We start from the raw sequence: 115,343 nt of genomic DNA, 5'->3' as shown, positions 1-115,343 counted from the left end.
TATAAATAAATCTGGTGGTAGTGGTGGTATTGGTTTAGCTTTTAGCAAAGAAATTATTGAGTTACACAATGGCCAACTCTTATTGGAAAGTACCCCTAATAAAGGAAGTACGTTTACTATTAAACTAGCTCTAGAAAAAAAACAGCCTCGTATTACTAGCACAAACACAATACCCGATGCCATAAAAAAAGAACATATATTAAAAGAAAATGCTAAAATATCAGGATCCAATTTTTTAATTGTAGATGATAATTATGATATGCGAAAACATATAGTTTCCATATTACCAAATAATACTTGTTTTGAGGCTTCGAATGGTTTAGAAGCTTTAAAAATTATTGAACAAGAAGCCATTGATTTTATAATAACCGACTATATGATGCCAAAATTAAATGGCTATGAGTTTGTTGCAAAACTTAAGGAGCATAACAATAAGACCCCTATTATTATGCTCACAGCTAGAACTGATATTAATACCAAATTAGACGTTCTAAAACTTGGAATCGATGATTATGTTACTAAACCTTTTGATAAAAAAGAACTTTTAACGCGTATCAAAAATTGTATTAAAAATGATACCTCAAGAAATTCGTATAATGAAGTTCACAATATAGAACTAGAAAGATATAGTGATAGTTTTATAACAGAACTAAAACGTTATATTTACGAAAAATCGTATGACAGGAACCTAAACCAAGATAGTATTGCTGAAACATTTAATATTTCTAAAAGTTCTTTTTATAGAAAAATTAAAAGTCATACAGGTTTGAGTCCAAATAACTTTATTAAAGAAATAAGGCTTCAAAAAGCCAGAGAAATTTTAGAAAAGAATCCTACAATTTTACTTAAACAACTTGCTTTGGAAGTAGGTTTTAATAATGATACTTATTTTTCAAAAATTTATACCAAACGTTTTGGTACAAGACCTATAAAGAAAAGAGATTAACCACTATTCAGTGATTAGAATAAGAATAGCCTAAAGAGTACGTAACTTTCTTTTATAATAGTTAATGTCATTCAGAACGAAGTGAAGAATCTCAAAATAAAAAGGCTAAAACTTCAAGAGATTCTTCAGTCGTACCTCCTCTGAATGACAAAGTTCATTCAGAACGAAGTGAAGAATCTTTATTATTAATTTCTATAGATTCTTCAGTCGTAAGCTTCGCTTATATCTTCAAACAAAATATATTTTGTTTTCGATAGCCTTCTGAATGACACCCCTATTACGTCATTTCATCCGCTAGTTAAAATTTTTAACACAGATCTCTGATGACATGACATAGTTCATCACTTTTTAGACCTTTAATCTCTTTTTTTGTACCTGACTCATTCAAAAGGACACTTCACTCATTATCGGTTTTATAAGAAAGGGTTTGAGATTAGTTTTATGCTAAACTTTAAAATCAACTATTATGAAAACGTTATTAACATTCATTTTTGTATTGACCGTTTCAATACACATTCAAGGACAAGAACGACTGATATCTGGAAAAGTAACATCTGCAAGTGATGGTTTACCGTTACCAGGCGTAACTATTTTGATAAAAGGGTCGAGTAAAGGAGTAACGACTCATTTTGATGGACTTTATAAAATTAAAGCAAAACCAACAGATGTTCTTGTTTTTAGCTATTTAGGTTTTGTAACGCAAGAAAAGAAAGTGGGAACCTTTAATACAATTTCTGTGGTGTTAGAAGAAGACATATCAACCTTAGATGAAGTTGTAGTTACAGCTTATGGAACTACTAGGAAGTCCTATATAACAAGATCGGCTTCTGTTGTTAGGTCTAAGCCCATTTCTAAATCAGAAATAAAACGTCAAAAACAAAAAGCATATCACAATAAATTAGCAAATCAAGTAAATGCTACATCCGTTTTAAAAACTATGCAAGGCCACGTGTCTGGGGTTAACATTACTAATAATAAAGGGATGATAGATTCCAATTCTCGTATTCTAATTAGAGGAATAGCATCTGTATCAAAAGGAAGTGAGCCTATGGTTGTTGTTGATGGTGTTGAAACCTCTTATTCCAATATGGAACATTTAAACCCAAATCAAATAAAAAATATTAGTGTGCTTAAAGATGCTAGTGCTACATCGGTATATGGAAGTAAAGGAGCAAATGGTGTGATACTCATTTCTACAAAAAACAGGAAATTTGAAAAAGATGAAGAACTATTATATATCGTTGATGGAATTCCAATAAAAAAAGAGAATAATTATATAATTGAGACTATTGCTGCATCTGATATTGATAGTAAAAAAGAATATAAAAAAGGGAAGGCAAAGCAAAAATTTGGAAAGATAGCAAAAAATGGGTGTGTGGTAATAACAACACACCATGGAAATTTTAGACTAAATAATCAAGAAAATTATGCTGTCATTAACGAGAATAGTTTTGAGCGCACATCGCTTTCTCCGTTATCTACTTTTTCTATTGATGTTGATAAAGCTTCATATAGTAATATAAGACGTATGATTAATAACGGTGTATCTATTGAACCAGATGCCGTTAAAATTGAAGAAATGGTTAATTATTTTGATTATAAATACCCACAACCAACGAATGAACATCCTTTTTCAATAAATACAGAAGTAGCTAGAACACCATGGCATAATGAGACTAAAATTGTTAAAATAGGATTACAAGGAAAAACATATGCTCATGAAGAATTGCCAGCATCAAACCTAACATTTCTATTAGATGTTTCTGGTTCTATGGGGTCTCAAAACAAACTCCCGCTTTTAAAATCGGCTTTCAGGCTTTTAGTGAATCAACTGCGTGAACAAGATAAAGTCTCAATAGTTGTATACGCTGGTGCTGCTGGTGTTGTTTTAGAACCAACTTCTGGAAAGCATAAAGAGAAAATATTAGCTGCTTTAGATCATTTAAAATCTGGAGGATCTACAGCTGGTGGAGCTGGTATAAAACTAGCTTACAAATTAGCAGAAAAACATTATAAAAAGAATGGGAATAATCGAGTAATTTTAGCTACCGATGGGGATTTTAATGTAGGAGCGTCTAGTGATAAAGCTATGGAAACATTAATTGAAGAAAAACGAAAATCAGGTGTGTTTCTATCGGTTTTAGGATTTGGCTATGGAAATTATAAAGATTCTAAGCTTGAAACATTAGCCGATAAAGGAAATGGAAACCATGCATATATCGATACGATGCAAGAAGCTCAAAAAGTTTTTGGAAAAGAATTTGGAGGCACATTATTTACTATAGCAAAAGATGTAAAAATTCAGATAGAATTTAATCCCAATATAGTACAAGCCTATAGATTGATTGGATATGAAAATAGAATACTTGAAGATGAAGATTTTATTGACGACGCAAAAGATGCAGGAGAATTGGGAAGCGGACATACAGTAACAGCTTTGTATGAGGTGATTCCAAATGGGGTAAAAAGTGATTACCTTAAAGATGTGAGTGATTTAAAATATACTAAAACTGAAGTCACTAAGAATTATTCGGATGAATTATTTACAGTAAAGTTTAGATATAAAAAGCCAGATGGAGATAAAAGTATAGAAATGGTTCATGTTCAGAAAAACACTATAACAGAAGCTTCCGAAGATTTGAAGTTTGCTTCAGCAGTAGCTTTGTTGGGAATGCAATTAAGACAATCTAAATATCATAATAATTCGAAAACAGAAGATGTTATTGAGTTGGCTAAAAAAGGTAGAGGAGATGATAAAGAGGGGTATAGAGCAGAATTTATTCGACTTGTTTCTTCATATCAAAATTTGTAATAAGCATTAAAATTTATGAGATTCTTCAGTCGTAAGTTTCGCTGTCATTCAGAACGAAGTGAAGAATCTCAAAAATAAAAAGATTAAAACGTCAAGAGGTTCTTCAGTCGTACCTCCTTACTATTGACGTGTTGTTGTAAATAACTAACTTTCAGCTACTTGTCATTCAGAGCGCAGCGAAGAATCTTTATAATTAATCTCTAAAGATTCTTCAGTCGTAAGCTTCGCTTATATCTTCAAACAAAATATATTTTGTTTTCGATAGCCTACCATTGACGTTATTTTTTAAGACGTTGTTTTTCATAACATTAAAAATATTCGATCATGTGGATTCCTGCCTTCGCAGGAATGACAAAAAAACTACTAACCTGACCATACTCAATAACGTCATTTCCTCCACTTGATATTTTTTTTATCTCAGGTCTCTGAATGACATGTCGGTCTTATTTTGTACAAATGGTAATATCATTCCATGTATGCAAAAGGTTAGTGTCATTCAGAACGAAGTGAAGAATCTCAAAATAAAACAAGTATAGATTCTTCAGAAGTCTCCTTGATCTGCCGATTCTTAGGCAAGCTTCTGGATGACAAAGGTCATCACTTTTTAGACAGTCTCTTTTTATTTCTGCATTTTAAAATAATAATCCAGGGAGTTTTTTCCAGAACCATATAATAAGAAAAAGGCACAAACTAATAATGTTATAATAGCGAATAATAAATTATTAGAATTCATTTCACCAACAAAATTTATAATAATAGCTCCTACTAAAATAGGTAGTTGTGCAATAATAACCCATCTGGTAAGTAATCCAAAAGAAATTAAGACCCCTCCAATAAAATGAGCAGGAGCCACATAGTGAATAACCATCATACCCCCAGCTAAATTTTGGATTGGTTTAAATAATTCCATTAGCATGGCACTGTCTGACATAAAACTGATGCCTTTTATAAATAAAAAGACACCTAAAGCGACACGTAATAAATCAAGAGGTAAATACGTATGTGCATTGGCCCACTTGTTTAGTGTTTTTATTGTTCCCATGATTAAAAGTTATTGATTTTCAATCATTAATATACAGAATTTTCACGAGAAAATAAAAAACTTAAAATCCTTTATTTAGTGTTAGGCTTCTATTTTTTTAGAACTTCTTCAATATTTTTTACTAAATATTCATCTATTGAGGTGACTTTACCTTCTCTTAATTTTATAAGCCTATCGTTAAGAACAGAAACTTTAGCATTAAACAATTCTTCAGATATTGTATTTTTTATAAGAGTGATAAGTTTTAAATAATGTGAAATTCTTTCAGGCTTAGAAAACCATAATGTATATATCTTATTATATATTTTTCCAAAAAACATAAGTTGTATGTCACTATCAGGAATAAAAAAACGAGGCAGGAAAAAGGCTTGTTTTAAAAGGGAGGATTGTTCAATATTGTTAACATCATGATTTGTTTCTTTTAGCCTTTTCAAGTGTTGTTTTGCCTTATTCCATCCTTTAATATTAAAGACTTTAATTAATAAAAAAGCAATTATAACTATAACAAGAAAAATTATTGGAGCTGTTAAAGAATCGTTTTTTTGATATTCGCTAATAGATATTTTTGTAAAAACAAAAAGACCTATTAACCATAAAGGCAACCAAAATAATCTTCCTTTTAATTTTGTTTGTTCCGTAATTCCGGCAATAACAGAAAAGGCTAACCAAAAAAAAGGATGACTCCGGTTTTGAAAATCAGGAAAAATGAAGGATAATAAATAGTTTACTCCAAGAACTAGTAAAATAACTATTACAGCATGAATATTGAATACTACCATTTTATTTTTGTTTAATTTATTTCATTGATAAGCATTAAAACCGCTTTTTAAATATTAAATCTTCATCAAAATTATAAACACGCCAAGTACCATTTTGTTCGTCTTTAGAATACTTTCCAGAGATTTTTAGTTTTCCATTTTTATAATACTCGTTATAGTCTCCATGTTTTAATCCGTCTTTTAGTTCAACAGAAAATTTAACCTTTCCATTCGCGTGCTTTTTTATAAATTCTTTAGCAGTTAAATCTGTAGGATAAATTTCGGGAATATTGAAAATAGTTTCTTTGTTTAAATTTTCTTCGGTAATTTCTATTAATTGAGCGCGTGTGTTTGTTTTAGGTTTGATGTTTGTATCTGTAAAGGTATATTTTGTTTTTACAATCTCTGGATCTTCATAATCGATAACTATTTTACTTTCAAAAAAGTCTTTTTCCGATGTTAATTGAATACCAATTTGCGGAAAACAAATAAAATAATCTTTATTCGTCTTTAACTGTTTTTTTGTATTTGTATCTACAGAATGATACACACTATTATATAGATTAGGAGCGTTTATATAGGTAAAAGCACTGCATCTGCTATCAAACATATCGTTAAAATCTTTATAGGCTTCAAAAGTGTCTAGAGTTTCTTTAGTTGTATAACTATTTATAATACTTTTTAAGGTATTGGGGTGATTGCTAAATACCACATAATCTTCTATTATAGTAAAATAAGGTTTATCAACGTCTTTAAATAAATTTCCTATGAGGAGTTTAAAAAAACCTTTAATGGACATAAAGTTAATGGGATAACCTTTATAATTAACTTCTTTAAATTTTACAGGGCTACGTTTTCGTATTTGTTCTAAAATAAAGTCTAAATGTTTTTTTGCATTTTCACTATCATTCGTTTTTAGAACAATGGCGACATCTTTTTTAGATTGAGAGACTGTTGAATGCAGTTGGAGTAGGGCTATTTCATCATCTATCCAACTAATAAAATTTTCTTTTAAGTCTATCTTCAAAAAGTTTTCTACTTTTTCTATCCCATCTAAATAACTTTTAAATTGCTCTGGATCTTCTTTCTGAATGGTTTCAAAATTATTATAAAACTCATTAAAGCTACTAAACGAAAAACTTAAATAAAGTGCTGTTTGTTTTGGTGCCACTTTGCTAATGCTACGTGTGCTTTTTCCAGATTTTTTTAGAGCTTTTAAGTAGGCGTTTGCTTTATCATTAAAATTTGTTATGCCATTTGCTATTATGGTATTATCATCTAGATCAAAGCTAAAACCACTAAACTCTAAGCTGTTGCTTAATGTTTTTCCAAAATCACTAGGTTCTTTCGAAAAAACCTCAATAAAATCATCTAAATAGTCATACTGAAAATATAAACGAAACATATCATTATAACCAACTTCTCTGCTTACTTCTATAAAATTAAGATCTCTTCCAATCTGAGGTTCTAAATATTGATCTATTGAAGCTTCAACGAGTGTATGCATATACGACACAATCATTTGATTTTTTATGAAGCTCATGTATAGTGTTTCATGAGTTTTTATATCGAAAATTTCTGTTATTTGATGCTCATGATATTTGCGCTTACTTATTTTAAAATTATCATTAGTAAATGTGTTTAAATGATTTTTTAGTACATTTAGTTTTGCTATTTTCTGTAAATCAATAACATAGAAAAAATCATATTTTCCTGGCGCATAAACATGAGCAGATATAAGTATATCTCTGTTTCCTAGTCTTTTAAAAGTACTTTCATCTTGTTTAAAGATGGTGTCTAGCTTATTAAGACTTTCGGAAAGGTTATTAAAATAAGCATTGGTATTTAGGTGTTTCCAAATATCACTTTTACTTATAGCATTCCAATTATCAATCGGTTTCTGACTTTCAATGATATAAACAGCATCATTAGGAACCAAATAAATGGACTTTATATTGTCATTATTATCGATATAGAAGGTATAGACTAAGTATAACACATAACTAGTAAACAGTAGGCCTAGTATGCGTAAAATATTTCTTTTTTTCATAATCTAAACAAATTTGGGGTTGAAAGTGTTTTATTATATTATACTTGCAATATTCCTAAATTAAATGGTTTTTCAATAGGAGCGTGGTTAGCGGCTTCAATGCCCATACTAATCCAATTTCGAGTATCTAAGGGGTCGATAATAGCATCCGTCCAAATACGTGCAGCAGCATAATAAGGAGATACTTGATTGTCGTATCTGTCTTTTATCTTATTAAAAAGCTTAGCTTCTTTTTCAGGCGTAATTTTTTCGCCTTTCTTTTCTAATGAAGCTTTTTCGATTTGTAATAATACTTTGGCTGCCGAATTACCACTCATAACCGCCAATTCTGCACTAGGCCACGCAACAATCAATCTAGGATCGTAAGCCTTTCCACACATAGCATAATTTCCAGCACCATAACTATTTCCGATAATAATCGTAAACTTTGGAACCACAGAATTACTAACGGCATTTACCATTTTGGCACCATCTTTAATAATACCACCATGCTCACTTTTACTACCAACCATAAAACCCGTAACATCTTGTAAAAATACTAATGGGATCTTTTTCTGATTACAATTCGCAATAAAACGTGTTGCTTTGTCGGCACTATCATTATAAATAACACCGCCAAATTGCATTTCACCTTTTTTTGTTTTAACCAATTTACGTTGATTAGCAACAATGCCAACTGCCCAGCCATCAATTCTGGCATAGCAGGTTATAATGGTTTGTCCATAGCCTGCTTTATATTCATCAAACTCAGAATTGTCGACCAATCGCTTTATAATGTCATACATATCATATTGATCGGCTCTGGATTTAGGCAAAATTCCATAAATATCTTCTGGGTTTTCTTTTGGCTTTTTTGAAGCGGAGCGATTAAAACCCGTTTTATCGTAATCACCAATTTTATCGATAATATTTTGAATAGTATCTAAAGCATCCTTGTCATCTTTGGCTTTATAATCGGTTACTCCAGAAATTTCGCAATGCGTGGTTGCACCTCCCAAAGTTTCATTATCAATGGTTTCTCCAATAGCAGCTTTTACCAAATAACTCCCCGCAAGAAAGATGCTGCCTGTTTTATCAACAATTAAAGCCTCATCACTCATAATAGGCAAATAAGCTCCTCCAGCAACACAACTTCCCATAACAGCGGCAATTTGGGTAATTCCCATACTACTCATAATGGCATTATTTCTAAAAATACGTCCAAAATGTTCTTTATCGGGGAATATTTCATCTTGAAGCGGTAAATACACCCCGGCAGAATCTACCAAGTAAATAATAGGAAGTTTATTTTCGATAGCAATTTCTTGAGCTCTTAAGTTTTTTTTGCCAGTAATAGGAAACCAAGCCCCGGCTTTAACTGTAGCATCATTAGCAACAACTATGCATTGTTTGCCCTTTATATAGCCCATTTTAACAACAACACCCCCAGAAGGGCAGCCTCCATGCTCTTTGTACATATCTTCTCCAGCAAAAGCAGCAATTTCTACAGATTTAGACTTAGCATCTAATAGATAATTAATACGTTCTCTAGCAGTCATTTTTCCTTTGCTGTGAAGTTTTTCTATACGGCTTTTTCCGCCACCAAGGCTTACTTGTGCTAAGCGTTTTTTTAATTCTGAAAGTAAGAGTTTATTATGATCTTCGTTTTTATTGAAGTTAATATCCATGTAATATATTAGTTAGTTTGTCGCTAAAGTACAAAAGTTTAAATTTTTAGATTAATCCTTTTTTGTAAGATTTAAGTTTTTTTTTAATATCCACTATTAATAATTATGTTAGTCTTTATATCAATTTGGTAACAAATGATTATTGATTAGGAAGAAATGCAAATTGAGAGTTGGGAATAATAAAAAAAACAAGTTTGATTAGTTGAAAAAACACAGTTAAAAATTATTTAATATACTGATTTTAAGCGCATAGAAAGTTTATTTCAACAGGTTTTTTTTGAATGCAAAAACCAATGATAAGAATTATAAGTTAGTGAAAATATATTATTGTGTCTGTGAAAAATTTGAAGAGGATCTACAAATTTGAGTTCGACGAAAGAGAAAGGGAATAAAATAATACAAATAAAAAAGTATAAGTTTAACCCGTTGTGCGTTTAAGATAAAAATCTCACAAATCAATTAAATGGTTTAGTTTAGAAATAACTTTGATACTTTGGTTAGGGGTATAGAATTATTAAGCCTAAATATGATATTAATACCCTTAAAAATAAGAAAGCTTCCTTAAATGTACAACGAGTAAGTTTATATATTGTTTAATATCTACAAACCTCCCAATGATCTATTAAACCACTAAGATGACTCTTGGATATATCAGCATAATAAGTATAACCTCCATATGTAATTTCAGCAAAATAAAATGTTTCACCACCTTCTAGATAATAAGGGCCATAATACGTACCCATATTGGTTAAATTTATTATTTGAGCATCTATTGTAAATGTTTCAGAGGAAACACTTATTCCCACATCGATAGAATCACTACCAAATGTAAATATATCTAGAAAACCAGTAGATCCAGTATATCCAGGAGTGTTAGATGGGTTTAGACATTGTGCCTGAATTGTAGTTGTTAATCCGATAACAAATAATGCAATAAAAAATAGTTTTTTCATGGGGTTTAAAATTTTAAATTGTTTATCTCAAATATAAAAAGCATGATTTAGAACGACGTGTGAAAAAAACACATAAATGAGAAGTTTTAATATATAAATGTTTTTTTCGAATAAATAATACTTCTATGCGATGTTATATAAATCGCATTGAAATTAGTTTTTGCAAATGTCGTATTCCTCAAGGGCGTAACCATTTACTCCTACCATGAACGCATAAGTATCATCATCAACATCTATTTCTACATAGTACATGTCTAAGCCAGCCAAAAGATATCTATACTGTAATGATGCAGAATATTCAGTGCCACCTATATAAATACTAGCATATTTGTTAGAACCATTAACCCAAATAATACAATGATTACCGCCACTGTTTCCTCCATTAAAGTTTATTACTTCATCTAAGCCGCATAAAGTAATATCATTATAATTATAATCTGAAACACATTGTGAGTGTACTGTGGTTGATAATCCGATTGCAAAAAGAGCAATAAAAAAAAGTTTTTTCATGGGGTTTAATTTTAAATTATTTATCTAAATATAAAAAGCATGATTTAGAATGGTGTGTGAAAAAACCACATAATTTAAAAAAACTTTTCCAAGCGGTTGTTTAATCAGAAGAGTAAGAGTTTATTATGATCTTCTTTTTTATTGAAGTTAATATCCATGACTACCTGCTTGTAAAGGTAAGGATAGTCAGTTTCAAGATTTTTTAGTTTAAAAACGTTACGTTCTGTTTATTCTAGTTTTTTTCTAAAAGCTTCTTATAAGATTTTTTATAATTAGCCTTTGTTTTGGCTATAATCTTTTTTCTATAATTAGAATCGTTAAATAATTTATTTAATCCAGGGTGGTTTTCTATGTCAATCCCATTATTCTTATATCCATTTTCTAAATATAACATAGCCTCTTCCATAATTTCATCACTTAACTCAGGAGGCATATAAGATGCAACTAATTGAGACCTTGACAGTTCTTTTTGAGGTGTCTTATTTTCCTTTTCTGTGGTCGTTTTTTCTAAATTTACAACTTCAACAGAACCATGTTCTAATGCTAATAAACGCTGCTCTAAAGTTTTGAATTTATCTTCTAAAACTTTAATCTTTTTTTCTTGTTCTATAGCCAAATTAGCCACGTCGTTAGCGTTTAAACCTATAGCCATATTTATCATTGATACACCATTATTTATCAATGCTTCAGACCATGCTACGCCAACAATTTCGCGATACTGTTCTGCTTTTATTTTTTGAGGTGAAACACCTATTCCTGTTCCATCATTAAGACCAGAAGGTATGATATAATCTCCTTGCAAGACAATACCTCTAACTTTCACTGGAATTTGCCCCATAAAGGCTACTTTTTCATATAATGCTTCATTCCCCTGCATTGGCATATTACCCAATATGGCTGGTTTAGTAGAAACAACCATATAGTGTTGTGAATTCATTGTATACTTAGAAATTTTTCCTCCATTTACCCCTACAATATCACCTGCACTCATTTTTTCACCAAAGTTGCTTCGTTCTAGCCATTCGGCATAATCTGCAGAACCCGATTGGTATGTTACCCCCAAATTAGATAAAGCGAAAAGATTAAAAGTAACCAAATTTGCTGTTGCCAAAGCTAAATCTGCTGCCGCCGAGGCAATACAAGGGCCACAGGGACCTGTTGCAGCTCCCACACCTCCTACAACGATTGGTGTAAATGATGAAGCAACATTTACGCCTGCTTTTACTTCTTCAGCTATCAAAATAGACTCTTCATAAATAAACTCTGGATCACTAGCTGCTTCTGCTGTTGTTTCTCCCTCTATACGACCTACAGCATTACCTCCATTATCAAAAAAGGTGATAAAATTATTAGAATTATTTGGAGTACCCGCTGTTAATCTAACTGCAATACCTTGCTGGCTGCCTTCTATTCTTAATGGATATGCTTCATAACTCTCTTCACCTCCTGTTATATTAGCATTAATGGTTACCTGATCATTTAAATTTGACGTGCCTTCTACTGTTATATCGTCTTGAAACAATGATGTTCCTTCTACTGTTATATTGTCTTGAAATAATGATGTTCCTTCTACAGTTATATCATCTTGAAATAATGATGTTCCTTGTACTGTTAAATTTCCTGATAAGGTAGTTGAAGAACCATTGTTCACAAATAAATCACTATTTAAATTAGTAACTCCATCGACATCTAAAGTAGACGTTGCTATAATTTCTCTATGCCTTACATATGGTATATAGGTGAGCTCTTGGTAACTAAATTCAATCATTCCATTACCATCATTTAAATCGATTTCTACCATTAAAAATTTAGAGTTATTCCAATATATCTCATCAAATGCTCCAATGTTAGGTGTGCCTTTGCCTATCACTAAATTAATCATACTATAGGCATTGGTTGTTGTATTATGAGTTTCTTGATATTCGGAATTATTCAAATTATCTATAATTGTAAATCTAACCTGTAATGCTGTATTAGGTATATTGTTAGATGGAATATCTACGCCTGGTATTTCCTGTGGATTATTATCTATAATAACTGCTTGATACGTAATTCCATCTGTTTGTGCATAACTAAAACACGTTAATATTAATAATAAAAAAGTTAAATAAGTAGGTCTCATTTTCATATTTTGTTTAATTATCGCAATTACAATTTGGCAGATTTATAACAAAACCAAATCCAAATTGATGTGCATTTAATTTTAATGTTTCTTCACTAGTATCACTATTTATCAGTACTGTTTTGCCAAATGTATAATTTGCAAAAATAGCCGTACTCCTGGAAATAGGGTATTGCATGCCTAAGCTTCCTTTTATAAAAAAGATGTTTTTATTAAATTCCTCTTTTCCTATTAAATTGTATACTTGATTATTTATAGTTTGATTTCCTCTTATCAAGAACTCGGTAGCTATAGCCCCTTTTATATAGAATAAAAAATCATTTAATTGAAACAACTTAGTATCTAAACCTGCTGTAACCCCCAAATAACTAACATCCCACTCATAATAATTATCTAATCTAAGATCACTTCCTATAACTCCATAACCACTATAAGTGGCTCCTAAAGAGAGATAGAGTGTTTTTTCTTTATTGATATTATCTCTATATCCCATACCCAGGTAGGTTTTAGACTGTGATAAAAGATTATCTAAAGGCATACCTTGTGAGTTTTTATAATCAAATGATAAAATATTAGATCCATATTCTATATATAATTGTTGGGCAAAACCTGAAATACTGAATATAAAAATGAGATTAAATAGCAATTGTTTCTTCATATTATCGTTTAATAATTTTCGCATTTAATAATTTGGAGCGCATTCTTATTTGAATCAAATAAGTCCCGGTATTTAAATTATTTAAATTCAAAACAATGGATTGCATTGGACTAAATTGTTTATTTAAAATAATTCTGCCTAAAACATCTCTAAGCGTAACCTGCAAAATATCGATAATTGGTTTTTTAAATTTAACCTCAACTTTAGATGAAAACGGATTTGGAAAAATGACAGCTTCAATATCTGTATTGGAATCTATTGAAATTAAAGAAGCAGATACAGGTTGCAAATAACCTTGTCTCAATGAATAATTATTAGCATTAAAAGTATGGGTAACACTAGCTTGCCCAATACTCTCAAGGATATAATAACTTTTATTATTGGTATAAACAAAATGAGAAGCACCTTGGTTTCCTAAAGTTTGTTTTTTTAAACTTTGAGTATTTCCAAACTGATAAACAATAATTATAAAGAAAAAAAGTAGGTTGTTTTTGGGGAACATATTTTTTTTTTCAGGGTGCTAATATATTCTGTAAACTATTGTAAAACAAATTAATGATTAATATATCCATACTTTAAATAACAACTTTATTTTAATTCTTATTTACAAGGAACGAGCATTCTTACTTATTTGGTAAACCCGTAGTATTTGGTAACAAAATTAATGAATAGGGATAGTTGCCACCTATTTCGAATAAGGTCATATTATGATATTCTGAATCTCTGCTAATGAAAAAATATAAAATATATAACATGGAATTAGTTTCCTTGGAAACTAATTGTTTTTACACTATATTTGTATCATAAAATAATTAAAACATATGAAAAACATTATTGCATTTGCAGGAACTAACAGTAGAAACTCAATAAATAAACAACTCGCTAGCTATGCATCAAGTTTGGTTGAAAACGTAACGGTTACTATTTTAGATCTAAACGATTTTGAATTACCTTTATATGGTATTGATTATGAAATAGATCATGGTATTCCAGATAACGCGCATAAATTTTTAGACGCTATTAAAGCATCAGATGGCATTATTTTATCGTTAGCAGAACATAATGGAGCATATTCAACAGCATTTAAAAACCTATTTGATTGGATGTCTCGAATAGATGGTAAATTATGGAGTGAGAAACCTATGTTATTAATGGCTACATCTCCAGGAGCTAGAGGAGGAGCAACTGTTTTAGATATTGCAAAAGGACGCTTTGCTTTTATGGGGGGAAACATTATTGAAGACTTTTCTTTTCCATCATTCAACGATAATTTTTCGGAAGGAAAGATTACCAATGAAGCATTAAATTCTGATTTGAAAAACAAAATAGCATCATTGCAAAAAGAACTATAACTGAATACTGAATACTGAATACAAAAACACATGGGGGATTTTTCCAAAGATATCAATTCAAAGTTTCCAAATAACAGAATTAAGGCTTTGTTGAATATTATATATACGGCAAGTTGGATAACAAGTTATCAAAATGATTTCTTTAAGCCATATGGGATATCTCCTCAACAGTACAATATTTTAAGAATATTAAATGGCGCGAAAGAACCTTTAAATGTTCAAGTGATTAAGGATAGAATGCTAGAACGTTCCCCTAATGCAACCAGATTAATGGATAAATTATGTGCAAAGGATTGTATTAAGCGTATCCCTTCAGAACATGATAGACGTGTTGTTAAAATTGTTATTACCGATGAAGGAAAAAAGCTTTTAGCAGCAATTCCACGTAATATTAATAAAGATTTATTAAAAAATTTAAGTGAAGAGGAAGCAGAACAATTAAGTAATCTGCTAGATAAAATGCGATGACAACTAATTTGTCATTCCCTCGAAGGATGGAATCTCATTATACTTTTTGAGGTCGCGATAAAAAGATTCCCTTCTTCAATGGAATAAAAAAAGAAAGTTTAATATTAAAAAAAGTCCCTCCTTAGGAGGGATTAGGGAGGATTATGAAAACAAACACAATAAAAACAGTAGGACGAAGCGATTTTGTTAATATGGGACCTATACAATTAAGACAACCATTACCAGGTCGAGATATAGATATGGTAGATCCATTTATATTATTACATCATTATGGTCCTTATAAAATTTCAGAAGAAAATAACCCTTTCGATTTAGGACCACATCCACATCGAGGATTCGAACCGATAACCTTTTTAATTCAAGGCGAACAATTACATAGAGATTCTTTAGGGAATGAAAGTATTGTTAAAACTGGTGATGTACAATGGACAACTGCTGGGCGTGGTATTATTCATGCCGAAGGACCAACAAAGGAGTTTGTGCAAAAAGGAGGGACGTTAGAGGGCATTCAATTATGGTTGAATTTACCAGCAGAGAAGAAAATGATTGCTGCCAATTATCAGCACGTGAAAAACGAAGATTTTAATGTTATAACATCTGAAGATGGAAAAGTGAAAATTCAAATTATTGCTGGCGAATTAGGAAGTAAATACGGAAAAATAAGTACACAAACAGCTGTAAATGCTTATATGATTGCTATTGAAGCAGGCGGTGAGTACTTTGTAGAGGTTTCTAAAACACATCAATCGATGTTGTATTTATTAAATGGAGATGTAGCAGTTAACGGTTCAGAAAATTTGAAACTAGATAAAAATCAGCTCATTCAATTTAATCAGGATGGCAGCGGTTTTACCATTAAAGGAAATAATACAAGTAAGCTATTATTTCTTTCTGGTGAACCTTTTAATGAGAAAGTGGCTACTTACGGACCTTATGTTATGAATACACAAACAGAGATTATGGAAGCGATGCGGGATTATCAAGCGGGTAAAATGGGATTTCTTCCAGCGAGTTAAAAGAAGGAGCTTAAAAAGTGTCATCTAGAGATCTGTGTTAAAAATTTTAACTAGCGGATGAAATGACGTAATTGGGGTGTCATCAGAGGAGGTACGACTGAATAATCTTTAGAGATTAATAATAAAGATTCTTCGCTGTGCTATGAATGACAAATGATTGAAAATTAATTACTTATGAAATCCGTCAATGGTAGCAAGGTGAAGTATCGTTAAACATTAAAACTTTAAGAGACCCTTCATTACATTCAGGATGACATGCATACTTTTTTTGTTCAAAAATTAGTGCTATCAGAATGAAATTTTTACTTTACAAATAGGTATAATATCTTAATACAAAATATTTTCATAGCCGTTGGTATTTTAAAACTATTCAGAAAATTGCAACTTGATTTAAAAACATCAGACTATTATAGTTTCGTGTTAATTCATCTTTTCCTTAAATCAATTCAAAAAATATACGATATTTGCGTTCTGACTAATAACCAAAATAGAAAAATATTATGGGAATGAATAAAAATACCGTTTTAGCTTGGGCTACTTTTATAATGATATTTGTAGGGTTAGCATTAATTGCACTTGGAGCCTTTAGATATGATGATGTAGCAGGCTGGGGCTTTGCTGCTGTTGGAATTGGTTTTTTTGCTAATGCATGGGTATTTAATGCTTTAAAAGGAAGAGTTTAGTAATTATTTACTATTTTGATTGACCATTTTTTACAAGAGCAAGTTTAATGACTACAAATTAATAATTAATAATGAGTGACGACAAGAAAGTAATTTTCTCAATGTCTGGTTTAACTAAGACATTTCAAGGTGCCAATACACCCGTATTAAAAAATATTTATTTAAGCTTCTTTTATGGAGCCAAAATTGGGATTTTAGGTCTTAATGGTTCTGGTAAATCTACGCTACTAAAAATTATAGCTGGTCTTGATAAAAATTACCAAGGAGATGTTACCTTTTTACAAGATTATTCCGTTGGATTTTTAGAGCAGGAGCCAAAACTGGATGATGATAAAACAGTCATGGAAGTAGTAAGAGAAGGTGCAGCCGAAACCGTTGCTATTCTTGACGAGTATAACAAAATCAACGACATGTTTGGTTTGGAAGAAGTATATTCCGATCCTGATAAAATGGAGAAGTTAATGAACCGTCAAGCAGAACTTCAAGACCAAATTGATGCTGCGAATGCCTGGGAACTCGATACCAAATTAGAAATTGCCATGGACGCTTTACGTACTCCAGATGGTGATAAAAAAATTGGAGTACTTTCTGGAGGTGAAAAACGTCGTGTAGCGCTATGTCGTTTACTTTTACAAGAACCCGATGTATTATTATTAGATGAGCCTACCAATCACTTAGATGCAGAATCTGTACATTGGTTAGAGCATCATTTAGCGCAATATAAAGGTACTGTAATAGCAGTAACGCACGATAGATACTTTTTAGATAATGTAGCAGGTTGGATTTTAGAATTGGATAGAGGCGAAGGGATTCCGTGGAAAGGAAATTACTCATCTTGGTTAGATCAAAAATCAAAACGATTAGCACAGGAAAGTAAAACAGCATCTAAACGTCAAAAAACCTTAGAACGTGAGTTAGAATGGGTAAGGCAAGGCGCAAAAGGTCGTCAAACCAAGCAGAAGGCACGTTTAAAGAATTACGATAAATTAATGAGTCAAGATCAAAAACAACTTGACGAAAAACTAGAAATATACATTCCTAATGGCCCACGATTAGGAACCAATGTTATTGAAGCCTCTGGTGTTAGTAAAGGATATGATGATAAATTGTTGTATGATGATTTAAACTTCAACCTCCCACAAGCAGGAATAGTTGGTGTTATAGGTCCTAATGGCGCTGGTAAAACCACTATTTTTAGAATGATAATGGGTGAAGAAACACCAGATAAAGGCGAGTTTAAAGTCGGAGAAACAGCTCAAATAGCTTATGTAGATCAAAGCCATTCCAACATCGATCCAGAAAAATCAATTTGGCAAAATTTTAGTGATGAACAAGAGCTGGTCATGATGGGAGGCAAGCAAGTGAATTCACGTGCGTATTTAAGTCGTTTTAATTTTTCAGGAAGTGAGCAAAATAAGAAAGTAAAATTACTATCTGGAGGAGAAAGAAACCGTTTGCATTTAGCTATGACGCTTAAAGAAGAAGGCAATGTACTGCTCTTAGATGAGCCTACTAACGATCTTGATGTAAATACACTACGTGCTTTAGAAGAAGGTTTAGAGAATTTTGCTGGTTGTGCAGTAGTTATATCGCACGATAGATGGTTTTTAGATAGAATATGTACCCATATTTTAGCCTTTGAAGGCGATTCTCAAGTATATTTCTTTGAAGGTAGTTTTAGTGATTATGAAGAAAATAAAAAGAAACGTCTTGGCGGTGATTTAATGCCAAAACGAATAAAGTATAAGAAATTAGTGAGATAAGTTTATAAAACGCCTGCTGAAAAGTGGGCGTTTTTTATTTATTATCATACATATGCCCCTCTGTAAAATCTGTATAATCGTCATCCGCTTCATCAGGTATTTTTGTATCTATGCTGTTTAATCTATCATTCTCCTTTTTAAGCTTATAAGATTTTCTCACACCAAAAATTAATAAAATAGAGAAAATAATCACCACAACAATTAGCACTGTAACAATATCAGATTGGTTTATTAAAGTGAGAACTAATGTATACAAAGACATATAGTTAAGTAACATAATTTATTTTAAAGGTTGGGTTAGATAGTCTAACCAAATATAATATAATTTATCCATTTAGCAATTTACTAAAAAGATAACATCATGATAAAATAATTATTAATTTAAAAAAAATGTAACATTTTATTAAAGTTCCACACTTGTATTAAGCAAGATGAGTTAAAATAAGATTTCTTAAACTTTAGTCTAATATTTTAATTTACATCCTACTTAAGTAGGGTTTGTTTTGGTAAAAAGAGGCTAAAAACAAAATAAGTGTTTATTTTTAAAATTGATTTTTTTTAACGAAATTGCTTAACTCAAATATTTTTATACAAATTTAAAACTATTCTATCTTTATGTCAGATGATTTTGATTTATTAGAAACCAATTCTAACGAGAAAACAGAAAAAGTAGATGTCAATTGGGGAAAAGCCATAGACACTATGAAATCTAAATTATCGCAAGAAGATGATCCAGAAGTTCGACAAAAAATATTAAATGCCACTTTAGATGATGTGGTAGATATGGCAGAAAAAGATAGAACAACGCTTTTAGATGCTATTAAAGACCTAACCGACTATCAAGATGAAGTTGGTATTATTTTCGAAAAATTTTCAGCACTTAACGCTACCGAGCAAAAAGTAATTGACGATGCTCAAAAAGCGTTAGAACGCGCCAGAATAGAATTAGAAGATGCCGAAGCCAAACCAGATACATGGTGGAATAACCTTTGGGGGCGTAAAAGTAAAATTATAAAAGAGCAAGAGGAACTTAAAATTGCTGAAAAAACACGTGCAGCTGCAGATAATAAAGCAAAAGCGATGTTTCAAGAACGTATTGAAAGTGCCGATGTTCAAACACTTTTAAGTGAATTGTCTTATAAATCTCAAGCAGCAGTAAGCAGATTAAAAAATCGAGAAATAGAGATTAAAGAAGTAGAAGACAAGTTGCAAGATGCCATTGTTGAAGCAACCAAAAATCATACAAAAGCATTAGAAAAGAAGAAAGAAGTAGAAGATAAACTAGAAGAGCAATACGCGCTATTAAAACAAGCACGTCAAGAACTTGAAGATATTGTAGATAAGCAATCTGCAAATTATGCACAAGCCGTTGGTAAAGTAACTACTTTAGAGCAAAAAGTAGAAGAACTAGAGGGTTTAAAAAACGCGTATACAACACTTGCAGCCAGTAAAGATAGTTTTGTGCACAAACATAATTTAACGATCAAAGTATTAACCTCGTTACGTAGCAACTTACAAACACACCGAGCTAAATTAAAGAGTGATACTGAAGAACGTTTAAAATACTATGATGGTTATGTAGTAGCTTTAAAAGCTAGAACCGATCAAGAATTTGCAGCCATTTTAGAACACTTGGGTGTAAAAACCGATGAACATATAGGTGAAACCCTTGCCTCTATGCATACAGCAAGTGCAAAAGCACGTCAGGACATGATGGATAATATCCCCGTTCATGAAAAAGTAATGCAAGGTGTATATAGCAGTTATGCCGAAGCTTTACAAGAAATTCGTGCTAAAGACAAGGATATTCAAAAGAATTTTGCAGAGCGTTATGGTATCGATATGAAAGAGATTTTCGAAGACTATTATAAAACAGATCCTAATAAAGCTTCAGACGGTAATGATGGTGAACCAGAAGGGAAACCAAAGCCAGAAGCAAGCGACGACGATTTGTTGAGCTAAGATAATTTGTCATTCCCGCGAAGGCAGAATCTTATTAATAGAAATTCTGAAGTTATCTTTATACTGCGTTAGGGATTGAACGGTTTGTTTGAGCTCCTTGAAAAGAGCGAGTAGTGAAAGCCCGACCCTTGTGGTAACGCCCATTTTTAAACATAAAATATTAATGTATTAGTAGTATAGTATAACTATCTACTAAATACTGCAACTGAATACTTAATTAATGTCCATTAATCACATTGTAACACCATTAGATTCAGCAGTTCTAGATTCCAAAGAACATTATGTATTCTATCATAAAATGATTGATTTTGCATTTAAAGAACTTATAGTTGCTGTACAACAACAAGCCCTTTGTAATAATCAAGAAGTACGTTTGTTTAAGCAATATAACGATCTGTTACTATACTCTATAGAAGCCATGCGTATTAAATATATGTATGACGACGAGGATAACATGAAGGTCGATTTAACTTATTCTGGGTTTCCAAACTATTTGGAATTTCGTTACCTGTTTAACGATTTAGAATTGCGTGATGATTATTTAGGAAAACTAACACCAGTAAACACTTTAAAAGAAGAGTTTCTAGATACCTTAATGCGTAAAAAAGAACCCATTAAAAAAAGCAAATTATTTCAGGCGGCATCTATAGTATATTATTCATCAGTTAAGAAACAATATATCTTTAATCGTTTTGTACAAGGCAAAATATTAAGTGTTCCTAAAAACCCAAACGGGGATTTACTTACTAGTTGGAGTTTTTACGATGTGTCTCTTAACCGACCTTTTATCTGCTTTATGTATTTCAATTATGACGGTACACGCATTAACGATTATAAAGATGAAATTTATGAGGTTTTAAAAACTACGGCAGATAGAAAAATGAGTTTAGATACTATGGCATATACTATAGATAGAAAACTAGCCAAAGTAGCACCAAAGCTTATAAAACGAATCGATTTAGGCCCCATGCATAATGTTTTTGCAAAAGATGAAAACGATATAACACATGCGCTTTTAGAAGGTATAGGCAAGAAAGAAATTCCTTTAGAATCGTATGCTATTTCATTAAAAATAGATGAAGTCGTATCTGGCAGTGAATTTAAAGAAGGTGGGTTTTTTAATAAACAAATCCTTCAAAAATGGAACGATGTGTTTAAACAAAAATACGTATTTGCACCACATCGTATTATTCAATTACTATACAATAAAACACCAGAGCTTATAAATGATTTAGCAAAACCGCCTGTTGAAATAGTTGGAATGAAAATAGATAAACCATGAAAAAAGAAAAAAAAATAAGCTTAGTTTTTCTTTTTTTATGTCTATCCTTAGCCTTTTCTCAAGAAAGCACTCCTGTTTTAAAAAATTTAAGCTCGGATACAGGTTTAATTATAAGTGATTCTATTACTAAATTAATTATTCATAATAGCTCTGGCGATATAGCTAATGATTTGGTTCAGGAAATTTCATTAATTGATAGACAACAAAATACAGAAGGTTATAACAAATCTATAAACCTAATCGAAAAAAAAGCTAAAGAATTTGGTCTCGATGAGTTAAAAGTAGAATATTATAAATCAGATGGTGAAACTAGTTATTTTGGAGACGCTCCACAAATGACATGGAAGGTTAAAAAAGGAGAGTTGTTTGTAAATACACCTTACTACTATAAATTAACATCCTATAAAGAACTTCCAATGTCTTTAGTCGTTAATAGTTATTCAAAAGATACCATTGCAGATTTAGTGGATATTGGACAAGGTAAAGATTCAGATTACATAAACAAAGACATAAAAGGAAATATAGTATTAACATCTAAAAGCCCGTATACTGTTCTAAACAAAGCTGTTTGGGAAAAAGGAGCTATAGGTATTATTTCCTCATACACGACCCCATATTGGGATAAATCAAATAGGCAAGAAGGTGATTATCAAGATCAAGTAGGGTGGACTTATATGCCAACAGTTGAAAATAAGGAGAAACAATCTTTTGCTTTTATGATATCTAACCGCAGAGCAAATGAGTTAAAAAGTCAATTAAGCAGAGGAAAAGTTAGTCTACAGGTTAATGTTGACACAACACTTGAGCCTGATGAATTTGGTATTGTAAGTGGTATTATTAAAGGATCAAAATTCCCCGATGAAGAAATCATTATAACGTCTCATATAGATCATTATAAACCAGGAGCAAATGATAATGCATCTGGAAGTGCGGTTTCTTTGGAGATAATAAGGACTTTTAAAAAACTGATAGATGAAAATAAGATACAGCAACCTTTAAGAACGATACGTTTTTTGTGGTTACCAGAATTCACGGGTACTAAGGCTTGGTTTTCAAGACATTTAAAGGATAAAAATAAAAAGCTTCTTTTTAATATAAACTTAGATATGTTAGGTGCAAACTTAAAAAAGTCAAATTCTTTTTTTAATATAACATATACCCCAGATTGGAATCCATCATATATAAACGCATTTTCAGCATCTATATTAGATTTTGTAAACACTTTTAATAATAGTAAGTATCCAAAAAGAAAAGACTATCATATTATTTCTTTAACAGGTTCTCGAAATCATATTAATGCAGGTATTGAAAGGTATACACGAGGCTCTGATCATCAAATATTTAATGATTTTGGAATCCCAGGAATCGCCTATAGTACTTGGCCTGATAATTTTTACCATTCTAGTGAAGATACTCCAGATAAAGTTGATGCGACACAATTACACCGTGTTGTTTTTATAGGAATGGCAAATATCATTATGGCTGCATATGCAGATGAAGATAATTCAGTAGATATAATCAATCTCGTAGAAATGTATGGTAAAAAACGATTAGAAGAAGATAAGTTTGAAAGTAGAAAGTATTTGTTAAGCAGTAATGAAAATAAAAAAAAGACATTTTATTTTGCTTCACAAATTATAAACTGTGCATACAAAAGAGAAATTGAAACACTAAAAACATGTTTACAGTTTTCTAATAATAGAAAAGTTAATAAAATAATTTCACATAAAATTGAACAATATAATTTAGAAAAAAGTAGCGCATTAAAAGATTTAGCATCATTAGTAACTATAAATAATGATGACGTAAATAAAAATTATAATTTATCAGAAAAAGAACTAAAAGCTAATAAAATAATACCCAATAAATTTTCTGATAAAAGACTAAACTCTTTTTATTCTACATATGGGCAAATAAAGGAAGATGAAGATAAATATGTCAAAATTCAAAGCGAAATTGAAAAATTACTTTCAGTTTTAAGAGAACGAGAAGTAGGAGAATTAAGAATTTATGAATTTGAAGATATCATTTTAAGTTATGCAAATGGAAAAAATACAATTATAGATATACAAAATGCTTTATTCGCAGCATATAAAATAATTGTGCCTACACAAACATTGCTAGATATATTTGATGTATTAAAGCATGCAGAAGTAATTTTCTATAATAATAAGTAAACAAATGGAACACAACTCAACATTCCCAATAAAACTTACCGAACTTGATATGCTTCGAGATGAAGCGTCTTCTTATTTAAAAAGTATACAATGGGAGCAAGGTCAGCGAGCAAAGAATAAAGATAAAGATGCTCAAGGTGAGTCTATTTTGTTATACCTGTCTCGTGCCAATAATGGTAACAATGCAGCAGAGATTACCTCAGTATCAAAAACGATTTTAGCTTTAAAAAAACGATTATTACCAGATTCCATTGCGATTCCTATTAATTTGAATCAAACACTTTATGCCGTACAAGAAGGTATTACCTTAGGTATTTGGATTAAAGATAGTTACTATGATGCATCTGGTTTATCAAGTTTAAACGAAAACAAATCAGCCTTAGATACCAATGGTAAGCGTGAATTTGAAAGTAAAATGCATACCGCTACAGCATTTATGATATTTGCTACAGCATATAAGATTTTAAACGATATAAAACCACATGCTTCAGACGATTTAAGTGTCATGAAGCAGAAATTTGCAGGCATTCCAGAAGTGTCTATAATGACGCCTTTAAAAGGAATCTCATGTGGTTTATTTTATTACGACAAATATTTAGGGCATCCAGAAATCATCAAATCCGATAAAGATGTTATCGATTTTACAGTGGTGTATTTTGAAGCTTTAATTGATGAAATTCAATTACGTAAAAGCAGTTTAGAATATACCGAAACTATTGAGGACAGAACGTATAAGTTAGAAAAATCTGAATTTGCTATTTCTGGTTGGAGCAATGTATTTGAAGGAACAGCAAAAAGCATTGAGTTCAATAAAATTAAGTTTGAACAAATTGTTGGGAATCGAGATGCAAAACACTTTGCACGTCGTTTAACCGAACGTATGTTGAGCTATGATTTTACAGCTAAGAAAAATCCGTTTCAGGAATTAGGTGGTTTTATGCCTGTATTTATGGGCTATGGTATTCCAGGAACAGGAAAAAGTATGTTGATTGCTGCGATTGCAACGAAACTTAAAGAACATTGTGATACTTTAGATATTCCGTTTTTGTTTCACCCGATGCCTGATACGCTAATAAGTACATTTCAAGGCGGTTCGGCAGAAAAAATGGTCGAGTGGATGAAACCTATGCAAGACCCTTCAAAATTAATTTTTGCACCTATTGATGATGCCGAGAATAATTTACAAGAACGAACAGCACAAGGTGTTTCGGCAGGAGTAAAAGAGGTAATAGGAGTCTTTTTGCGTTATACAGAAGGTGCTTATGCCGTAAACTATGGGAACAGTTCGATAGGATTATTTACTAATCTACCCGAAATGCTAGATAAAGCAGTTATTTCTCGTGTACAAGGGCGATTTAAAATAGATGGCGCCAGAACAGAGCATGACTTTTTAGATCAAGATCACTTGTGGTGGCGTAAATTAGATGCTACCATGCCCGATTTTGTAAACATGCAAGGGCCAGAAAACTATAACTATTTAGAAGATCAAGGGTTGGCAAAAAACATGGGAGAAATCCTTAATGTTTCTAACAAACCAACCGAGGAACGTGTTCATGATATTTATGATAACGTAGAAAAACAATTCAAAACCAATGAACATGCATTCTATGCGAATCTTTATAAAGATATGCAAAAGGCGTTTCCTTTCTTTTCATCACGTGATGTGAGAAACATTCAAAGTGCTGTGTCGTTACGACTAACAGATTTTGATTTAGAGGAAGATTGGTTCGAAAACCCAGAAACCTATTTCAAGCAAGATTATGAAACTAAGTTTAATATGCTTCAGGAATTGATGCGTGCCAATATGAAAGGCTTAGACTTTTCGGAAATTCGTCGTCAAGAAGTCGTTCGTTATTTAGATAATGTCGCAACCATTGCAGATACCGATTTTAAACGAAAAGTAGATGCTAGAGTCAACCAATTAAATATAGATAGAGAAGCAAGAAGCAGTTTTGAAAATGGCAACTAATCGTATTAAAAATATAGTAAGTAAATTACTTTCGGATAACTATTATATACTCAAAAAACTAACGTTTGACTATTTAATGACAAATGGTAAATGGGTAACCCAAGTAAGAGAAGTTTACGATAGAGGAGATGGAGCAGGAATTCTTCTTTATAACAAAGAAAAGCAAACGATTATCCTAACAAAACAGTTTAGGATGCCCACATATGTGAATGACAATGACGATGGTTTTTTAGTTGAAATTTGTGCAGGAATGCTCGATAAAGATAACCCGAAAGCCTGTATTATAAGAGAAACAGAGGAAGAAGTTGGTTATAGGATTAAAGAAATACAAAAAGTATATGAAGCCTATTCGTCCCCCGGAGTGATGACAGAAAAGATGCATTTCTTTATTGGTGAATACACCGATGCTATGAAAGTTAATGATGGTGGTGGATTAGATAGTGAACATGAAGATATTGACGTATTAGAGATGTCTTTTTCTGAAGCAGTTAATATGCTGAATACTGGAGAAATAGTAGATACAAGGACTATTGTTTTGTTGCAGTATGCAATGATTCATAAGTTGTTGGAGTAGTTTGTCATTCCTGCGTAGGCAGGAATCCACTTTGAAAGATAAAATAATGTTTTTAAGTTAATAACATAAAATAATGAGATTCCCACCTTCGTGGGAATAACAAAAGATGGACAAATTAAAAGAAGCCAATTTATATAGAAGTGAACTAATTCCCGTTAGCGGAAAACTAGTGGAGCGTTATAATAAATGTTTGGTAAAATTAGGGTTTACAAAAACGAAGTTAAAAACGTTTCATATAGATGGTATAGGATGGAGTCCAGAGATTGCAGAAGAAAAGGAAGCAATGCATTATCTAAATAATGGTGATGCCAATGCACATGGTATTATAATTTCGCCACTTCAAAAAGGAAAACCAGTGTATGTGCCTTTTCATACATTCGATAGAGATATGATGCAACATGTTTTTAAAACACATGGAGAAAAAATAAATGACATTACACGCGATTGTGCCATTTGTTTAGATTTCGATCAGGGGATTGATACTTTTTATGAACCCTTGGATGTTTTAAAATACAAAACGGTATCTATCAATTTTCATTTAATAAATAACCTGGTAGATGTTCAAAAAGAGCAATTAAAACTCATTGAAACTTTTAATAGAGATAATAATTTTATAGATGAGAAAATTCATGAACAACTATTAGTCTCTGCTAAAGCTTATGGAGACTTACGTAATAGAGATTTAGAATTGTACGAGCTACAATTCAACACCGATTCTTTTTATACCAAAGCATTTAAGGGTGTTTATGTGTTACGTGATTTTATTACACCAATAATAGTTTTTGAAGATGAGACCTGGCATAAAGAAGCTATTAAAGATACAAATTATGATGTGCTAATATATCATATTCATCAACCAGAATTAATGGATAAATTGCGGGATCATGTTATTATAGAATACGATTTAGAAAACGCGGTAAAAACAGAACGTTATGAGCGTATTAAAAAGTTTGAAATAACACAATATCTACAAAAAACAGAACATCCAGTTAAGGATATTTTAGACAATCCTATTTTATACAAAAGTTATCTTAATAAATTAGATCTGGAATCACGTAAAAAGGTTATGAGTGTGGAGCGTTACTTAGAAAAAATAGAAACTAGCAATCAATATAAAATAGCCGACATTGTAGATTTAAAATTGTTTGAAGCATTACATAAACCACATTCCTCTTTAGAAGGAAGACACCAAGATTTAATCTGGAAATTGTTGGTAAACGTTGCGCCTAAAGATGTATTGTATTGGTATTGGTACGACAAAGAAGATTTTTATGCTAGTTTTAAGTCATGGGACGATTCGTTTAAAGAATGGGCTATAGCGACTATTAGTAACAAAATTTAGTGGTTATAGACTAATTTTATAGATACTGGTATAGTAATTAATAAGTTCCTTCCCTTATTAAGGGAAGGTGGATTTAATTCTTTAAGAGAATTAAAGACGGAAGGGTAAATAACCACCTCGTCTTTTGATTTTTAGAAATCAAAATCCACTCCTCCTTAAAAAGGAGGAGAATAAATAAAAAGAGTATTAACAAGTATGAGTAAGAAACTTCAAGCTTCCAACTCCGTACTTCAAACTAAAAAATAACAACATGGGACTAGATCTAATAATTTTTATAGCAGCAATTTTCTTTGGTACTTTTTTGTATTGGAAAGAATCTCGTGGTAATGGTTTATATCGATTTTTTAATAAAATTTTTAACTCGAAAGCATTGCAAATGAAACCCACAGATAAAAAGGGGTTTGTATATCAGCAATCATTCTTAGTTCGGTTGGTTTTTATTGGGTTTCTATTTTTAGTAGGTATCGTTATTACTCGGTTTTTAATTCCCATAGATATAGCGACTATTTCAATATTTGCTTCTATGATTGTTGGTACACTTGCTGGAACTTATTTGGCTAATTTTGTCTTTAAATCTGGAGAAGTTATCGAAGAAAAATCAGATTCCTTAGAAGATATTGTTCATGATACTATTGAAAAAGGAAAAGATTTTATTGAAGACCTAAAAACAAAAGAAACCGAAGAAATAGAAGATGTAGAGAAAATAAAAGAAGAACCAGAAGGAGAACAGAAAAGTGCTAGAGAACGATTAAAGGATAAAGGATTGTTGTAATTGTCATTCCTGCGTAGGCAGGAATCCACTTTGAAATAAGATATTAATAATATAATAAGATTCCTGCCTACGCAGGAATGACAAAAAGATAATATGATTAAAAGCTACTGGAACAGAGGAAAACGACAAAAGGTTAGAACAATAATTATTGCATTGATCTTGCTCATTACATTATTTGTTTTACGTGATGATTATCAACCAGCTTTATTATTTGTTAGGAAATTCATCTTCATCATTCTATTAAGCGCCATTGCTTTGTTTTTGGGTTTGCGAAAGTTTCGACGCTCGGCAAACACTGGAACACGTTTAGCTATTCTGGGATTATTGGTTGTTTTCTTCGGAATTTTATATGTAATAGGTTGGCACTTTAAAATGTATGATTATATGAAAACATACAATGTTTTTAATAATCTAAACAGGGTAGAGATTAATGAGCTACCTCTAACGCAGAACGAACGCATACAACCATTACGTAACGTATTCTCTATGGCAAATGAAAGTGTAGGAGAAACCAAAGATGTTTCATTACCACATTTAGTAAGAGTAGACGATGAGAATAAATGGACAATGGCTATACAACCTACAGAAAAGTACGTATGGCAAGGTATAACAGATAACACTGAAGAAGTTTTTGCAGTGTCTAGTACCACACCATTTCCCAGGTTTTCAAGTGAAAACAGAATTCCAGTAACCTTTTCGATAGGAGAATCATTAAAGTTTAGTAGAAACACCTATAATGCTGTAGTACAACGTTTCAACTTTTTCCAGTTATTTACACTGGAACCTAGTGATACCTATTATATGAAAAACGATACAGGTCAATGGGTGGAAGTTGTAAGTTTAATTAAATGGAAAGGCTTTTTATTTCCCTATCCAACCTTTGGGGGTGTTGTGGTTATTGAGAATGGTGAACATGATTTTAATGATTATATCGAACGTATTTTAATAGGAAAAGGAACTTATATAAGTCCTGAAGAGATGAAAAATCACCCGTATCTCACAAAACAAAATACATTAGCAGAAAAAGTATCACGTTTACAGGCGGAGTCCTTAAAGTTTTTAGGAGGATTTAGCGATCCGTTACCATGGAATATGGAAACAGCTGTTAAGATCCCTAATTTAGCAGACGATCAGAATCAACAACCATTTGTTACTGATTTTGATTTTTCTGATACTGAAACGGATGCATATAGTGGTTTATATCATTGGTTTGGCTTAGAACCAGTGGGGGATGCCCGTACCAGTTTAACCTTTAGTGTTTTTATACCAGCAGATGGTACCGATACCATTTATTATTACGATCATGCGTCTAAAAAACAAGGATATGCGGGTGTTTCAGCCATGCCTTTAAAAGTTATTGAATCTCGCAAAGAGTTTGATTGGTCGGTGAATAAACCTGTTGAGTTTAGACCATACATAAAAAATATTGCGGGAAGAAAACGCATGTTCTTCTTAGGTACTATATCAGCTGTAAGAGAAGGTTCTGGTAATTTTGATGGTTCAGCGACTCCAGATTTAGCATTGATTGATAGCGAGTATAGAGATGTTATTTGGATTGATGTTAAGCACCCAAGTCAATGGGATAAAACTGTTTACGACCAGTTGAATGAGGCTTGGAGAGCTAGTGAAGGGATTGGCTATTATTTTGTTGAAGACACTAAAGACATAGATCTTTCTGAAACGGTAAAAGATTCTGTAAGCATTATTCCTATAGTAGATGAAAAGGCTAAAGAAATTGAAAGATTACAGAAGCAAATTGATTCTTTGAAGGCTATGAAAAATTAAAACATATAATGGTTGTTACAAATCTTATTTTTTTGTTTTAAACTGTTCGAACGAACAAGATTTTATGATAAAAAGATAGATTTTCATTTTGATAAAATCCATTGTGATGATATTGGAATTTGTTTAATTGGAGAATATCCAAGATTAAATATAATTATGTCTCGATTTTTAAAAAGCATGAGTGGAATAGACTAACTTTTGAAACATTTAGCTTAGCTATATTGAATTTAATCAATTCAGAATTGATTGAGGTTTTTAAATATATTAATAATAAGGTTTCAGATGACGTAGATTAATATTAATACTATTAAATAAATAGTCTAGTGTGTTTGATAAACAAGTTAAAAGACAATAAAAAAAAGAAAAATCCTTTGAAAGATATTAACAAGAAGAGATATGTTAGCAGGACAAAATCTTAATAAAGAGGTTGTAAAAAGGCGCAATGAAAGGAAAAATAAATCGAGTGGTAAATTTGATAAGAAGAAACTACTCAACAAAAGATATGGGAAAAAGCTTGAATTTAATTCTCCAAACATAAGAGCATCAGAACTTGAAAGGTTAAAAGAAGGAATAAGAAGTAATCTTAAAAAAGATAGATTAAAGGATTATTTATTGTTTTTCATTCTTTTTTTGATTCTTTTTAGCTCGTTTTATTATTTCATGAATTAATTTCTATTTATTATTTAAGAAAAATATAATCCGTTTAAATAAAAATTTAAACGGATTATATCATTGGCTTAACTTAGATCCTTTGATAAATGAGTGTATTAAATATAAGTATTGTTCTGTAGTATAAACAATCTGGTTAATTTTTTAAATCTAATTCCATTTTAATATCACTTCGTTTATAGGGAGTGTCAGGTTCTAACGGTTTTTCGATAAACCCGTACTTTTTGTATATATAAATGGCATTCTCTAAAGTTGTATTAGAATAAAGGATAAGGCTTGGTAGTCCGATAGATTTAGCATAATCAATACAATACTGCATAAGTTGCTGACCAATTTTATAACCACGATGTTTAGGAGAGACAGCCATTTTTGTCAGTTCAGAAAGCCCATCGTCACCAATAGGCATTAAAGCAACTGTTCCAACAATCTGGTTGTTCATTTTAGCAAAAAATATATGACCTCCTTTATTAATAATATAGTGTTCAGGATTGCTTAAAACCTCTTCATCGTAAGGTTCTACATAAAAAAATGTCTTTAACCATTCAACATTCAGTTCATAAAAATCTTTAGCATATTGCTTTTCAAAAGAAATGATTTCAAGTGCTTTTGTTGTATTTATTTTAATATTATTAATGATGGTAGTACTAAAACTTTTGGTGTTAAGCTTATTTTCCAAAATATTTAAATGTTCAATTAATGAAGAAGAACTTTCTAGAGTATATTCTTTTATAACTTCATCAATACACTTCCATACAGGCCTAAGTTTTTCTAATACTTTATTTCCTTTATCAGACAAGAAGAGGATTTTTTTTCTTTTATCAAACGCATCTGTTTTGTAAATGATTAACCCTTTGTCATTTAATTTGTTAACGGCTTGAGTTATGGCGGGTTGTGTAAATTGTAATGAATTTTGTATTTCGGAATTTGTGACTCCTTTTTTATTTATAATTATCTTAAATATTGGGAATAGGTAAGGGTCAAAATCTATATTAAAATGATTGTAAACTAATTGTGTTTCTTTCATCAAATATTCACTTACTCTTTTAAGCCTAGATCCTAATCCTAACTCTCCATAACCACGTAATGCATCCATAATATTGTTATTTATATAAGTGCTTATGCAAATATATGTAATTACTAAATAATTTAATATAAATTTTTGCTTTTATAAAAGGGATTAAAGCTAGATCCTACTAAAAATGGGGAGCTTACCAACATAAGAGGTTCAGCTTACAATTTTAACGCGGTCTTACAGACTCCTAAACTGAGTTTTCCTGTTACGCTAATAGCGCGGACTAATAAAATCTGTAATTAAATAGGTGATGAGTTTTCCAATCTGTGCACTAGTCTTTTTATTTGGAGATGCTTCACAAATATGCAGATAGCAGGCATGTTCTTGCTGAGCAAAAAAGTTTAAAAACCGTCTGGTTTTGTTTACACTAAACCCACTAGGTGTCATAGCGCTACTGGGAATATTTTCAATAGCATCGCAATCTATTTCTATACCAAATGGTGCTTTAGAAATATGATTTAAAGCGCGATTTAATTCGTTTTTAAACTTTAATTCTTTTCTTATTTCTAAAGACTCAAACGTATTATATTTAATAGATTTTAATTTATTCAACGTTTTAAATAATTTATCTGAAGTATAATTTTTGTGTAAACCGAAAATAAAATAGTTTTTTAAAAAGCCTTCTGCGTATGCATAACTAAATCCGTTGCCACTATGCCGACCTTCTTCGGGTCTAAAATCGGAATGTGCATCAAAATTAATAACATTAATAGGTTTGTTTAATGCTAAGGAAGTTCCTTTAATATTTCCATAAGCATTATTATGTCCGCCACCAATAATGATTGGTTTTTTGCCCGCTAAAACGATTTGATTTATAATATATGACACATAGTTGTCAATTTTTGAAACTATTTTTCTCGCTTTTAAAATATCTTTTTTCTTAGAAATATCTAATTCTGAAATTTCTAACGCTTCAGAGGTAAAATCAAGATGCCCTAAAATTAAAACGTTGTTAGCTTTTGTATACTGGTTACTTTGAATGTTTAGCAAAACTTTAAGCGTGGCTTCCCAGGCCTTTGATGTTCCTGTTTTACCATGATTTGCAAATACTCCAACATCTTCAGGTAAACCAATTATCACATACATGACATCCAAATTTTTAAGTTGTTCGTATATATTGGAAATGTCGGTTAATATTTTAACATGTTGACCAAATTTGGATTCACCAAGGCGTTTGTTTAATAATTTATTTTGTGAAGAATTTTTAAATAAAACAAGTTTATCCATTTAAGTAATTAAATTTATAAGTACTAAAAATACATTATTATTTATTTATGGCATTAAAAAAAATCAACTATTAAAATTATAATAACACTAAATTTTAAAAACACGTAATTATGGAAATGAGCAAGAATGGCATGGGCCTTAAAATAGCATTAGGAGTAGCATTAGTTTTATTTTTAGGAACTGGATTTTATACAATGAATTTGTATAGAAGTAGTAACCAAGTAAAAGAGGATTTAATAGCAGAAAAGCAATTAGTCATGAACGATCTAAGTGCTATGGCAAAACAATATGATGTGGCTATTAACGAAAATGATGTAGCAAACAAAAATTTAATAGGAGCAAGAGAGCGTATACAAGGTTTAATTGACTCATTGAAAATGTCTGAAACAAACGTAAGAAGTTTGTGGAGATACAAAAAGAAATATCAGTCTTTACAAAAAGAAATGGATGTATTATTAGCGCAAAACGATTCTTTAAGAGTTGAAAACTCATATTTAGCGACATCTTTAGATAGTACTCGCGTTAGGTTAGAAGAGCGTAATATGTTTACTGATTCTTTATTAGTTCAAAATAATGCTTTAGCTGAAGTTGTTGAAAATGCAGCAGTTTTAAATACTGTTGGTTTAAAAGGATTCGGAGTTATTGAAAGAACATCTGGAAAATTAATACCAACAGAACGAGCGTCTCGTACAGATAAAATTAGAGTATGTTTTACTGTTGCTAAAAATGCTTTAGTTCAAGCAGGAGACCAAGAATTATATGTACAGGTTGTAGATCCTCAAAACAAAACTTTAGGTTTAAATGAGCAGGTTAATATAAATCAAAAAATATTAAGTTACAGTATTATTAGTAAATTTAATTATGAGAATACGAGTCTTAATATCTGTGAATTTGTAGCCTCAAAAGGAAAAGAGAGTTTTGCGAAAGGACGTTACGTTGTAAACGTTTTTAACGAAAGAGATTTGGTATCAAGTTCTGAATTTACTTTAAAGTAAATTATATATAACACTTAAGGACTAAGCCTCAAGTTTTTACTTGAGGCTTTTTTATGCAATAATTTTTCTTTTTAATTTTTACTGTATATAGGTCATCCTATGTTTGCGAAAGGATTGAATTTTAAATAATTAATCTCTAAAGATTCTTCAGTCGTACCTCTTCTGGATGACATTGGATTCGAGCTTGCCTATAGGCAAAGGAAGGGGGGCAAGAAATTCTTTATTTAATATATAAGAAAACACAAAAAAACATTAGTTTAGCACAAAATTTAACCTACAAAATTAATGTTATTGGGATTCACCAGAAAAAAAACTATTCATAAAATAGTTTGTGTTTCGTTATTCAAAAGGATACTTAATGGTGCATATAAACTTGTTTATGTGCAAATTACAGAGAAATTGATTGATAATGACAGAGAAGGTATTATTTTAGAATGTACAGAAATACCATTAGGTATAAAACAATCTAATGTATTTTCACCTGTTTTCAATACGATCACTATACAGGCTCCTAATGCGTTTGAGACAGCTTTAAAACTATAAGCAATGAATCCAAATGTCATTTTTTTAAATTCATTTTTAGATGTTTCGGAAGAAACTTTTGAAAAATTAACAAGCATATCAACGTTTAGAAAAATAGAGAAAGGTGTTCAAATAGATAAATCTGGGGAGATTCCCAGTAAAATTTATTTGTTAATATCTGGAATTATGCGCGCTTACCTGAGTTCTGAAACAGGAAAGGAGTTTAATAAGAATTTTTTTATGCCTTTTAGTTTTGTTGGATCACTTACAGCTTTGATAAAAAAACGGCCTTCTAGGTTAACTTACGAAACACTTACAGAGTGTAAAGTATATGAGTTAAATTTCGATGATATTATTAAATTTTGCAAAGAAGATATTCTTATTAGTAACCTGTATAGCAAGGTTTTAGAGCGTATTTTTATTAGGTACGAAGAGCGGCAATTGGAGTTTATTTCAATGGATGCTACAGAGCGGTATTTAAAGTTACGAAAGAAAATCCCAGGAATAGATGGTTTAATTCCACAATATCATATTGCATCATACTTGAGTATAACCCCAGTTCAATTAAGTAGAATTAGAAAAAAAATTGACAAAAATTAACATATGTTAATTTTTAGTAATATCTTTAATTATATATTTGGAGATATCCTTTTAATTTTAAAGTTAAAAGATTGATATATAGCTAACCAACCAAAAAAAACAGGTAATATTTATTACCTGTTTTTTTATGTTATTCTAATTCCTTAATCGAAAAGAAGTTGGTTTCAAGAAATTCTTTATTGGAAATTTATTTTAAGCTTCCAACCATATCTTCGGGTTTTACCCAAGCATCATAATCTTCGGCAGTAACATAGCCTAAATTAATAGCTTCTTCTTTTAAAGTTGTACCATTTTTATGAGCAGTATTTGCGATCTCTGCAGCTTTATAATAGCCAATTTTTGTATTCAAAGCTGTTACAAGCATTAAAGAATTATTTAATAATGTAGTAATTACTTCTTTATTAGGTTCTATACCTACGGCACAATTTAGATCAAAACTCACACAAGCATCTCCAATTAATTGTGCTGAATGTAAAACGTTTGCAGCCATAACAGGTTTAAACACATTTAATTCGTAATGTCCTTGCATGCCACCTACAGAAACAGCGACATCGTTCCCCATAACTTGAGCACAAACCATCGTTAATGCTTCACATTGGGTTGGATTAACTTTCCCTGGCATGATAGAACTCCCAGGTTCGTTTGCAGGAATAATAATTTCTCCAATACCAGAACGCGGACCAGAAGCCATCATTCTTACATCATTTGCAATTTTATTTAAAGAAACAGCCAATTGCTTTAAGGCTCCATGTGTTTCTACTAAAGCGTCATGAGCCGCCAAAGCTTCAAACTTATTTGGAGCTGTTACAAATGGCAAATTTGTAAATTCAGCAATATATTGTGCTACAAGTTTACTATAACCTTTAGGTGTATTTAACCCAGTACCAACAGCAGTACCACCTAGTGCCAATTCGCTTAAATGAGATAAAGTATTTTCTAAAGCTTTAATACCATAATCTAGTTGAGCAACATAACCAGACAATTCTTGTCCGAGTGTTAGTGGAGTCGCATCCATTAAATGGGTACGTCCAATTTTTACAACGTTTTTAAAATCTTCAGATTTCTTATTTAAAGTATCCCGTAATTGTTTTACGCCTGGAATCGTAATTTCAACTATTTTTTTATAAACTGCAATATGCATTCCAGTAGGGAAGGTGTCGTTAGAAGATTGTGATTTATTAACGTCGTCGTTTGGTTGAATCGTTTTTTCTCCTTCTCCAATTATTTTTCCAGCTATTTGATGCGCTCTATTAGCAATGACTTCATTCGTATTCATATTACTTTGAGTTCCCGATCCAGTTTGCCATATAACTAAAGGAAATTGATCATCATGCTTACCTTCTAATATTTCATCACAAACATTAGCGATTAAATCACGTTTTTCAACAGATAAAGCTCCAAGTTCACAATTGGTATATGCGGCAGCTTTTTTTAGATAAGCAAACCCGTAAATTATTTCTAATGGCATGGAAGCCGAAGTCCCAATTTTAAAGTTGTTTCTTGATCGTTCGGTTTGAGCTCCCCAAAGCTTGTCTGCAGGAACTTTCACCTCACCCATAGTATCTTTCTCTATTCTGTAACTCATCTCTTTTAATGGTTTAATTTTAAGCTGTAAAGTTAATTGTTTTGAGCTGTTTTTTTATATGATATTTGTTAGTTTTTTTAAAGACTTTTTTAACATTTATACAATACCATTATTTTAAATAGGTCTTGTAAAAAGAGTATCTTAGCAAGAGATTAAAAACAATTCTATAAAAATTTAAATTTTTAAACATATGGCAACTATTAGATTAGGAGACGAAGCACCAAATTTCACAGCCCAATCAACAGAAGGGACTATTAATTTTCATGATTGGTTAGGGGATAGTTGGGGGATTTTATTTTCACACCCAGCAGATTATACTCCAGTTTGTACAACTGAGTTAGGGACGGTAGCAAAATACAAATCTGAATTCGATAAGCGCAATGTAAAAGTTGTAGCATTAAGTGTTGATGGTGTTAACTCGCATCATGGCTGGATAGATGATATTAATGAAACACAGGAAACAACCGTTAATTTTCCTATTATAGCAGATGAAGATAGAAAAGTATCTGAATTGTACGATATGATTCACCCCAATGCAGATAGTAAATTAACAGTACGATCGGTTTTTGTTATTGGAGCAGATAAGAAAGTTAAATTAACAATAACGTATCCTGCTTCAACAGGTAGGAATTTTAATGAATTATTACGTGTTATAGATTCTTTACAATTAACGGCATATCATAAAGTAGCAACTCCAGCAAATTGGAATAATGGTGATGATTGTGTTGTTGTACCTTCTGTGGCAACAGAAGATATTCCAGGTATTTTTCCAAAAGGTTTTAAAGAAGTTAAACCTTATTTAAGAATGACACCACAACCTAATTTAGATTAGGAATGAATCATTAATAAATTTTAATTTGATATTGTATAACAAATAGCTTTGCATTATCTTTGCATGAGATTTATAAAAGACACGTTACAATTATGTTTGATTTTGATCAATATTTAGGATTTTTAGCTTTTTTAACCATATTAACGATAGGATTTTGGTTAATGATATTTCTATTAACCTTCGTTATCCCTTATTGGATTGGAGGTGCTTTAATTGAAAGATTAAAAGAAATGCGTGAAGAGAAAAAAGCAAAACGTCAAAATTCATAACATTATTTGACTAAAGTTATATTTAAACACAAAAAAGGAAGCTATTTTAGCTTCCTTTTTTTGTGTTTATATGTAAATGGTCTTAGCCTTCAAAATCAAAGTCCCCATTATCATTACCACCACGTCGTTGATTTTCACGTGTTTTCTTTTGGTTAAATCGGTGTGTGTATGATATGTTGAAACTACGCATTCTTCTTTGAAATTCGGCATCGCTATTAAAAGAATCTGTAAATGATTCTATAACACGCTTTTTACTGTTAAACACATCGTTTATAGAAAAAGCTAATGATGCTTTGCTATTAAATAAGTCTTTACTAAAGGCCAAATCTGTTGCAAACATCTCTTTGCGTATGTTTTGGGCATCTTCACTTGGTCCCATATAAAATAAACGGGTTTGCCAATCGATATCTCCTGGTAATGTATACTTATTATTTATTCTGGCAAACCAACTTAAATTATTTGCGTCATAAGTAACATCATTATAATTACCTCTGGTTTTAGAGTCAAATAAATTGAAGTTCCCATTTAAACTCCATTTTTTATTTGGCTTATAAGTAAGCGTAAACTCAAAACCAAAACGATCATTAGTTGCTAAATTTATTGGTGTTCTTCTAATTACTGGGAATTCAGAACCATTTATTATTGCAAAATCGCCTGTAGTTTCTGTGATAAATGTAAATACATCGGTAGAACGACTATAGTATAATGATGAGTTTAGTGTTAGTTTTTCAAGGCTATTTAAATAACCCAGATCTAGTGTGTTTGAGAAACTAGGATTTATATCTGGATTTCCTTGAAAAAGATTCGTAGCACTGCTTCTAGACGGGAATGGGTTTATATAACGAGAACGAGGACGACTTATTCTTCTATTATACCCCAGCGTAATACTTTGATCTTCGGAAATCTCATAAGCTAAATTTATAGTAGGAAAAAATTCAATATAATTTTTGCGATCGAAATCGCTACTAGTAATTTGGTTTATAGTAATACGTGTAGCTTCCATTCTTAATCCTAAAAGGAATGAAAATTTATCTTTTATTTTGCTTCCAAATTGTGAATAAGCAGCATTTACATATTCTCTATAAATAAGATTATTACTTGCGTCTGTATCTAAAACAAAAACATCATTTTCATTAAACTTAAGTGTGTAATCTGTATTTAATTCATTAAAAGTTCCTCTGTAACCGCCTTCAAATTGGCTATTTTTTCCAATTGGGAGTACATAATCTGTTTGCAAAAGAATTTCATTCTGCACTTCGAAAGTTCTAACGTCTTCTGCATCATCACCATCTTGAGTCACTATGGCATTTTCATCTTCTTCGCTAGTTTCATATTGAAAATCGAATGTTAATTTGTGTTCGCTATTTCCATTAAATTGCTTATCGAAATTAACAGAGTATTGAATTGTTTTGTCATCTTCTAATTCTGGTTCCAAACGAATAGATTCACTTAATAAGTTTCCATTTGAATCAAGCTCAGTAATGGTATTGCTTGTATCAGAAGTATTATCACTATTTCTATATACTACTGAAGTTGTTAATGAAGCAGTATCATTTATATACCATTCTAATCCAATATTTGTGGTAAGCCCTTTTCGTTGTCTATCAAATTTTCGTTTTTCATTAATAAAAGTATCAGGATCATCAACATTAACCATTAAATCTCCATCAAAATATTCATTAAAATAGTGTGTTTCTGTTAAAGCATTTCCTGGAGATTCTCTATAGCTGTATCCAGTGGTATTAAAAAAATTAAAATCACCAGTTCTGTAATTAATATTACCAGAGACTCCTGCAGAATTTGGATACCCTGCATTGGTTGTTATTGCTCCATTTAAACCTTGCAGCTTACTTCTACGCAATATAATATTTAAAATTCCAGCAGTACCTTCTGCATCATAACGAGCCGAAGGGGAGGTGATAACTTCAACTCTTTCAATTGCTTCGGCTGGGAGTTGCTGTAGGGCATCTGTAGAATTTAAACCAACTAACCCCGAAGGCTTTCCGTTAATTAAAATACGAACGTTATCATTACCTCGTAGGGCTACATTACCTTCAACATCTACAGAAACTGATGGAACGTTGTCTAAAACATCACTAACTGTTCCTCCTTTAACCGTTAAATCTTTTCCCAGATTATAGATTTTCTTATCAAGTTTTAATTCTACTGTGGTACGCTCGGCGATAATTTCAATTTCATCAAGCGATTCTAGATCGATCTCTAAAAAGAAAACTCCTAAGTTTATATTGGATTCGATTTTTTTGTTTGGAAATGTTAGTGTTTTAAACGAGATATATTCAATAGAAATATCATAAACGCCTTTAGGAATAGGAATACTAAACACGCCATTAATATCGGTAATACCTCCTGCTACAATTTTGTTTTTTTGTTTGTTAAAAAAGGAAACTGTAGCATATTCGAGAGGATCTTTAGTTTCCTTATCGAGAACTTTTCCTGTTATTGTAACATCTTTTGATATTATTGATGCTGTGTTTGAAATGTCTTTGCTTTTTGGTTGCGCATAAGTTACAAGTATGCCCAATAGAAGCATAAAACCAGTTAGAGTGGGTTTATTCATTAATAATTTTTGCTATTAGATCGCAAAAACAACTTAAGGTTTAATGGTGAAAGGTTAAAATTGTGTTAATAAGAATATAAAATATTAGATGATATCTAGTATTTTTTCGGGAGGTCTGCCAATAATAGCTTTTTTACCATTAATAATAATGGGACGCTCTATTAGTTTTGGGTTTTCGACCATAGCAGTAATAACGGCTTTATCACTTAGCGTTTTGTTTTTAAACTTTTCTTTCCAAATAGCTTCATTTTTTCTAACTAATTCTATAGGTTTTATGCCTAATAGCGCTATTAAGCCTTGTAATTCTTTATAACTAGGAACGTCTTCCAGGTATTTAACTATTTCAAATTCTTTTCCAGATTTTTCAAGTATTTCTAGTCCGCAACGTGATTTACTACAGCGATTATTATGATATATTTTTATCATTGTATATGGATGTTATAATTTTTTAATTGTTGAATAAGTTGTTCTGGAGATTTAAAATGAATTCCGTTAATGCCTAAATTGTTAGCTGCTTCGATGTTTCTTAAGTTATCATCAATAAAAATCGAGTGCTCCGCAGTTATATTAAAGCGATTTAAAGTGATGTTATAAATGGCATCAAAAGGTTTTCTGGTTTTTTCGTCACCAGAGACAATAATACCTTTAAACCATTGTAAAAATTCAAATTTATCCAGAGCGATAGGGAAGGTTTCACTGCTCCAATTGGTTAGGGCTACAACTTTATATTTATTAGATTTTATAAGTGATTCAAGAATATCTACAGTACCACTTATTGCTTCTCCTAACATCTCTACCCATCTGCCATAAAACATTCTAATTAAAGTTTCATATTCAGGAAAAAGAGCTACCCGTTCTTCGGTTGCTTTGGCCATAGAGTATCCTGCATCTTGATTTTCGTTCCAATCGTTTGTGCAAATATTATCAAAGAACCATTGCATTTTTTCGCGGTCTCCATTAAATTCATCTAAAAAAACATATTCAGGATTCCAATCTATTAAAACCCCACCGAGGTCAAAAATTATAGTATCTATTTTATTCATAACTGATTATCGTCTTCTACTTTTTGACCCATCGTCATTAAATAAGATTTTAAGAAGGCTTCAATATTACCATCCATAACAGCATCAACATTACCAGTTTCATGAGCAGTTCTTACATCTTTTACTAATTTATATGGGTGCATCACATAATTACGAATTTGACTTCCCCATTCAATTTTCATTTTACCTGCTTCAATATCTTCACGTTGTGCTAATTGTTTTTGAAGTTCGATTTCATACAACTGAGATTTTAGCATTTGCATAGCCCTGGATCTGTTATCATGTTGTGATCTTGTTTCTGAACATGAGATCTGGATACCGCTAGGTTTATGGGTTAGCTGTACTTTAGTTTCAACTTTATTTACATTTTGTCCTCCAGCACCACTAGATCTAGCGGTTGTAATTTCTATGTCTGCAGGATTGATGTCAATCTCAATGGTGTCATCAACTAACGGATATACATAAACAGAAGCAAAACTTGTATGTCGTTTTGCGTTACTATCAAAAGGAGAAATTCTTACTAAGCGGTGTACACCATTTTCGCCTTTTAACCATCCAAAAGAAAAATCGCCTTCAATTTCTAAAGTGACTGTTTTTATACCAGCTACATCACCTTCCTGAAAGTTAAGTTCTTTTACTTTGAAACCATTTTTTTCGGCATACATTAAATACATTCGCATTAACATACTAGCCCAATCACAGCTTTCGGTACCACCTGCACCAGCTGTAATTTGTAAAACAGCACTTAAGCTATCACCTTCTTCAGAAAGCATGTTTTTAAACTCAACATCTTCTAGTAAATTGGATGCTTCGTTATATAGTTCTTCAACATCTTCTATAGTAGACTCTCCTTCTTTATAAAACTCGTAAAGCACCTCTAGATCTTCTAAAAGTGTTTTTATTTTGTTATAATCTTCGATCCATTTTTTCTTAACTCGAAGCGATTTCATAATCGTTTCTGCAGCTTTTGGGTCGTTCCAGAAGTTGGGATCGAAGGTCTGTTCTTCTTCGTTTTGTATTTCTATAAGTTTGGCATCTACGTCAAAGATAGTGCCTAAGTTTATCTAGGCGGGTATTAAGATCTTTAATTTGATCTGAAGTAATCATATTTATTCTTGTTTTGCACAAAAATACAATATAAACATAGATATATATATGTTTTTATAGGAGAATTCAACAGATAATCGAGTTTATTGATACTTTATAAATTAAAAATTTATATTTAATTGCTATTAACTTAAGGGGGAACATTTTACATCTCATCATCTCAATTTTTATAATCATTAAAGTACAGCCTTTGTTGTTACTTATCTTACTAGCTATCTAAGAAATAATTTTAAACAAATTAGCGTATTGAGATTAAGCATCATAATTCCTGTTTATAATGTAGAAAAGTACATAGCTAGATGTATTGAAAGTCTATTAAGTCAAGATTTAGATGAAAATGACTATGAAATACTTATAATTAATGATGGATCGAAGGATGGTAGTCTTTCTGTAGCAAAACAATTTAGCGATAAACACTCAAATATTATTATTCATAATAAGGAAAATGGGGGTGTTGGCAGTGCTAGAAATAAAGGAATAGATTTAGCTAAGGGTAAATATGTTTATTTTATCGATCCTGATGATTATTTAGCTAATAATGTATTACGATTAATTTTAGATCATAGCGATGCATATGAGTTAGAGATTTTAACATTCTTGTCTACAGGAACAAGTCTTTTTAGTTTACACGAATCTGCTTCAGACAGAAATAAGACTTATGCATTAAATAAAATGAATGGGCTAGATTATATTGGAAGTATTGGCTATAAAAGTGAAGTTTGGTGGTATATTATTAGTCGGGATTTTTTAAAGAAAAGTGGTGTTAGATTTATAGAAGGACGATGGATGGAAGATGCTATTTTTACAACATCTTTATTTATACAAACTCATTTTATAGCTCAACTACCAATAGACGCACACAGGCATGTAAAAAGAGTGGGCTCTGCGATGACAAATAGAGAACCAGAGCACTATTTAAATGTTATATACGACAATGAGAATGCAGCATTAGTATTTAATTCGCTTATTGAGAGTATTAATAATTCTAGTAATAAAAACGGACTTTGCATTAAAAGATTAAAAGCAAGACAACAATCTTTTGTTTTTTTTATGATGATAAGAATATTAAAATCCACAATAGAATTAAAACAAGTTAAAATAATTATTAATAATATGTCTCGAATAAGAGCATACCCTCTAAACTCTTTTTTAGGAAACGATTATAATGGAATAGCTTACATTTTTATCTCTAACATATTTAATGTTAAGCGTTTGTATTATATTATTTTTTGGGTGATAAACCCGTTTTTTAGAAAAAGGACATTATTATAAACCAACGATTATATGAGTAATATTTTAATAACTTCTGGAGGAAGAAGAGTTTCGCTAGTTACAGCATTTAAGAAAGAACTAACTAAAATTAACCCTTTAGCTAAAGTGTTTGTTGTAGATGCATTCCCTGGTCTCTCTGCTGCAAGCCAAATTTCAGATAAATCATTCAAGATTTGTGAGATTGAAGATCCAGCTTATATAGATTCATTGTTAAAAATATGTATAGAAAACAATATACGTTTAATAATTCCTACCCTAGATACAGAACTTTTAGTATTAGCAAAGAATAAGAAGAAATTCTTAGAATTTAAGATACAGTTGGTATTATCGAGCAAAAAACTTATAAAAAAATGTAATAATAAATTAAAATCTCAAAGTTTATTTAATGAATTAAATGTTGGAGTACCCAAAGTTTATTCTAAAGATAATTATAAACTTCCCATATTTATAAAACCAATTAATGGCAGTGGCAGTGATGAAAATTACCTTGTTAAGAATGAAGACCAAATATCTAAATATCACGAAAAGAATGATCTCCTTTACTTTTTTGAATATTTGGATCATGATGTTTATGATGAATATACATGTGATTTATATTATGACAAAAACAGTATTTTAAAATGTGTGATACCACGAAAACGGATAGAAACACGTGAGGGAGAAGTAAGTAAAGGCGTTACAAAAAGGAATCAAATTATATCATTAATAGAAACTAATTTTATGCATTTAAAAGGCGCTAGAGGATGTATTACTATTCAATTGTTTTTGCATAAAACAGATAAAAACATAATGGGTATTGAGATTAATCCAAGATTTGGTGGCGGGTTTCCATTGTCATATTTAGCAGGAGGGAACTATCCAAAATGGTTAATTCAGGAGTATCTTTTAAATGAAACATTGAGTTATTATAGCGGTTGGGAAGAAAATTTATTGATGCTTAGGTATGATGATGAAGTTTTAGTACATGATTATGAGAAATAAAAAAATAGTTGTTTTTGATTTGGATGATACGCTTTATAACGAAATAGACTTTTTAAAATCTGCTTTTAACGAAATAGCTATAAAGATCTCAAATGCGATCCACATTAATAAAGAGCTTATAAGTAGTAGGATGCTTGATTATTTTTATGACAATAAAAATGTTTTCATAGAAATAATTAAAACCTATAATTTAGAATTTACTGTAGAAGAATTGTTGAGCATATACAGAAATCATCAACCTAGTATAAGTTTGTCAGAAGACAGAATATCTGTGCTAAACAATTTAAAAAAAGCAAATATAGATCTTGCATTATTAACAGATGGGAGAAGCAGGCAGCAACGAAGTAAGATTATGGCATTAGGGCTTAGTACTTGGTTTTCAGAGATTTTAATATCTGAAGAATTTGGTAGTGAAAAACCTAATATTAATAATTATAAACATTTCGAAAATGTGTTTGGTATCGGTCAGTATTTTTACATTGGAGACAATCTTAAAAAAGATTTTATTACACCAAATAAGCTCGATTGGATTACAATTTGTTTAGCTGATAATGGTTTAAATATACATGAGCAGAATGAAGCTTTATTAGCAAAAGAGTATTTGGCAAAACATACTATTACTGATTTTTGTCAAATTGAAACTATAATTAAATAACAAACAAAAAGTGACGATAAAAGAAACTTTTAGAGATCTATACAAATCTGTTTCAAGTAATAAATCATTATTGGTTTTATTACTTGTTACAGATTTCATGTTTTTAATATTACATACTCTATATGTGCATAATATAATAGATGGGAACCCTTATTTTTCAATAGAATTAGATTTAGGATACTCTGAATTTTATCAATACATGAAAGAATTTTGGATATTTATGTTATTTCTTTTTATAACATTAAGAAAAAAGCATGTCATCTATTTTGTTTGGGCATTATTCTTTTTGTATTTGTTATTAGATGATTCTTTGGCCATTCACGAAAATTTTGGAAAATATTTAAAAGGATATTTTAACATGCAACCGAGATTTAATTTACGCCCTCAAGACTTTGGAGAAGTTTTGGTTTCATTTTCTGTTGGATTTCTATTTTTAATATTATTTCTATTTTCATATTTTAGAATAGATATAAAAGGAAAAAAAGTCACAAAAAATATTTTTGTCTTAGTTCTGTTACTGGTCTTTTTTGGTGTTTTTATTGATCTTCTTCATATAGCAATACCTTACCATAGTAATAGGTTTTCACTCGTTGAAGATGGTGGTGAAATGTTTGCGATGAGTCTTATTTTATGCTATGCTTTTTATTTGAATAAAGAATAATAATTGACCAAACCACTCCTAGACGGAACCGAGTGCAAAAAAAATCAATTTGAAAAGGTCTCACTTCTTAATTTCTTAAAGTTAAGCCATAGGTATAAAAATGAGCTGCCAGCTATTAAAAGTTCAATAAATTCAGAAGTTTTTACTATTGCAAAATCGTATTTAGAACTAATTACAATAATATCTTGTATAAAATCAATGACTCCGTGACAAAAGATAATTAAAAACCAAGTAAAAAGAACTGGAGGAACGCTTATCTTATTAAATTTAGAAAAGTAGCCTAATACTATTCCAAAACCACCTCCTAAACCGAAAATGATTCGTAAAACTTCTGAATGCCCTTGCATTCCTTTTAAATTGTGAAGCGTGGTTTCTCCTTGCATGTTTATTTTTGACCATTCTTCGGGGGTTTCAAAGTGGAAAAACCACTGTCCCCATGCAATTTCTTCCATCGCGATTAGTATTAAACAAATAGAAAATAAAGTATAAAATATTCTTACATAAATTTCTAAATCTTTTTTATGCTTATAAACAAAACGAATACCATAAATACCTCCTATTATAAAAAGAAAGAAAGTTAATAACTCAACTGGGGAGTTTTCTTCAAGTAGCCAAAAACCAAAATTAGAAGTTGCTGGAAAAATAAATAACAACCCCATTAGAATCGACATAATTATTGGAGCGATTAAAATGATGTTATTTGTCTTTTTAGTTATTTTATATGTATTATAATTGATCATTATCAGTGAGTTATTGCGTTTTTATTAATTGTTTAAGGTATCTAAAATTCAAGAATAAATAAAGGAATGAACTTATACCTATTAAAAGCTCTACTAATTCTGAGGTACTCCGTATTTCATGTACATAATTATCACTAATTTGAATCCAACCTTCACCTTCCATAAAATCAATAAAGCCCATAAATACAATAATTAAAAACCAACTAGCAAGTATTTTTGGAGCCCCAATTTTTTTTATTTTCGGGTGATTTCTTAATACTACACCTATTATCCCACCAAGTCCGAAGATTATGCGAAGAATTTCATTATGTCCACCCATAATTTCTAAATTATGCAATGTTGTTTCTCCTTGCCTATTCATTTTAGCCCATTCGGTTGGAGTCTCAAAATGAAAAAACCATTGTCCCCAAGCAATTTCTTCCATAGCAACAATAATTAAAAAAAAAGAAAATATCCCATAGAAAATAAGAGGGCCAGACTCTAGATATTTTCTTAGCTTAAATGAATTATAAGCACCAAACAAACCACCAATTATCAAGAAAATAAAAGTAAATATTTCTATAGGTCTATTTTCTGAAACAAGCCAGAATCCAAAACTTTTAGTAGCAGGATTAATTATAAATATTAAAAAACAGAGTGTCATAATTATTGGAGTAATAATTATAATTTGAAGTACTTTTTTTGGAATATTGTATGACACTACGGATTTAGAAATACTCAGCATATAAATATTTTTGTATGAAATTAATTACTATTTTTTGGTTAAATATATAAATCTTTATTAAGTTAACGTTTTTTAAACCAATAATTTAATATATAAGCTATAACGCAAATAATCACTTTTAATCTAAAAAGTTCTGGATTTTTTAGCGATAGTATTAGCTTAGTGAAACTAAGAAACTGTTTAGGTTTTGTTTTTGAAATTAGTTTGGGAGGATTAGGTTCTCAGTCAAGGCAAAATAAAAGCGAATAGCATCGCTATTAAAAGACATTTTGCTGCAGAAATAGGGCTTAAGACAACAAAATAAACTAAAGGATAAAATTTAAACAGTTTCTAAATTAATATAATATGTTATTAAGTATTATAGTGCCTTTTTATAATGCAGAAGCATGTATTGAACGATGCTTGAATAGTTTAGTAAATCAAAATCTAAATACCGATAATTATGAAATTATACTAATTAATGATGGGTCTACAGATAATGGATTACATGTTATTGAAGCGTTTAAAAAAAAACATCATAATATTAATATTTATAGTCAGGCTAATCATGGGTTGGGGGCAACAAGAAATATTGGAATAACTTTAGCAAAAGGGGAGTATATATATTTTATTGATGCCGATGACTATTTGGCTTTTAATACATTAGATGTTATTTTAAATTGTCAAATTAAATTTGATTTAGATGTATTAGGTTTTTTATCACTGCCTACATATAAATTGGATTTATTTAATTCAAAAACAAAACAGCTAACAAAAGATATTGAAGTATTAAAGGGAACAGATTTTTTGATTAAAAATAAGCATCACGATTTAGGAGCTTGTTGGTATTTAATAAAGAGAAGCTTTTTATTAAATACAGGATTTAAGTTTGTAGAAGGCAAGTTTTTTGAGGATGTCGTATTTACATTTAATATTTTTTTGCGCTCAAAAAGAGCTGCGTTTTTGCCAATAGATGCCCATAGATATGTTGAAACACAAACCTCAATAACTAATAATGACAATCCAGAGCACTTAAAGAAAATAATAGAAGACTATACTAGCTTAATCTATAGCTTGAATGTGCTTATAGAAGAGGTGTTAAAAGAAAATGATAGCAATGCTTCAACAATTATTAAGAATATAGAATTTAAGAGGAGTGTAAATATTTATTTTATGTTTTATAAAATTATTAAATCTAACATTTCAGTTAAAAGAATTAATGATCTATTGAAAGCGTTTAATAAGATAAATGTCTATCCTTTGAATAATTTTATAGGAGATCAATATTTTCATAGAAAATTTAAAATAACCGTCTTTATTTTTAATCATAAATACCTTTTCTTTCTTTTATTATACCCTCTTAGGTTTTTTTACAAGTTGGGACTCATAAAACTTCTTTAAATAATATGTTACACGCTTTAAATATTATTCAAAATTAAATGATATGAAACTTAGTATTTTAATTCCAGTCTACAATGCAGAGTTATATATTGGAAGGTGTCTTGATAGCTTGTTAAATCAAAATATATCAAAACAAGACTATGAAATTATTGTATTTAATGACGGATCTACAGATGAAAGCAGTAAAATTATAAGTAATTACGCAAAGAAGCATCAAACTGTTTTTTTGTATTCGCACGAAAATCAAGGCGTTATTGCTACCAGGAACAAGCTTTTAAAATTAGCTAAAGGAGACTACCTTTATTTTGTTGATGCAGATGATTATGTTACACATAATTCATTGGGATTTCAGCTTGATTATGCAATAGTTAATAATTTAGATCTTATGGGATTTAATGCCTTAGTGACATCAGATGAGGCATTATATGATCTAGATACTTCACCTGGAGAAATAAAATGCTCTGCAATAGTTAGTGGGGGACAATTTCTTAAGGAAAATAAAGATATTCGTTACGAAATTTGGTGGTATTTTATACGTAAAGATTTTTTAGAAGCAGCAGAAATTAATTTTAAACAAGGCGGTTATGATGGAGATGTTGATTTTACTTTGGCTTTATTTTTAAAAGCAAAGCATGTGGCTTTTTGTCCTGTTACTATTTATAGATATTTTCAATCTTCAGAATCGACAATGCGTGGAAATAATTTAGCTTATAAAAAAAGGATTGTTACTTATTTTTTAGCATTAATTATTGATTTCAGTAATTTAATTAATGATTTAGAAAAGAGTTCCATTCAGTATAAAGAAGCTATATGTAGTAATTTTAGATTTAGGAGAGATGCTTTTACTTTTTTTACAATAATAAAAATGATAAAAGCACAATATGGTATAGAGACTTTTAAAGAAAAAATTTTAGCTTTAGAAAGTGTTAAGGCTTATCCAATAAATGAATTTATAGGAAAAGAATATAGTAGCTTAAAATATAGGATATTAACGAAAATCGTAAACAATAAATTTATATTATTTACAACCATTAAATTAATAAATTTTTTTGTTAGATAAAAGTAATGAAGCAAGCCATACTAATTACAGCTTATAAAAATTTTGATCATTTAATTGATATTGTAACATTTTTTGATAATGATTTCGAATTATTTATACATATAGACAAGAAAATAAAAGTTGAAAAACGTATTATAGACAAAATAAAAAACATAGACAATGTTAAATTTTTATCAAGAGAATATAGTATAAACTGGGGAGGTTTAAATCATTTAAAGGCCTATTTATTATTAGCAAAAGCAGCTTTGAAAAATCAAGAAAATAAATATTTTCATTTAATAAGTGGACAAGATTTTCCTGTTAAAGATCTTTCTTATTTTAAAAACATTTTAAACGCGCCAAAACTATATGATCATTTAGAGTTTTTTGAAATACCATCTAGTATTTGGAAGAATCAAAATGGGGGATTAGATAGGTTAGAATATTATAATTTTTTTGATTTAATTGATGCTAAAAAACATATAAAATGGCTGTGGAGATTAGTACGAATTCAAAAAAAGCTACATTTAAAGAGGCGTGTTTCAGAGCGCATAGGTAAGCTTTATGGTGGATTTACCTGGTGGAGTTTAACCAGAGACACATTGCAATATGTAATAGATTACACAAAAGAAAAACCTTATTTGATTCATAGAATGAAACATACTTTTTGCTCTGAAGAAATGTATTTTCAAACCATAATAATGAATTCTGATTTCTCAAAAAATGTAGTAAATGATAATTTAAGGTATATTGATTGGGACCCAGACCGAGTTGGTAAAGACAGTCCTTCACCAGCTTTGTTGGATATGACTGATTATGAAAAAATTAATACATCAAATAAATTATTCGCACGAAAGTTTGATACTCCAATTTCAGATAAATTAAAATCTTTGATACAAAAACAAGATAGTACTAAAAATATTTAAATTTTTTTAGGTAAAACGTCAGTTATACATGTAGGCATCTTATCTTTATGAGATGTCTCGTCACTCATGCTTTGCTCTGCCGACATGACAAAACATTAATTATGCTTTTTTGTAATTATTAAGTACTTTTTTTCGTTTTCCAGAAGCTAGAAGCGGTATTTCGTCTACGTAAGTAATAGTCACAGTGGCATCACTTCCAAAATCTTTTTTAATACTTTCAACCAATTCTTTTTCATAAGGGAATTTATCAAGTACGTTTAGCTTCACCTCGTATTCTTTTTCACCTTGTTGAATAAATTGGTACTGTTTTATTAATTTGTAATAATTATAGAATTTAGTATAAACAATAAAAGAAGACATTATGTTTCCTTTAGTATCTAGAATTAAATCCATTTTTCTACCTTCAATTTTTTCAAATTTTGTTTGCCCATTTTCAAGTTCAATCAGTTTGGCGATATCTCCAGTATCATACCTAATAATAGGCATACAATAGTTAAATAAATCGGTGACAACAATTCTACCAAACTCTCCTGGTTTTACAGGTTTGTCCGTTTCCAGATCAAGTAATTCAATATAATAACTAGCATGGTTTATTACAAAATGTTCTTTTGAACTGATTGTTTGCTGGGCTATAATCCCAATTTCTTCACTAGAATATCTAGATAATACAGGCGTATTAAAATAGTTACTTAATGATGTTTTTGTATAACTATTTAAGTATTCAGAATTTGCTATAAATGCATTAATATTTAAGTTACTTAAGTCTGTTTTATTACTATCTAAATATTGGCATATTTGCTCATAGGATGATGCAAAACCAAGAATGTTCTTTTCTTGTTTAGACTTTTTAAGTAAGTTTATAAAACTTAAAATTCTAGAATCTGTTAATTTAGAAATATCGAACTGGATAATATTTTGTAACCAAGATTTATAAAAACTTTTCTTATTATGTTTTCTCCAGACTTCTAGTTCATACAAACGATTTCCAATTTTATAATTTGATTGACCAGAAAAATGTAAAACATCAGCTGTATTTCTATATCTTTTGTTTTTATCCTGAAAAAGGAAGAAGGGGACGCCTGTAGATCCGCTAGTAGAAACCTTATAATTTTGTTTTTGAATATAGGGAGCAGATTGAAAATCTTTAAAGTTTTTCTGAATCACTGTTTTTTTTATAACAGGAAATGCTTCAATATTATTTATGTTTTTGTAGTCGGAATAAAAAGGTGTTGAATCAACAGCGTGTTTCAATAAGTTTTCCAGGTGTTGTTCTCTAATTTTTAGTGACTCGGGGCTATTTACATCATTAAGGACCGAAGCTATTTCATCTAAATGATTTTTTATTTTTCCACCTTTTAAGGAATCTATCAGCCAAAAAGATTTATTTCTTAAATGATTTAGTAAACTCATAAAGTAAATTTAATTTGTGAATTTGGGGTTATATTAGAAACTATTTAAATTTTATCCTTTAGTTTATTTTGTCGTCTTAAGCCCTCATTCTACATCAAAATTTCTTTAAATAGCGATGCTATTCGCCTTTATTTTGCCTTGACTGAGAACGTAATCCACCCAAGCTAATTCCAAAACCAAAACTTAAACAGTTTCTTAGTTCAAATATAATATTCCAAATAATTTATTTTGCATTTATAGGTTATAAAGCCAGTTTTTTACGATATTAAGGAAATAGCGGGGCAGGGAGGATTTGTCGGGGATTTTTTTTGTGTTATACTAGGATAAAAAAAAGAACGGTATTAACTTTTAAATGCTATAGAGTAGAGCCGATTTTGAGTATCTATGGTATGAAATAAGAAATTAAAATCATGAAATATTAATGACTATAAGTTTTATCTTTGAACCTCTATAAATTTTATAATTTGCAACGTTAAAATGACCATAGACCTAAGAAGCGACACTGTTACAAAACCAACAAAAGGGATGTTAGACGCCATGATGCAAGCAAAAGTTGGTGATGATGTATTTAGAGAAGACCCAACGGTTAATGAGCTAGAAAAGCGTATAGCAAACATGTTTGGTAAAAGTGATGCTTTGTTTTTCCCTAGCGGAACGATGGCGAATCAAACCGCATTAAAATTACATACAAACCCAGGAGATCAAGTTATTTGCGATAAGTATGCCCATATTTATAATTATGAATCTGGAGGCGCATCCTTTAATAGTGGTATTTCTTGTAAGCTAATAGATGGAAATAGAGGTATGTTTAAAGCAGCACAAGTATTAGAAGCTATAAATCCTGATGCATATTATTATAGTCAAACAAGTTTGGTTGAAATTGAAAATACCACAAATAAAGGAGGTGGAGCCTGTTGGGATTTTAATGAGATTGAAACAATAAAAACCCTATGTGATGAAAACAATCTTGGGTTTCATTTAGATGGCGCACGTATATGGAATGCTTTGGTGTCTAAAAATGAAACGACGCAGCAATATGGAAATGTTTTCGATACTATTTCCGTATGTTTAAGTAAAGGCCTAGGTTGTCCCATTGGATCCGTTTTGGTAGGCGATTCGGAAATTATGAAAAAGGCCATCCGTATTAGGAAAATTTTTGGAGGTAATATGAGGCAAGCTGGTTATTTAGCCGCAGCAGGCCTGTATGCTTTAGATAACCATATTGAAAGATTATCCGAAGACCATAAAAAAGCCAAAGGAATAGGAGAGACCCTTACTAAATTATCAATTATTAAAACAGTAGAACCTGTTGAAACTAATATTGTTATTTTTCAACTAAACCCAGATGTAAATGAAACTGCTTTTGTGCAAAAACTAGCAGACAAAAACATTTATATAATTAGTATGGGAAGTAATAAACTTCGTATGGTCACGCATTTAGATTACACAGATGCTATGCATGACAAACTATTAAGTGCTTTACTGGAATAAATCTCGTTTTTATTTAAACATATCCATTCCAGGAATATTCGGCATACCATCTTTGGCAGCAGCAGCTAATTCAGCTTCATTCAACTTAGTCGCTTTTTCAATAGCTTTGTTTAGAGTAAGAATAAGATAATCTTCCAGTTGCTCTTTATCTTCCAACAATTCGTCATCAATCTCAATAGACTTAATGGTTCTATTAGCTGTAAGTGTTACCTTAAGTTTATTATCACTGCTGGATTCATCAACCAGAACAGTATCTAGACGTTTTTTAGTTTCTTCAACTTTTTGTTGGGCTTCTTTGAGTTTTCCCATCATATCCATCATATCTCCAAACATAATTTTATAAATTGATTATTACACTACAAAGCTATTTAATTTTTCTATTTTTGAAGGCTTAAATTTTAAGAATAAATATATCTTTTTTTGAAAAATACAATTCAGACCCCAGTAGCTACTAAAAAAGCAAAAGAACTTTCAATTCATAACGATTTACGTATTGATAATTATTATTGGTTAAATAATAAGGAAAATCCTGAAGTGATAGATTACTTAAATGCTGAAAACGATTATACTAAAAGTATGATGCAGCATACCGAAATCTTTCAAAAAGATCTTTTTGAAGAAATGAAAGGGCGTATAAAAGAAGATGATACTACAGTACCCTATAAACTTAATGGTTATTGGTATATTTCGCGCTATGAAAAGGGTAAAGACTATCCTATTTACATTCGGAAAAAAGAAAGTTTAGAGGCTCCCGAAGAGGTTTTGTTCGATTGTAACGAAATGGCTAAAGAACATGCTTATTTTAATTTAGGAGGCATTGCTATAAGCCCAGATAATACATTGGCGGCGTTTTCTACAGATATAGTTAGTAGAAGGCAATATACCGTTCAAATTAAAAATTTAATTACTGGTGAAATTTATCCTGATAAGGTTTTAAATACAACAGGAAGTGCCACATGGGCAAATGATAACAAAACGTTGTTTTACTCTATTAAAGATGAAGTGACGCTGCGTTCTCATAAAATTTTTAAACATAAATTACATACAGATACAAAAGAAGATGTTGAAGTTTATTATGAAGAAGATGAGACCTTTAACACTTTTGTATATAAAACAAAATCTAAGAAATATATTATTATTGGGTCTTCAAGTACTTTAACAACTGAATATAGAATTTTAAATGCCAATACACCAGACGATGCATTTAAGGTTTTTCAAGAACGCATTCGCGAATTAGATTATAGTATTTCTCATTATGAGAATCACTTTTATATTATGACCAATAGTGATGGAGCAACAAATTTTAAATTGCTTAAAACAGATGAAACAACTACTAAGAAAGAATATTGGCAAGAAGTAATTCCACATAGAGAAACTGTTTTGTTGGAAGATATTGAGATTTTTAAAGATTATTTAGTGGTAAATGAACGTGAAAATGGTCTCAATAATTTACGAATTATTAGCTGGGATGGGAGTGAGGACTATTATTTACCTTTTGATTCGGAAACGTATACAGCATATATTGGTAATAATGTCGATTTTGATAGTAAGGTATTGCGTTACGGCTTCAACTCTTTAACCTCTCCAAGCTCTGTAATAGACTATAATTTTAAAACGAAACAGAAAGAGATTAAGAAAGAACAAACCGTTTTAGGTGGTACGTTTGATAAGAATAATTATGAGTCTAAGCGCATTTGGGCAACGGCTAGAGATGGTGAAAAAATACCAGTATCTTTAGTTTATAAAAAAGGCATAAAATTAGATGGAACAAATCCTTTATTACAATATGCTTACGGCTCCTATGGATCAACGGTAGATCCTTCTTTTTCAAGCATTCGTTTAAGTCTATTAGATAGAGGTTTTATTTATGCTATTGCTCATATTCGTGGCGGTGAATATTTAGGAAGAAATTGGTACGAAAACGGAAAATTGCTTACTAAATTAAATACGTTCCATGATTTTATAGATTGTTCTAAGCATTTGATAGAACAAAAATATACCTCAGAGAAGCATTTATATGCATATGGAGGTTCTGCAGGAGGCTTATTAATGGGAGCAATTATTAACATGAACCCCGAACTTTACAATGGTATTTTAGCTGCGGTTCCTTTTGTAGATGTTGTTACAACAATGCTTGATGATAGTATTCCGCTAACAACAGGCGAGTACGATGAATGGGGGAATCCAAACGATTTAAGCTATTATAACTATATGAAATCATATTCACCATACGACAATGTAGAGGCTAAATATTACCCTAACATGTTAGTAACTACAGGTTTGCATGATTCTCAAGTACAGTATTGGGAACCAGCAAAATGGGTGGCTAAACTTAGGGAGTTAAAAACAGACACCAATAAATTATTATTTCATATAAACATGGATTCTGGGCATGGTGGGGCTTCAGGACGCTTTGAAAGTTTGAAAGAAATAGCTTTAGAATATGCCTTTTTATTAGATTTAGAAGGAATTTATAGGTAATACAAAAAAATGTTTTATTTTTGACAGATTTTAGGTTACAAATATTTTTAGTAATATTACGGTAGCTTATAAAAAGCATTTATGAAGCACAGAAATCAGGTTTTTGATAATGTATTAGATTTAGTAGGTAATACACCACTTATTAAACTTAATAAAATAGCCTCCAAGTTTAAAGGGAACTTTTATGCAAAAGTAGAATCTTTTAACCCAGGACATTCTTCAAAAGATAGGATAGCACTCTATATCATAGAGCAAGCAGAAAAAAAAGGAATTTTAACACCAGGTGATACCATTATAGAAACGACATCAGGCAATACTGGATTTAGTATAGCTATGGTAAGTATTATAAAAGGGTATGATTGCGTTTTAGCAGTAAGTTCTAAATCTTCAGCAGACAAAATTGACATGCTTAAGACTATGGGAGCTAAAGTATATGTGTGTCCAGCACACGTAAGCGCAGATGATCCTAGGTCGTATTATCAAGTTGCAAAACGTTTGCACGAAGAGATAAAAGGTTCTGTTTATATTAATCAATATTTCAATGAGCTAAATATTGATGCACATTATAAATCAACTGGTCCAGAAATTTGGAAACAAACAGAAGGTAAAATAACGCATCTTGTAGCATGTAGTGGAACTGGAGGAACTATTTCAGGTACAGCCAGATATTTAAAAGAACAAAATCCAAAGATCAAAGTAATAGGTGTTGATGCTTTTGGTTCTGTTATTAAAAAATATCATGAAACCAGAGAGTTTGATGAAAAAGAGATTTACCCATATAGAATTGAAGGATTAGGAAAGAATTTGATTCCTAGTGCTACAGATTTTGATGTTGTTGATGAATTTGTAAAAGTAACAGACGAAGAAAGCGCTCATACAGCAAGATTAATTGCTAAGTCTGAAGGTTTGTTTGTTGGTTATACTTCTGGAGCTGCAATGCAGGCTATTATGCAATTAGGAGAAGGAGGCGAATTTAAAGAAGGTGATAACATTGTTATTATTTTTCCAGATCACGGATCACGATATATGAGTAAGGTATATAGCGATAAATGGATGACCGAGCAAGGTTTCTTTGATAGTAAAAATGAAGCTGCGGCACAAAGGATACAATATATAAAATAATTTAAATTATTATTTTATAAAGAGGTAGTGTTTTGTTCTAAAACAAAATAGTATCTCTTTTTTATTTGTACAAATTAAATTTTAAAGATTATTTTTAAGTTAATCAAGTTAGAAAAATAAGAGGGGGTTACCTATATGTTGCTCATGTTTTTAAGCGAGGAATAACTTAAAAAAAAATGATTTATTCGTATCTTTTTAAAGATTAATTAGTATTTTAAATAATTGAGCAGTAAAAATTATGTTCAAACCATATAAATATTTAATTTTGCAATAACTAACTAGGAACATAAAGCTTTCATGAAATATGCTTAAACATTATAATTTGTTTTTGTTTTTCCCTCAAAAGCAGTTACTCCTAAATAGTTATGCCTTAATTTTAATAGCAATTAGATTATAATAGATGAAGGATTTATTTGAAAAAATTTATAAAGACAAAGGGCCATTAGGCAAATGGGCTTCTCAAGCTGAAGGGTATTTTGTATTTCCTAAATTAGAAGGAGAGATTTCTAATCGTATGAAATTTCAAGGAAAAGATGTTATTACTTGGAGTATTAATGATTATTTAGGATTAGCTAATCACCCCGAGGTAAGAAAAGTAGATGCAGAAGCTGCTGCCGAATACGGTTCTGCTTATCCGATGGGAGCAAGAATGATGTCGGGGCATACTGGTTTACACGAAAAATTACAAGATGAGTTAGCGTCATTCGTAAAAAAAGAAGCCGCATATTTATTAAACTTCGGTTACCAAGGGATGGTTTCGACTATTGATGCTTTGGTTTCTAAAGATGATATTGTTGTTTACGATGTAGATGCACATGCCTGTATCATTGATGGTGTTCGTTTACATATGGGTAAACGTTTTACTTATAAACATAATGATGTTGAAAGTTTAGAAAAAAACTTAGAGAGAGCTACAAAAATGGCAGAACAGACTGGAGGAGGGATTTTAGTAATTTCTGAAGGTGTGTTTGGAATGAGAGGAGAGCAAGGGCGATTAAAAGAGATCGTAGCTCTTAAAAAGAAATACAACTTTAGATTATTTGTTGATGATGCGCATGGTTTTGGTACCTTAGGAGCAACTGGAGCAGGAGCAGGAGAAGAGCAAGGTGTGCAAGATGATATTGATGTTTATTTTGCAACATTTGCAAAATCCTTAGCAAGTACAGGGGCTTTTATAGCTGGAGATCAAGAAATAATAGATTATTTAAAATATAACTTACGTTCTCAAATGTTTGCAAAATCATTGCAAATGCAATTAGTTGTTGGTGCTTTAAAGCGTTTAGAAATGCTTAAAACAATGCCTGAACTTAAAAATAAACTTTGGGAAAATGTAAATGCTTTACAATCTGGGTTAAAAGATCGTGGTTTCGATATAGGAACGACACAAAGTTGTGTAACACCAGTATATTTAAAAGGGAGTATTCCTGAAGCTATGGCTTTGGTGAGAGATCTACGTGAAAATTACGGAATATTCTGTTCTATTGTTGTTTATCCAGTAATACCTAAAGGATTAATTTTATTAAGGTTAATACCAACTGCAACACATACTTTAGAAGATGTTTCTGAAACCTTAACTGCTTTTGAAGCTATTAGATCTCGATTAAAAAACGGCACTTACAAGCGCTTATCTGCTTCAGTTATGGCAGCTATGGGAGAATAGGAGTTAATCGAAATTTACTATAAATACAAAAAAAATCCGATTCATAATTGAATCGGATTTTTTTATATGATATCTTTTTTAAACGTACAACGCCTCTTATTGACAACAGGTTCAAAGTTTTTCCATATTTGCTGGATAGCAACATTGTCATCTAATTCAGGACCTCTAACACACAATTCAATGCCTTTTTCTTTAAATGTTTTGTGAAACTCATTAAAAATGATAGCCGTAACTCCTTTGTTTTGATATTCGGGTAAAACACCAATTAAATAGAATGTTACCGTTTTAGCATGCTTCTTTGCATGTAATAAGTGTTTTATTCCAAAAGGAAACAACTTACCTTTCATTTTTTGTAAAGCTTCCGCATAAGAAGGCGTAACAATACCAAAGCCAACTAATTTATCATCTTTATCTAAAACAAACTTTACATATTCAGGATTAAGAAAGCCAATGAATTTTTTCTTAAAATATTCACGTTGCTCATCTGTTATCTTTACAAATGTTGAAAGAACAGCGTGTGATTTAGAAAACACGTCAAACATCTCATCCGTATGCGGTAGAATGTCTTTGTTTTTTTTAAAATTTAAAGCTCTTAGTTGGTAGCGTTTTTTTATTAAATCTTGTATTCTTGAGAAAAATTCGGGTTTAATATTTTTAAACTCCATAATATTCTCAGAATATGTTTTTGCAGTATCGTAGCCTAATTTTTTAAAATGAGTCGCATAATAAGGAAGATTGTGCCATGTAATCATACTTCCAATTTGATCAAAACCTTCTGTAAGCACGCCTACTTTGTCAAGATTAGAAAAACCAACAGGGCCTTCAATAAATTCAAGGTTCTTTTCTTTTCCAATTTCTATGACTTTATCGAGTAAGGTTTTTGTTACATTAATATCATCAACAACATCAAACCAACCAAAACGCATTTTTTTTAAAGCTTGATCGTTCACTTCTAACCAATTGATTATAGCTGCTATACGACCAACAATTTCATTATTTTTATAAGCTAGAAACAATCTGGCTTCTGCATCATTAAATACAGGGTTTTCTTTTTTGCTAAATGTTTTAATTTCTTCACTAATAATTGGAGGTACCCAATATTTAGAATTTTTATTAAGCTTAAAAGGAAATTTTACAAAAGCTTTTAAGTCTTTTTTCGTAAGTACTTCTTTAAGTATTATCATATATAATAATAGCTATCCTGATTTTTAATTATTGTCAAAATCTATATTGTTCTTTTTTTGTTTTTTAGGTAATGTATTAATAACCCCTTTATTTTTATTGCGTCTAGATCTTCTTTTTCCTTCTTCTTTAGCCGAATTACCATTATCTATGTTTTTGTCTTTTATTTTTTTGTCTTTATGAAAATCTAATCTATAAGATACCCCAAGGTTTACGCCAAATACAGAAGGTGTGTCTTTTGTATTGAAAGTCATCGCTGTATCTAATTGAACATCTCTTCCTATTAAATAAGCACCCCCAAATCTAAAAAGATTATCAGCATAAAAGTCGCTTTGAATACCTTGTGTTTCACCAAAAATAACCAACTTGGAATTGAAAGAATGCGTTAATGTTAAAATATATTGAAAATCAGATTGGTCAGATCCAATTCTATCTTTTATTAAGTTCATAACAAATACCCATCCTCCTGGAAAATTATTTTGAGTCGCTATCATTACTTTAGGGCTAATCCCCTCAACACCTGGTGCTATATATGGATTATCCTTTGTATCGAAATTTGCACCCAAGTACAAAGAGACAGCTGGAATTAACGAGCTCCATCTAAAACTATGGTTTGCCTTCCAGCTATATAAGTTTGGTTTGTTTTTTGCTGAATTCTTATAGGGATCGTATACTAAATATTTAGCGCCAAATGCTATTGTTTTAAAATTAGATCGTTTATCTTCAGCAGAAAAATTAGAGACATAAGTTTTTGTGTCGTTTTGGTAAGTCCCTTCAATGTTTAATTCCAGCTCTTCTAATAATAAGCCGTAACGAACAGCAAAATCAACTCCAAACCCAGATACTTTATAAGCAGTAGCAGGTGTTCTTTTTTCATTAATAATATAAGGACCTACTTCAAATTGGGCAACTTTAGTACCTACGGAAAAGGCACTTCGGGATACACCAGGTCTGTTAGAGTTAATAACATCAGTATATTGACTATAGGCTTGAATAGAAATTAAAGCGAATAAAAAACATAAGATAGATTTAATCAGGTTCATACATTTAAGATTTTAGTTTACAATTAGTAACATATTGGTAATACATTGTAATTGTATTTAAGTCAAAAGACTTTTTCAAATATAGATATTTTATACTTTTTTTATCATTTTTGAGCGTTTTTTAAGCGTATAGAATTGTATTTTTGTTAAAAATAATTTTTATGCTACAATTTGCATCTGTAACAGGTTTTATAAGAATGATACTAATCATTCTTCTTATTTACTTCGGGGTAAAAATTTTATCACGCCTATTAGCCCCGTTATTAGTGAAGTATGTTGCCAAAAAAGCAGAACAACGCTTTGGCGAACAGTTTGGACAATTTGGAAAGCAACAACAGCAGCAACAAAAAAAAGAAGGCGAAGTTACTATAGATAAAATCCCAAAGTCAAGAACTTCAAATAAAGATGTTGGAGACTATGTTGATTACGAAGAAATTGATTAATTTCACGATCATTGTTTTTAATATAATTTCCCCATGCAATTTTCAATCAAAAAAGCACTTCCTCACTTATTAGTTTTAATAGGATTTATAATTCTTTCTTTAGCTTATTTTAGTCCTCTTTTAAAAGGAGAAAAACTATTTCAAAGCGATATCATGCAATATATTGGCATGAGCAAGCAGCAAATAGATTTTAAAGCAGAAACAGGCGAAGAGACGTATTGGACAAACAGTGCGTTTGCAGGGATGCCTACCTATCAGTTAGGAGCTAAGTACCCTCATAATTACATTAAAAAATTAGATTTAACACTTCGTTTTTTACCTCGACCAGCAGATTATTTGTTTTTATATTTATTAAGTTTTTACATCCTGTTATTGGTTTTAAAAGTCGATTTTAAACTCGCTGCACTTGGCGCCATTGCTTTTGGTTTTTCTACCTATTTAATAATTATTTTAGGGGTAGGACATAATAGTAAAGCACATGCTATAGCTTATATGCCGTTAGTTTTAAGTGGTATTCTACTTGTTTTTCAAAAAAAGTACATTTCAGGATTCTTATTAACTACAGTGGCTATGGGGTTAGAACTTGTTTCTAATCATTTTCAAATGACCTACTACCTATTACTATTAGTCATTGTTTTAGGTGTTGCGTATTTAGTGGATGCTTATAGAAAAAAAATACTACCACATTATTTTAAATCAATAGGGATTTTGGTCACTGCTGTTGTTCTTTCTGTAGCCTTAAATGCTACAGGTATAATGGCAACGCAAGAATATGTAAAAGAAAGCACCCGGGGAAAAAGTGAATTAACCATAAATCCTGATGGTTCTCCTAAGCCAACAACATCGGGTTTAGACAGAGATTACATTACGCAATTTAGTTATGGGATTACTGAAACTTTTAATCTTTTTATCCCAAGGTTTATGGGAGGAGGGAATTACGAAAACTTAGGTAAAGATTCAAATACATACGATGCTTATAGGGAATTAGGAGCTAGTACTGCGCAGGCATTAGAAGAATCGAAACATGCACCTATGTACTGGGGAAAACAACCTATTGTTGAAGCGCCAGCATATATTGGAGCCGTTATTTTATTTCTATTCGTTTTTGCATTATTTCTAGTAAAAGGACGTCTAAAATGGTGGCTTGTAGGAGGTACTTTATTATCTCTATTGTTATCTTACGGGAAGAATTTAGGTTTTTTAACCGATTTTTTTATTGACTATGTGCCTCTTTATAATAAGTTTAGAGCGGTAAGTTCTATTCAAGTTGTTTTGGAACTATGTATTCCTGTATTAGCTATTTTTGGGTTGGTGCGGTTATTCAATGATTTTGAAAATAGAGAAGCCAAACTCAAAGCGTTGATGTATTCAACAATTATCACAGGAGGTCTTGCTGTTCTGTTTTTGTTATTTAAATCATCATTATTTGATTTTGTTGGTGCTAATGATGGTCAATATATTCAAGCCTATGGTCAGGATTTTGTTAGAGCTATTAAAGAAGATAGAAAAGCTATTTTTACTAAAGATACTTTACGATCCCTTGTTTTAGTGTTATTATCTGCTGGTGCGGTTTTTATGTTTTTACGAGACAAACTAAAAGAACAGTGGGTAATAGTCGCATTTTGTGTACTGATTCTTTTTGATTTAGTTGGAGTTGATAGACGCTATGTTAATAATGATGATTTCGTATCGGCTATTAAAGTAAATAAGCCATTTCAAGCAAATGATGTGGATAGGGAAATTTTAAAGGATACCTCACATTTTAGGGTATTCGATTTAGTGTCTGGAGCTTCAAAACCTTCGTATTTTCATAATTCGCTAAATGGTTATAATGCTGCTGAGTTAAAACGCTATAGAGAGGTTTTTGATTTTTATGTATCACGAAACAACATGAATGTGCTTAATATGCTTAACACTAAGTATATTATCGCGCAAGATGAAAAAGAACGCATGTTTTCTTATAAGAATGATGAAGCAAATGGTAATGCCTGGTTTGTTAAAAATTTACAAAAAGTAGCATCGGCAAACGAGGAAATTAAACAATTAGATAGCTTGCCTAATAAAATTAAGGCTGTTTATTCTTCACATAAAGCTTTAGAAGCTTTGAAAAATATAAAACCAAATTATGTGGTTGATTCGTTAGCTTCGATTAATTTAATTGAAGAAAAGCCAAATTATTTGAGATATGAATCTGAAAATTTAAATGAAGGATTTGCTGTTTTTTCTGAAATCTTTTACGGTAATGGCTGGAAAACCTATATAAATGGAGAAGAAGCTTCGCATATACGAGTTAATTACACATTGCGAGGTATGCAAGTGCCAGCAGGAAATCATACTATAGAATTCAGGTTTGATCCAGATGTTGTTAAAACAGGAAGCACGATTGCTTTGGCAAGTTCTGTTTTATTTGGATTATTGTTGCTAGGTGCTTTGTTCTATGAATTCAAAAAGAAACAAAATAGCTGAACGAAGTTGAAGCAAAAAAAGCGTTTTAAAAAACGAAACTAGATTAATAATGGGTTCCTTTAAAATAAGGAATGACAATTAATGACAAAAAAAGCACTCATAATTACTTATTATTGGCCACCTGCAGGAGGGCCAGGAGTACAGCGTTGGTTAAAATTTGTCAAGTATTTGCCAGAATTCAATATAGATCCCATTGTTTATGTTCCAGAAAACCCTAATTACCCTCTAGTAGATGAAAGTTTAGTTTCTGAAATTTCAGATAGCGTCACCATTTTAAAACAGCCTATAAAAGAACCATATAGGTTAGCAGGGCTGTTTTCGAAAAAATCATCAAAAACCATAAGTAAAGGGATTATTTCAGATCACAAAAAGCAATCTTTTATAGAAAAAGCAATGCTTTACATAAGAGGTAATTTTTTTATACCAGATGCGCGGAATGGTTGGGTGAAGCCTTCTGTAGCTTATCTTTCAAAATATATTTTAGAAAACAATATCGAAACTATAATAACTACAGGTCCTCCACATAGTTTACATCTAATAGGTTTACAATTAAAAGAAAGCTTGGGACTGGTTTGGTTTGCCGATTTTAGAGATCCATGGACCACCATAGGGTATCATAAGCAGTTAAAACTAACAAAGGCTTCCAAAGAAAAACATAAAACTTTAGAAAAGCAGGTTTTAAATATTGCAGATCAAATAATTGTCACCAGTTTTACAACTAAAAAAGAGTTTCAGGAAATAACAAAACAGCCGATCGAAGTTATTACAAATGGGTATGATTACGAATCTGCTAGTGAATTTAAGTTGGATTCTAAATTTTCAATAGCACATATAGGCTCTCTGTTATCAAAACGAAACCCAGAAATTTTATGGAAAGTATTTAGTGATTTGGTTAAAGAAAATAATGATTTTTCTAACGATTTTCAACTTAATTTTGTTGGTGCTGTGAGTCAAAATGTGTTAGAGTCTATTAAAAAAAACAAATTAAGTAACTATATAAATGAGGTAGGGTATATTTCTCATAAAGAAGCTATTATATATCAAAAAAAATCTCAATTGTTATTGTTAATCGAAATAGATTCAGAAGACACCAAATGCATTATTCCAGGAAAATTATTTGAATATATGATTTCTAATCGACCCATTATAGCAATAGGTCCTCAGGGATCGGATGTAGAGAAAATCATTAAAGAAACGAATGCAGGAGTCTATTTTAATTATAATGATTACGAATCGTTAAAAAGAACTATAGAAACATATTATAAAGCGTTTCAAAATAAAAGTTTGCAATCACATCCAATTGGTTTGCAGAAATACAGTAGAAAAAGACTAACTGAGCAGTTAGTAGAGTTAATTAAAAAGTAGAGTTTTTAAATTCCAATGTATTCAAGTTTATAATATAACGTTCTGGGATTTAGAATTTAATGGTTGAAATTTTAAGAATTAATGGGTATAGTTGCATCACAATCTTTTAAAAATGTCATCTCAACATATTTGGGTTTTTTTATAGGAGCTATTAATACGCTGTTTCTTTATACAAAATTTCTAAGCGACGAATACTACGGTATGGTAGGGTATATGTTGTCCTTATCTTATGTTATCATGCCTTTAATGGCTTTTGGAGTTCACAATACATTGGTTAAGTTTTATTCAACTTTTAAAACACGGGTATCTTTAAATAGCTTTTTAACCCTCATGCTATTTTTTCCTTTTATAATTATTATTCCTCTAAGCCTTTTTTGTTATATGAGGTATGATATGATCGGAGATGTTTTATCACAAAAGAATGAAATTATTAAAGGGTATTTGTGGCATACTATAATCATAGCCATTGCTTTGGCTTATTTCGAAGTGTTTTTTGCTTGGGCAAAGGTGCAAATGCAAACTGTATTTGGAAACTTTATGAAAGAAGTTTTTCATCGTGTAGGCACTATGCTTTCTCTGTTTTTACTACATTTTAAAGTTATTGATTTAGAGCAATTTATGATAAGCTTGGTTTGCATTTATGTTTTAAGAATGCTTGCTATGAATGTATATGCATTTAGCATTAAGATTCCTGTTATCACGTTTAAGCGAATAAATGGCTTAAAGGCTATTTTTAAATATTCATTTTTAATAATTATAGCAGGCTCTATAGTTACTATTCTTTTAGATTTAGACAAGGTAATGCTAGGGCATTATATTCAAATTAAAGAAATAGCATATTACAATGTTGCTATTTTTATAACTGCCGTTATTGCAGTGCCTCAACGCTCTATGCATCAAATACTAATGCCTTTATCTGCTAAATATTTAAATGAAAAAAACTTTGAGGCTTTAGAAGATTTGTATAAAAAGAGCTCGTTAAATTTATTTGTAATTAGTGGGTTTATATTCCTTTTGATCGTTTTAAATATCAATCAGCTATACTACATAGTCCCAAAAGAATTTAGCGGCGGACTGTTTGTAGTGCTTATAATTAGTGTTTCTAAGCTTTATGATGGGTTTTTAGGAAGTAACAATGCGATCCTGTTCAATAGCGACTATTATAGATTAGTGCTGTTTTTAGGCGCAGCTCTAGTTGTATTAATGATTGTTTTGAATATTATTTTTATTCCTTTGTTTGGTATTAATGGGGCAGCCTTTGCAACCTCGTTAGCTGTTTTTGCATACAATTCTGTAAAGCTGTTTTTTGTTTATAAGAAGTTTAAAATTCATCCTTTTACAGTAAACATACTTCGAATAGCGGGTTTGATATCTTCAAGTGTTTTGCTGTTTTATTTTTGGGAATTTCCTTTTAATCCTATTATTAATATTGTTTTAAAATCAACTTTAATTACTGTATTGTATGTGTTTGTAGTTTATAGGTTTAAATTTTCTGAAGATATCTCCTCGCTTATTAATCGTTATTTGAAAATTAAATAAATCTTAACTAAACCATTCCAATGGATTTTCTGTACTAGCTTCTAAAGATTTTGAGATGAATTCACGCGAATTCAGTTTTACAATGTTAATTCTTTTTCTTTTGGTATGTCACGAAGCAGGCTTTCAGTCCGCCAAAACGAATTTATGTACATGCTTATTAAATAGATGAGATCAGTAAAAAACCTTAAAACTGACTATTCTTGAGGTTATTTCCAGTTTCAATTAAAAGGATTCCCGCTTACGCGGGAATAAGGAACAGAAAACCCTGCAATGTCGCTTTGAGGCAAACATGTCGCAGGGTTTTCCAAACTAACCAACCAAAGTTGTTATGATCGTCTTCTACTAGTCGATCTCGTATTGTTATTACTAGATTTACTTTTACTTTGCGTAGCTCTTGTTTTGCTAATTTTCGAAGATCTATTAACACTTGTTCTTTGTGCTACTTTAGGCTTACTTTGAGTACGTTTCGTTACTTGTCTTGTATTTCTAGTATTAGTATTATTTTTATTATAGGTACGTGTATTTTGTACTTTTGGTTTTTGAGTAACAGCATTTCTACGTGTTACATTATTTGTTCTTGTACTACTAGTTCTAGGTTTTGTTGTTGACCTATTAACGCTTTCTCTAGTTTTTCTTGTATTATTTGCTTGTGCATAATTTCTAGTATTATTACGTCTAACAGTTTCTTTTCTATTAGCAATAGAGTTGCTTCTTGTATTTCTGTTTACAGTAGAAGTATTGCGTCTAGTGGTCGTATTTCTATTTCCTGTTGAATAATTTGTTCTAGAACTTTTATTAATAGTGCTATTACGTCTTGTATTGTTAGTTTGTGCAATACGTCCTCTAGAATTAGCTGTTTTATTTATTCTAGTTACGTTTCTAGTACTTCTGTTTACAGTAGCATAACGTTTATTTCTTGCTATAGTATTACCTCGTCTGCTAGCAATGGCTGTTCTGGGTCTGTAGTTATTATAAAATGGTCTATTATAAGTATAACGAATAGCTCTATAATGTTGTCTATAAGGTCTGTTGTAAACAACACAGTGATTGTAAGACGGCACACTGTAATAACGATGCCAAGGTCTGTAAACATAGCTTCTGTTATATATATTTATAAAACCAGAACAGTGAGAGAAACGATTGTATCGGTTGTAATGTACATATAAACTACCTACACGAGATATATACCCAAAGTTATTGTAATAAACATTTATATTTCCTACTTGACTAACACGTCCGTAGTCATCATAATAAATAGGTGTGTTTTCTATTTGAATAATAGCACCATACTCATCATACTGCACATAAGCATTATAGTCATATCCAGAATTGAAACTGAAATTAATATTTGGCGTTCCTATCGACACATTTACATTAGAACGTTTACGTTGTATATTAAAATCAAACTGTCCATCGCGGAACACTGAAAATTCTATACCGTTTTCAACAAATATGAAAGAGTTACCGTAACCTCTGTTATAAATAGATGTCGTATTAGAGTCTGTGTTAGTTGTAATTGCGTTAACAGTAAATCCTGTAAGGATCAAAGCTGCTAATAAGAATATAAACTTTTTCATAATAATTTGTTTTAATGGATGAATACGATTTACTAATTACAAACAGCGTGCCAAAAAATAACAATAACACATAAGGTATTGTAAATGAGTAAATAAACAGCTTTTGGTTTTTGTTAAATAAAATAACCATGTTGATTTTGTGGGAAAAATTAGCGAACTTTGCTAAGGCGATTTTATATAAAGTTGTTTGACTATATGACTACAATTTCAATAATATCTTTAATTCTTTCTATTCTAGGTGTTTTTCTTGGGGTTCTAACATTTTATCTTACTCAAGTTAGAAAAGCTAAGATTATCATATATATGGAAAAAAGAATTCGAATCGGTTATGCCGATGGAGGTGGAGGCTTTCAGTTTTATATCCCTGTGACTTTCATTAACAAAACCCATCAAACTGGAATCATTTATAAGATTCAATTGATGGTTAATGAGATTTCGACACCTGAAAAGATTTATAAAATTGACTTAGCAAGATTTTCTAAAATTGATGAGCAATCCAATCGATTTCTAGACAATGAATTACCACATGCAATTACGGTAAATGGAAAATCAAGTGTTAATAAGCTTTTACGATTTAGTTGGTGGAATGCTTCTCAACCAAGGTTGATAATTGATCAGCCTAGGTATGTTCTCACCTTTAATTTTTGGACAACAAATAAAACGAAACCTATACAAATTAAACACGACCTTATTTTGAATAAGAAAATAATTGAAGAGCTAGAGCGGTTTAGGGTGCAAAAATCAGCATCGTCGATAGGAGTTCCTCTTGATGGTGAATCGCCTAATAATGAAATAATAAGAAAAGTATGAAGAGTAATATTGTGTAAAAATGTAAATATAAAATAGTGTTTAAGCCATTAAAAACCCCGAAACATCCATATAGAGTGTTTCGGGGTTTTTATTAACTAAATAAAAAAATTAAGTATTACTTCTTCGGTATTTTTTCACTTTGCCATAGTGGTTTACTCGACCATGGGTATATATAATTTTGCCCTTATGATTATAAGCAACTCTTAATCCGCCTACTTGACTTAATGTACCTTTTTTGTAATTGTAATCTATATAAATAGAACCTGCTCGTGTAATTTTACCATACCTGTCGTAATTTAAAGACACATTGCCAATACGTTTTACTTTACCATTTCTATAGCGAGAAACAGCAACGTATTTTTTGTTAGAATTATAAGAGTTACCATTTATTGTATTTACAGAACGTTTTCTTGAATTCCCTTTGTAATATGAATTGCCATAATAAGTATTATTAGCATTTGTTTTAAAATCAAAGCTTCCGTCAGGAAAAATTAAGAACTCAATACCGTTTTCTACAAACACAATGGGTTGTACATTGCGGTGGCGCTTTCTAATATTTAAATTGTTTTCTGATTCTTGGTGGTTTAACTCTGTTGCGGATGCAGTTGTTAATCCTATTAACAAACCTGCAAATAATAATATTAATTTTTTCATAATTACTAGGATTAATTATTTTGCCTACTCTTTAGTTTTTCGGCTTTCGCTATCAATATTTTATGTGTAATAAACATTAATTAAATTCATCATAAGAATGAATGGATTTCATTATTTCTTCGTAAAACAAAACAGCAGTAACTAATCTATCTGTATCCGAATACGGTAAAATCGCTTTTTGAAATTCGATGGTATTTTCTACATAGCTATCGGTGTTTTCTATTTGATTTTCAAGTGCTTTTCTATTGTCATTACTATTAGGAATGCCTAAGGTAGACATGGTAACACCTGGTTTTGTAGCAAAAGCTATGTAAGGTAATATGTTAGTTAAAACTTCAATTCTTTCTACATACAAATTCAACAATTGACCTTTTTGCATACGTTTAAGTTCTTCATTGTCGTGATATTTTTTTATACCTACGCTATTACTTATGATACTTTTTGGGGTCGCTTTTTTTTGAGCAAAACTAGAGGCTGCAATTAAAAAAAAGCAAATACTTAATAGGGTAATTTTAGTTTTCATGATTATGGGTTGTATTATGCCTACTCTTTAGCTTTTCGGCTTTCGCTATTTGCATAGTGGCTTTCAATTTGCGTGCCAAAAATGCAACAACTTGATTGTTAAGGTTTTGCGGAGTGTGATTGTTTCGAACAGAAATATAACCCACTTAGTTTTATTGAAAATTGTTTTATTTTGTATGAGGGATGCCTCAATTTTTACTATCCTTGATGAATTTTCAATTGTTTGTTCATTCAGAGCACAGCGAAGAATCTTTATTATTAATCTCTAAAGATTCTTCAGTCATAAGCTTCGCTTATATCTTCAAACAAAATATATTTTGTTTTCGATAACCTTCTCAATGACACCTCTATTACGTCATTTCATCCTCTAGTTAAAATTTTTATCTGATGCTTCATTTCGAGATGACTAACGGCTTGATTGTATTAAAAATAATGGAGTCATTTTAGCTTAATGAGAAATCACATTTTAGTATTATAAAAATCCCTATTTTTATAAAAATCAATCACCTTAATGGAGAACCAGCCAGAAACTTGTAAAAATTGCGAAAATCAATTTGAAAAAACTTTTAAATTTTGTCCGCATTGTGGTCAACAATCAAAAGAAGACCTTACTGTTGGCTTGCTCTTTTACAATACAATAAGTAATTATTTTTCTTTTGATGCTCGCTTTTTTAAAAGTTTTTTGCCTTTATTATTTAAGCCTGGATATTTATCTGAAAAATTTATTGAAGGTAAACGACTAATGTATTTGCATCCTGCACAGCTTTATTTATTTGTGTCGGTCGTATTTTTCTTTTTGCTTTCTATAACGGTAGTTAGAAAGCAAGTCCAGGATTTTGATACAGCTTTAAAGAAAACATTTGAAAAGCCTTTAGTTTCTGATAGCACAAAAATTAAAGCGCAACAAGTTTTGGATTCTGTAAATCTAGATGATATCTTATTACCTCTTAAGAAGGAAGGTGTTCTTGAAATGAAAGAGGCAGAGATTAAAACACTCGATTCTATAATTAAAAACAGCGTCAACAATACTAAAAATATAAATACTACATTTGATTTTGATGAAAAAAAAGTAGACTCTTTAATAGCAATTGAAGCTTCAAATAAAGACATCTATAAAGCTATGGGTATGACTGATGACGCTTCGTTTATCAAAAAAAAGTATTACGAACAAAGCTTGAAATTTTACAAACAACGTAATGGTGGTCAGATACTTCAAGCTGTGTACGATACGATACCTATTTCCTTATTTATACTTTTGCCTATTTTTGCATTTATTTTAAAAGTATTGTTTTATAAACGAGGTTCTTACTCACATCATTTAGTGTTTAGCTTTTACTTTTTTTCGTTTTTGTTTACTGTTTTTAGCTTAATACTTATCGCAAATTACTTTTGGAGTATTCCTAATTGGATAGATTGGGGATTAGTATTGTTTACCTTTTTCTATTTGTTAATTGCGGTAAAACGATTTTATAGGCAGGGGTGGTTCTGGAGCTTTTTTAAAACAGGTTTAGCTACGTTTACTTATTTTACTCTTGTTATACCAATAGCTATAGTGCTTTTGATGTTGTCGTCATTTTTATTTTACTAGTCTGCGCTTATTGTGCGGCAGGAAAACTCAATTTTGAGAAGTCTGTAAGACGCATTCGAAATTGCAAGTTAAACCTGTCTTTGCCGGCTACGGTGTACCCACAAATATTAATACTATATAAAAGTAGACACTAATTTCACTAATTTTCCTGCCTACCGGCAGATTTCAAACCTGTAATCCTGCTAAAAGTGAGGTCTTTAAAAAACAGTTAAAGTTTTTCTTTTAAATATTTTCCAGTTTCTGATGCTTCTACTTTAATGATGTCTTCCGGGGTTCCCATAGCAATAAGGTTTCCACCAGTTTCACCACCTTTGGGGCCTAGATCGATAATATAATCGGCACATTTGATTAGTTCTAAATTGTGTTCTACAACAATAATAGAGTGACCATTTTCTATAAGAGCATTAAAAGATTTTAAAAGTTTTTTAATGTCATGAAAATGCAGACCTGTAGTAGGTTCGTCAAAAATAAAAAGAGCTTTTTCTTTATTATTGCCTTTACCTAAAAAAGTTGCTAATTTTATACGCTGTGCTTCACCACCAGAAAGGGTGGAAGAACTTTGTCCTAGTGCTACGTAACCCAAACCAACATCTTGTAGTGGCTGGAGCTTATTTTTTATTTTTGTTATCTTTTGAGTATCAAAAAAATCGATGGCATCATCTATAGTTAAATTTAAAATATCATCTATATTTTTATCTCCAAAAGTTACCTCAAGTACTTCTTTTTTAAAGCGTTTCCCTTTGCAGGTTTCACATTCTAAATGAACATCTGCCATGAATTGCATTTCAATAGTTACTTCACCTTCGCCTTTGCAAGTTTCACAACGTCCGCCATCTACATTAAAAGAAAAATGTTTTGCTTGATAATTTCTTATCGTACTCAATTTCTGTTTTGAAAACAAAGCTCTTATATCATCATAAGCTTTAATGTAGGTCACAGGATTGGAACGCGAGGAACGACCAATAGGGTTTTGATCTACAAATTCAATATGTTTGATATTACTAAAATTGCCTTCTAAACTTGTAAATTGCCCTGGTTTATCCCCAAAATCGGTTAGTTTCTTTTGTAATACTGGGTGTAGTATTTTTTTAACTAATGTGCTTTTTCCACTACCAGAAACTCCAGTAATAACGGTTAGCATGCCCAACGGAAACCGAACATCGATGTTTTTTAAATTATTTTCACGAGCGCCTTTAATGTCTACATAGTATTTTGAGGTTCTCCGTTTTTTTGGTACTTCAATTTTTAGTGATTCATTTAAATATTGAGCTGTTAAAGAATTTGATGCCAGAATATCTGCATAGGTACCATTTGCAACTACATGGCCACCAAGAGTTCCGGCTTCAGGACCAATATCTATAATGTTATCTGCAGCTATCATAATATCCTCATCATGCTCAACAACAATAACTGTATTTCCTAAATCGCGCAACGATTTTAATACAGAAATTAATTGTTCGGTATCTTTAGGATGCAAACCAATACTAGGCTCATCTAAAATATACATAGAGCCTACTAAACTACTGCCTAGAGAGGTTGCTAAATTAATACGTTGACTTTCACCACCAGATAAGGTATTTGATCTTCTGTTTAATGTTAAATAGTCTAAGCCTACATTAGCAAGAAACAATAGCCTGTTATTAATTTCCTTTAAAAGTCTATTAGCAATTTGCGTATCATGGTCATTTAATTCTAACTGTTTGAAGAAATTTGCTAATTTATCTAAAGGCATTTCAACTAAATCGGTAATTGTAGCACCGCCTATCTTTATGTAATTAGCTTCAGTACGTAAACGCTTACCGTTACAAGCTTTACATGTTGTTTTTCCGCGGTAACGGGACAGCATAACCCGGTTTTGAATTTTATATGCTTTAGATTCTAATTCTGCAAAAAACGTAGTCAATCCTTCAAAATATTCGTTTCCGTTCCAAATAAGTTGTTTTTGAGCATCGCTTAATTCAAAATAGGGCTTATGTATAGGAAAATCGAATTTATGAGAATTATTAACGAGTTGATCTCTGTACCAACTCATGCTTTCTCCGCGCCATGGAAAGATCGCATTTTCATAAACAGATAAACCAGAGTTAGGAATTACTAAATCATCATCAATACCAATAATATCACCATAACCTTCACATTCTGGACAGGCACCGTATGGATTATTAAAGCTAAACAGATGCACATTGGGTTCTAAGAAATTAATACCATCTAATTCAAATTTATTACTAAAAACACGTTGTTTATTATCATTTAAAGTTTCTATAATGCATGCGCCTTTACCTTCAAAAAAAGCAGTTTGTATAGCATCTGCCAATCGGTTAAGGAAATCTTCTTCATTCTTAATAATAATCCTATCGACGACTAATAGTATGTTTTCGTTTTTTGGAATCTTCTTAATGTCATCAATACGAGTCACCGAATCTTTTATTTTAACTCTGGAGTAACCTTGTTGCTGTAGAGCTTTTAGTTTATTTTCCATACTACGATCTTCTTCTAAATGAATAGGAGCGAGGAGTAGCAACTTTTCTCTTTCAGGAAATGTTTTTAAATAATTTAAAACATCTGTAACGGTGTCTTTTTTAACTTCGTCACCAGAAATGGGTGAGAAGGTTTTACCTATTCTAGCAAACAGCAGCTTGAAGTAATCGTAAATTTCTGTAGTGGTGCCAACGGTTGATCGTGGATTTGTTGAGTTTACTTTTTGCTCAATAGCAATAGCAGGAGCAATCCCTTTTATGTAATCTACTTTTGGTTTATTTAACCTTCCTAAAAATTGACGCGCATAACTTGATAAACTTTCCACATAGCGCCTTTGTCCTTCTGCATATAAAGTGTCAAAGGCTAAACTCGATTTTCCAGATCCCGATAAACCAGTAATAACCACTAACTTATTTCTAGGAATCACTACATCGATGTTTTTTAAATTATGCAATTTAGCACCTTTAATAATGATATTTTCTTTGGGGTTTACATTCAGGATGTTAGTGTTCATAGGCTTTTTACAGGAATAATTTCGCAAAGATACTATAACTATTTCAGCTTAAAAAATGCATTGTTTTTTAAATAAATATTAAAAAAATGATTAATTCTTGTTTTTTAGGGATGTTTGTTCTTATATTTGAATTCATTTAATCTAATAATAAATAAACATTTGCCTATAGCAGAATATTACTTTTAAATATGTAACCCCAAGCAGAGAAGTTCTCTTCGATGCACTAAAAAGTAATTATTATGCAAAAAGAACTTGTTTCAGATGCTAACTTAGTTAGTAACTATATTAAAGGCGATGAAAGTGCTTTAGAAATTCTTATCACAAGGCACAAACAAAAAATTTATAGTTTTATTTATTCAAAAGTTTACGATAGAGATGTCACAGAAGATATCTTTCAGGACACTTTTATAAAAGTTATTCGAACGCTTAAACGTGGTACTTACAATGAGGAAGGTAAGTTTTTACCATGGGTGATGCGTATTTCTCATAATTTGGTTATTGATTTTTTTAGAAAAAACAAAAGAATGCCAAAATTTGATAATGCAGGAGAGTTTAGTATTTTTTCAGTACTTAGTGACACTAGCTTGAATGCTGAAAAAAGTATTATTAAAGAGCAGGTTGAAAACGATGTGAGACGTTTGGTAGAAGAGCTTCCGGGAGATCAAAAGGAAGTATTGTTGATGCGTATTTATAATGATATGAGTTTTAAAGAAATATCAGATAGAACAGGGGTTAGTATTAACACTGCTTTAGGAAGAATGCGTTATGCTTTAATAAATTTAAGAAAAATTATAGATAAGCATAATATTGTTTTAACGAATTAATACAATAATGTAAATTTTGCTACGTTAGTAATTTGTATTAATCCTTAAATTATTAAAATGGCAAAAATTTACCCTGGAAATTCTATTAAAAATTTAAATGGACATGAACCAAAAGAAGAAACAATTAAATTTCTTCTAAATTACTCTAAGGCTTTAAGTGTTATAAATTATAATAAATTGAAGTTTGAAGCGCTTCTAAATTAAGTTTCCAAAAAGTCCTAATAGTTATATTAGGACTTTTTTAATTTATTATATTCATCTACAACAGATTTTCTTCCAATTGTTTTAGTAATAACATCTTTATCTAATTTCCAGCCTCTAGCTGGTGAATATTCTCTGCCATACCAAATAATTTGGAGGTGTAAATCGTTCCATAATTCCTTTGGAAACAATCTTTTTGCATCTTTTTCTGTTTGCACAACATTTTTTCCATTGCTTAAATTCCAACGATACATCAATCTATGTATATGTGTATCTACAGGAAAGGCGGGAACACCAAAGGCTTGAGACATAACCACGCTAGCAGTTTTGTGTCCTACGGCAGGTAATTTTTCTAAGGCCTCAAAGCTTTGAGGTACTTCGCCGTTGTGCTCTTCTATAAGTATTTTTGATAAACCGTGAATCCCTTTGCTTTTCATAGGAGACAAGCCAACTGGCCTTATGATATCTCTTATCTCTTCAACCGAAAGTTTGACCATATCATATGGATTGTCTGCTTTTTCAAAAAGTAACGGTGTTATTTTATTAACCCTAACATCGGTACTTTGTGCAGACATTAACACTGCTATTAATAAGGTGTACGGATCTTTATGGTCTAATGGAATTGGTATTTCTGGATAAAGTTCACTTAAAGTTTTAATTACAAAATCTACCTTTTTTTCCTTAGTCATAAGTTGTATTTTTGTTAAAAACAAAGTTAGTACTATGAAGACATTAAAACAAGGTGATGTGGTTCCAAATTTCTCTACCAATGATGAACAAGGAAATACTATTACTTTAAGTGATTATAAAGGGGAAAAGCTCATTGTATTTTTCTACCCAAGAGCGAATACTCCAGGTTGCACCGTTGAAGCTTGTAATTTGAGAGATAATTATGAAATCTTAAAAGCAGAAGGGTATAAATTATTAGGTGTAAGTGCAGATACTGAAAGGAAGCAATTAAATTTTAAGAAAAAATTCGATTTCCCTTTTCCTTTATTAGCAGATGTAGATAAAACTGTTATTGATGCTTTTGGAGTTTGGGGTCCAAAAAAGTTTATGGGTAGAGAGTTTGATGGCATCCATAGAAAAACATTTATTATTAATGAAAAAGGTATTGTTGAGCGTGTGATCGACAAGGTGAAAACTAAAGACCATGCCGCTCAGATATTGGAATAATAAAAAAGCCTTCTTGAATTTTCAAGAAGGCTTTTTTACTTAAATTGTGTAAGTTATCTCTATTTACGTTTAGTTAAGGTTAAAGGTTTTCTAGTGTAACCAAACAAACGATAATCCTTAATTAAATCTGCAGTGCCTTCTGGTACCATATCTTCCCAGCCACGTTCACCATCAGTTATCATACGTAAAATTTCACGAGAGAAAATATTCATGATAGTCGTGTCGTAACCTTCAATATCAATCACTTTTCCGTTGTATTTAAAGAATTTATACAATTCTTTCATACGTGGGTATACTTTTAAGTTTTCACTAGTAATTAATTCTCCGTTCTCATCTAACATCGGGTATAGGTAAACTTTTAAATCTTTGAAAAATAATTTACCAAATGCTTCAAGAATGCCACCACTTATATGACGGTAGTATTTTTCATCAAAAATATCAACCAAATTACTAACCCCCATAGCTAATCCCATTCTAGCTTTTGTATAGTTTGAGAAATACTCAACAACTTTAAAATATTCTTGAAAGTTAGAAATCATCACAGATTGCCCCAATGAGCATAATAAATCTGCTCTATCTATAAAATCTTGTTCATCAATTTCTCCCTCAGCCCTTAAATTGGATAATGTAATTTCAAAAACGACTACAGTTTTATCTTTATCAACTTTGTTTTCTTCTATAAACATATCATATGATTTCTCATACATAGCCATGTTAACCTTAGTAACAGGTCTAAAGCTTCCACGTAAAGCTAATATGTTTTTTTTATAAAAAACTCTTGCAGGAAGCACATTAGTTCCGTCTGGACCAAATACTACCGCATCCGTCATACCATTTTTAACAAGTTGTAAACTCATTAATCTGTTATCAATATTTTTAAACGCAGGCCCAGAAAAGTTGATTGTATCAATTTCTAATTGGTCTTTATCTAAATGATCGTATAAATAACGTAGTAATTTTTTTGGTTCGTTATGTTTATAAAAGGCACCATAAATAAGATTGGTTCCTAATACACCAAGTGTTTCTTGTTGTAATCGAGCATCCGTTTCTTTAAATCTAAGATGCAAAATAATTTCATTATAGTCTCCAGTAGCTTCAATTTGATATTTAATACCAACCCATCCGTGTCCTTTAAATTGTTTTGCAAAATCTATTGTGGCAACAGTATTGGCATATGTGAAGAATATTTTATTCGGATGTGTTTCACGAGTTAGCCTTGTTTCCATGAGCTGCATTTCGTGAGTAAGCATCTTTCTTAAGCGAGCTTCTGTAACGTATCTTCCATCTTCTTCAGCGCCATAAACAGCATCACTAAAATTCTTATCGTAAGCAGACATTGCTTTCGCAATAGTACCTGAGGCACCTCCAGCTCTAAAAAATTGACGACAGGTTTCTTGCCCCGCTCCAATTTCAGCAAAAGTTCCGTAAATATTTTCATTCAAATTAATACGAAGTGCTTTTGTTTTTAACGAAGGAATATCCGCAAATTCTTTATCACCTTTTATGGTTATTTCCATATTATCAAACTGGTTAGTTTCTATAGTTACAAAGGTATCAAATATGTATAGCAAACAAAAAAATAACGCTATTTTTGTGTAAAACTTAATATCATTGAAAATAACTTTTCTCGGAACAGGAACATCACAAGGAATTCCAATAATTGGAAGTAAACATCCTGTCTGTTTAAGTACAGATTTAAAAGATAAGAGATTACGTGTTTCTGTTTTAGTAGCATGGGATGATTATAAATACGTTATAGATTGTGGTCCAGATTTTAGATATCAAATGTTAAGAGCTAAATGTGATACTATTAACGGTATTGTTTTTACTCATGAACATTCTGATCATGTATTGGGATTGGACGACATTAGACCGTTTTATTTTAAACAAGGTGATATTTCTATTTATGCACACAAACGCGTATTGAAATCTTTACGGAAGCGATTTGATTATATTTTTGCTACTAAAAATAAATACCCAGGAGCACCAACGGTTATTAGTAATCGAGTAAAAAACAAACCATTTAAATTAAAAAACTTAGAAGTAATACCTGTAAAAGGTTTACATGATACCTTACAGGTTTTTGGATATAGATTTAATAATTTTGCGTATTTAACAGATATGAAAACCGTTTCTGATAAAGAGATAAAAAAAATAAAAGGTGTCAAAGTTTTGGTGATTAATGCTTTAAGAATAGCTCCGCATCGTTCGCATTTTAATTTAGAAGAAGCATTACAGTTTATTGATAAAGTAAAACCCGAAACAGCCTACTTAACTCATATAAGTCATTTACTTGGATTTCATGAGGAGGTAGAGAAAACATTGCCAGAACATGTTTTTTTAGCTTATGATGGTTTAGAAATAACAATTTAAAATAAAAAATTTCTTGAAACCGATTATCTGAGGTAATCCACAGGAGTATTTCGTTAGTTTTATTTTGACCTCTGGGTCAAAAATCGAAAATTTTGTATTTTACCCCACCAAGAACTGCCGAAAAATGTAGTTTTGGCCTCTCCGAAGGAGAAGTGAATTAGAAACCCGCCCTATAAGGGTCGGAGAATTTTTAAATTAAAGTTTATGAAACAAAGAATTTTTATGTATTTGTTCGTTTTTGCGGCATTACTAGTTTTATTTCAATATGTGAATTCAAAACGGATATTTGAAGATCTTAATGGCAAGTTAATATCTCAAAAAGACACCTTAGAAAAGTACAAAGATTCGGTGGCCGTTTTGCAGGATGATGTTTTAGAGCTTTCACATTTTAATTTATATAGAAACGAAGATGCTATTAGTTATTTTGAAAATGATGGCTACGATGTATCTGAACTAATTCCTTTTATAAAAGATGAGCTTTACAAATTAAATGAAGTTAAAGGAGATCACCCTATAGTGCCTTATGCAGCGAGTACAGGTAGAAAAATGTTAATTAATACAGTAAAGACATTAAATCATAAATGGATAATTGCTGATTTTTCGGATGGTGAATATTGGGGAGAAATCTTTTTGACTTATGAAATAACAGAAGAAAAACAACTTAAATTCAAATTGGTTGAGTCATTCTTATATCCATTTGATTGATACTTATTTAATTTTATAAGCAATACCCTTTTGTTTTTTTGTTTCTCCTACATAAGAATATTCGAAAGTATATGAAGAATCTGTTGTGGTTAAAATTTTTAAATGAATATCTTTTCGTTCTGCCATGTTCTTAGGCTTAATTGTTTTAAATATAACTTCACAATTGTTGATCCAGCGTAACTGAGACGAATCTATCTTATTATTATAAGTTTCGACCTGTAAAGCTTCCGAGCGCTTAAATTTAGATTTAAATAATTCGTCATTAATTATTACTTCGCTATAAAACTCACCTGTTTTATAATCTTTACAATCACGAGCAGTTTCATAACAACTAACAAAGCTTAATAGTAGAATTAGTAATAGAAATTTCATAGTATATATTTAGGCGCAAATTTACTAAAGAATACTACTAGTTCTGGTAATTTTTGAAACTTCCGTCAGAATAAAAAATAACAATACGTTCAATAGTCTTTTTATCGTTAGATATATCAAATGGCAATTCTTCATTAAATGGTAATTCTTTATTAAAAGAGCTTGGATCTATTTTTTGCTTAATCTCTTTAATCTCTTCTGGTTTACTTTTCGATAAAAATTCTCCCTTACCATTTAGTAGCCAATACAAATCTACCTTAGGGAAAGCATAAAGGATTTTTAAGATAAAGTCTAAGCTAGGTTTATTTCTGCCAGATAAGATATGGGATATACTAGAGCGTTGTACGCCAATTTTTTCCGCAAAGGAGGATGCAGATTCCCCATAGTGATCCATTACTTTCTGCAGTCGAATTACAAAATCTTCAATGTTTACCATTGTAAACAGTTTAAAATTAATAGTTTTACAAATGTAACAATATAACTATTGAAAACAGTGTTTTATTGTATATTAGTGTAATAAAACACAAACTTTAACTTCATATAAAGTACTTTATTATACTAATTTATAGGTGTTTAAGTGTTAAATAATATAATTAAAGTTTTTTAAGTATATTTAGTAAACAACTCACTTAAAACACTTCTTTTATTGTATAAATCTGTAAACATTTCTGATTGTTTCTGTGTTCACAATTGTAAATTGTTAATTGTTTACATTTGTCACTTAAAAACCATAGTATGCAAGTAGAAGAAATAAAATCATTGTTTTTAAAACACAAGGAAACGAACTTATTTCATCGTTATATAACGAATAAACACATAGAGCCTCTTTTAAATAATTTAGCCAACCATGTAACGGTAGACGTTATTGGCAAATCGGTTTTAAACAACTCTATTTATGGATTAAAAATTGGTGAAGGAAATAAACGAATTTTAATGTGGTCGCAGATGCATGGTAACGAATCTACCACGACTAAAGCACTATTTGACCTATTAAATACTTTTTTAAATGAATCTTCAACTTTTAAAAGCCTTTTAGAAGCCTGTACCTTATATATAATACCTATACTAAACCCAGATGGTGCTCAAGCTTATACAAGAATAAATGCTAATCATGTTGATTTAAATCGAGACGCTCAAAATTTATCGCAACCAGAAAGTCAGGTTTTAAGAGCCCTTTTTAAGTCATTTAAACCTCATTTTTGTTATAACTTACATGGGCAACGGACTATTTTTAGCGCTGGAAATACTAATAAATCTGCTACGGTATCGTTTTTAGCACCTGCTCAAGATGATGCTTGTACTATAACGCCTAACAGGAAGATTGCTATGGAGGTTATTGGTGTTATGAATGACACTTTGCAAAAGATTATTCCTAATCAAGTAGGAGTGTATGATGATGCTTTTAATTTAAATTGTGTTGGTGATACTTTTCAAAATGAAAATATACCCACAATTCTGTTTGAAGCTGGTCATTATGAGAATGATTATGAACGTGAAGTAACACGTGAACTCATCTATATATCTTATATCTCATCATTAAATTATATTTCTAATACTATTATAACGGGGAGTAATTATAAATCCTATTTTAAAATTCCAGAAAATGAAAAGCGTTTTTTTGATGTTATAATAAGAAATGCCAGGGAGGGTAATTCGGATGAAAAAATTAATGATATAGCAATTCAATTTCAAGAAAAATTGATTGATAATAAGATAGAATTAATTCCAAAGGTTGAAAAAATTGAAAATTTAAGTGATTTTTACGGGCATAAAGAAATCAATGCCAATGGTTTTGAGGTCTTCGGAGTTAATAATCAATTAGTGAAAACAAGTTACGAAAACGTTTTCGTAATAATAAATCACGAGAAGATCTTATTATTATCGAAATAAAACATACTAATTACGCGTAATTATTAATGAAAATGTATTAATTTTGATCTTTATTTAAGAATAACTAATTATGGGTAAAATAAAATTAGACGAAATTGACCATCAAATTCTTGATATGTTAATTGATAACACAAGAATACCGTTTACAGACATAGCAAAAAAATTATTAATTTCTGCGGGAACAGTACATGTTCGTGTTAAAAAAATGGAAGAATCTGGAATCATTAAAGGTTCTTCATTAATGTTAGATTATAAAAAACTTGGTTATTCATTTATTGCATACGTTGGTGTGTATTTAAATAATACGTCTCAAACTAAGTTTGTTTTAGAACGCATTAATGAAATTGCATATGTCACTGTTGCACATATTACTACAGGGAAATTTAATATTTTCTGTAAAATTAGAGCTAAAAGTACAGAACATGCTAAAGAAGTTATTTTTCTATTAGATGCTATAGAAGGTGTATATAGAACTGAAACAATGATATCTTTGGAAGAAAGCATAAATGATAAAAAGCGATTGATGCATTCTATTTTTAAAAATATGTAAATTGTATTAATTCTTACTGTATAATATAAAAAAGCCCTTTTTGAAGGGCTTTTTTATATTAACATTTTTCGCAACAGAAACAGTCAAGGGGTTTATAATAACTTCTTTTATGTTAAAGACTGTATAATTCGCTCTTTGAGTTTTAAATAGAATGAAATTACTTGATAGTAAGTATGTATTCTTTTTCTTTTAGTATTTCATGAAGCAGGTTTTTAGGCATAGGAGTGGTTTAGTTATATATTATTTGATTAATTATTTCGGTATATTAACTTAATTAATAGCTTGCTAATCTTGTTTTTGTGTTACTTGTATATAAATCAAGTAATTCAAAGAATAATTTTGAAGTTTCAGATGGGTTGTATGATATTTATAAACAATTTCATTGTTCGATATATTTTAACTGGCTAATGCATGGTATTTAATTCTTTAGAGTTCTTTATTTTTCTTTTTATAGTTTTTGTACTTTATTGGTTTCTTTTTAAAAGGCATGTTAAAATTCAGAACATTCTTTTACTTGTAGCCAGTTATGTTTTTTATGCTTGGTGGGATTGGCGATTTTTATCGTTAATAATATTAAGTACTACCGTAGACTATTTTGTAGGAATACTGATAGATTCCAATTCTAAACAGTCAAAAAGAAAACTATGGCTTTGGGTTAGTGTTGTGTTTAACGTAGGTCTTTTAGGCTTTTTTAAATACTATAATTTTTTTGTAGACTCATGGATAGATATGTTTTCTATGTTTGGGTACAATATAAAAAGTACATGGACATTAAAAGTGATTCTTCCAGTAGGTATTTCTTTCTATACGTTTCAAACGATGTCTTATTCCTTTGATATCTATTATAAAAAACTTAAACCAACAAAAGATTATTTATCATTTGCTGCCTTTGTAAGTTTCTTTCCTCAGCTAGTTGCTGGACCTATTGAAAGGGCTTCGAATTTACTTTCTCAAATCACTAATAAGCGGGTGTTTAGTTATGATCAATCTGTTAGTGGCCTAAAACTAATATTATGGGGACTATTTAAAAAAGTTGTTATTGCTGATGCCTTGGCTCCAATAGTAGATGATATTTTTGCTAACTACACCTCATATCCTGCATCTACTCTTATTTTAGGCGTCACATTATTTAGTTTTCAAGTATATGGTGATTTTAGTGGGTATTCAGATATTGCCATTGGTACTGCTAAATTATTTGGAATTGAGTTAACATCTAACTTTAAGTTTCCATATTTTTCAAGAAACGTGGCCGAATTCTGGAGGCGTTGGCATATATCTTTATCTACATGGTTTCGATACTATGTATATATTCCGCTAGGAGGGTCTTATCAAAGTAAATGGATATCTCTTAGAAACATAACTATTGTTTTTTTAATTAGTGGATTTTGGCATGGAGCCAATTGGACGTTTATAGTTTGGGGGCTAATACATGCCCTTATGTTTATTCCATCCTTTTTAAGTGGTCGAAATAAAATGTATGCTTATACTAATATAGGAGATAGCACTCCTTTTAAGACTTTAAATGAACTCTTTAACGTTTTGCTTACTTTTTGTATAGTGACATTTGCCTGGATCTTTTTTAGATCAGATTCTATTTTAGAGGCATTTGTGTTTATTAAAAGAATACTGTTTAATTTTTGCTACGAGTCTTATAACCATCCTATGGGGTATAGAATGATCGATTATTATATTTTAATTGTTTTGTTCATATTATATGAATACAGAATAAAGAAAGACGAGAGGTCACCATTTAAGTTTAGGTCAAAATTTGTAAGATTTATTATATACACTTTGATGATACTTTTGTTAATGTTGTTTTATGATGACGATATTGATAGATCATTTATTTATTTTCAATTTTAATCAAGATGAAAAAAATATTTTTTAAAACTGCTTTATATGTTATTTTGATTTTAATATTATTAGAGGTCATTGTTCGTGTTTTACATTTAGCAAAAGATAACCCTATACGATTTGTTGATAAACATAAAGTAGAAAAGTGGTTGCCAAATCAAGAAGGTTACTCCGTAACAGGTAATCGACGCCAAAACTTTACTAAATTTCATATAAATAACTCTGGATATAATTCTTATAGAGAATTTATTCCTACTAAAGAAAAAAAAGAGATTGCGCTGGTTGGAGATTCTTTTATTGAAGGCTTTCACCAAAATTATTATAACTCAATTGGTAAAAAAATAGAGGATAGGTTAGAAGGGGTAGAGGTGTATGAATATGCGTATGCGGGATATGATTTGTCAGACCAATTGCATTTGATTTATGCCTATAAAGATCAATTTGATTTAATAGATTATGTCGTTATTGGGTTGAAATTTGAAGATGATTTGACAAGAAGCGAATACCATGTTGTACAAGATAGGATGCATTTAGAATCTCCTTTATATAAAAAAGCTCGTAGTATAAAATTATTGGTTTATGCTCAAAATATAGGTATATTAGAATCGTTATGGAAATTAGCGGGTCGATTATCGTATATAGGAAAAAAGCAGACAAATACACCGAAAGAGGTTATTTCTAAAGAAGCTATTGAAAAAACACACCTTACTTATATTGAAAATTTTAAAAGCCTCGTAAATAATTATGGTTTTGATAAAGAACGGTTTGTGTTTCTTTTAGATACTAGTATTACTCCCTCCATTTTTTTAGATTATTTGGTAAGTAATAATTATAAATATTTAGACACTTATGAAGTGCTGAATAAATCAAAATCACCAACTACACTGATTTATGATAGGCATTGGAATAATCATGGAAGACGTTTAATAGCTGAATTAATCGCAAATCATGTATTTATCTCTGAAGAATAAGTGTCGTTTATAATTTAATCAAATACGACTTTTTGATTTTTCTTGCTTCCTATAATTAAATAGGACGTTTTTGATTTTTCATATACAACTACATCATTAATATGCTCTATATTAGAATATAAAAAATCAAATACAATTTTTCTTAAAAAAAGGTATTGATCTGTATTATAGTCTATTTTTTTATAACTTTTTAATGCATTAATATCATTATCAACAGAAGACAGCTTATAATTTAATTTGAAAGGCATTGTTTTGTTTCGTTTTGCTTTCCATTTTTTATAGCGTACATAAGTTAATTTATAAATACCTTCTTTTATGCTAACTTTGAGAAATTCGATATTGGCATTTATTATTGCTATAATAGATTTTTTTGGATAAATAATTTGATGATTAAAATGATATATATCGTTAGACCATTCGCGTTTATAACTTAAATCACCCATACCAAATTCGTATGTGTTATGATTGTTTTCAAGACACCATTCTAGTTTTTTGTAGATCTCAATACTACCTAGACTAAATTTTGCATAATCTATATTGTATGATGAAACGGAACTAAACATTTTTCCATTAAAATGATTGCTTAGAGATATGCAAATAGGTTCAGAATTATTTTTAATTACAAATAGGGATGCTTTACTATTGTTAATTAAATTAAAGAATATTTTATGATAATGATTCCAATTGAGTAAGTTTTGACTAACATCATTGCGTTGCTGAAATCTTTTGGTTATCATTTCTTTTAAGGTATCCATATAAAAGTTATAGTCCTTCTCTGAAATAGCGCCATAATGAAATTCATAACTTATAGGGAAACTAATTTCTAACCTTTTAAGTCTTTTTAATATTGATTTTGCATTTTTTTTAAACCGGTATTTTAAATACGCATCGATACTATCAAACTTATCTAATAGAATAGCATATCCTTTAAAGAACTGAGTCACTTTTTTTAAATTAAAGAGATCTCTATCAATTTGTGGGGCTATATAATTAGGAATAAACATTACAGAATTTATTCTACTAGAATTCTTTTTCTTTTGATAATTTGAATTAATCAAATCTTTTTTCTCTTGCGTATAGTATACATTCGAAAAAACATCTGGAATGGTGTTTTTCTCATAATACTCAAAAAAGAAATCAGTAATGTTTTTCTTCATTAATTATCTATTTTGGAACCTATAAAGCGGAAAAAAATAGTTTTTTAATTCTTCCTTATGGATGCTACCATAATCTTCTAAATGATTTTCACATAGTTTATCATATGCTTCATAATCAATTATTTTTCTGCCTGTATAAAATGTAACATCCTCGTCTTTTGGGAAAAGCGCTTTTTTACTTTTATGTAAACCGTCATTATCTTTCAATCCACCACCTAAGACATAATGTTTATAATTGTTTTTTATGGCCCACTTAATAATTTCTACCCTTAAAAAATCATTAGGTCTATATTTGTAATAATTAGCATCAGTACCACCAAGAAAAGCAAATACAGTATTGTCGTTTTTAATAATGAGTTCTGTTGAGATAGCAATATCATCTAAATAAACTATTGCAATTGTGAATTCATCTAAATTATTTAATATCAAATTCTTGAAATAGTCTGATGAAAAGAAATATATGGACTTCGCATCGTGCCTAATCATTGTATCTGTATAAATATCAAAGAAGGTTTTAATATGTTCCTCGTTAATATCATTGGAGTTAAGAATTTTGATATTCAGATTATATGAAACTGCTTTACGATAATTATTTCTAACCTTGGATGAAAAAGAGAGCCACTGATTTTCAAAATCATGATAAAGTTTCCCTTTTACATTCAAAAGAGAACTTATTAATAGACCTGAATAACCCAAATAATTTTTATTTAAACTAAATCTAATAAATTCTGTGATGATGTTATTCTCTTTGTACCAATTATCTACAGCCTTCCAAAATTCTTTTAAATCTAATTCAGTTATTTGATCATTATATAACGGACCACTATATCCATAGGGTGTAATAGCATCAAAATATTGTGAATCAGTCTCATTTGATTTTACTTGCCTTAAAATAATTGGCATAAATATTTGAGAGGAATCATTAACTTTAAATAGAAAGTATTTTAATGAGTTTGTCTCATTTTCAAAATACTTTAAATGGTCGTAGGCATAATAAATATTATTGTTCCAATTTTCTTTTAATATTTTTTTATATTTAATTATATCGAGATCATTATTTAAACTATTAATCTCTAGCTTATATTTTTTTGGTGTATAATCTTTGTCTTGAAATAGGTCATCAGCAATAATTTTTGATAAAACTTTAGATAACCATATTATTCTCCCACAATGCTCAACATGCCAGACAGGTTTGTTTTCTATAACATTCCCAGCTAACATAGGTCCCATTATATGAAGGTTTTTATTAGCTTCTAGTGAATCATTTACGTAAAACCCGATTTTTGATTCATTAGGGGTGCAATATCCTTTTTTAATTAAATTTTGATGAAGTATTGGTATATCGTCATGGCTTAAATTTTTACTACCAACACAATTTATGACTATATGGAAATGTTTGTTATGTGTTTTTTTATTTTTTGTAGAAGTTTCTATATACTCCATATTATAATTTCCATCGAAATCTGATTCTAAATTATTGAAGCGACCAGAAATATGTTCAAATCTATTTTGTTTTTCTAATTCTGTTATAACATTTGAATAATGTAAACCAGCACAACGTTGCCTTTTCCCAATTTCATTGCCATATTGACAAGCGAATATTTCAAGTTCTTTAACACTAAGAGTCTCAAGTAAAACCCCAAAATATTTAGAAATTATATATACAGTAGATGCTGGTCCTAAATTAATTTCATCCGCATAGTCAAGATCTTTAAATGTAGCTTCAGCAATTAATTTTGCTGTGATATTTTTTTCTTCTTTTAATTTATTTAAATGATTGGGAATAAATCCTTCTAGTTTTTCTTCATTAATCAAAGCATCTGGAACGGTGCCTTGCGTAGAAAGGAAAGTGAAATTAGTATTATTACGCTTGGTTTTTGAGCAGTCATTGAGTTTATAAATCAATTCAAGAGCACTAGCGTTTGCTCCAACAATAAGTATGTTTGTTGTTTCCCCGTTTCTGTTATTAATAAAGTTGTTTAGTTTATCTAAAACTACCCCTAATTCTGGTTTGTATGGGTTGTTTACAAACATTAAATTTTTCTTTTCAATAAGATGTTTGTTTTGCCAGAGATAGTTTATAGGCAAAGAACCTACAGATAAAACAACTTTTTGAGTACTAATTTCAGAACCGTCTTGTAGAACAATTTCATATATGTTGTTATCTTTTTCAATATCTATTACTTCTCCCGAAATAAAATTAACATCAATAAGACCTTTCTCTTTAAGTGCTTCAATTTTATTATTAACTCTTAAATTAATATAGCAGCCAAAAAAACGTCTTGGAATAAAAAGATCTTCCCAATTATTGTTACTAATAGCTTCTTCATTATTTGAAAGCCATTCTTTAGATAAAATACCCCCCTCTTTTTCAAAGGCATCTAAAAGCCAGGTTTTATTTTTATTTAACCATTTTATAAACAAACTAAGTTCTGGTTCAATTAAAAAATTCCTTAAAGAGGTTATTAAAAGAGTTGAAAATCCTGATCTAGAACCATATGGAATACCTAGATTAAATTCAGAATATTTTTCAATTATGTTTATTGATACCCTATCATTAATGATAGCTTGGTTATCAACCTGATCTAAAAAATTTATAATACTAAAAGAGGTTGAAATTCCAGAACCAATAAATGTAATGTCCGATATTTTTTTATGCGTATCCAAACCTAGTTCTGTTTTTTTGTGTTTATTATTTTTCCTGGATTTCCAACTACTGTTGAGTAATCAGGAACGTCTTTTAATACAATGGTTCCAGCACCAATAGTACACCATTTACCAATTTTCACTTTTGGTATAACAACAGCACCAACACCTACATGGGAGCCTTCTCCAACCTCTACATGTCCACACAAAGCAGCTTTAGGAGAGATGTGAGCAAAATCACCAATTACGTTATCATGATCAACACTTGCTCCTGTATTTATAATAACATGTTTTCCTATTGACGTATTTGGTTGAATAATTGCTCCTGCAAATACAACCGTACCATCTCCGATTTTTGATGTGTTAGAAATAATGGCTGACTGATGAATGGCTTTTTCATAAGTACAGTTTAAAAAATCTGCAATTTCTGCTCGCTCTGCGTTTATTCCAACAGCGATAATTACTGGAGGACCATCATGCGGAAAGGTGTTTATATTTTCTCTAGCTCCAATAGCTACATTTTTAGAAGCGTAGTGAACTCCTTCTGGTTTATCATCAAAAGTTTCTGTAACGATATAATTATTAATTTCTAAAACCTCTTTTATGACCTGAGAGTGACCACCAGCTCCGTATATTCTTACTTTGCTTTCCATTAATTTAATTTTTAATATATTATACACTATTACCTCTCCATGTAGGCATAGTCATGTTTTCATTAGTATTAACTCCATCTTTTTTTATAACTTTTAAAATAGTTAGAAAAAAAATTTTTATATCTAAACTTAAGCTCAAATTTTTCACATACCATACGTCATATTCGAATTTCTGATTCCAGTTTAATGAATTTCTACCTTTGATTTGTGCCCAACCTGTTATGCCTGGTCTTACATCATGTCTTGTCTTTTGAACAGCATCATACAAAGGCAAATACTCAACTAATAAAGGTCTGGGGCCAATAATGCTCATGTCTCCTTTTAGAACGTTTACAAGTTGTAAGATTTCATCTAATGAATATTTCCTTATAAAAGCCCCCACTTTTGTAACACGATTTAGACTATGCACTTCATTTTTAGTATTCGAGTTTAAGTCGGTCATTGTTTTGAACTTAATAATTTTAAAAAGAGCTCCATGTTTACCTGGTCTTTGTTGCAGAAAAAAAGGTTTGCCTTTATTGGTGAAAAGCAATATTGTTATGATAATTAAAATCAATGGTGATAAAATTATTAAGCCTATAACCGAAATTAAAAAATCTATAAAATTTTTAAAAAATAATGAATACATTACCTGTTTATTATTATTTGTTAAAGCCACATACTATTTTGCTAAATATGGTTCTCCTATTTCTCTATCCTTAATCTTTTTTGTTGGTACGCCATATGCAAGAATATTATTCCCTATATTTTTTAAAACCAATGAACCTGCACCTATAATAGTATGCATGCCTATTGTAACATTTTGGATGACTGTAGCTCCTATAGATATAGCTGAAAATGCTCCTATATTAACATGTCCACCAATAGTTGAGTTAGGTGCTAAACTTGAAAAATGATCCATAACGCTATCATGTCCTAAAGAAGAGTTCGTATTTAAAATACAAAACTCTTTTATTGTAGATGCTGCGTTAACAATAACTCCAGCCATTATAACCACACCAGACTCTATTTTTAAATTATTGCATAAAATAGCATTTGGATGTATTGCTGGTAAAAACTTAAATTTTGGAGCTATTTTTTCTATAACATCCCTAACTTTATTTCTTGACCAATTATCACCAATAGCTATAATTCCACCAATAATATTCTGTTTTTCCATTAATTCTGGAATTAAACTTTCCTTTCCTAAAATGGGATAGCCCATTATTTTTTGACTGGGTTTTTTATAAGAATCAATTAGACCTATTATTTGATATTCATTTCGTTTTTCGATGATGTCAATTATAACTTTTGCATGACCAGAGGCACCTATGATAACTATTTTTTTCACTTTTATATCTTTGGGATTCGTTTATAAGAATGATCAAGTTACTAATTTATTAACAATTCTGATTCTATGGTATTTAATAAGTCTCCAACACTGTCCATATTCATTAAATCCATCAATTTAAATTTAATATTAAATGTTTTTTCTATTTCAGTAATAATCATCATGTGTGTGATCGATTCCCAACCATCAACATCTTCAGCTGTAGTTTCATTGGTAAGCTCAAAGTTAGTATGTTCTAAAACACTTGAAAATGCGTTGGTTACTTTTGTTAAAATATCTTCTCTATTCATAGTTTTAATTTATATCGAAATGTTTTTTTAATTCTTTTCTATCAATCTTGCCATTTATGCTATGTGGAAACTCTTTAATAAATCGAACATGCATTGGAATCATATAACTTGGCATTTTAGTTTTCATATATTCAAAGATGTCGTTAGTATCAAAAGCGTCAGATTCGATGGCAAGTCCTAATTCTGCATTTCCAAGTTCATTATATACATCTAGCGCTACCATGTTAATCTTTTTTTCTGATTTGGTTTTAGCATGAAACTCTATCTCCGATAGCTCTACGCGGTAGCCTCTTATTTTTACTTGAAAATCGGCTCTACCGACATAAAGAAAATCGTGATCCTTATCTTTTATACATAAATCTCCCGTTTTATAATATCTTATTTTTTTTCCATGTTCGTTTCTAATAAAAAAGCTCTGTTTGTTTCTTTCTTCATTTTCCCAATAACCTGGTGTTATTTGTGGGCCTCCTAAGCAAAGCTCTCCAGTTTCTCCAATAGGAACTTCTTCGTTATTTTCGTTAACTATAAGATATAATGTGTTTTTTTGGGGTGTTCCGATTGCAATTATTCCATTGTAAGCCTTTGTATGTGTCTCCTTTTGGTATGGATAAAAACCACTATAAACTGTGAATTCTGTAGGACCATAATAATTAAATATCTTACAATTAGGAAGACAATCACTCCATTCTTTTGCTATATCACTATGTAATGCGCCTCCTCCAAAACTACAATACCTTACAGATGGCTCATTAATCTCGGGAAAATAAGGACGTAAATAATTTATTATGGAAGGAACCATAGTAAGTACTGTAAGCTTTTTTTCTTTGATGAGCTTGAAGATATAAAAGTATTTCATTGTTCCCTTAGGTATGGTGTACATGCAAGAACCTGCCAATAAAGGGAATAAATAGGTGACAACAGAAAAATCAAATGTTAACTCAAACATTTGAAGGCATCTATCTTTATTATTTAGATTAAATTCTGATTCGGCATCTATAGCATCTACAAGTGCTTCAACATTATTAAATGTGATGGGTACTCCTTTAGGCACTCCTGTTGTTCCAGAGGTAAATAAAATATAAGCTAAGTTATCTCCAGAAAAATCTTTTGGATTTAGATCTGGATAAAGATCTTGTAGTGCACTAGAATTAATAACTTTATAATCTTTATAAATTGATTCTTTAGTAGAATCAATCACATGCTTGGTTTTTGTTAACTCAAAAATATGATAATTTCTGTCTAGAGGCGTATCTGGGTTTACTGGCACATAAGCCTTTCCTTCTAGCCAAAGAGCTATTATACTAGCGTACGTTTGTATATCATCATTCGTTACTAAACCAATTAGTTTTTCTGAGGCTTCAATGGTGTTAACAATGGCATACCTGATTTTTTTTACTTCAATCTCAAAATCTTTATATGTAAAATGTGTATTATTAATACAAAGCGCATTGTAATTACTGTTATTTTCTATTGAATTTTGTATGTTTTTTATAAATCTCATTTAATATTTTATTACAATTATCACTAATAAAAATGACCGTCTCTGTTTAAAAGATTTACTCTCTCAGGACTTAAATCTAAAGTGTTATGAGCTAGTCCTTTTTTTACAACTTTATGAGTGAAAACAGTGAAAAAACGTTTTCTTATATTTTCTGCTAGTTTAGTATCATCTGTAAATATAAATTTAGTCTTCTTTTTAATAAAATTATCAATTAATGCATCTATGCATAAATCGTAATTTTCTTCTTTTTCAACTATAAAATATTTTACATTAAATTCATTATAATTTATTATGTAAGATAAAAAACCTATAACTTCTTCGTTTTTTATAATTTTTAAATTGTGTATATATATGTTGTTACTAATGCCTGTTTCTAAAGATTTATATTGTTGATTTTTAGGCACAACAACTTGGGTATATTGTTTATTATCTATTTGCCAATTTATATATTCTTTCGTTTTTATAATTAAATCGTTTTTGCATAAAGGTTCAATAAAATGCCATGCATCTTCATCTAATTCGTTTATATAATCATATACCAAATCTTTAGTATTTTTCTTTAGCTTATTATAGTTGATTTTATTTATAATTGAGGCTACGATGTAATCAAACCTATCAAGAAAATATCTAAATGGTTTTAAAAATTTAAACCTGCCAACTAGCATAGAAGGGTCTACGCTTAAAAATATGGTATATCTTAATCTTGATGCAATAACAGTAAAAGGTTGTTTCTCATAAAAACCTTCAATATGCTCGGCATAGGACTTTATTATTATTTTATTATCAGCTAATCTTAATGCTTCAGAAAATGTATACGTTCCAAGAACTGTTTTTTTATATTTCGGATGTACCCACCATGAAATCATCCAATATACTTTCTCTATTTGTTCGTTTTGTTTGTTTAAAAAATCTGGAATCATGAAAATGAACGACACCATTTTTTGATTTTCTGTAGTTATAATACAGCAGTAGTCATCCTCTTTAATTCTTGTATTAGACAGAAGCCATATAGCTTTACTTTTTGGTAAAGGAGAAAGACCACCTTTCCAGTAGGTGTTTTGTTCAATGCTATCCCGAAGCATTTTTTTTGTAATTCCAGTAACACTTAAATCTTTACTCATAATCAAAAATCAATTATTACCATTAAAATACTCTGATGTTAGTTCATTAGAGAGGTTTACGTCTTTTTTCTGTATTACTTTAACAAAAGTTTGTATTAGTATTTTAAAATCTAATAGAAAACTAATATTCTCAACATACCAGACATCTAACTCAAACTTTTTTTTCCATGTTATAGAATTTCTACCATTTATTTGAGCCCAGCCAGTGATACCAGGTTTTACGTTATGACGTTTTTTTTGTGTTTCATTATAAACTGGTAAATATTCTATAATGAGTGGGCGAGGCCCTATTAAAGACATATTTCCTATAAGAACATTAAAAAGTTGAGGAATCTCATCCAATGAATATTTTCTAACAAATTTCCCTAAGGTTGTAATACGATCGTGATCGGGTAATAAATTCCCTTCCTTATCCCTTAAGTCATTCATTGTTTTGAACTTCACAATTTTGAAGATTTTTTCGTTTTTACCAGGTCTTTTTTGAAAGAAAAATGGCGTGCCTTTATTTGAAGCTGTTAGAAAAAGTGCCACAATTATTAATAAAGGAGAAAATAGAATTAATCCTAAAAGGGCAAAAAGAAAATCTAATAGTCGCTTTACTATTTTTTTATACAAATTCTACGGTTTAACTTATACTTTGTTTTTTTGCTGCTATTAATAATTCAGTATCAAATATATGACTATCTATAAAATTATATCTTCACAAATTGTTAAATCCGTTCTTCACTATTGTTTTATCGGTAAGGTGCTTATTTTGTAATTAACTTATATTATTTTCAGAATAATTATTTATTGTAGCCTTTCTTTTTCCCGATGCTAACAATGGAATTTCTTCTACATAGTTAATTTTTATTTCTGAATCATTACCTAAATATCCTTTAAATTCATTAATAACATCAACTTCTTGTTTAAAATCATTAGTGACATTTAATTTTAACAAATATCCTTTTTGAGATTCTTGAATTAATTGGCCTTGAATAACACCTTTATATTCTACAACGTTTGTTATTATAAAAGAAGACACAATTTCTTCTTTGGTATTATAGATAACATCGGTTTTTCTTCCTTCTATATTTTTTAAGATAGGAGGGGTAACAGAATAATCAATAGTACCTACATCACCAGTATCATAACGTATTAATGGTATTGCATAATTATGCAAATCTGTAACAACGATTCTTCCTGCTTCTCCTTTTTTTGCTGGGGTATCTTTATCTAGTTTAAATATTTCTACATAAAAACTGGCCCAATTTATTATGAAACTTTCCTTTTTAATGGCCTGCTGGGCTATGATTCCATTTTCACTATTTGAATATCTAGAAACCAGGTGTGCATTAAAGTATTTGTACATAGATTCTTTGGTGTATTTATTAACACCTTCAGACATTGCTATAATTGATTTTACATAGCTATTTATGGGCTTGGATTTTGTTTTATCTAAATACTTACATATAAGCTCATAACCAGATGAATAACCTAGCCATCCTTTTGAGGATTTATCCTTTCTAATTTTATTTATGATACTTTTTATGTATAAGTCATTAAGATCAACGACCTCGAATTCTTCAATATTTTGCACAAATTTTGTTAATCCTGATTTTTTTAAATTAGTATCCCAATTTCTTAAGTATAGGAGTTTACGACCTATTTTAAATCCTGCTAGTTTTCCAAAATAAATAGAATCTGCAGTGTTTCTAGTAACTTTATTTTTGTTTTGATTAATTTTTAATGAAATACTAGTTGATCCGCTAGTTGAAACGATTTTTGTTTTTTTGTTTATATAGGATTGCGATTCGAATTCTTTAATACGAGTCCTTAAAATATTTTTATTAATTACAGGAAAATCTTCTATTGTTTTATAATTTTTATAAAACAAGGTAGATCTATTAGCATGATTTATTAATTCTATTAAGTTTCTTTCTCTAAGAGCTTTGGATTTAGATGTAGAGAAATTTTCTAAAATATAAGAGATCTCTTTATAGTGTCGTTTTATTTTTTGCCCCTTAATCATATCTAAAAACCAAAAGGATATAAATCTTAGGTATTCTAATAATGATATTAATAATTTCATTTTAGTTTTTAATTTCTTTTAAAATTTCTTGGATTTTTTCATGTTTACAATAGCCGCCATAGGCTACATCTGTCATATGCAAGGATGGTCCGTTATTACATTCAATAATTATCGGTCCATTTACAGTAATAGCAACATCCCAGCCAACAATTCTATTTGGTAAGCTTTTGCATGCTAGTTTTACCAAATCACAAGATTCGGTCACAAAAGGTATGGCATATCCATTTAAAATAGTTTTGGAGTCTGGGTGCTCAACAAACTCACGTCCTCCTTTAGCAATGTCTTGCCAACCTTTTCCCTTAAGCTCACCTGTATCTGTATTAACTGAGATATAGAAGCCACCAGAACTGGCATTATCTATAAAGCTACCTCCAATTCCAAAACGCATAAGTGCAGATAATACATAAATATTTTGTTGCTCATCTATATAGGTATCAATTCTTAATGTATTTACAGCACTTGAATATATTTTATTTATAACTGGATGCTGAATTATAATTTCTTGATGGATATAACTGTTTTTTAATAAAGCCTCACTAAATTCTTCTATTTTGTTTTTTAAGTTTTTTTCTTCCAAAAGGATACAACCCTTGCCTCCAGAACTATCTAAGGGTTTTAAAAACAACTTCTTTTGCTTACTTTTAAATAAAACGTTTTTGAAAAAAGTGAGAAGTTCTGACTTCGTTTTTATTAAAACAATTGTATCGTTTAAAAAAAAAGTATTTCTTAAGTTATAGCTTATAAGGTTGGGGGTGGGTATATTATTTTTTATGCAGTAAAGTGAAAAACTTAATTTATTATTTGAAATAGCAGCTATTTCTGGAATGAGCATTTTTGGTGATTGAATAATGCGAACATATTCCTTTAGACTTAAATAATTTTTATAATCTGTAATTTCTTTTCGATATAAGAATTTTCTAAAATAGTCTATAGGAATTTCTTTTTTTATCCATGTAAAATGGAATAACTCTTTAAATATTCTTAACCATTCTTTTTTATTTTCGTCTTTAAAAAAGACCCCTAAGAGTTTAAGTTTCGAAGTCATAAGGTTTGTTATTTTTGCTAGTTGACTTTTACTTGGTCTCAAATGTGGTTAAAACTATGATTTTTAGTGCATGTCGCTTTCAGCTTCTAAAAATCTTTGACATGAATTCACAGAAATTCAGTTTTACCATGATTATTATTTTACATTTCGCATATGTTATAAAGCAGATTTTTAGTTTAAATAAACCCCTATTTACATATTGAAAATGAATTACTTAAATGAGTTATTACAATTTTTGATATTCGGAAAGTAAAGCTTCCCAAACTTTTTTTCGTTCAAATTTTGAAACTATATTCGTTCTAGAATTTATTCCCATTTTTTTGGCTTTCTCCTGATGTAATAATATATAATTCATGGATTCGTAAATTGCATTTTCATCTTTTACAGGAATAATAAGCCCTTGTTTTTCATGTTCAATTATTTCATTGCAACCGTTTATATTTGTTACAATACTAGGTAATTCCATAGCTCCAGATTGCATAACTACGTTAGGAAACCCTTCACGGTAACTAGGGAAAACTAAAGCATTTGATATTGCAAAATAAGGTCTAACATCGTCTACCCAACCAGTACAGGAAACATTTTTATTATTTTGTATTATTTCCATTGACTTTGGTAAAAGTGGATCTAATTCGTTTTCATAGGTTCCTACCAACAGTAGTTTTATCTTATTATGTTCTTTGTCTATTTTATCAAAAGCTATCATCAATTCGTTTATTCCCTTATCTGCGACTAGTCTACCTGTATATACAAATACAAAATCATCTTCAGATATATTTAAACTTGTTTTAAGTTCCAGTTTAACTTCATCATCAAAAATTACTGGATCGAAATATGAAGTATCAATTCCGTTAGAACTCCCGTTTGCTATAACTTTAAGTTTATCTTTATTTGTGAAATTATGCTCTATAATAATATCTACCAATCCAAAAGAATTTGGGTATATTTTAGTAGCACATTTATAAGTTATTTTTTCAACCACATTAAGAATGAATCTTTTAAAACCTGTTGCTTCAACAAGAGGTAGACCAGCTATAGTGTGTAATCTATGAGGAACTCTTGCTAATTTAGCTGCAAGCATAGATAAAGTTCCTGCTTTAGGTGTGTGAGAATGTACAATAAAAGGCTTTTCTTTTTTGAATAATTTATACAGTTGCCACACAGCATAAAGGTCTTTAAAAGGTGTTATTTTTCTTGTCATTTCAACCGCAATGGTTGGCACATTTTCAGATTCTGAAACTTTAGCCAGCGCATTATCTTTTCCTTTTGAAGACACAGCTAATATGTCAAAATAGTTAGACATAAACTTTAATTGCCCTTCTAATAGACCGCTTAATGACAAAGGAACTGTAGTAACTCTAATAATTTTTTTCTTCATAAATTCGGTTATGTTAACCTAATAATTGTGCGGTGACAAATATATAAAAGTAATTAGTTATCATTTGTTTTTCTCTTTCTATTGCTTAGTTTTAGGATAAACAGCTAATGAATTGAAAATTATGTTATTTTGATACAGTTAAAAGCAAAAACGAAGGATTATAAGAAAATCTTTTATCTATAATTTTACCATACATCGATCTTAAAGATTACAATTAAATAACTTAAAATATACGTTTTTGCATCTTTATTGCGTTATTTTTAATCAATTGATTATTAACATATTAATAGCGATAAGTTATTAAAACTTATTAACAATTAATAGATATAATGGGTATTAGGGGGTATTTTTGTTTTTTTTATTTGCATATGGAAGTCCAAATTAAACTCTTTAACGTAAATATCAATCAGTTAAGGGAATCAATAAACACTTAATCGTATAAATTTGTACTTAATCGATTACAAATTATTTTTAATTTGTTTTTTATCGAAAAAAAAGAACACTTAAACGGTTTTTTAAAAAATTATTTTACTATTGGAAAAGATATTAACCCCCAAATCAAGATTATTATGAAAAGGACTTTAAAAACTATGCTATTTACATTACTATTAATGATATCAATGATGTCATGCAATAAAGAAGAAATATTTACTGAACCAATTATAGATAATGAGGAAGAAACACCTATTGATACTGAAGATACTGATGATGATGACGATGATTATAATGCAACAACACCGTGTGATTTTACATTAGACAACTTAGATCCTAATACTACCGTAATAATAGATTGTATTTTAGACCTAGGAGGGGGTACTGTAAACCTTCCTGCGAATGTTACCATTGATTTTGAAGGTGGTGATATAATTAACGGTACACTAAATTTTGGTGATAATGGCGTTATTGATGGCCATTTATTAAATTCAACATTAACAGTATCGGGATCTAATCCGCAATTAAAAGATCCAACTTTTAATTTTGATCCAAAACGATGGGGGATTGTAGAAGGCGCAACAACCTCTGATATAGCATGGGAAAATAATAAAATACTTGAATCGGCAATGTTTAGGGCTAAAGAATTAGGTGTAACTACTTTTAAAATAGATGCAATAGATGCTTATTTTGAAGGATCTAGACCAACGCCTCCTGAAACTAATTATTATCCACATAGGGAAGCTGTAAATATCCCTTCAGATTTTAATTTGGTTATGACGGATAATTCACATTTAAGAATACAACCAGCAACTACAAGTACTGAAGAATTAGATAATGGAGCGATTTTTTCTATACGTGACGAAGATAATGTTACGGTAACTGGAGGTGTTTTACACGGAGATAGAAAGGTAAGATATTTTTCTCCAAATGATAATGGTTTAGAAGGGAGTCATTTATTCTACATACAGTCTGGACGAAATGTTACACTTGATGGAATTAAGTTTATTGATGGCTCTAAAGGAGGTTTAAGTATTAGTTCTATAGGCTTTACTACAACGCCTGGATATAACCCTACTAGAAATTTGAAAGTATATAACTGTGAGTTTATAAATATTAGAAGAATGAGTATTGCATTAACGGATGGTCGTGATATACTAATTGAAGGTTGTACTTTTACAGATACAGCTCAGCCTGATGCAAATGCTGATGGTGGTGAAGTAGGATATGCAATTAATGTTGAAGCTGGTAGAATACGTGATGCAAATGGCACCCTAATCGAACAAGAAAAGGCGACAGATATTATAATCAGAGGAAATACAGAGACAGGAAGTAGAGGAGGATCTATTTCTGTACATATAGGTCAAAATGTTACTATTGAAGATAACGATTTAGAAACCCAAGTAGCATATACTTATACTAATGGTACAAAAATTATTAATAATAGATTCCATGGTGCACAATCATCATCCAATTATGCTGTTTTTGCAACTGGTGATGGAGATACCGTTTATAATAACGAAATAGCTGGAAATATAATTAAAGATTACAGCTCTGGAATTATTTTAAATTCTAACGATATTGATGTTCATGATAATGTGATTTCTGGAGGAACTATTGGTATTCAATTATCCAAGACAATAAATTCGCAAGTTTATAGCAATAATATTACGGCATCTTATGCTGGTATTAGTGTAAGTAACACATGGCTTAATAATGTAGAAATTAAAGGAAATGAAATATCTGCAGGAAGTTTAAACATGTCTTTTTCACATAGTAATAATGAACCAGAACATGCTAGTTATTCTGTTACTGTAACCGAAAATATTTTTAAAACTTCAGAAAAAGTAAGTTTTTCGAATGTAAACGGAATTACTTTTAGCAATAATGATGTTGCTGGTATACAAATAGGGAATTCTACAAATTTAACGATATCAGAAAACACTATTAGACCTACAGATTTTGATGGTATTCGTCTTTATGAAGGGCACACAAACATTTCGCTTTTAAATAATACCATATATGAGCCTACTGGCGCTGACAGATTTGTGTGCGTTAATAATAGTTCTCAAAACCCAAGCGAAGTTACAGATACAGGAAATACATGTAATTAAAACACCAAGTCAATCTAAAATTGATTGACAGTTTTTATAAATTAAACCAGAGAAGTTAACTTCTCTGGTTTTTTGTTTTTTTATGTGATAGCTAGCTAAAGGTCTATTTTAAAGTTTCTTTTAACAGCATCAAACTTCCCGTTAGGCCCTAACGGAATATCATCTACGACATTAATACTATAGTTTATATTTTCACCTAATCTGGTTTTTAGGTTATGTAAAAAGCTTTCCTGCATCTTTTTATCAAACTTTTTATCTGCTATTAAATTAACGAGAATCTCTTGAGGGTTTTCTTGAATAATCTGACTTTTAACTATGCCTTCTAACCCTTTATACGCTGTATCCATCCTACCTACATAACCTTTTTCTTCTGTCCATAGAATATCGTCTTCTCTTCCTGTAAGCTTTTCTATAATAGGCATTGAACAACCGCAAGAGCATTTCCTTTCTTTTTCACTTAATAAAACAGTATCTTCTATATTATACCTTATTAAAGGCGTTTTTAAATTTGTAAAACTAGTCACTACAAGTTGAGCAACCTCACCAGGTTTTGCCTTTTCACCATTTGTATTAATAAATTCAAAGACACCCGAATCTAAGTTTAGATGTAAATTACCTTGTACACATTCGGTTATAAAAGGACTTCCTTCACTAGACGCATATTGGTTAAAAACATGGCAATTAAATGCTTTTTCTATTTCTAATCGTTGGTAATCATATAAGGTTTCTGCTGTAACAGCTATCGCTTTTGGTGTAAAATCTAATGTGATATTATTCTCATTTATAAATCGGCTAAGTATATAAATTGCTGAAGGATATCCATCCAATAATAGGGGTTTAAAACTATTTATTTTTTTTATATAATGGATTAAATTAGCTTCTTTTAGATGGTATGTAGACATTAACAATTGCCTTTCGAAATAGTTATATACCCAAAACGGTGGTTTTGTTGCATCTGGACGCACCATCAATCTACCAGAAAAACGCACTTGTCTTACTTTTTTCGTATCTAAACCAATCACCTTATGAAATCGTCTCCAAAGGGCAAATGAACGATTTATAGACTCCGAATCTAAATAATTAATTGTTGGAGAACCAGATGTCCCGCTTGTATAGCCAACACCATCAGTTTTGCGATTGGTATTTACAAGTAGGTCTGCATTCGTTTTTCTTTCCGATTTTTTAAGAATAGGCATTTTTTGAAGCACATCATAGGGGGTTTCTTCGATGCTTTTTAATGTTATGCCTAAATCGTTCATCTTATTGGCATACCATTTTGAGTATTGATAGGCTTCTGAAAGTAAAAGAATTAATCTTTCTTTTTGATATTCTTTAATGGTCGTTTCATTAGAATTCCATAAATTAATATATTCTTTTAAATAGGTATCAAACGCTTCAGTATATCGCTGCTTTGTATTTTGAAAAGCTTTTATGTTTAACAATATATACTTAAAAGGGTAGGGTAGGTGATTGTATATTTTTTCTTGGAATTTACCCATAATTATATAGTTATTTGCTGCGTATAGAATTCCTGTATTTGCTCTGTATTTGAAACAATATCATAGTTAGCTTTAATAATTTTATCAGTCTGATCTACTTTTTCAATAGAATCCAGTTCTGTTATTTTATTTGCCCACTCATCAGCAGTTTTATTAATTGAAAGAAATTGGATGTTATCTGTTAAATGCACTTCATTCGTTATAGAATCTGAGGCAAATATTTTTAAACTAGAAGCTTGCGCTTCAATTAAGGTAACAGGTAATCCTTCATAAAAAGAAGGAAAAACAAAGATGTCCATCATTTGACATAATTGTGGAATATCTGTTCGAACACCTAAGAAAAGTACTTTATTAGTAATTTTTAAACTTTCGGCTTCTTTTTCTAATGATTTTTTTAATGGTCCATCTCCAATCAAAATCAAAGTCGCATTTGGTTGCCTTTTTAATAGCGCAGCAAATATTTGTAATAAAAAAGAATGGTTTTTTTGACTAACAAAACGACCTATATGCCCAATAACTAATTCGTTTTGTAAATTAAATTCCTTTTTATAAGCTTTCGATATTACTTCATCATATCTAAATTTATCAGTATCAATTGCATTATTCATGGTTGTAAATGCTGTGTCTCCAAATAACCAATGGCCTGCTTTTTCTCCACAGGAAAAGTAATGGGTGGCATCTTTTTTTACCTTTTTCTTCAACTGAAACTTGACTAATTTTTTAAAAATTTCTTTAAGGCTTTCTTTTTGATTTATAAAAGTTGAAAAATTAACCTTATCTATAGCTATGTGTGCATGAGCAATTCGGCAAGTGATATTAAATTCTCGGGCTATTTTCAAAGGAAAACAACTAAAGGTATTTAAGTGTGAATGTATTATATCATATTCTGAATGCGCATTAAAAAAGGCTCTTAACTCGCTATAATATTTTTTTGGTGCGAAAGGACTTATGGGGTCAAATTTATATATGTTACCACCTAAACTTTTTATTTCATCATCAAAAGCAGCCTTTTCTTTTCTGTGTACCAGAAAATCAAATTGAATTTTATCTCTATCTATTTTACGATAATAGTTCATAATCATGGATTCTGCACCTCCACGATTCATAATCGTAAAAACTTGTAAAACTCTAATTAAAGCCATTAAAAGTTGTTTTTTGTTTTATATCTTATATAAAAGTTTAAAGCTATTCCGAAAGGAATTGCAAAAAATGTAGTGATTTTTTTAGGAGACTCTTTTAGAAATGCCCCATTTTTTGTGAACATAGAACTTGATACATAATGAATAGCATTTTTAAATTTGTCTTTAAAATTCTTTGCTAACCGCATTCTACTTTTTCTAGAAAAAGCAAAACCTTTGGGATGGCGTCTGTATTGTTTTAACATATTCATGCTTGAACCATCTTCCATATATTCTACAACACAAAAGACGTCGTTAACAGGTAATAACTTATAATCTTGGTCTATAAGTTGATATAAATAGCCCAGAGGAACAAAACGTTCACCTTCATAAATAGGGTATGGCGGGTATTTTTTAACCACTTCTGTTCTATAAACCAATTTCTTATCTCCTAATACTTTATGCGTATTATATAGTTCATACAGCGTGGTTTCTTTAATGGTCTCAGGAATTTTTGTTCCAATGATGGCACCACTTTCGTCTGCATCTAATCCTACTAAACCAGCAAAATTTGGTTTGTCTTTAATTCTATCCCATGCATTGAGTATCTTTTCTATAGCTTCTTCTGCCATACAGTCATCACTATCTATACAAACATTAAGTGTTGTCTCAATAAGCCTATATGCTGCATTATGACCGCCATGCATACCCAAATTTTCTTGAAAATGGTATTGTATATCAATCTTATTTTCTTTAATCCAAGATTCAACTAAACCTTGAGTGTCGTCTGTTGAACCATCATCAATAATGAGCCAAACAAAATCTTGATTAGACTGGGCTATTAAACTTTCATAGCATTTATGAAGGCAATAGGCACGATTATACGTAGGAGTAAATACTGTAATTGTTTTCATAAAATTTTAATAATTCATTATTACCAATAGAATAAATAATACATACAATATGTAAACATAAAGTAGGTTAATACTACTTTACCAATCATGAAATGTTGAGTTTTAAAAAATCGTTCTTTGAGAAAAGGGTAAATAATAACTAATCCCATCATAAACCAACTTAAATAAGCAAATCTATTTGAGTAATTCGCATTTATTACGAGTATCCAAAACCCATTACAAATTAGATATGTATTTAAAATTTGAAAATAAAATTTATCTTGATAATTCTTTTTATATATAAAATACCAACCAGCAAAAACGGCGAAAGAACTGTGAAATAAGAAATCCCAACGAAACCCTGTGTATGCAAATGTACCTTCTTCAGCTTGGGTTGTTAAATACCCTGCAAGCCTATCATCATCACCAAAACCTAAGTTTGCGAATAATGTAATCCATACACTACCCAGAACTAATGATAAGGGAATACAGGCTAACCAGCCTTTTAAAAACACTTTTGGGTTGTTATAAAAATTAGTAATCCCGTATGCTATCATTGGGAGAAACATTGTTTTATGAAATGATACAGCCAGTAAAAAACACAATCCCATAACAACCTTTTTGTCTTTATAACTCACTCCTAATAAAAACAAAGAACCTGCAGCTCCATTTCTAATACCATTAACCCCGTAGGTGTAAAAAGAAAAAGAGACTACAAACATAAAAAATGCATAATACCAATATTCTTTAAAAAGTACTCTAGAAATTCTTATGAGAGGTAATGTGTAAATCATGACACAAATTGTAAAAAACATGTGTATTGAAAAGAAGTAAGAACACGTTTTCATATACACATGAAAAAAGATGTCTTTGGTCCCTTTTATAGGTGCTCCTAACTGGTAGTCTTCATAATACGTAGCATAGGTCCTCATATCTCCAAAATACTTTCCACTTATTGGCCTCTGTCCTAAATATAAGATAACAAAAACCGCTAAAAGTACCCCTGCAACTTTTATGAAATTTATATTTTTAGGTTCCTCTAACTTTAATACTCTTGTATGCAATAGCGTAAACAAAACTAGAAAAAGAAATGCATTAATATAAACATCAAAGTATAAGTCTAAAGGAACTAAACTATTCATATTCTATTTTTTTTCATTAAGAGATTTGTGATTTACTAATGAAAATAGTCTTATTAATAATATTAATTTTTTAAAATAGAATCACACAAACTTTCTGTGAATTTACCACTATAAAGTTTACTTAAATGTGCACCATCTAACGTTTTATATGTATCACTTGTGTTTTTGTAATTATAATACTTAATATCATTCATATTGGATAAAGAATCAACTAATTTATCAAAACCTGGGCACATTTTTTCTTCAAGAGGGAGGAAAATTGGATCGACAGGCAATCTAGCTAAATGAACTTCACCATATTTTTTTAATGTTTTTATTAGAGTATCTAAGCTTGCAAGGCGGTACTCTGAAAAGGCATATCTTTTGTCAAAATTACTATAGCTATTTATCCACCAATCTCGCCTTTTTTCATAGTCTTCTTTCGTTTTGGGTAAATTATTGTCTTGTAACCAGCCATTTTTTTGTGAGATTAAATTTTCTCTAAAAATGGCTTTAAAATGAAAGCTATTATAGTTTTTAATTAAGTATTCATAATTTGGATTCATATCAACGAAGTCCATATTATGTGGTGATAAATCGGCTTCAATAAATTCATTTTTATAATTATCATGAGATCTATCAGAAAGCAGCATCAAGGGAGAAATGGATAGTATAAACAAACCATTTTTTGTGTCTGGTTTTAATTTTTTCAAAATACTTTTTCTGTACAGTGGACCAATTGGTGCTTGAGCAATTGTAAAACTGTAATTAAGCATTGGTAATTCGAATCCTTGGCCTGATAATTTTTCATTAATGACTGTAGGTCTAATTCCTGTTAACGCTCTAGAATCACCAATTATCATAGAACTAACCTTAGGCGTCGTGAATTTATTATAAAAACTATCTACTTGTCCTCCAAACTTTATAAGAATAAAGGTAATTATTGCGAGGCATATAAATGATGATAGAATTATTTTAAAAACTAATTTCATGTTTATTAAAATTGAAAGTATATAAATGTTTCAGAACTTTTACCAAAAAATAATATCAGTAAAAAAATAAAAATATATGAACTCCATCTGAAAATGATATTGTAATTACTTATCTCAAAATCATGAAGTCTTTCTCTGTGTTTCCATTCTACTATAGTAAAAAAGGCTATAAGTACTATGCCAATTATATAACTTGAACTTAACAATTCATTTGGAAATTTAAAAAGGCTATATGAAAAAATAGAAGCTATGTAGTTAAACGCTTCTGTGACTGTATTTGCTCTAAAAAATACATCAGTTAACATAATCAAAACAAATAATGCTAACATTTTGAATAACTCTTTAAAAGATGGCATCCATTTTCCTTTAGCGACTATTTCTGATTTATTCATTTTTCCAGAATAAACCAAAGGAATAAAATAGATTCCATGAAGTAAACCATAAAAAACAAATGTCCAGTTTGCTCCATGCCAAAACCCTACAAGTATAAAGGTTGCTATAATTGAGATAACTAGTCCTTTTTTCTGATAACCCCGTAATGTAAAAGAAAGTGGTGTAAATACATAGTCCATCATCCATGTTGTTAAGGAAATATGCCATTTACGCCAATAATCACTAATATTTGTAGAGAAAAATGGTGTTGAAAAATTTCGCATTAGTTGAAGACCAAATAATTTAGAAACACCAATAGCCATATTTGAGTATCCAGAAAAATCAGCATATAACTGTATGGCATAAAAGAATGCTCCAAGCAGCAGTAAACTCCCTGATTGATTTTCAAAGTTATCAAAAATTGGATTTGCGATTTCCGCACATTTTTCTGCGATCACCATTTTTGCAAATAACCCCCATAAAATTTGTCTCAATCCATCAGTAAAAATGTTATATGAGAATAATCTTTTCTTCTCTATTTGAGGAAGAAGGTTTGCTGCTCTTTCAATTGGTCCAGACAATATTTTTGGAAAGAAAGCAATAAAGACTGAAAATTGAAGTAAATTTTGATTAGGTTTTACTTCTTCGTTGTATACATCTATTAAATACCCTAATGTTTGAAATGTAAAAAAACTGATACCTAGGGGTAATAATATTTTTAAGGTATTATGGTTGGAATCTAACCCAAAGAGGTTTAATGCTTTAAAAAAGCCTTCGTAGAAAAAATTAAAATATTTAAAATATAGTAATAGTCCTATATTGAAGACTAAACCTATATTTAAAAACATTTTTTGTTTACTTTCTTTTTCAGCATTATGTATTTTTAATCCTAAATAAAAATTCAACAAAATACTTGCTATCAATAAAATTAAAAAGCGCCAATCTGCAAAAGCATAAAAGAAGATACTTGCAAGTAATAAAAAAACGTTTTGTAATACAGAAGATCTTTTAAAAATAATCCAATACAGTAAGAGTACTGGTATTATAAAAACAATAAAATTAAAAGAATTAAATACCATGGTTACAAATTAAATTTTAGATTGTATGACTGTAACTAATGTTCCCATATTTTTGAGTTTATTCAAATCTCTGAGCTTGAATTTAATATTAAATTTCTCTTCTATTTTGGTAAGAATCATCATATGAGATAAAGAGTCCCAACCATCTACGTCTGCAGCAGTTAGTTCGTCACGCATATCAAAATTTTCGTGCTCTAAAATAGAAACAAGAACCTCTTTTATTTTTTCTTTTATTATTACGGCTTCCATGTTATTATTAATCAATTAAATTGTTCTTCTAATTTTTTTCTATCTATTTTCCCATTGGTATTAAGTGGAAAATTATCAATAAATTTAATTTTTGCAGGTATCATATATTGAGGAAGTTTAGCTTTTAAATCTTCTAGTAGTGCTGTTGTTTCAAAAACTTTTGATTCTATCACTAATCCTATTTCTGCATTATTTGCGTTATTAGAAATAGCTAGAGCAACAGCATTTACTCTATCTAATGCTGCTTTAGTATGAAATTCAATTTCTGATAATTCGACCCTAAACCCTTGTATTTTTGCTTGAAAATCAACTCTTCCATGGTATAGAATGTCACCATCTTGATCCACAGCACATAAATCCCCAGTTCTATAAAATCTTCTTTGTTCTCCTTTATGTTCTTTTAAAAAGAATGTTTCTTTGTTTTTTTCTTCATTTTTCCAATAACCAGGTGTAAGCTGTAAACTGCTTAAGCATAGTTCTCCTTTTTCTCCAACAGAAACCTCATTGTTGTTTTCGTCAGCAATAATAGTGATGGTATTTTCCATGTCTTTACCAACAGCTATAACACCGTTATGCGTCTTATTTGGCGCACCACGTTTAAAAGTGTAATCTGTACAGAATACAGTGCATTCTGTTGGTCCATACACATTGGCTATAGTGGCATTTGGAATGCATTCACTCCATTCGTTAGTAACATCCAATGGTAAAGCTTCCCCACAAAAAAGACTTAGTTTCACCTTAGGGCAATCAATCTCATCAAAATACGGTCTTAAATAGTGTAAAATTGAAGGAACCATTGGCAATATGGTAAGTTCATAATCCTCCATTAATTCAAATATATAACTATACTTAATTTCGTCTTTTGGTATCGTATATATACAAGCTCCTTTTAATATTGGTAATAAATACGCCATTACTGAAAAATCAAATGTTAACTCGAACATTTGTAGGCATTTATCTGTATTATCGTAAGTATAGCTTAACTTCCAAAACGCTTCTGAAAACGCATGAAGATTATTAAAAGTTATTGGTACACCTTTTGGAGTGCCTGTAGTTCCTGATGTGAATAAAATATAACCAAGATTTTCACCAGATACGGTCGATGGTGTTAAATCAATATCTACGTGGGATAATTTTTTTGTTAGTATGGTTTTATAACCATCAAACACAATGCTTTCTGATGAATCAAGAATGGTTACAATATCCGCTTGTTGTATTACAGAGGTATTTCTTTCTATTGGAAAGTCTGGGTTTAAAGGGACATACGCCTTTCCTTCCATCCATAAAGCAATAATGGAAGCATAAGTCTGTATATCATTATTGGTTACCAGACCAATGTTCCGCTCATTTTTATTGGTGTTCTTTTTTAAAGAAACTCTAATATTAGATATTTCTTGAGCAAAATCTTTATAACTATAAAACACTTTGTTTATACAAAGGGCATTATTATTATAATTATCTTGAATAGAGGTTTGTAGGTTAGAGAGTAAGTCCATATTAATTATTATTTTTTCTCCATTTATATAAAAATTGGCTTTTAACTATCTATTATCTTAAAGTACTTATTTTTAATACTTCAAATAATTTTAAATTTATTTCCGAGGGATGAAATAATAACTCCGCTAACATACTGCATTTAGAAGATTGCGCCATTTTTAATCTATGAATTAACGAAAACTTCGTTGTAAGTGAGTAATGATTCCCTATATACTTTATGTATAAAAACACGACTAATTATACAATCTATACTTTTTCACCATTTTGTTTTACAATTTTACCAGGATTTCCTACGACAACACAATTATCAGGAACGTCTTTCACTACAACTGCACCAGCTCCAATACTACAATTATCACCAATTTTTATGTCACCAATAACTATAGCGCCTGTAAATATCGATACATTATTTCCTATGGTTGGTCTTTTGCCGTTAACTTCTCCAATTGTAACTAAATGATTCACATAAAAATTTTCACCAATGCTTTCTGCATTTAGTATAGTACTATAGGGGTGTCCTGTTAAAATACCGCCTTCTAGTTTAGTTGTTACGTCAATTCTAAAATACTTTTCTTTTCGGCAATAAATATTTAAAATGTAGCTGATGATACCATGATTTCTGTAATAAAAAATGGTTCTAAAATCTGAAGAATACGCTAAAAAATGTAATAGTAAAGAAATCTTTCCTCCCTTTATGTTTTTTGCAGTAGCCCAACGCTCAATATCCTTATCTATATGTGCTTTGTTTTTACTCCTTTTGTACAAAACAATATGTGGAATTAAAAAGATTTTAAAAAGGTTTAGTACTAGTTTCATTTTAACTATTTCTGTTTTGAAGTACTTTATCAAACATGTCTGTCCATAAAGACATTATTTTTTCAACACTATAATTATACGCATTTTTTCGCGCATTTAAACCCTTATTTATTAGTTGCTCTTTATTTAGTGCTAATGTTGCTAATTTATTTGCAAATAATTGATTATCACCTACTGGGATTAATAAACCATTTTCTTTATTAATAATATTTCTAGGGCCATTTGGGCAATCAAATGAGATAATAGGTAAACCACAAGCTTGCGCTTCTAATAAGACAAGAGGGAAGCATTCATTATGTGAACTCATTGCAAAAACAGAGGCATTCAACAGCTTATTTTCTATATTGTTAGTGGCTCCTTTTAAAATTATAGATTTTTTAAGATTTGCATCATCAATTTTATTTTGTAGTTCTTTAATGTAATTGATATCGCCATCTCCATAAATATGTAATTCCCAATTTGGAATGTTTTTATGTGTCTGCTCCCATATATCAATTAGCATATCATATCCTTTTACTGGAGCAATTCTACCTGCCGATATTATTATGTTGTTTGACAAACTTGAAACACTTTTCGGAAAAAACGTAATTGGATTAGGAATTACAATAGTATTATTGCTTTTGTAATATTTTGATTCATCAGGATTTAAAATGACTAGACGATCGTATTTTGATTCAACATAATCCGTAATTAAAAAAAATATCTTTTTAAAAGTTATTCCCTTTTTATTTCGTTTTTTTTCTTCAATAAACTTTGAATAATGAAATTCTTTTACTTTTGGAATCGTCTTATTTATAAAAGGTATAAAATGTGTATCTGTGCTATGACTGCAAACAACGACGATATCTGGATTAATTTGCTGAACTGCTTTTCTTAGCTTAAATAAGTGTCTTATGGATTTTAAAAGGTTTGTTGGGTGAAAATATGATTTACCCCTTACGTAGTTAATAGCTAAATCTTTAAAAACAATTTCTTTATCAAAATCATAACAAGGCTTTTTATTGCATTGTTCAGTGGTTAAGATAGAAATTTGATTATTCTTATTTTTAGCTAAATAATTTGCTTTTATAGAAAGCACTCTTTCTATACCTCCATGTAAGTAAACTTGATCAATAACAAATACTATGTTCATTTCAAGGATTTAGAAATTAAGCTTTGAAATAACTGATCCCACTGATAAACAACTTTTTCAGGAAGATAACGTTCTACATCTATTCTGGCTTTTTGCCCCATAGATTTTCTTAATTCAGAATCATCTATTAATCGGATAATGCTATCAGATAGATCTTTAATATTACCATTTTCAACTATAATACCATTTTCATTATGAGATATTATATCTGACGGTCCAAAAGGGCAATCAAATGAAATACAAGGCACTCCATAAGCCATTGCTTCTGTTAAAACCATACCAAAACCTTCATATCTAGAAGACATTGCGTAAATAGAAGCTTCCTTATATTTTTCTCCTATATTCTTTTCTGGAGGAAAAAGATTTACACAATCATCAAGTTTTAATGATTTTGCAAGCTTTTTTAAGCCCACATTCTCATTTATAGTTCCATAAATATCTAATTCCCAATCAGGGTGTTTTTCAGAAACATCCTTCCAACTATTTATCAGCCTATCATAACCTTTTTGAAAACTATGTTTTCCTACTGCTAAAACTTTTTTGTTTTCTAAGTTGCTTAACTGAGTGCTATCAGGAAAAAAAGATAATGGGTTTGGAATTACCAATAAATTGTTTAATTCCCATTCTTTTTTGTTTCCATTCGTAAGAACCACAAAATTATCAAATAATTTACCTCCAAAGTTCATTGCATTAAACTTAAAAAAAGTAAAAACCTTATTTATATATGATGTGGCATCCTTTTTTATTTCAATATTTCTAGACACATGCCGTTCATAAATCATAGGACATGGTTTACCTATAAGCAATGGAGCAAAAAGACCTTTGAGTCCATCGTCACAAACAGAAATGACGTCTGGTTTTATTTCTTTTATAACCTTTTTAATACCAGAAAGGTAGGAGTATAGATAGCTTAAATGACCGCCTTTAGTTTCTATATTGTGACAAATTATTTTCTGGCTAAACGTATAAAAATGAGCGCTATTTTTCTCATTTAAGGAGATAATATGCACCTCATACCCAAAGTTATCAGCTAAATAGCTAGCTTTTATTGATAGCACACGTTCTAAACCTCCAGGACCAGATATACCATTAGTAATGTATAGAATTTTATGCGCCATTATTAAGTTGTTATTTTTTTAGTACAATATCTAAATATGGATAACAGAAACCAGAGTGAAGGTTTTTATTTAGAGATTTTAAAAATTTTATATGACGCATCCCTTTTATACCAGCTTTAAATAATGTTGTTTTTTCAAATTGCATCAAAGACCCCACAACATTTAAATCCTTTAAGGGAGCTATAGCAATTTCGAATTCATGATAACTGGCACCACGACCCCAGCGTAAAAACTTCATCATATTATCATCATTTAATTCTCTGTAAGAATCTTTAAAGTTTTTCCTGTCGGAAAATTTAGAATAGTAAAAAGCTAATTCATCTGGTAACCAATCGTAAAAAGGCATAGCTGCCGTATGCGAGTCATAATACCACAATCTATTTGGAGTTTCTATAACTGATAAAAAAGAACCTTCTGGTAAAATGTCCCATGCTTGCTTAAGAGAAGATAGTCTTTCTTTAATCGTCATATGTTCTAAAACAGCATAATATATGATAAAATCAAACTTTTTTGTTTTAAAGTTTTCTTTAATTTCATCAGCATTCATTAAATGTAATTCGGTATCGAAACCAGCCATTTTCATTCTGTCCTTAGCAACATTTAATGCACCTTCGTCTACATCGATACCTGTTACATTAGCGCCTTGTTCGCTTAGTGCTAATGTTGAAATACCTGTACCGCAACCAATTTCTAAAATATTTGCGCCTTTTAGACCTTTTATACTATTTAACCATGGTGCTATACGGTTTCTATTATATGCTAAACGTTCAAATAATTGACCGTTTAAGGCTCTATCATATTCTTGCTTTGTAAGCCTGCTTTTCGTATCACCTCTATCTAAATAATTTGATTCCAGTGAGTTTTTAAGCTCTTCTACCTGCTTTTCACTAAATGTTAAATGATTTTTCTGCATCTTTT

The 115,343-nt window shown here is 30.3% G+C and carries 103 protein-coding genes (2 of these 103 cut by a window edge); 48 read left to right on the top strand and 55 right to left on the bottom strand.

Going from position 1 to position 115,343, the window contains the following annotated elements; translation table 11 throughout:
• Together Q4Q40_RS16965 and Q4Q40_RS16960 are read left to right on the top strand one after the other, a co-directional pair.
• Positions 1 to 946 carry the 3' end of a hybrid sensor histidine kinase/response regulator transcription factor gene (locus Q4Q40_RS16965; RefSeq protein ID WP_303303126.1) on the top strand. It extends 1,133 nt beyond the left edge of the window, so the window shows 946 of its 2,079 coding nt (coding positions 1,134–2,079); its start codon lies beyond the left edge, outside the window; the stop codon is at positions 944 to 946.
• 466 nt (positions 947 to 1,412) lie between these two features.
• Positions 1,413 to 3,758, top strand: coding sequence for a YfbK domain-containing protein (locus Q4Q40_RS16960; protein WP_303303125.1), 2,346 nt, complete (start codon positions 1,413 to 1,415; stop codon positions 3,756 to 3,758).
• 619 nt (positions 3,759 to 4,377) lie between these two features.
• Here the strand turns inward: Q4Q40_RS16960 and Q4Q40_RS16955 are convergent.
• The 9 genes from Q4Q40_RS16955 to Q4Q40_RS16915 form a co-directional block, all read right to left on the bottom strand.
• On the bottom strand, positions 4,378 to 4,800 hold the full coding sequence (locus Q4Q40_RS16955) for a DoxX family protein (RefSeq protein ID WP_303303124.1): 423 nt from the start codon (positions 4,798 to 4,800) through the stop codon (positions 4,378 to 4,380).
• Positions 4,801 to 4,889: 89 nt separating this feature from the next.
• Entirely contained in the window at positions 4,890 to 5,579 is a 690-nt protein-coding gene (locus tag Q4Q40_RS16950) for a hypothetical protein (RefSeq protein ID WP_303303123.1), read from the bottom strand.
• Positions 5,580 to 5,613: 34 nt separating this feature from the next.
• Entirely contained in the window at positions 5,614 to 7,608 is a 1,995-nt protein-coding gene (locus Q4Q40_RS16945; RefSeq protein ID WP_303303122.1) for a DUF3352 domain-containing protein, read from the bottom strand.
• A gap of 38 nt (positions 7,609 to 7,646) precedes the next feature.
• On the bottom strand, positions 7,647 to 9,275 hold the full coding sequence (locus Q4Q40_RS16940; RefSeq protein ID WP_303303121.1) for an acyl-CoA carboxylase subunit beta: 1,629 nt from the start codon (positions 9,273 to 9,275) through the stop codon (positions 7,647 to 7,649).
• A gap of 593 nt (positions 9,276 to 9,868) precedes the next feature.
• The gene (locus Q4Q40_RS16935; protein WP_303303120.1) at positions 9,869 to 10,228 is read right to left on the bottom strand and encodes a hypothetical protein; all 360 of its coding nucleotides are present in this window, start codon (positions 10,226 to 10,228) and stop codon (positions 9,869 to 9,871) included.
• Between the two features lie 153 nt (positions 10,229 to 10,381).
• The gene (locus tag Q4Q40_RS16930) at positions 10,382 to 10,738 is read right to left on the bottom strand and encodes a hypothetical protein (RefSeq protein ID WP_303303119.1); all 357 of its coding nucleotides are present in this window, start codon (positions 10,736 to 10,738) and stop codon (positions 10,382 to 10,384) included.
• A 232-nt stretch (positions 10,739 to 10,970) separates the two neighbouring features.
• Complete coding sequence (locus Q4Q40_RS16925; protein ID WP_303303118.1) at positions 10,971 to 12,860, bottom strand: hypothetical protein; 1,890 nt, start codon at positions 12,858 to 12,860, stop codon at positions 10,971 to 10,973.
• A 13-nt stretch (positions 12,861 to 12,873) separates the two neighbouring features.
• Complete coding sequence (locus tag Q4Q40_RS16920) at positions 12,874 to 13,518, bottom strand: outer membrane beta-barrel protein (protein WP_303303117.1); 645 nt, start codon at positions 13,516 to 13,518, stop codon at positions 12,874 to 12,876.
• Between the two features lies 1 nt (position 13,519).
• Positions 13,520 to 14,020, bottom strand: coding sequence for a T9SS type A sorting domain-containing protein (locus tag Q4Q40_RS16915; RefSeq protein ID WP_303303116.1), 501 nt, complete (start codon positions 14,018 to 14,020; stop codon positions 13,520 to 13,522).
• 319 nt (positions 14,021 to 14,339) lie between these two features.
• Between Q4Q40_RS16915 and Q4Q40_RS16910 the strand changes: the two genes are divergently transcribed.
• From Q4Q40_RS16910 to ettA, 5 genes are all read left to right on the top strand, one after another.
• Positions 14,340 to 14,870: an NADPH-dependent FMN reductase gene (locus Q4Q40_RS16910; RefSeq protein WP_303303115.1), complete on the top strand. Its 531-nt coding sequence runs from the start codon at positions 14,340 to 14,342 to the stop codon at positions 14,868 to 14,870.
• A gap of 30 nt (positions 14,871 to 14,900) precedes the next feature.
• On the top strand, positions 14,901 to 15,338 hold the full coding sequence (locus Q4Q40_RS16905) for a MarR family winged helix-turn-helix transcriptional regulator (RefSeq protein WP_303303114.1): 438 nt from the start codon (positions 14,901 to 14,903) through the stop codon (positions 15,336 to 15,338).
• 143 nt (positions 15,339 to 15,481) lie between these two features.
• Positions 15,482 to 16,354 carry a pirin family protein gene (locus Q4Q40_RS16900; protein WP_303303113.1) on the top strand — a complete coding sequence of 291 codons (873 nt, stop codon included), beginning with the start codon at positions 15,482 to 15,484 and terminating at the stop codon, positions 16,352 to 16,354.
• 500 nt (positions 16,355 to 16,854) lie between these two features.
• The gene (locus Q4Q40_RS16895) at positions 16,855 to 17,037 is read left to right on the top strand and encodes a CAL67264 family membrane protein (protein WP_303303112.1); all 183 of its coding nucleotides are present in this window, start codon (positions 16,855 to 16,857) and stop codon (positions 17,035 to 17,037) included.
• Positions 17,038 to 17,108: 71 nt separating this feature from the next.
• Positions 17,109 to 18,800: an energy-dependent translational throttle protein EttA gene (ettA, locus tag Q4Q40_RS16890; protein WP_303303111.1), complete on the top strand. Its 1,692-nt coding sequence runs from the start codon at positions 17,109 to 17,111 to the stop codon at positions 18,798 to 18,800.
• 34 nt (positions 18,801 to 18,834) lie between these two features.
• Here the strand turns inward: ettA and Q4Q40_RS16885 are convergent, their stop codons facing one another.
• Positions 18,835 to 19,077 carry a hypothetical protein gene (locus Q4Q40_RS16885; RefSeq protein WP_303303110.1) on the bottom strand — a complete coding sequence of 81 codons (243 nt, stop codon included), beginning with the start codon at positions 19,075 to 19,077 and terminating at the stop codon, positions 18,835 to 18,837.
• Positions 19,078 to 19,415: 338 nt separating this feature from the next.
• Here Q4Q40_RS16885 and Q4Q40_RS16880 point away from each other — a divergent pair, with 338 nt between their 5' ends.
• From Q4Q40_RS16880 to Q4Q40_RS16840, 9 genes are all read left to right on the top strand, one after another.
• A complete protein-coding gene (locus tag Q4Q40_RS16880; RefSeq protein ID WP_303303109.1) occupies positions 19,416 to 20,762 on the top strand; it encodes a coiled-coil domain-containing protein in 1,347 nt (448 codons plus the stop codon).
• 220 nt (positions 20,763 to 20,982) lie between these two features.
• Complete coding sequence (locus Q4Q40_RS16875) at positions 20,983 to 22,044, top strand: hypothetical protein (protein WP_303303108.1); 1,062 nt, start codon at positions 20,983 to 20,985, stop codon at positions 22,042 to 22,044.
• Entirely contained in the window at positions 22,041 to 24,221 is a 2,181-nt protein-coding gene (locus Q4Q40_RS16870; protein WP_303303107.1) for a M28 family peptidase, read from the top strand. The genes Q4Q40_RS16875 and Q4Q40_RS16870 overlap by 4 nt, the downstream gene beginning before the upstream one ends.
• 4 nt (positions 24,222 to 24,225) lie before the next feature.
• Positions 24,226 to 26,190: an AAA family ATPase gene (locus Q4Q40_RS16865; RefSeq protein WP_303303106.1), complete on the top strand. Its 1,965-nt coding sequence runs from the start codon at positions 24,226 to 24,228 to the stop codon at positions 26,188 to 26,190.
• Positions 26,180 to 26,764, top strand: a complete 585-nt coding sequence (locus Q4Q40_RS16860) for an NUDIX domain-containing protein (RefSeq protein ID WP_303303105.1) — start codon at positions 26,180 to 26,182, stop codon at positions 26,762 to 26,764. Before Q4Q40_RS16865 ends, Q4Q40_RS16860 begins: the two co-directional genes overlap by 11 nt.
• Before the next feature lie 106 nt (positions 26,765 to 26,870).
• Positions 26,871 to 28,106, top strand: a complete 1,236-nt coding sequence (locus Q4Q40_RS16855; RefSeq protein ID WP_303303104.1) for a DUF6638 family protein — start codon at positions 26,871 to 26,873, stop codon at positions 28,104 to 28,106.
• A 250-nt stretch (positions 28,107 to 28,356) separates the two neighbouring features.
• Entirely contained in the window at positions 28,357 to 28,878 is a 522-nt protein-coding gene (locus Q4Q40_RS16850) for a hypothetical protein (RefSeq protein WP_303303103.1), read from the top strand.
• A 93-nt stretch (positions 28,879 to 28,971) separates the two neighbouring features.
• A complete protein-coding gene (locus Q4Q40_RS16845; RefSeq protein WP_303303102.1) occupies positions 28,972 to 30,663 on the top strand; it encodes a hypothetical protein in 1,692 nt (563 codons plus the stop codon).
• A 396-nt stretch (positions 30,664 to 31,059) separates the two neighbouring features.
• Positions 31,060 to 31,332 carry a hypothetical protein gene (locus Q4Q40_RS16840; RefSeq protein WP_303303101.1) on the top strand — a complete coding sequence of 91 codons (273 nt, stop codon included), beginning with the start codon at positions 31,060 to 31,062 and terminating at the stop codon, positions 31,330 to 31,332.
• Between the two features lie 136 nt (positions 31,333 to 31,468).
• Here the strand turns inward: Q4Q40_RS16840 and Q4Q40_RS24100 are convergent, their stop codons facing one another.
• Both Q4Q40_RS24100 and Q4Q40_RS16830 read right to left on the bottom strand, forming a co-directional pair.
• Positions 31,469 to 32,425 carry a bifunctional helix-turn-helix transcriptional regulator/GNAT family N-acetyltransferase gene (locus tag Q4Q40_RS24100; protein ID WP_345027299.1) on the bottom strand — a complete coding sequence of 319 codons (957 nt, stop codon included), beginning with the start codon at positions 32,423 to 32,425 and terminating at the stop codon, positions 31,469 to 31,471.
• A gap of 189 nt (positions 32,426 to 32,614) precedes the next feature.
• On the bottom strand, positions 32,615 to 33,631 hold the full coding sequence (locus tag Q4Q40_RS16830) for a formimidoylglutamase (RefSeq protein WP_303303100.1): 1,017 nt from the start codon (positions 33,629 to 33,631) through the stop codon (positions 32,615 to 32,617).
• 110 nt (positions 33,632 to 33,741) lie between these two features.
• Here Q4Q40_RS16830 and Q4Q40_RS16825 point away from each other — a divergent pair, with 110 nt between their 5' ends.
• From Q4Q40_RS16825 to Q4Q40_RS16815, 3 genes are all read left to right on the top strand, one after another.
• On the top strand, positions 33,742 to 34,626 hold the full coding sequence (locus Q4Q40_RS16825; protein WP_303303099.1) for a DUF8428 domain-containing protein: 885 nt from the start codon (positions 33,742 to 33,744) through the stop codon (positions 34,624 to 34,626).
• A 381-nt stretch (positions 34,627 to 35,007) separates the two neighbouring features.
• Positions 35,008 to 35,169: a hypothetical protein gene (locus tag Q4Q40_RS16820; protein WP_303303098.1), complete on the top strand. Its 162-nt coding sequence runs from the start codon at positions 35,008 to 35,010 to the stop codon at positions 35,167 to 35,169.
• 3 nt (positions 35,170 to 35,172) lie between these two features.
• A complete protein-coding gene (locus tag Q4Q40_RS16815) occupies positions 35,173 to 35,748 on the top strand; it encodes a Crp/Fnr family transcriptional regulator (protein ID WP_303303097.1) in 576 nt (191 codons plus the stop codon).
• A gap of 187 nt (positions 35,749 to 35,935) precedes the next feature.
• Here the strand turns inward: Q4Q40_RS16815 and fumC are convergent, their stop codons facing one another.
• The gene (gene fumC, locus Q4Q40_RS16810) at positions 35,936 to 37,333 is read right to left on the bottom strand and encodes a class II fumarate hydratase (RefSeq protein WP_303303096.1); all 1,398 of its coding nucleotides are present in this window, start codon (positions 37,331 to 37,333) and stop codon (positions 35,936 to 35,938) included.
• A gap of 190 nt (positions 37,334 to 37,523) precedes the next feature.
• Between fumC and Q4Q40_RS16805 the strand changes: the two genes are divergently transcribed.
• Both Q4Q40_RS16805 and Q4Q40_RS16800 read left to right on the top strand, forming a co-directional pair.
• Positions 37,524 to 38,165, top strand: a complete 642-nt coding sequence (locus tag Q4Q40_RS16805) for a peroxiredoxin (protein WP_303303095.1) — start codon at positions 37,524 to 37,526, stop codon at positions 38,163 to 38,165.
• A gap of 92 nt (positions 38,166 to 38,257) precedes the next feature.
• The gene (locus tag Q4Q40_RS16800; RefSeq protein WP_303303094.1) at positions 38,258 to 38,434 is read left to right on the top strand and encodes a hypothetical protein; all 177 of its coding nucleotides are present in this window, start codon (positions 38,258 to 38,260) and stop codon (positions 38,432 to 38,434) included.
• 82 nt (positions 38,435 to 38,516) lie between these two features.
• Here Q4Q40_RS16800 and Q4Q40_RS16795 read toward each other — a convergent pair whose 3' ends face one another.
• From Q4Q40_RS16795 to prfB, 4 genes are all read right to left on the bottom strand, one after another.
• On the bottom strand, positions 38,517 to 41,012 hold the full coding sequence (locus tag Q4Q40_RS16795; protein ID WP_303303093.1) for a TonB-dependent receptor domain-containing protein: 2,496 nt from the start codon (positions 41,010 to 41,012) through the stop codon (positions 38,517 to 38,519).
• A gap of 84 nt (positions 41,013 to 41,096) precedes the next feature.
• Positions 41,097 to 41,438 carry an arsenate reductase (glutaredoxin) gene (gene arsC / locus Q4Q40_RS16790; protein ID WP_303303092.1) on the bottom strand — a complete coding sequence of 114 codons (342 nt, stop codon included), beginning with the start codon at positions 41,436 to 41,438 and terminating at the stop codon, positions 41,097 to 41,099.
• Positions 41,435 to 42,055, bottom strand: a complete 621-nt coding sequence (locus Q4Q40_RS16785) for an HAD family hydrolase (RefSeq protein ID WP_303303091.1) — start codon at positions 42,053 to 42,055, stop codon at positions 41,435 to 41,437. The genes arsC and Q4Q40_RS16785 overlap by 4 nt, the downstream gene beginning before the upstream one ends.
• A protein-coding gene (prfB, locus tag Q4Q40_RS16780) for a peptide chain release factor 2 (RefSeq protein WP_303303090.1) occupies positions 42,052 to 43,162 on the bottom strand; the annotation gives its coding sequence in 2 pieces (ribosomal slippage) (positions 42,052 to 43,098 and positions 43,100 to 43,162; 1,110 coding nt in all). Before prfB ends, Q4Q40_RS16785 begins: the two co-directional genes overlap by 4 nt.
• A 246-nt stretch (positions 43,163 to 43,408) precedes the next feature.
• Between prfB and Q4Q40_RS16775 the strand changes: the two genes are divergently transcribed.
• The 4 genes from Q4Q40_RS16775 to Q4Q40_RS16760 are packed head-to-tail and all read left to right on the top strand — an operon-like array spanning position 43,409 to position 46,731.
• Positions 43,409 to 44,434, top strand: a complete 1,026-nt coding sequence (locus tag Q4Q40_RS16775; protein ID WP_303303089.1) for a glycosyltransferase family 2 protein — start codon at positions 43,409 to 43,411, stop codon at positions 44,432 to 44,434.
• Between the two features lie 12 nt (positions 44,435 to 44,446).
• The gene (locus Q4Q40_RS16770) at positions 44,447 to 45,415 is read left to right on the top strand and encodes an ATP-grasp domain-containing protein (protein WP_303303088.1); all 969 of its coding nucleotides are present in this window, start codon (positions 44,447 to 44,449) and stop codon (positions 45,413 to 45,415) included.
• The gene (locus Q4Q40_RS16765) at positions 45,405 to 46,070 is read left to right on the top strand and encodes an HAD family hydrolase (RefSeq protein ID WP_303303087.1); all 666 of its coding nucleotides are present in this window, start codon (positions 45,405 to 45,407) and stop codon (positions 46,068 to 46,070) included. The genes Q4Q40_RS16770 and Q4Q40_RS16765 overlap by 11 nt, the downstream gene beginning before the upstream one ends.
• 10 nt (positions 46,071 to 46,080) lie before the next feature.
• A complete protein-coding gene (locus tag Q4Q40_RS16760) occupies positions 46,081 to 46,731 on the top strand; it encodes a DUF8692 domain-containing protein (protein ID WP_303303086.1) in 651 nt (216 codons plus the stop codon).
• Positions 46,732 to 46,775: 44 nt separating this feature from the next.
• Here Q4Q40_RS16760 and Q4Q40_RS16755 read toward each other — a convergent pair whose 3' ends face one another.
• Positions 46,776 to 47,471, bottom strand: a complete 696-nt coding sequence (locus Q4Q40_RS16755; RefSeq protein ID WP_303303085.1) for a hypothetical protein — start codon at positions 47,469 to 47,471, stop codon at positions 46,776 to 46,778.
• 10 nt (positions 47,472 to 47,481) lie between these two features.
• The gene (locus Q4Q40_RS16750; protein WP_303303084.1) at positions 47,482 to 48,195 is read right to left on the bottom strand and encodes a hypothetical protein; all 714 of its coding nucleotides are present in this window, start codon (positions 48,193 to 48,195) and stop codon (positions 47,482 to 47,484) included.
• A gap of 345 nt (positions 48,196 to 48,540) precedes the next feature.
• Between Q4Q40_RS16750 and Q4Q40_RS16745 the strand changes: the two genes are divergently transcribed.
• From Q4Q40_RS16745 to Q4Q40_RS16735, 3 genes are read left to right on the top strand one after another with little or no spacing between them, the layout of a single operon-like run.
• A complete protein-coding gene (locus Q4Q40_RS16745) occupies positions 48,541 to 49,575 on the top strand; it encodes a glycosyltransferase family 2 protein (RefSeq protein WP_303303083.1) in 1,035 nt (344 codons plus the stop codon).
• 43 nt (positions 49,576 to 49,618) lie between these two features.
• Positions 49,619 to 50,635 (top strand): glycosyltransferase, encoded by a 1,017-nt coding sequence (locus tag Q4Q40_RS16740; RefSeq protein ID WP_303303082.1) that lies wholly within the window; start codon positions 49,619 to 49,621, stop codon positions 50,633 to 50,635.
• Positions 50,636 to 50,640: 5 nt separating this feature from the next.
• Entirely contained in the window at positions 50,641 to 51,540 is a 900-nt protein-coding gene (locus tag Q4Q40_RS16735) for a beta-1,6-N-acetylglucosaminyltransferase (protein WP_303303081.1), read from the top strand.
• Between the two features lie 99 nt (positions 51,541 to 51,639).
• Here Q4Q40_RS16735 and Q4Q40_RS16730 read toward each other — a convergent pair whose 3' ends face one another.
• The gene (locus Q4Q40_RS16730) at positions 51,640 to 52,950 is read right to left on the bottom strand and encodes a phenylacetate--CoA ligase family protein (RefSeq protein ID WP_303303080.1); all 1,311 of its coding nucleotides are present in this window, start codon (positions 52,948 to 52,950) and stop codon (positions 51,640 to 51,642) included.
• A gap of 477 nt (positions 52,951 to 53,427) precedes the next feature.
• On the opposite strand from Q4Q40_RS16730, the gene Q4Q40_RS16725 reads away from it, so the two are divergent.
• Positions 53,428 to 54,441: a threonine aldolase family protein gene (locus Q4Q40_RS16725; protein ID WP_303303079.1), complete on the top strand. Its 1,014-nt coding sequence runs from the start codon at positions 53,428 to 53,430 to the stop codon at positions 54,439 to 54,441.
• Between the two features lie 9 nt (positions 54,442 to 54,450).
• Here the strand turns inward: Q4Q40_RS16725 and Q4Q40_RS16720 are convergent, their stop codons facing one another.
• Positions 54,451 to 54,774, bottom strand: a complete 324-nt coding sequence (locus Q4Q40_RS16720; RefSeq protein ID WP_303303078.1) for a YbaB/EbfC family nucleoid-associated protein — start codon at positions 54,772 to 54,774, stop codon at positions 54,451 to 54,453.
• 87 nt (positions 54,775 to 54,861) lie between these two features.
• Between Q4Q40_RS16720 and Q4Q40_RS16715 the strand changes: the two genes are divergently transcribed.
• The 3 genes from Q4Q40_RS16715 (at position 54,862) to capB (ending at position 59,704) form a co-directional block, all read left to right on the top strand.
• Positions 54,862 to 56,922 carry a S9 family peptidase gene (locus tag Q4Q40_RS16715; protein WP_303303077.1) on the top strand — a complete coding sequence of 687 codons (2,061 nt, stop codon included), beginning with the start codon at positions 54,862 to 54,864 and terminating at the stop codon, positions 56,920 to 56,922.
• Between the two features lie 81 nt (positions 56,923 to 57,003).
• On the top strand, positions 57,004 to 58,044 hold the full coding sequence (gene capA / locus Q4Q40_RS16710; protein WP_303303076.1) for a cysteate synthase: 1,041 nt from the start codon (positions 57,004 to 57,006) through the stop codon (positions 58,042 to 58,044).
• 400 nt (positions 58,045 to 58,444) lie between these two features.
• Complete coding sequence (gene capB, locus Q4Q40_RS16705) at positions 58,445 to 59,704, top strand: cysteate-C-fatty acyltransferase (protein WP_303303075.1); 1,260 nt, start codon at positions 58,445 to 58,447, stop codon at positions 59,702 to 59,704.
• Positions 59,705 to 59,766: 62 nt separating this feature from the next.
• Here the strand turns inward: capB and Q4Q40_RS16700 are convergent, their stop codons facing one another.
• The gene (locus tag Q4Q40_RS16700; protein WP_303303074.1) at positions 59,767 to 60,888 is read right to left on the bottom strand and encodes a GNAT family N-acetyltransferase; all 1,122 of its coding nucleotides are present in this window, start codon (positions 60,886 to 60,888) and stop codon (positions 59,767 to 59,769) included.
• Positions 60,889 to 60,912: 24 nt separating this feature from the next.
• Positions 60,913 to 61,929 carry a transporter gene (locus Q4Q40_RS16695; RefSeq protein ID WP_303303073.1) on the bottom strand — a complete coding sequence of 339 codons (1,017 nt, stop codon included), beginning with the start codon at positions 61,927 to 61,929 and terminating at the stop codon, positions 60,913 to 60,915.
• Positions 61,930 to 62,090: 161 nt separating this feature from the next.
• Between Q4Q40_RS16695 and Q4Q40_RS16690 the strand changes: the two genes are divergently transcribed.
• The 4 genes from Q4Q40_RS16690 (at position 62,091) to Q4Q40_RS16675 (ending at position 67,742) form a co-directional block, all read left to right on the top strand.
• Positions 62,091 to 62,372, top strand: coding sequence for a DUF4834 family protein (locus tag Q4Q40_RS16690; protein ID WP_303303072.1), 282 nt, complete (start codon positions 62,091 to 62,093; stop codon positions 62,370 to 62,372).
• Positions 62,373 to 62,405: 33 nt separating this feature from the next.
• The gene (locus Q4Q40_RS16685) at positions 62,406 to 64,838 is read left to right on the top strand and encodes a hypothetical protein (RefSeq protein ID WP_303303071.1); all 2,433 of its coding nucleotides are present in this window, start codon (positions 62,406 to 62,408) and stop codon (positions 64,836 to 64,838) included.
• Between the two features lie 81 nt (positions 64,839 to 64,919).
• Entirely contained in the window at positions 64,920 to 66,203 is a 1,284-nt protein-coding gene (locus tag Q4Q40_RS16680) for a glycosyltransferase family 4 protein (protein WP_303303070.1), read from the top strand.
• 81 nt (positions 66,204 to 66,284) lie between these two features.
• Positions 66,285 to 67,742, top strand: coding sequence for a lipopolysaccharide biosynthesis protein (locus Q4Q40_RS16675; protein WP_303303069.1), 1,458 nt, complete (start codon positions 66,285 to 66,287; stop codon positions 67,740 to 67,742).
• A gap of 326 nt (positions 67,743 to 68,068) precedes the next feature.
• Here Q4Q40_RS16675 and Q4Q40_RS16670 read toward each other — a convergent pair whose 3' ends face one another.
• Positions 68,069 to 69,319, bottom strand: coding sequence for a hypothetical protein (locus tag Q4Q40_RS16670; protein WP_303303068.1), 1,251 nt, complete (start codon positions 69,317 to 69,319; stop codon positions 68,069 to 68,071).
• A 303-nt stretch (positions 69,320 to 69,622) separates the two neighbouring features.
• Between Q4Q40_RS16670 and Q4Q40_RS16665 the strand changes: the two genes are divergently transcribed.
• Positions 69,623 to 70,129 carry a hypothetical protein gene (locus Q4Q40_RS16665; RefSeq protein WP_303303067.1) on the top strand — a complete coding sequence of 169 codons (507 nt, stop codon included), beginning with the start codon at positions 69,623 to 69,625 and terminating at the stop codon, positions 70,127 to 70,129.
• A 108-nt stretch (positions 70,130 to 70,237) separates the two neighbouring features.
• Here the strand turns inward: Q4Q40_RS16665 and Q4Q40_RS16660 are convergent, their stop codons facing one another.
• On the bottom strand, positions 70,238 to 70,783 hold the full coding sequence (locus Q4Q40_RS16660; protein WP_303303066.1) for a hypothetical protein: 546 nt from the start codon (positions 70,781 to 70,783) through the stop codon (positions 70,238 to 70,240).
• 76 nt (positions 70,784 to 70,859) lie between these two features.
• Positions 70,860 to 71,306, bottom strand: a complete 447-nt coding sequence (locus tag Q4Q40_RS16655) for a hypothetical protein (RefSeq protein ID WP_303303065.1) — start codon at positions 71,304 to 71,306, stop codon at positions 70,860 to 70,862.
• A gap of 510 nt (positions 71,307 to 71,816) precedes the next feature.
• Here Q4Q40_RS16655 and Q4Q40_RS16650 point away from each other — a divergent pair.
• Positions 71,817 to 72,893 carry a DUF3667 domain-containing protein gene (locus Q4Q40_RS16650; protein ID WP_303303064.1) on the top strand — a complete coding sequence of 359 codons (1,077 nt, stop codon included), beginning with the start codon at positions 71,817 to 71,819 and terminating at the stop codon, positions 72,891 to 72,893.
• Between the two features lie 208 nt (positions 72,894 to 73,101).
• Here Q4Q40_RS16650 and uvrA read toward each other — a convergent pair whose 3' ends face one another.
• The gene (uvrA, locus tag Q4Q40_RS16645; protein ID WP_303303063.1) at positions 73,102 to 75,885 is read right to left on the bottom strand and encodes an excinuclease ABC subunit UvrA; all 2,784 of its coding nucleotides are present in this window, start codon (positions 75,883 to 75,885) and stop codon (positions 73,102 to 73,104) included.
• 239 nt (positions 75,886 to 76,124) lie between these two features.
• On the opposite strand from uvrA, the gene Q4Q40_RS16640 reads away from it, so the two are divergent.
• Together Q4Q40_RS16640 and Q4Q40_RS16635 are read left to right on the top strand one after the other, a co-directional pair.
• Entirely contained in the window at positions 76,125 to 76,709 is a 585-nt protein-coding gene (locus tag Q4Q40_RS16640) for an RNA polymerase sigma factor (RefSeq protein WP_303303062.1), read from the top strand.
• A 57-nt stretch (positions 76,710 to 76,766) separates the two neighbouring features.
• Entirely contained in the window at positions 76,767 to 76,913 is a 147-nt protein-coding gene (locus tag Q4Q40_RS16635; protein ID WP_303303061.1) for a hypothetical protein, read from the top strand.
• A 26-nt stretch (positions 76,914 to 76,939) separates the two neighbouring features.
• Here the strand turns inward: Q4Q40_RS16635 and Q4Q40_RS16630 are convergent, their stop codons facing one another.
• Entirely contained in the window at positions 76,940 to 77,599 is a 660-nt protein-coding gene (locus Q4Q40_RS16630; protein ID WP_303303060.1) for an endonuclease III domain-containing protein, read from the bottom strand.
• 34 nt (positions 77,600 to 77,633) lie between these two features.
• On the opposite strand from Q4Q40_RS16630, the gene bcp reads away from it, so the two are divergent.
• Positions 77,634 to 78,086, top strand: a complete 453-nt coding sequence (gene bcp, locus Q4Q40_RS16625; protein WP_303303059.1) for a thioredoxin-dependent thiol peroxidase — start codon at positions 77,634 to 77,636, stop codon at positions 78,084 to 78,086.
• Between the two features lie 59 nt (positions 78,087 to 78,145).
• Here bcp and Q4Q40_RS16620 read toward each other — a convergent pair whose 3' ends face one another.
• On the bottom strand, positions 78,146 to 79,603 hold the full coding sequence (locus Q4Q40_RS16620; RefSeq protein WP_303303058.1) for a TonB-dependent receptor: 1,458 nt from the start codon (positions 79,601 to 79,603) through the stop codon (positions 78,146 to 78,148).
• Between the two features lie 94 nt (positions 79,604 to 79,697).
• Between Q4Q40_RS16620 and Q4Q40_RS16615 the strand changes: the two genes are divergently transcribed.
• Positions 79,698 to 80,459: an MBL fold metallo-hydrolase gene (locus tag Q4Q40_RS16615; RefSeq protein ID WP_303303057.1), complete on the top strand. Its 762-nt coding sequence runs from the start codon at positions 79,698 to 79,700 to the stop codon at positions 80,457 to 80,459.
• Between the two features lie 204 nt (positions 80,460 to 80,663).
• Positions 80,664 to 81,164: a hydrolase gene (locus tag Q4Q40_RS16610; RefSeq protein ID WP_303303056.1), complete on the top strand. Its 501-nt coding sequence runs from the start codon at positions 80,664 to 80,666 to the stop codon at positions 81,162 to 81,164.
• Positions 81,165 to 81,167: 3 nt separating this feature from the next.
• On the opposite strand, the gene Q4Q40_RS16605 is transcribed toward Q4Q40_RS16610, so the two are convergent.
• Together Q4Q40_RS16605 and Q4Q40_RS16600 are read right to left on the bottom strand one after the other, a co-directional pair.
• On the bottom strand, positions 81,168 to 81,536 hold the full coding sequence (locus Q4Q40_RS16605) for a DNA topoisomerase IV (protein WP_303303055.1): 369 nt from the start codon (positions 81,534 to 81,536) through the stop codon (positions 81,168 to 81,170).
• Between the two features lie 37 nt (positions 81,537 to 81,573).
• Positions 81,574 to 81,972, bottom strand: coding sequence for a helix-turn-helix domain-containing protein (locus Q4Q40_RS16600; protein WP_303303054.1), 399 nt, complete (start codon positions 81,970 to 81,972; stop codon positions 81,574 to 81,576).
• A 299-nt stretch (positions 81,973 to 82,271) separates the two neighbouring features.
• Here Q4Q40_RS16600 and Q4Q40_RS16595 point away from each other — a divergent pair, with 299 nt between their 5' ends.
• From Q4Q40_RS16595 to Q4Q40_RS16580, 4 genes are all read left to right on the top strand, one after another.
• Positions 82,272 to 83,426: a M14 family metallopeptidase gene (locus tag Q4Q40_RS16595; RefSeq protein ID WP_303303053.1), complete on the top strand. Its 1,155-nt coding sequence runs from the start codon at positions 82,272 to 82,274 to the stop codon at positions 83,424 to 83,426.
• Between the two features lie 70 nt (positions 83,427 to 83,496).
• Complete coding sequence (locus tag Q4Q40_RS16590) at positions 83,497 to 83,976, top strand: Lrp/AsnC family transcriptional regulator (protein WP_303303052.1); 480 nt, start codon at positions 83,497 to 83,499, stop codon at positions 83,974 to 83,976.
• A gap of 411 nt (positions 83,977 to 84,387) precedes the next feature.
• On the top strand, positions 84,388 to 85,839 hold the full coding sequence (locus Q4Q40_RS16585) for an MBOAT family O-acyltransferase (RefSeq protein WP_303303051.1): 1,452 nt from the start codon (positions 84,388 to 84,390) through the stop codon (positions 85,837 to 85,839).
• Positions 85,840 to 85,844: 5 nt separating this feature from the next.
• Positions 85,845 to 86,801 (top strand): hypothetical protein, encoded by a 957-nt coding sequence (locus tag Q4Q40_RS16580; RefSeq protein WP_303303050.1) that lies wholly within the window; start codon positions 85,845 to 85,847, stop codon positions 86,799 to 86,801.
• Between the two features lie 14 nt (positions 86,802 to 86,815).
• Here Q4Q40_RS16580 and Q4Q40_RS16575 read toward each other — a convergent pair whose 3' ends face one another.
• From Q4Q40_RS16575 to Q4Q40_RS16520, 12 genes are all read right to left on the bottom strand, one after another.
• The gene (locus Q4Q40_RS16575; RefSeq protein WP_303303049.1) at positions 86,816 to 87,958 is read right to left on the bottom strand and encodes a GNAT family N-acetyltransferase; all 1,143 of its coding nucleotides are present in this window, start codon (positions 87,956 to 87,958) and stop codon (positions 86,816 to 86,818) included.
• Between the two features lie 3 nt (positions 87,959 to 87,961).
• Entirely contained in the window at positions 87,962 to 90,625 is a 2,664-nt protein-coding gene (locus Q4Q40_RS16570) for a GNAT family N-acetyltransferase (protein ID WP_303303048.1), read from the bottom strand.
• 2 nt (positions 90,626 to 90,627) lie between these two features.
• Positions 90,628 to 91,257 (bottom strand): acetyltransferase, encoded by a 630-nt coding sequence (locus tag Q4Q40_RS16565; RefSeq protein ID WP_303303047.1) that lies wholly within the window; start codon positions 91,255 to 91,257, stop codon positions 90,628 to 90,630.
• Positions 91,258 to 91,276: 19 nt separating this feature from the next.
• Positions 91,277 to 91,885 (bottom strand): sugar transferase, encoded by a 609-nt coding sequence (locus Q4Q40_RS16560; protein ID WP_303303046.1) that lies wholly within the window; start codon positions 91,883 to 91,885, stop codon positions 91,277 to 91,279.
• 33 nt (positions 91,886 to 91,918) lie between these two features.
• Positions 91,919 to 92,587 carry an acetyltransferase gene (locus Q4Q40_RS16555; RefSeq protein WP_303303045.1) on the bottom strand — a complete coding sequence of 223 codons (669 nt, stop codon included), beginning with the start codon at positions 92,585 to 92,587 and terminating at the stop codon, positions 91,919 to 91,921.
• A 41-nt stretch (positions 92,588 to 92,628) separates the two neighbouring features.
• Entirely contained in the window at positions 92,629 to 92,877 is a 249-nt protein-coding gene (locus tag Q4Q40_RS16550) for an acyl carrier protein (protein WP_303303044.1), read from the bottom strand.
• Between the two features lie 4 nt (positions 92,878 to 92,881).
• The gene (locus tag Q4Q40_RS16545; RefSeq protein ID WP_303303043.1) at positions 92,882 to 94,378 is read right to left on the bottom strand and encodes an AMP-binding protein; all 1,497 of its coding nucleotides are present in this window, start codon (positions 94,376 to 94,378) and stop codon (positions 92,882 to 92,884) included.
• Between the two features lie 23 nt (positions 94,379 to 94,401).
• Complete coding sequence (locus Q4Q40_RS16540) at positions 94,402 to 95,499, bottom strand: hypothetical protein (protein ID WP_303303042.1); 1,098 nt, start codon at positions 95,497 to 95,499, stop codon at positions 94,402 to 94,404.
• 9 nt (positions 95,500 to 95,508) lie between these two features.
• A complete protein-coding gene (locus Q4Q40_RS16535; protein WP_303303041.1) occupies positions 95,509 to 96,114 on the bottom strand; it encodes a sugar transferase in 606 nt (201 codons plus the stop codon).
• A 145-nt stretch (positions 96,115 to 96,259) separates the two neighbouring features.
• Positions 96,260 to 97,570 (bottom strand): phenylacetate--CoA ligase family protein, encoded by a 1,311-nt coding sequence (locus Q4Q40_RS16530; protein WP_303303040.1) that lies wholly within the window; start codon positions 97,568 to 97,570, stop codon positions 96,260 to 96,262.
• 1 nt (position 97,571) lies between these two features.
• Positions 97,572 to 98,615, bottom strand: a complete 1,044-nt coding sequence (locus Q4Q40_RS16525; protein WP_303303039.1) for a sugar-transfer associated ATP-grasp domain-containing protein — start codon at positions 98,613 to 98,615, stop codon at positions 97,572 to 97,574.
• Positions 98,616 to 98,841: 226 nt separating this feature from the next.
• Positions 98,842 to 99,993, bottom strand: a complete 1,152-nt coding sequence (locus tag Q4Q40_RS16520) for a glycosyltransferase family 4 protein (protein WP_303303037.1) — start codon at positions 99,991 to 99,993, stop codon at positions 98,842 to 98,844.
• 569 nt (positions 99,994 to 100,562) lie between these two features.
• Between Q4Q40_RS16520 and Q4Q40_RS16515 the strand changes: the two genes are divergently transcribed.
• Entirely contained in the window at positions 100,563 to 102,539 is a 1,977-nt protein-coding gene (locus Q4Q40_RS16515; protein ID WP_303303036.1) for a right-handed parallel beta-helix repeat-containing protein, read from the top strand.
• A gap of 95 nt (positions 102,540 to 102,634) precedes the next feature.
• Here Q4Q40_RS16515 and Q4Q40_RS16510 read toward each other — a convergent pair whose 3' ends face one another.
• From Q4Q40_RS16510 to Q4Q40_RS16455, 12 genes are all read right to left on the bottom strand, one after another.
• A complete protein-coding gene (locus Q4Q40_RS16510) occupies positions 102,635 to 104,038 on the bottom strand; it encodes a phenylacetate--CoA ligase family protein (RefSeq protein ID WP_303303035.1) in 1,404 nt (467 codons plus the stop codon).
• A gap of 2 nt (positions 104,039 to 104,040) precedes the next feature.
• A complete protein-coding gene (locus tag Q4Q40_RS16505) occupies positions 104,041 to 105,180 on the bottom strand; it encodes a glycosyltransferase family 1 protein (RefSeq protein ID WP_303303034.1) in 1,140 nt (379 codons plus the stop codon).
• Positions 105,180 to 106,070, bottom strand: coding sequence for a glycosyltransferase family 2 protein (locus tag Q4Q40_RS16500; RefSeq protein WP_303303033.1), 891 nt, complete (start codon positions 106,068 to 106,070; stop codon positions 105,180 to 105,182). The genes Q4Q40_RS16505 and Q4Q40_RS16500 overlap by 1 nt, the downstream gene beginning before the upstream one ends.
• A gap of 20 nt (positions 106,071 to 106,090) precedes the next feature.
• Entirely contained in the window at positions 106,091 to 107,191 is a 1,101-nt protein-coding gene (locus Q4Q40_RS16495) for an EpsG family protein (protein ID WP_303303032.1), read from the bottom strand.
• A gap of 62 nt (positions 107,192 to 107,253) precedes the next feature.
• A complete protein-coding gene (locus tag Q4Q40_RS16490; RefSeq protein ID WP_303303031.1) occupies positions 107,254 to 108,162 on the bottom strand; it encodes a hypothetical protein in 909 nt (302 codons plus the stop codon).
• Between the two features lie 5 nt (positions 108,163 to 108,167).
• Entirely contained in the window at positions 108,168 to 109,613 is a 1,446-nt protein-coding gene (locus Q4Q40_RS16485; RefSeq protein WP_303303030.1) for an MBOAT family O-acyltransferase, read from the bottom strand.
• 9 nt (positions 109,614 to 109,622) lie between these two features.
• Positions 109,623 to 109,862 carry an acyl carrier protein gene (locus Q4Q40_RS16480; RefSeq protein ID WP_303303028.1) on the bottom strand — a complete coding sequence of 80 codons (240 nt, stop codon included), beginning with the start codon at positions 109,860 to 109,862 and terminating at the stop codon, positions 109,623 to 109,625.
• Positions 109,863 to 109,873: 11 nt separating this feature from the next.
• Positions 109,874 to 111,358, bottom strand: coding sequence for an AMP-binding protein (locus Q4Q40_RS16475; protein WP_303303027.1), 1,485 nt, complete (start codon positions 111,356 to 111,358; stop codon positions 109,874 to 109,876).
• Positions 111,359 to 111,605: 247 nt separating this feature from the next.
• On the bottom strand, positions 111,606 to 112,175 hold the full coding sequence (locus Q4Q40_RS16470; RefSeq protein ID WP_303303026.1) for a serine O-acetyltransferase: 570 nt from the start codon (positions 112,173 to 112,175) through the stop codon (positions 111,606 to 111,608).
• Between the two features lies 1 nt (position 112,176).
• On the bottom strand, positions 112,177 to 113,307 hold the full coding sequence (locus Q4Q40_RS16465; RefSeq protein WP_303303025.1) for a glycosyltransferase family 4 protein: 1,131 nt from the start codon (positions 113,305 to 113,307) through the stop codon (positions 112,177 to 112,179).
• On the bottom strand, positions 113,304 to 114,425 hold the full coding sequence (locus Q4Q40_RS16460) for a glycosyltransferase family 4 protein (RefSeq protein ID WP_303303024.1): 1,122 nt from the start codon (positions 114,423 to 114,425) through the stop codon (positions 113,304 to 113,306). The genes Q4Q40_RS16465 and Q4Q40_RS16460 overlap by 4 nt, the downstream gene beginning before the upstream one ends.
• Before the next feature lie 10 nt (positions 114,426 to 114,435).
• Positions 114,436 to 115,343, bottom strand: partial view of a class I SAM-dependent methyltransferase gene (locus Q4Q40_RS16455; RefSeq protein ID WP_303303023.1) — the 3' portion only. The gene runs 40 nt beyond the window's last position; the window shows 908 of its 948 coding nt (coding positions 41–948); its start codon lies beyond the right edge, outside the window; its stop codon occupies positions 114,436 to 114,438.

It is taken from the genome of Flavivirga jejuensis, from assembly GCF_030540765.1.
In the GTDB taxonomy this organism is placed as follows: Bacteria; Bacteroidota; Bacteroidia; order Flavobacteriales; family Flavobacteriaceae; genus Flavivirga; species Flavivirga jejuensis.
Note: the sequence above shows the minus strand (reverse complement) of the source record. Positions and strands in the feature narration are given on the sequence as shown.

Bases quoted from the DNA above. Each gene is read 5' to 3' on its own strand.
- Q4Q40_RS16960 (WP_303303125.1), top strand. From the start codon at position 1,413: ATGAAAACGTTATTAACATTCATTTTTGTATTGACCGTTTCAATACAC.
- Q4Q40_RS16955 (WP_303303124.1), bottom strand. From the start codon at position 4,800: ATGGGAACAATAAAAACACTAAACAAGTGGGCCAATGCACATACGTAT.
- Q4Q40_RS16950 (WP_303303123.1), bottom strand. From the start codon at position 5,579: ATGGTAGTATTCAATATTCATGCTGTAATAGTTATTTTACTAGTTCTT.
- Q4Q40_RS16945 (WP_303303122.1), bottom strand. From the start codon at position 7,608: ATGAAAAAAAGAAATATTTTACGCATACTAGGCCTACTGTTTACTAGT.
- Q4Q40_RS16940 (WP_303303121.1), bottom strand. From the start codon at position 9,275: ATGGATATTAACTTCAATAAAAACGAAGATCATAATAAACTCTTACTT.
- Q4Q40_RS16935 (WP_303303120.1), bottom strand. From the start codon at position 10,228: ATGAAAAAACTATTTTTTATTGCATTATTTGTTATCGGATTAACAACT.
- Q4Q40_RS16930 (WP_303303119.1), bottom strand. From the start codon at position 10,738: ATGAAAAAACTTTTTTTTATTGCTCTTTTTGCAATCGGATTATCAACC.
- Q4Q40_RS16925 (WP_303303118.1), bottom strand. From the start codon at position 12,860: ATGAGACCTACTTATTTAACTTTTTTATTATTAATATTAACGTGTTTT.
- Q4Q40_RS16920 (WP_303303117.1), bottom strand. From the start codon at position 13,518: ATGAAGAAACAATTGCTATTTAATCTCATTTTTATATTCAGTATTTCA.
- Q4Q40_RS16915 (WP_303303116.1), bottom strand. From the start codon at position 14,020: ATGTTCCCCAAAAACAACCTACTTTTTTTCTTTATAATTATTGTTTAT.
- Q4Q40_RS16910 (WP_303303115.1), top strand. From the start codon at position 14,340: ATGAAAAACATTATTGCATTTGCAGGAACTAACAGTAGAAACTCAATA.
- Q4Q40_RS16905 (WP_303303114.1), top strand. From the start codon at position 14,901: ATGGGGGATTTTTCCAAAGATATCAATTCAAAGTTTCCAAATAACAGA.
- Q4Q40_RS16900 (WP_303303113.1), top strand. From the start codon at position 15,482: ATGAAAACAAACACAATAAAAACAGTAGGACGAAGCGATTTTGTTAAT.
- Q4Q40_RS16895 (WP_303303112.1), top strand. From the start codon at position 16,855: ATGGGAATGAATAAAAATACCGTTTTAGCTTGGGCTACTTTTATAATG.
- ettA (WP_303303111.1), top strand. From the start codon at position 17,109: ATGAGTGACGACAAGAAAGTAATTTTCTCAATGTCTGGTTTAACTAAG.
- Q4Q40_RS16885 (WP_303303110.1), bottom strand. From the start codon at position 19,077: ATGTTACTTAACTATATGTCTTTGTATACATTAGTTCTCACTTTAATA.
- Q4Q40_RS16880 (WP_303303109.1), top strand. From the start codon at position 19,416: ATGTCAGATGATTTTGATTTATTAGAAACCAATTCTAACGAGAAAACA.
- Q4Q40_RS16875 (WP_303303108.1), top strand. From the start codon at position 20,983: ATGTCCATTAATCACATTGTAACACCATTAGATTCAGCAGTTCTAGAT.
- Q4Q40_RS16870 (WP_303303107.1), top strand. From the start codon at position 22,041: ATGAAAAAAGAAAAAAAAATAAGCTTAGTTTTTCTTTTTTTATGTCTA.
- Q4Q40_RS16865 (WP_303303106.1), top strand. From the start codon at position 24,226: ATGGAACACAACTCAACATTCCCAATAAAACTTACCGAACTTGATATG.
- Q4Q40_RS16860 (WP_303303105.1), top strand. From the start codon at position 26,180: ATGGCAACTAATCGTATTAAAAATATAGTAAGTAAATTACTTTCGGAT.
- Q4Q40_RS16855 (WP_303303104.1), top strand. From the start codon at position 26,871: ATGGACAAATTAAAAGAAGCCAATTTATATAGAAGTGAACTAATTCCC.
- Q4Q40_RS16850 (WP_303303103.1), top strand. From the start codon at position 28,357: ATGGGACTAGATCTAATAATTTTTATAGCAGCAATTTTCTTTGGTACT.
- Q4Q40_RS16845 (WP_303303102.1), top strand. From the start codon at position 28,972: ATGATTAAAAGCTACTGGAACAGAGGAAAACGACAAAAGGTTAGAACA.
- Q4Q40_RS16840 (WP_303303101.1), top strand. From the start codon at position 31,060: ATGTTAGCAGGACAAAATCTTAATAAAGAGGTTGTAAAAAGGCGCAAT.
- Q4Q40_RS24100 (WP_345027299.1), bottom strand. From the start codon at position 32,425: ATGGATGCATTACGTGGTTATGGAGAGTTAGGATTAGGATCTAGGCTT.
- Q4Q40_RS16830 (WP_303303100.1), bottom strand. From the start codon at position 33,631: ATGGATAAACTTGTTTTATTTAAAAATTCTTCACAAAATAAATTATTA.
- Q4Q40_RS16825 (WP_303303099.1), top strand. From the start codon at position 33,742: ATGGAAATGAGCAAGAATGGCATGGGCCTTAAAATAGCATTAGGAGTA.
- Q4Q40_RS16815 (WP_303303097.1), top strand. From the start codon at position 35,173: ATGAATCCAAATGTCATTTTTTTAAATTCATTTTTAGATGTTTCGGAA.
- fumC (WP_303303096.1), bottom strand. From the start codon at position 37,333: ATGAGTTACAGAATAGAGAAAGATACTATGGGTGAGGTGAAAGTTCCT.
- Q4Q40_RS16805 (WP_303303095.1), top strand. From the start codon at position 37,524: ATGGCAACTATTAGATTAGGAGACGAAGCACCAAATTTCACAGCCCAA.
- Q4Q40_RS16800 (WP_303303094.1), top strand. From the start codon at position 38,258: ATGTTTGATTTTGATCAATATTTAGGATTTTTAGCTTTTTTAACCATA.
- Q4Q40_RS16795 (WP_303303093.1), bottom strand. From the start codon at position 41,012: ATGAATAAACCCACTCTAACTGGTTTTATGCTTCTATTGGGCATACTT.
- arsC (WP_303303092.1), bottom strand. From the start codon at position 41,438: ATGATAAAAATATATCATAATAATCGCTGTAGTAAATCACGTTGCGGA.
- Q4Q40_RS16785 (WP_303303091.1), bottom strand. From the start codon at position 42,055: ATGAATAAAATAGATACTATAATTTTTGACCTCGGTGGGGTTTTAATA.
- Q4Q40_RS16770 (WP_303303088.1), top strand. From the start codon at position 44,447: ATGAGTAATATTTTAATAACTTCTGGAGGAAGAAGAGTTTCGCTAGTT.
- Q4Q40_RS16765 (WP_303303087.1), top strand. From the start codon at position 45,405: ATGAGAAATAAAAAAATAGTTGTTTTTGATTTGGATGATACGCTTTAT.
- Q4Q40_RS16755 (WP_303303085.1), bottom strand. From the start codon at position 47,471: ATGATCAATTATAATACATATAAAATAACTAAAAAGACAAATAACATC.
- Q4Q40_RS16750 (WP_303303084.1), bottom strand. From the start codon at position 48,195: ATGCTGAGTATTTCTAAATCCGTAGTGTCATACAATATTCCAAAAAAA.
- Q4Q40_RS16745 (WP_303303083.1), top strand. From the start codon at position 48,541: ATGTTATTAAGTATTATAGTGCCTTTTTATAATGCAGAAGCATGTATT.
- Q4Q40_RS16740 (WP_303303082.1), top strand. From the start codon at position 49,619: ATGAAACTTAGTATTTTAATTCCAGTCTACAATGCAGAGTTATATATT.
- Q4Q40_RS16735 (WP_303303081.1), top strand. From the start codon at position 50,641: ATGAAGCAAGCCATACTAATTACAGCTTATAAAAATTTTGATCATTTA.
- Q4Q40_RS16730 (WP_303303080.1), bottom strand. From the start codon at position 52,950: ATGAGTTTACTAAATCATTTAAGAAATAAATCTTTTTGGCTGATAGAT.
- Q4Q40_RS16725 (WP_303303079.1), top strand. From the start codon at position 53,428: ATGACCATAGACCTAAGAAGCGACACTGTTACAAAACCAACAAAAGGG.
- Q4Q40_RS16720 (WP_303303078.1), bottom strand. From the start codon at position 54,774: ATGTTTGGAGATATGATGGATATGATGGGAAAACTCAAAGAAGCCCAA.
- capA (WP_303303076.1), top strand. From the start codon at position 57,004: ATGAAGCACAGAAATCAGGTTTTTGATAATGTATTAGATTTAGTAGGT.
- capB (WP_303303075.1), top strand. From the start codon at position 58,445: ATGAAGGATTTATTTGAAAAAATTTATAAAGACAAAGGGCCATTAGGC.
- Q4Q40_RS16700 (WP_303303074.1), bottom strand. From the start codon at position 60,888: ATGATAATACTTAAAGAAGTACTTACGAAAAAAGACTTAAAAGCTTTT.
- Q4Q40_RS16695 (WP_303303073.1), bottom strand. From the start codon at position 61,929: ATGAACCTGATTAAATCTATCTTATGTTTTTTATTCGCTTTAATTTCT.
- Q4Q40_RS16690 (WP_303303072.1), top strand. From the start codon at position 62,091: ATGCTACAATTTGCATCTGTAACAGGTTTTATAAGAATGATACTAATC.
- Q4Q40_RS16685 (WP_303303071.1), top strand. From the start codon at position 62,406: ATGCAATTTTCAATCAAAAAAGCACTTCCTCACTTATTAGTTTTAATA.
- Q4Q40_RS16680 (WP_303303070.1), top strand. From the start codon at position 64,920: ATGACAAAAAAAGCACTCATAATTACTTATTATTGGCCACCTGCAGGA.
- Q4Q40_RS16675 (WP_303303069.1), top strand. From the start codon at position 66,285: ATGGGTATAGTTGCATCACAATCTTTTAAAAATGTCATCTCAACATAT.
- Q4Q40_RS16670 (WP_303303068.1), bottom strand. From the start codon at position 69,319: ATGAAAAAGTTTATATTCTTATTAGCAGCTTTGATCCTTACAGGATTT.
- Q4Q40_RS16665 (WP_303303067.1), top strand. From the start codon at position 69,623: ATGGAAAAAAGAATTCGAATCGGTTATGCCGATGGAGGTGGAGGCTTT.
- Q4Q40_RS16660 (WP_303303066.1), bottom strand. From the start codon at position 70,783: ATGAAAAAATTAATATTATTATTTGCAGGTTTGTTAATAGGATTAACA.
- Q4Q40_RS16655 (WP_303303065.1), bottom strand. From the start codon at position 71,306: ATGAAAACTAAAATTACCCTATTAAGTATTTGCTTTTTTTTAATTGCA.
- Q4Q40_RS16650 (WP_303303064.1), top strand. From the start codon at position 71,817: ATGGAGAACCAGCCAGAAACTTGTAAAAATTGCGAAAATCAATTTGAA.
- uvrA (WP_303303063.1), bottom strand. From the start codon at position 75,885: ATGAACACTAACATCCTGAATGTAAACCCCAAAGAAAATATCATTATT.
- Q4Q40_RS16640 (WP_303303062.1), top strand. From the start codon at position 76,125: ATGCAAAAAGAACTTGTTTCAGATGCTAACTTAGTTAGTAACTATATT.
- Q4Q40_RS16635 (WP_303303061.1), top strand. From the start codon at position 76,767: ATGGCAAAAATTTACCCTGGAAATTCTATTAAAAATTTAAATGGACAT.
- Q4Q40_RS16630 (WP_303303060.1), bottom strand. From the start codon at position 77,599: ATGACTAAGGAAAAAAAGGTAGATTTTGTAATTAAAACTTTAAGTGAA.
- bcp (WP_303303059.1), top strand. From the start codon at position 77,634: ATGAAGACATTAAAACAAGGTGATGTGGTTCCAAATTTCTCTACCAAT.
- Q4Q40_RS16620 (WP_303303058.1), bottom strand. From the start codon at position 79,603: ATGGAAATAACCATAAAAGGTGATAAAGAATTTGCGGATATTCCTTCG.
- Q4Q40_RS16610 (WP_303303056.1), top strand. From the start codon at position 80,664: ATGAAACAAAGAATTTTTATGTATTTGTTCGTTTTTGCGGCATTACTA.
- Q4Q40_RS16605 (WP_303303055.1), bottom strand. From the start codon at position 81,536: ATGAAATTTCTATTACTAATTCTACTATTAAGCTTTGTTAGTTGTTAT.
- Q4Q40_RS16600 (WP_303303054.1), bottom strand. From the start codon at position 81,972: ATGGTAAACATTGAAGATTTTGTAATTCGACTGCAGAAAGTAATGGAT.
- Q4Q40_RS16595 (WP_303303053.1), top strand. From the start codon at position 82,272: ATGCAAGTAGAAGAAATAAAATCATTGTTTTTAAAACACAAGGAAACG.
- Q4Q40_RS16590 (WP_303303052.1), top strand. From the start codon at position 83,497: ATGGGTAAAATAAAATTAGACGAAATTGACCATCAAATTCTTGATATG.
- Q4Q40_RS16585 (WP_303303051.1), top strand. From the start codon at position 84,388: ATGGTATTTAATTCTTTAGAGTTCTTTATTTTTCTTTTTATAGTTTTT.
- Q4Q40_RS16580 (WP_303303050.1), top strand. From the start codon at position 85,845: ATGAAAAAAATATTTTTTAAAACTGCTTTATATGTTATTTTGATTTTA.
- Q4Q40_RS16575 (WP_303303049.1), bottom strand. From the start codon at position 87,958: ATGAAGAAAAACATTACTGATTTCTTTTTTGAGTATTATGAGAAAAAC.
- Q4Q40_RS16565 (WP_303303047.1), bottom strand. From the start codon at position 91,257: ATGGAAAGCAAAGTAAGAATATACGGAGCTGGTGGTCACTCTCAGGTC.
- Q4Q40_RS16560 (WP_303303046.1), bottom strand. From the start codon at position 91,885: ATGTATTCATTATTTTTTAAAAATTTTATAGATTTTTTAATTTCGGTT.
- Q4Q40_RS16550 (WP_303303044.1), bottom strand. From the start codon at position 92,877: ATGAATAGAGAAGATATTTTAACAAAAGTAACCAACGCATTTTCAAGT.
- Q4Q40_RS16545 (WP_303303043.1), bottom strand. From the start codon at position 94,378: ATGAGATTTATAAAAAACATACAAAATTCAATAGAAAATAACAGTAAT.
- Q4Q40_RS16540 (WP_303303042.1), bottom strand. From the start codon at position 95,499: ATGAGTAAAGATTTAAGTGTTACTGGAATTACAAAAAAAATGCTTCGG.
- Q4Q40_RS16530 (WP_303303040.1), bottom strand. From the start codon at position 97,570: ATGAAATTATTAATATCATTATTAGAATACCTAAGATTTATATCCTTT.
- Q4Q40_RS16525 (WP_303303039.1), bottom strand. From the start codon at position 98,615: ATGACTTCGAAACTTAAACTCTTAGGGGTCTTTTTTAAAGACGAAAAT.
- Q4Q40_RS16520 (WP_303303037.1), bottom strand. From the start codon at position 99,993: ATGAAGAAAAAAATTATTAGAGTTACTACAGTTCCTTTGTCATTAAGC.
- Q4Q40_RS16515 (WP_303303036.1), top strand. From the start codon at position 100,563: ATGAAAAGGACTTTAAAAACTATGCTATTTACATTACTATTAATGATA.
- Q4Q40_RS16510 (WP_303303035.1), bottom strand. From the start codon at position 104,038: ATGGGTAAATTCCAAGAAAAAATATACAATCACCTACCCTACCCTTTT.
- Q4Q40_RS16505 (WP_303303034.1), bottom strand. From the start codon at position 105,180: ATGGCTTTAATTAGAGTTTTACAAGTTTTTACGATTATGAATCGTGGA.
- Q4Q40_RS16500 (WP_303303033.1), bottom strand. From the start codon at position 106,070: ATGAAAACAATTACAGTATTTACTCCTACGTATAATCGTGCCTATTGC.
- Q4Q40_RS16495 (WP_303303032.1), bottom strand. From the start codon at position 107,191: ATGAATAGTTTAGTTCCTTTAGACTTATACTTTGATGTTTATATTAAT.
- Q4Q40_RS16490 (WP_303303031.1), bottom strand. From the start codon at position 108,162: ATGAAATTAGTTTTTAAAATAATTCTATCATCATTTATATGCCTCGCA.
- Q4Q40_RS16485 (WP_303303030.1), bottom strand. From the start codon at position 109,613: ATGGTATTTAATTCTTTTAATTTTATTGTTTTTATAATACCAGTACTC.
- Q4Q40_RS16480 (WP_303303028.1), bottom strand. From the start codon at position 109,862: ATGGAAGCCGTAATAATAAAAGAAAAAATAAAAGAGGTTCTTGTTTCT.
- Q4Q40_RS16475 (WP_303303027.1), bottom strand. From the start codon at position 111,358: ATGGACTTACTCTCTAACCTACAAACCTCTATTCAAGATAATTATAAT.
- Q4Q40_RS16470 (WP_303303026.1), bottom strand. From the start codon at position 112,175: ATGAAACTAGTACTAAACCTTTTTAAAATCTTTTTAATTCCACATATT.
- Q4Q40_RS16465 (WP_303303025.1), bottom strand. From the start codon at position 113,307: ATGAACATAGTATTTGTTATTGATCAAGTTTACTTACATGGAGGTATA.
- Q4Q40_RS16460 (WP_303303024.1), bottom strand. From the start codon at position 114,425: ATGGCGCATAAAATTCTATACATTACTAATGGTATATCTGGTCCTGGA.